General features: G+C 74.1%; 100 protein-coding genes and 5 pseudogenes (2 of these 105 cut by a window edge). 47 read left to right on the top strand and 58 right to left on the bottom strand.

Annotated features, from left to right (window positions below; all coding sequences use genetic code 11):
* The 4 genes from ACGFYQ_RS20335 to ACGFYQ_RS20320 form a co-directional block, all read left to right on the top strand.
* Positions 1-17, top strand: partial view of a RimK family alpha-L-glutamate ligase gene (locus tag ACGFYQ_RS20335; RefSeq protein WP_393745709.1) — the end only. The gene continues 889 nt to the left of window position 1, outside the view; 17 of the gene's 906 nt are visible here — the last part of the coding sequence; its start codon lies off the left edge, out of view; it ends in the stop codon at positions 15-17.
* The gene (locus tag ACGFYQ_RS20330; protein ID WP_393745707.1) at positions 14-808 is read left to right on the top strand and encodes a RimK family alpha-L-glutamate ligase; all 795 of its coding nucleotides are present in this window, start codon (positions 14-16) and stop codon (positions 806-808) included. Before ACGFYQ_RS20335 ends, ACGFYQ_RS20330 begins: the two co-directional genes overlap by 4 nt.
* Positions 809-873: 65 nt before the next feature.
* Positions 874-1,728: a DMT family transporter gene (locus tag ACGFYQ_RS20325; protein WP_393745705.1), complete on the top strand. Its 855-nt coding sequence runs from the start codon at positions 874-876 to the stop codon at positions 1,726-1,728.
* Positions 1,729-1,759: 31 nt separating this feature from the next.
* Positions 1,760-2,815, top strand: a complete 1,056-nt coding sequence (locus tag ACGFYQ_RS20320; protein WP_393745703.1) for a zinc-dependent alcohol dehydrogenase family protein — start codon at positions 1,760-1,762, stop codon at positions 2,813-2,815.
* 27 nt (positions 2,816-2,842) lie between these two features.
* On the opposite strand, the gene ACGFYQ_RS20315 is transcribed toward ACGFYQ_RS20320, so the two are convergent.
* From ACGFYQ_RS20315 to ACGFYQ_RS20275, 9 genes and pseudogenes are all read right to left on the bottom strand, one after another.
* On the bottom strand, positions 2,843-3,721 hold the full coding sequence (locus ACGFYQ_RS20315; RefSeq protein WP_393745701.1) for a PaaX family transcriptional regulator C-terminal domain-containing protein: 879 nt from the start codon (positions 3,719-3,721) through the stop codon (positions 2,843-2,845).
* Between the two features lie 50 nt (positions 3,722-3,771).
* On the bottom strand, positions 3,772-4,497 hold the full coding sequence (locus ACGFYQ_RS20310) for an Asp/Glu racemase (RefSeq protein WP_393745933.1): 726 nt from the start codon (positions 4,495-4,497) through the stop codon (positions 3,772-3,774).
* Positions 4,498-4,560: 63 nt separating this feature from the next.
* Positions 4,561-5,466 (bottom strand): fumarylacetoacetate hydrolase family protein, encoded by a 906-nt coding sequence (locus tag ACGFYQ_RS20305; protein WP_393745699.1) that lies wholly within the window; start codon positions 5,464-5,466, stop codon positions 4,561-4,563.
* 16 nt (positions 5,467-5,482) lie between these two features.
* Complete coding sequence (locus ACGFYQ_RS20300; protein WP_393745697.1) at positions 5,483-6,598, bottom strand: cupin domain-containing protein; 1,116 nt, start codon at positions 6,596-6,598, stop codon at positions 5,483-5,485.
* Positions 6,595-7,596: a carbon-nitrogen hydrolase family protein gene (locus ACGFYQ_RS20295; RefSeq protein WP_393745695.1), complete on the bottom strand. Its 1,002-nt coding sequence runs from the start codon at positions 7,594-7,596 to the stop codon at positions 6,595-6,597. Before ACGFYQ_RS20295 ends, ACGFYQ_RS20300 begins: the two co-directional genes overlap by 4 nt.
* A 12-nt stretch (positions 7,597-7,608) precedes the next feature.
* Positions 7,609-9,927 (bottom strand): FAD-dependent monooxygenase, encoded by a 2,319-nt coding sequence (locus ACGFYQ_RS20290; protein WP_393745693.1) that lies wholly within the window; start codon positions 9,925-9,927, stop codon positions 7,609-7,611.
* Positions 9,909-10,298 (bottom strand): annotated as a pseudogene (locus tag ACGFYQ_RS20285) (acyl-CoA thioesterase); the annotation flags it as partial. The pseudogene ACGFYQ_RS20285 and the gene ACGFYQ_RS20290, both read right to left, overlap by 19 nt.
* A gap of 120 nt (positions 10,299-10,418) precedes the next feature.
* A pseudogene (locus ACGFYQ_RS20280) lies at positions 10,419-12,026 on the bottom strand (AMP-binding protein); the annotation flags it as partial.
* A 137-nt stretch (positions 12,027-12,163) separates the two neighbouring features.
* Positions 12,164-12,772 carry an ATP-binding protein gene (locus ACGFYQ_RS20275; RefSeq protein WP_393745691.1) on the bottom strand — a complete coding sequence of 203 codons (609 nt, stop codon included), beginning with the start codon at positions 12,770-12,772 and terminating at the stop codon, positions 12,164-12,166.
* A gap of 250 nt (positions 12,773-13,022) precedes the next feature.
* On the opposite strand from ACGFYQ_RS20275, the gene ACGFYQ_RS20270 reads away from it, so the two are divergent.
* Entirely contained in the window at positions 13,023-13,979 is a 957-nt protein-coding gene (locus tag ACGFYQ_RS20270; protein WP_393745689.1) for an alpha/beta hydrolase fold domain-containing protein, read from the top strand.
* A gap of 185 nt (positions 13,980-14,164) precedes the next feature.
* The gene (locus ACGFYQ_RS20265) at positions 14,165-14,848 is read left to right on the top strand and encodes a phosphatase PAP2 family protein (protein ID WP_393745687.1); all 684 of its coding nucleotides are present in this window, start codon (positions 14,165-14,167) and stop codon (positions 14,846-14,848) included.
* Between the two features lie 61 nt (positions 14,849-14,909).
* Here ACGFYQ_RS20265 and ACGFYQ_RS20260 read toward each other — a convergent pair whose 3' ends face one another.
* From ACGFYQ_RS20260 to ACGFYQ_RS20250, 3 genes are all read right to left on the bottom strand, one after another.
* Positions 14,910-15,917, bottom strand: coding sequence for a LacI family DNA-binding transcriptional regulator (locus tag ACGFYQ_RS20260; RefSeq protein ID WP_393745685.1), 1,008 nt, complete (start codon positions 15,915-15,917; stop codon positions 14,910-14,912).
* Between the two features lie 92 nt (positions 15,918-16,009).
* Positions 16,010-17,596 (bottom strand): carboxylesterase/lipase family protein, encoded by a 1,587-nt coding sequence (locus ACGFYQ_RS20255; RefSeq protein ID WP_393745683.1) that lies wholly within the window; start codon positions 17,594-17,596, stop codon positions 16,010-16,012.
* Between the two features lie 100 nt (positions 17,597-17,696).
* Positions 17,697-18,395, bottom strand: coding sequence for a phosphatase PAP2 family protein (locus ACGFYQ_RS20250; RefSeq protein WP_393745681.1), 699 nt, complete (start codon positions 18,393-18,395; stop codon positions 17,697-17,699).
* Positions 18,396-19,141: 746 nt separating this feature from the next.
* Between ACGFYQ_RS20250 and ACGFYQ_RS20245 the strand changes: the two genes are divergently transcribed.
* The 3 genes from ACGFYQ_RS20245 (at position 19,142) to ACGFYQ_RS20235 (ending at position 23,269) form a co-directional block, all read left to right on the top strand.
* Positions 19,142-20,539, top strand: a complete 1,398-nt coding sequence (locus tag ACGFYQ_RS20245) for an MFS transporter (RefSeq protein WP_393745679.1) — start codon at positions 19,142-19,144, stop codon at positions 20,537-20,539.
* A gap of 95 nt (positions 20,540-20,634) precedes the next feature.
* Positions 20,635-21,546, top strand: a complete 912-nt coding sequence (gene surE / locus ACGFYQ_RS20240; RefSeq protein ID WP_393745677.1) for a 5'/3'-nucleotidase SurE — start codon at positions 20,635-20,637, stop codon at positions 21,544-21,546.
* Between the two features lie 88 nt (positions 21,547-21,634).
* Complete coding sequence (locus ACGFYQ_RS20235) at positions 21,635-23,269, top strand: carboxylesterase/lipase family protein (RefSeq protein WP_393745675.1); 1,635 nt, start codon at positions 21,635-21,637, stop codon at positions 23,267-23,269.
* Here the strand turns inward: ACGFYQ_RS20235 and ACGFYQ_RS20230 are convergent.
* From ACGFYQ_RS20230 to ACGFYQ_RS20205, 6 genes and pseudogenes are all read right to left on the bottom strand, one after another.
* Positions 23,266-24,348, bottom strand: a complete 1,083-nt coding sequence (locus ACGFYQ_RS20230; RefSeq protein ID WP_393745673.1) for a DUF2330 domain-containing protein — start codon at positions 24,346-24,348, stop codon at positions 23,266-23,268. The two genes, ACGFYQ_RS20235 and ACGFYQ_RS20230, sit on opposite strands and share 4 nt — an antisense overlap.
* A 51-nt stretch (positions 24,349-24,399) precedes the next feature.
* Positions 24,400-26,280, bottom strand: coding sequence for a serine/threonine-protein kinase (locus tag ACGFYQ_RS20225; RefSeq protein ID WP_393745671.1), 1,881 nt, complete (start codon positions 26,278-26,280; stop codon positions 24,400-24,402).
* Positions 26,281-26,346: 66 nt separating this feature from the next.
* The gene (locus tag ACGFYQ_RS20220) at positions 26,347-27,006 is read right to left on the bottom strand and encodes an HAD family hydrolase (RefSeq protein WP_393745669.1); all 660 of its coding nucleotides are present in this window, start codon (positions 27,004-27,006) and stop codon (positions 26,347-26,349) included.
* Positions 27,003-28,103 (bottom strand): ABC transporter ATP-binding protein, encoded by a 1,101-nt coding sequence (locus ACGFYQ_RS20215; protein WP_393745667.1) that lies wholly within the window; start codon positions 28,101-28,103, stop codon positions 27,003-27,005. Before ACGFYQ_RS20215 ends, ACGFYQ_RS20220 begins: the two co-directional genes overlap by 4 nt.
* Before the next feature lie 7 nt (positions 28,104-28,110).
* Complete coding sequence (locus ACGFYQ_RS20210; RefSeq protein ID WP_393745931.1) at positions 28,111-28,905, bottom strand: ABC transporter permease; 795 nt, start codon at positions 28,903-28,905, stop codon at positions 28,111-28,113.
* Positions 28,906-29,141: 236 nt separating this feature from the next.
* Positions 29,142-29,795: pseudogene (locus tag ACGFYQ_RS20205) on the bottom strand (ABC transporter permease); the annotation flags it as partial.
* Between ACGFYQ_RS20205 and ACGFYQ_RS20200 the strand changes: the two are divergent.
* Positions 29,792-30,241: pseudogene (locus ACGFYQ_RS20200) on the top strand (GntR family transcriptional regulator); the annotation flags it as partial. The pseudogenes ACGFYQ_RS20205 and ACGFYQ_RS20200 sit on opposite strands and share 4 nt — an antisense overlap.
* Positions 30,242-30,250: 9 nt before the next feature.
* On the opposite strand, the gene ACGFYQ_RS20195 reads toward ACGFYQ_RS20200, so the two are convergent.
* Positions 30,251-31,210, bottom strand: coding sequence for an SMP-30/gluconolactonase/LRE family protein (locus ACGFYQ_RS20195; RefSeq protein WP_393745665.1), 960 nt, complete (start codon positions 31,208-31,210; stop codon positions 30,251-30,253).
* A gap of 133 nt (positions 31,211-31,343) precedes the next feature.
* Here ACGFYQ_RS20195 and ACGFYQ_RS20190 point away from each other — a divergent pair, with 133 nt between their 5' ends.
* The 4 genes from ACGFYQ_RS20190 to ACGFYQ_RS20175 all read left to right on the top strand — a co-directional run bounded on the left by ACGFYQ_RS20190 (position 31,344) and on the right by ACGFYQ_RS20175 (position 35,414).
* Complete coding sequence (locus ACGFYQ_RS20190) at positions 31,344-31,994, top strand: HAD family hydrolase (protein ID WP_393745663.1); 651 nt, start codon at positions 31,344-31,346, stop codon at positions 31,992-31,994.
* An 80-nt stretch (positions 31,995-32,074) separates the two neighbouring features.
* Positions 32,075-32,698, top strand: a complete 624-nt coding sequence (locus ACGFYQ_RS20185; RefSeq protein ID WP_393745661.1) for a GNAT family N-acetyltransferase — start codon at positions 32,075-32,077, stop codon at positions 32,696-32,698.
* Between the two features lie 166 nt (positions 32,699-32,864).
* Positions 32,865-33,782, top strand: coding sequence for a LysR family transcriptional regulator (locus ACGFYQ_RS20180; protein WP_393745659.1), 918 nt, complete (start codon positions 32,865-32,867; stop codon positions 33,780-33,782).
* Positions 33,783-34,802: 1,020 nt separating this feature from the next.
* On the top strand, positions 34,803-35,414 hold the full coding sequence (locus ACGFYQ_RS20175; protein ID WP_393745657.1) for a hypothetical protein: 612 nt from the start codon (positions 34,803-34,805) through the stop codon (positions 35,412-35,414).
* Here ACGFYQ_RS20175 and ACGFYQ_RS20170 read toward each other — a convergent pair.
* Both ACGFYQ_RS20170 and ACGFYQ_RS20165 read right to left on the bottom strand, forming a co-directional pair.
* On the bottom strand, positions 35,369-35,995 hold the full coding sequence (locus ACGFYQ_RS20170; RefSeq protein WP_393745929.1) for a response regulator: 627 nt from the start codon (positions 35,993-35,995) through the stop codon (positions 35,369-35,371). The genes ACGFYQ_RS20175 and ACGFYQ_RS20170 overlap by 46 nt on opposite strands.
* A 71-nt stretch (positions 35,996-36,066) precedes the next feature.
* Positions 36,067-36,930 carry a sensor histidine kinase gene (locus ACGFYQ_RS20165; protein ID WP_393745655.1) on the bottom strand — a complete coding sequence of 288 codons (864 nt, stop codon included), beginning with the start codon at positions 36,928-36,930 and terminating at the stop codon, positions 36,067-36,069.
* Between the two features lie 142 nt (positions 36,931-37,072).
* Between ACGFYQ_RS20165 and ACGFYQ_RS20160 the strand changes: the two genes are divergently transcribed.
* A complete protein-coding gene (locus tag ACGFYQ_RS20160) occupies positions 37,073-37,783 on the top strand; it encodes an ABC transporter ATP-binding protein (RefSeq protein ID WP_393745653.1) in 711 nt (236 codons plus the stop codon).
* Positions 37,780-40,086 (top strand): FtsX-like permease family protein, encoded by a 2,307-nt coding sequence (locus ACGFYQ_RS20155; RefSeq protein ID WP_393745651.1) that lies wholly within the window; start codon positions 37,780-37,782, stop codon positions 40,084-40,086. The genes ACGFYQ_RS20160 and ACGFYQ_RS20155 overlap by 4 nt, the downstream gene beginning before the upstream one ends.
* 806 nt (positions 40,087-40,892) lie before the next feature.
* Here the strand turns inward: ACGFYQ_RS20155 and ACGFYQ_RS20150 are convergent.
* A complete protein-coding gene (locus tag ACGFYQ_RS20150; protein ID WP_393745649.1) occupies positions 40,893-41,807 on the bottom strand; it encodes a hypothetical protein in 915 nt (304 codons plus the stop codon).
* 199 nt (positions 41,808-42,006) lie between these two features.
* On the opposite strand from ACGFYQ_RS20150, the gene ACGFYQ_RS20145 reads away from it, so the two are divergent.
* Entirely contained in the window at positions 42,007-42,417 is a 411-nt protein-coding gene (locus ACGFYQ_RS20145) for an STAS domain-containing protein (protein WP_393745647.1), read from the top strand.
* Here ACGFYQ_RS20145 and ACGFYQ_RS20140 read toward each other — a convergent pair.
* Positions 42,407-43,135 carry an ABC transporter ATP-binding protein gene (locus ACGFYQ_RS20140; protein WP_393745645.1) on the bottom strand — a complete coding sequence of 243 codons (729 nt, stop codon included), beginning with the start codon at positions 43,133-43,135 and terminating at the stop codon, positions 42,407-42,409. The two genes, ACGFYQ_RS20145 and ACGFYQ_RS20140, sit on opposite strands and share 11 nt — an antisense overlap.
* Positions 43,136-43,311: 176 nt before the next feature.
* On the opposite strand from ACGFYQ_RS20140, the gene ACGFYQ_RS20135 reads away from it, so the two are divergent.
* The 4 genes from ACGFYQ_RS20135 (at position 43,312) to ACGFYQ_RS20120 (ending at position 51,912) form a co-directional block, all read left to right on the top strand.
* Entirely contained in the window at positions 43,312-46,650 is a 3,339-nt protein-coding gene (locus ACGFYQ_RS20135) for an FtsX-like permease family protein (RefSeq protein ID WP_393745643.1), read from the top strand.
* Positions 46,647-49,382 (top strand): hypothetical protein, encoded by a 2,736-nt coding sequence (locus ACGFYQ_RS20130; protein WP_393745641.1) that lies wholly within the window; start codon positions 46,647-46,649, stop codon positions 49,380-49,382. Before ACGFYQ_RS20135 ends, ACGFYQ_RS20130 begins: the two co-directional genes overlap by 4 nt.
* On the top strand, positions 49,379-50,338 hold the full coding sequence (locus ACGFYQ_RS20125) for an ABC transporter ATP-binding protein (protein WP_393745639.1): 960 nt from the start codon (positions 49,379-49,381) through the stop codon (positions 50,336-50,338). The genes ACGFYQ_RS20130 and ACGFYQ_RS20125 overlap by 4 nt, the downstream gene beginning before the upstream one ends.
* A gap of 89 nt (positions 50,339-50,427) precedes the next feature.
* Entirely contained in the window at positions 50,428-51,912 is a 1,485-nt protein-coding gene (locus tag ACGFYQ_RS20120; RefSeq protein ID WP_393745637.1) for a condensation domain-containing protein, read from the top strand.
* A 41-nt stretch (positions 51,913-51,953) separates the two neighbouring features.
* Here ACGFYQ_RS20120 and ACGFYQ_RS20115 read toward each other — a convergent pair whose 3' ends face one another.
* From ACGFYQ_RS20115 to ACGFYQ_RS20105, 3 genes are all read right to left on the bottom strand, one after another.
* Complete coding sequence (locus ACGFYQ_RS20115) at positions 51,954-53,222, bottom strand: S8 family peptidase (protein ID WP_393745635.1); 1,269 nt, start codon at positions 53,220-53,222, stop codon at positions 51,954-51,956.
* Positions 53,223-53,324: 102 nt separating this feature from the next.
* Positions 53,325-54,545 (bottom strand): RNA polymerase sigma factor, encoded by a 1,221-nt coding sequence (locus ACGFYQ_RS20110; RefSeq protein WP_393745927.1) that lies wholly within the window; start codon positions 54,543-54,545, stop codon positions 53,325-53,327.
* Positions 54,546-54,603: 58 nt separating this feature from the next.
* Positions 54,604-54,960 (bottom strand): YciI family protein, encoded by a 357-nt coding sequence (locus ACGFYQ_RS20105; RefSeq protein WP_393745633.1) that lies wholly within the window; start codon positions 54,958-54,960, stop codon positions 54,604-54,606.
* 180 nt (positions 54,961-55,140) lie between these two features.
* Between ACGFYQ_RS20105 and ACGFYQ_RS20100 the strand changes: the two genes are divergently transcribed.
* Positions 55,141-55,542 (top strand): hypothetical protein, encoded by a 402-nt coding sequence (locus ACGFYQ_RS20100; RefSeq protein WP_393745631.1) that lies wholly within the window; start codon positions 55,141-55,143, stop codon positions 55,540-55,542.
* A gap of 30 nt (positions 55,543-55,572) precedes the next feature.
* Here ACGFYQ_RS20100 and ACGFYQ_RS20095 read toward each other — a convergent pair whose 3' ends face one another.
* The gene (locus ACGFYQ_RS20095; RefSeq protein ID WP_393745630.1) at positions 55,573-55,842 is read right to left on the bottom strand and encodes a hypothetical protein; all 270 of its coding nucleotides are present in this window, start codon (positions 55,840-55,842) and stop codon (positions 55,573-55,575) included.
* 106 nt (positions 55,843-55,948) lie between these two features.
* Between ACGFYQ_RS20095 and ACGFYQ_RS20090 the strand changes: the two genes are divergently transcribed.
* The 5 genes from ACGFYQ_RS20090 to ACGFYQ_RS20070 all read left to right on the top strand — a co-directional run bounded on the left by ACGFYQ_RS20090 (position 55,949) and on the right by ACGFYQ_RS20070 (position 58,888).
* Entirely contained in the window at positions 55,949-56,287 is a 339-nt protein-coding gene (locus ACGFYQ_RS20090) for a thioredoxin family protein (protein ID WP_393745628.1), read from the top strand.
* A 130-nt stretch (positions 56,288-56,417) separates the two neighbouring features.
* Positions 56,418-57,605, top strand: coding sequence for a cytochrome P450 (locus tag ACGFYQ_RS20085; protein WP_393745626.1), 1,188 nt, complete (start codon positions 56,418-56,420; stop codon positions 57,603-57,605).
* Between the two features lie 20 nt (positions 57,606-57,625).
* Positions 57,626-57,820 carry a ferredoxin gene (locus tag ACGFYQ_RS20080; RefSeq protein ID WP_393745925.1) on the top strand — a complete coding sequence of 65 codons (195 nt, stop codon included), beginning with the start codon at positions 57,626-57,628 and terminating at the stop codon, positions 57,818-57,820.
* Between the two features lie 139 nt (positions 57,821-57,959).
* On the top strand, positions 57,960-58,313 hold the full coding sequence (locus tag ACGFYQ_RS20075) for a DUF1304 domain-containing protein (RefSeq protein ID WP_393745624.1): 354 nt from the start codon (positions 57,960-57,962) through the stop codon (positions 58,311-58,313).
* Positions 58,310-58,888 carry a TetR/AcrR family transcriptional regulator gene (locus ACGFYQ_RS20070; RefSeq protein WP_393745622.1) on the top strand — a complete coding sequence of 193 codons (579 nt, stop codon included), beginning with the start codon at positions 58,310-58,312 and terminating at the stop codon, positions 58,886-58,888. The genes ACGFYQ_RS20075 and ACGFYQ_RS20070 overlap by 4 nt, the downstream gene beginning before the upstream one ends.
* Before the next feature lie 287 nt (positions 58,889-59,175).
* Here the strand turns inward: ACGFYQ_RS20070 and ACGFYQ_RS20065 are convergent, their stop codons facing one another.
* Complete coding sequence (locus tag ACGFYQ_RS20065; RefSeq protein ID WP_069918825.1) at positions 59,176-59,382, bottom strand: cold-shock protein; 207 nt, start codon at positions 59,380-59,382, stop codon at positions 59,176-59,178.
* Positions 59,383-59,570: 188 nt separating this feature from the next.
* Here ACGFYQ_RS20065 and ACGFYQ_RS20060 point away from each other — a divergent pair, with 188 nt between their 5' ends.
* Positions 59,571-60,611, top strand: a complete 1,041-nt coding sequence (locus ACGFYQ_RS20060; RefSeq protein ID WP_393745619.1) for a 2-oxoglutarate and iron-dependent oxygenase domain-containing protein — start codon at positions 59,571-59,573, stop codon at positions 60,609-60,611.
* Here ACGFYQ_RS20060 and ACGFYQ_RS20055 read toward each other — a convergent pair.
* Positions 60,529-60,897 carry an HGxxPAAW family protein gene (locus ACGFYQ_RS20055; protein WP_393745617.1) on the bottom strand — a complete coding sequence of 123 codons (369 nt, stop codon included), beginning with the start codon at positions 60,895-60,897 and terminating at the stop codon, positions 60,529-60,531. The two genes, ACGFYQ_RS20060 and ACGFYQ_RS20055, sit on opposite strands and share 83 nt — an antisense overlap.
* A gap of 92 nt (positions 60,898-60,989) precedes the next feature.
* Between ACGFYQ_RS20055 and ACGFYQ_RS20050 the strand changes: the two genes are divergently transcribed.
* Together ACGFYQ_RS20050 and ACGFYQ_RS20045 are read left to right on the top strand one after the other, a co-directional pair.
* Entirely contained in the window at positions 60,990-61,508 is a 519-nt protein-coding gene (locus ACGFYQ_RS20050; RefSeq protein ID WP_393745615.1) for a MarR family winged helix-turn-helix transcriptional regulator, read from the top strand.
* Between the two features lie 57 nt (positions 61,509-61,565).
* Positions 61,566-63,053 carry a DEAD/DEAH box helicase gene (locus tag ACGFYQ_RS20045; RefSeq protein WP_393745613.1) on the top strand — a complete coding sequence of 496 codons (1,488 nt, stop codon included), beginning with the start codon at positions 61,566-61,568 and terminating at the stop codon, positions 63,051-63,053.
* A 52-nt stretch (positions 63,054-63,105) separates the two neighbouring features.
* Here the strand turns inward: ACGFYQ_RS20045 and ACGFYQ_RS20040 are convergent, their stop codons facing one another.
* The 6 genes from ACGFYQ_RS20040 to ACGFYQ_RS20015 form a co-directional block, all read right to left on the bottom strand.
* A complete protein-coding gene (locus tag ACGFYQ_RS20040) occupies positions 63,106-63,576 on the bottom strand; it encodes a hypothetical protein (RefSeq protein ID WP_393745611.1) in 471 nt (156 codons plus the stop codon).
* Positions 63,573-63,878: a hypothetical protein gene (locus tag ACGFYQ_RS20035; protein WP_393745609.1), complete on the bottom strand. Its 306-nt coding sequence runs from the start codon at positions 63,876-63,878 to the stop codon at positions 63,573-63,575. Before ACGFYQ_RS20035 ends, ACGFYQ_RS20040 begins: the two co-directional genes overlap by 4 nt.
* Before the next feature lie 58 nt (positions 63,879-63,936).
* Positions 63,937-64,602: a GNAT family N-acetyltransferase gene (locus ACGFYQ_RS20030; RefSeq protein ID WP_393745604.1), complete on the bottom strand. Its 666-nt coding sequence runs from the start codon at positions 64,600-64,602 to the stop codon at positions 63,937-63,939.
* Positions 64,603-64,731: 129 nt separating this feature from the next.
* Entirely contained in the window at positions 64,732-65,319 is a 588-nt protein-coding gene (locus ACGFYQ_RS20025) for an SRPBCC family protein (protein WP_393745602.1), read from the bottom strand.
* A 107-nt stretch (positions 65,320-65,426) separates the two neighbouring features.
* The gene (locus ACGFYQ_RS20020) at positions 65,427-66,059 is read right to left on the bottom strand and encodes a hypothetical protein (protein ID WP_393745600.1); all 633 of its coding nucleotides are present in this window, start codon (positions 66,057-66,059) and stop codon (positions 65,427-65,429) included.
* Positions 66,060-66,102: 43 nt separating this feature from the next.
* On the bottom strand, positions 66,103-67,146 hold the full coding sequence (locus ACGFYQ_RS20015; protein WP_393745598.1) for an NUDIX domain-containing protein: 1,044 nt from the start codon (positions 67,144-67,146) through the stop codon (positions 66,103-66,105).
* Between the two features lie 444 nt (positions 67,147-67,590).
* Here ACGFYQ_RS20015 and ACGFYQ_RS20010 point away from each other — a divergent pair, with 444 nt between their 5' ends.
* From ACGFYQ_RS20010 to ACGFYQ_RS20000, 3 genes are all read left to right on the top strand, one after another.
* Complete coding sequence (locus ACGFYQ_RS20010; protein WP_393745596.1) at positions 67,591-68,025, top strand: hypothetical protein; 435 nt, start codon at positions 67,591-67,593, stop codon at positions 68,023-68,025.
* Positions 68,026-68,265: 240 nt separating this feature from the next.
* Positions 68,266-68,568 carry a hypothetical protein gene (locus ACGFYQ_RS20005; protein ID WP_393745594.1) on the top strand — a complete coding sequence of 101 codons (303 nt, stop codon included), beginning with the start codon at positions 68,266-68,268 and terminating at the stop codon, positions 68,566-68,568.
* Positions 68,569-68,641: 73 nt separating this feature from the next.
* On the top strand, positions 68,642-70,129 hold the full coding sequence (locus ACGFYQ_RS20000) for a hypothetical protein (protein ID WP_393745592.1): 1,488 nt from the start codon (positions 68,642-68,644) through the stop codon (positions 70,127-70,129).
* 23 nt (positions 70,130-70,152) lie between these two features.
* Here the strand turns inward: ACGFYQ_RS20000 and ACGFYQ_RS19995 are convergent, their stop codons facing one another.
* Positions 70,153-71,136, bottom strand: a complete 984-nt coding sequence (locus ACGFYQ_RS19995; protein ID WP_393745590.1) for a helix-turn-helix transcriptional regulator — start codon at positions 71,134-71,136, stop codon at positions 70,153-70,155.
* A 78-nt stretch (positions 71,137-71,214) separates the two neighbouring features.
* Between ACGFYQ_RS19995 and ACGFYQ_RS19990 the strand changes: the two genes are divergently transcribed.
* The 3 genes from ACGFYQ_RS19990 to ACGFYQ_RS19980 all read left to right on the top strand — a co-directional run bounded on the left by ACGFYQ_RS19990 (position 71,215) and on the right by ACGFYQ_RS19980 (position 76,700).
* Positions 71,215-71,850, top strand: a complete 636-nt coding sequence (locus tag ACGFYQ_RS19990) for a TIGR03086 family metal-binding protein (RefSeq protein ID WP_393745588.1) — start codon at positions 71,215-71,217, stop codon at positions 71,848-71,850.
* Positions 71,851-71,958: 108 nt separating this feature from the next.
* On the top strand, positions 71,959-73,752 hold the full coding sequence (locus ACGFYQ_RS19985) for an RNA ligase family protein (protein ID WP_393745923.1): 1,794 nt from the start codon (positions 71,959-71,961) through the stop codon (positions 73,750-73,752).
* Positions 73,752-76,700 carry a poly(A) polymerase gene (locus ACGFYQ_RS19980; protein ID WP_393745586.1) on the top strand — a complete coding sequence of 983 codons (2,949 nt, stop codon included), beginning with the start codon at positions 73,752-73,754 and terminating at the stop codon, positions 76,698-76,700. Before ACGFYQ_RS19985 ends, ACGFYQ_RS19980 begins: the two co-directional genes overlap by 1 nt.
* A 14-nt stretch (positions 76,701-76,714) precedes the next feature.
* Here ACGFYQ_RS19980 and ACGFYQ_RS19975 read toward each other — a convergent pair whose 3' ends face one another.
* From ACGFYQ_RS19975 to ACGFYQ_RS19955, 5 genes are all read right to left on the bottom strand, one after another.
* Complete coding sequence (locus ACGFYQ_RS19975) at positions 76,715-77,632, bottom strand: NADP-dependent oxidoreductase (protein WP_393745921.1); 918 nt, start codon at positions 77,630-77,632, stop codon at positions 76,715-76,717.
* 121 nt (positions 77,633-77,753) lie between these two features.
* The gene (locus ACGFYQ_RS19970; RefSeq protein WP_393745584.1) at positions 77,754-79,157 is read right to left on the bottom strand and encodes a GH1 family beta-glucosidase; all 1,404 of its coding nucleotides are present in this window, start codon (positions 79,155-79,157) and stop codon (positions 77,754-77,756) included.
* Entirely contained in the window at positions 79,154-80,017 is an 864-nt protein-coding gene (locus ACGFYQ_RS19965; RefSeq protein ID WP_393745582.1) for a carbohydrate ABC transporter permease, read from the bottom strand. Before ACGFYQ_RS19965 ends, ACGFYQ_RS19970 begins: the two co-directional genes overlap by 4 nt.
* On the bottom strand, positions 80,007-81,050 hold the full coding sequence (locus ACGFYQ_RS19960) for a carbohydrate ABC transporter permease (protein WP_393745580.1): 1,044 nt from the start codon (positions 81,048-81,050) through the stop codon (positions 80,007-80,009). The genes ACGFYQ_RS19965 and ACGFYQ_RS19960 overlap by 11 nt, the downstream gene beginning before the upstream one ends.
* Before the next feature lie 10 nt (positions 81,051-81,060).
* Positions 81,061-82,374, bottom strand: a complete 1,314-nt coding sequence (locus ACGFYQ_RS19955) for an ABC transporter substrate-binding protein (protein ID WP_393745578.1) — start codon at positions 82,372-82,374, stop codon at positions 81,061-81,063.
* A 174-nt stretch (positions 82,375-82,548) separates the two neighbouring features.
* Here ACGFYQ_RS19955 and ACGFYQ_RS19950 point away from each other — a divergent pair, with 174 nt between their 5' ends.
* Both ACGFYQ_RS19950 and ACGFYQ_RS19945 read left to right on the top strand, forming a co-directional pair.
* Complete coding sequence (locus tag ACGFYQ_RS19950) at positions 82,549-83,847, top strand: ROK family protein (RefSeq protein WP_393745576.1); 1,299 nt, start codon at positions 82,549-82,551, stop codon at positions 83,845-83,847.
* A 27-nt stretch (positions 83,848-83,874) separates the two neighbouring features.
* Positions 83,875-84,342, top strand: a complete 468-nt coding sequence (locus ACGFYQ_RS19945) for a GNAT family N-acetyltransferase (protein ID WP_393745574.1) — start codon at positions 83,875-83,877, stop codon at positions 84,340-84,342.
* Positions 84,343-84,391: 49 nt separating this feature from the next.
* On the opposite strand, the gene ACGFYQ_RS19940 is transcribed toward ACGFYQ_RS19945, so the two are convergent.
* From ACGFYQ_RS19940 to ACGFYQ_RS19930, 3 genes are all read right to left on the bottom strand, one after another.
* A complete protein-coding gene (locus ACGFYQ_RS19940; protein WP_393745572.1) occupies positions 84,392-85,468 on the bottom strand; it encodes an RNA ligase (ATP) in 1,077 nt (358 codons plus the stop codon).
* Between the two features lie 129 nt (positions 85,469-85,597).
* Complete coding sequence (locus tag ACGFYQ_RS19935; protein WP_393745570.1) at positions 85,598-86,404, bottom strand: peptidoglycan-binding protein; 807 nt, start codon at positions 86,402-86,404, stop codon at positions 85,598-85,600.
* 196 nt (positions 86,405-86,600) lie between these two features.
* Positions 86,601-87,866 carry an MFS transporter gene (locus ACGFYQ_RS19930; RefSeq protein ID WP_393745568.1) on the bottom strand — a complete coding sequence of 422 codons (1,266 nt, stop codon included), beginning with the start codon at positions 87,864-87,866 and terminating at the stop codon, positions 86,601-86,603.
* Between the two features lie 235 nt (positions 87,867-88,101).
* Here ACGFYQ_RS19930 and ACGFYQ_RS19925 point away from each other — a divergent pair, with 235 nt between their 5' ends.
* Both ACGFYQ_RS19925 and ACGFYQ_RS19920 read left to right on the top strand, forming a co-directional pair.
* A complete protein-coding gene (locus tag ACGFYQ_RS19925; protein ID WP_393745566.1) occupies positions 88,102-88,518 on the top strand; it encodes a hypothetical protein in 417 nt (138 codons plus the stop codon).
* Between the two features lie 63 nt (positions 88,519-88,581).
* Positions 88,582-89,424, top strand: coding sequence for a MerR family transcriptional regulator (locus ACGFYQ_RS19920; RefSeq protein WP_393745564.1), 843 nt, complete (start codon positions 88,582-88,584; stop codon positions 89,422-89,424).
* A 35-nt stretch (positions 89,425-89,459) separates the two neighbouring features.
* On the opposite strand, the gene ACGFYQ_RS19915 is transcribed toward ACGFYQ_RS19920, so the two are convergent.
* Entirely contained in the window at positions 89,460-89,756 is a 297-nt protein-coding gene (locus ACGFYQ_RS19915; RefSeq protein WP_393745562.1) for a hypothetical protein, read from the bottom strand.
* A 193-nt stretch (positions 89,757-89,949) separates the two neighbouring features.
* Between ACGFYQ_RS19915 and ACGFYQ_RS19910 the strand changes: the two genes are divergently transcribed.
* Positions 89,950-90,360, top strand: coding sequence for a hypothetical protein (locus tag ACGFYQ_RS19910; RefSeq protein WP_393745560.1), 411 nt, complete (start codon positions 89,950-89,952; stop codon positions 90,358-90,360).
* Between the two features lie 393 nt (positions 90,361-90,753).
* Complete coding sequence (locus ACGFYQ_RS19905) at positions 90,754-91,272, top strand: GNAT family N-acetyltransferase (protein ID WP_393745919.1); 519 nt, start codon at positions 90,754-90,756, stop codon at positions 91,270-91,272.
* A gap of 119 nt (positions 91,273-91,391) precedes the next feature.
* Here the strand turns inward: ACGFYQ_RS19905 and ACGFYQ_RS19900 are convergent, their stop codons facing one another.
* Complete coding sequence (locus tag ACGFYQ_RS19900; protein ID WP_393745558.1) at positions 91,392-92,372, bottom strand: helix-turn-helix transcriptional regulator; 981 nt, start codon at positions 92,370-92,372, stop codon at positions 91,392-91,394.
* Positions 92,373-92,490: 118 nt separating this feature from the next.
* Between ACGFYQ_RS19900 and ACGFYQ_RS19895 the strand changes: the two genes are divergently transcribed.
* The gene (locus ACGFYQ_RS19895; protein ID WP_393745556.1) at positions 92,491-92,901 is read left to right on the top strand and encodes a DUF3224 domain-containing protein; all 411 of its coding nucleotides are present in this window, start codon (positions 92,491-92,493) and stop codon (positions 92,899-92,901) included.
* 103 nt (positions 92,902-93,004) lie between these two features.
* Here ACGFYQ_RS19895 and ACGFYQ_RS19890 read toward each other — a convergent pair whose 3' ends face one another.
* Entirely contained in the window at positions 93,005-95,737 is a 2,733-nt protein-coding gene (locus tag ACGFYQ_RS19890) for a DNRLRE domain-containing protein (protein WP_393745554.1), read from the bottom strand.
* Positions 95,738-96,067: 330 nt separating this feature from the next.
* Between ACGFYQ_RS19890 and ACGFYQ_RS19885 the strand changes: the two genes are divergently transcribed.
* Together ACGFYQ_RS19885 and ACGFYQ_RS19880 are read left to right on the top strand one after the other, a co-directional pair.
* Positions 96,068-96,370 carry a hypothetical protein gene (locus ACGFYQ_RS19885; RefSeq protein WP_362393387.1) on the top strand — a complete coding sequence of 101 codons (303 nt, stop codon included), beginning with the start codon at positions 96,068-96,070 and terminating at the stop codon, positions 96,368-96,370.
* Between the two features lie 146 nt (positions 96,371-96,516).
* Complete coding sequence (locus tag ACGFYQ_RS19880; RefSeq protein WP_393745552.1) at positions 96,517-96,975, top strand: Crp/Fnr family transcriptional regulator; 459 nt, start codon at positions 96,517-96,519, stop codon at positions 96,973-96,975.
* Positions 96,976-96,992: 17 nt separating this feature from the next.
* On the opposite strand, the gene ACGFYQ_RS19875 is transcribed toward ACGFYQ_RS19880, so the two are convergent.
* Together ACGFYQ_RS19875 and ACGFYQ_RS19870 are read right to left on the bottom strand one after the other, a co-directional pair.
* On the bottom strand, positions 96,993-99,440 hold the full coding sequence (locus ACGFYQ_RS19875; RefSeq protein ID WP_393745550.1) for an ABC transporter permease: 2,448 nt from the start codon (positions 99,438-99,440) through the stop codon (positions 96,993-96,995).
* On the bottom strand, positions 99,434-100,171 hold the full coding sequence (locus ACGFYQ_RS19870) for an ABC transporter ATP-binding protein (RefSeq protein ID WP_393745548.1): 738 nt from the start codon (positions 100,169-100,171) through the stop codon (positions 99,434-99,436). The genes ACGFYQ_RS19875 and ACGFYQ_RS19870 overlap by 7 nt, the downstream gene beginning before the upstream one ends.
* A 317-nt stretch (positions 100,172-100,488) precedes the next feature.
* Here ACGFYQ_RS19870 and ACGFYQ_RS19865 point away from each other — a divergent pair, with 317 nt between their 5' ends.
* Positions 100,489-100,932 (top strand): subtilase-type protease inhibitor, encoded by a 444-nt coding sequence (locus ACGFYQ_RS19865; RefSeq protein ID WP_393745546.1) that lies wholly within the window; start codon positions 100,489-100,491, stop codon positions 100,930-100,932.
* 70 nt (positions 100,933-101,002) lie between these two features.
* Here the strand turns inward: ACGFYQ_RS19865 and ACGFYQ_RS19860 are convergent, their stop codons facing one another.
* From ACGFYQ_RS19860 to ACGFYQ_RS19850, 3 genes and pseudogenes are all read right to left on the bottom strand, one after another.
* Positions 101,003-101,851 carry a GNAT family N-acetyltransferase gene (locus tag ACGFYQ_RS19860; RefSeq protein ID WP_393745916.1) on the bottom strand — a complete coding sequence of 283 codons (849 nt, stop codon included), beginning with the start codon at positions 101,849-101,851 and terminating at the stop codon, positions 101,003-101,005.
* A gap of 69 nt (positions 101,852-101,920) precedes the next feature.
* Positions 101,921-102,571: pseudogene (locus ACGFYQ_RS19855) on the bottom strand (ATP-grasp domain-containing protein); the annotation flags it as partial.
* A 264-nt stretch (positions 102,572-102,835) separates the two neighbouring features.
* Complete coding sequence (locus ACGFYQ_RS19850) at positions 102,836-103,279, bottom strand: hypothetical protein (protein ID WP_393745544.1); 444 nt, start codon at positions 103,277-103,279, stop codon at positions 102,836-102,838.
* Positions 103,280-103,452: 173 nt separating this feature from the next.
* On the opposite strand from ACGFYQ_RS19850, the gene ACGFYQ_RS19845 reads away from it, so the two are divergent.
* On the top strand, positions 103,453-104,193 hold the full coding sequence (locus tag ACGFYQ_RS19845) for an NAD-dependent deacetylase (RefSeq protein ID WP_393745541.1): 741 nt from the start codon (positions 103,453-103,455) through the stop codon (positions 104,191-104,193).
* A gap of 38 nt (positions 104,194-104,231) precedes the next feature.
* Here the strand turns inward: ACGFYQ_RS19845 and ACGFYQ_RS19840 are convergent, their stop codons facing one another.
* The 6 genes from ACGFYQ_RS19840 to ACGFYQ_RS19815 all read right to left on the bottom strand — a co-directional run.
* On the bottom strand, positions 104,232-104,720 hold the full coding sequence (locus ACGFYQ_RS19840) for a VOC family protein (protein ID WP_393745539.1): 489 nt from the start codon (positions 104,718-104,720) through the stop codon (positions 104,232-104,234).
* Positions 104,721-104,843: 123 nt separating this feature from the next.
* Positions 104,844-108,422, bottom strand: a complete 3,579-nt coding sequence (locus ACGFYQ_RS19835; protein WP_393745537.1) for a CDP-glycerol glycerophosphotransferase family protein — start codon at positions 108,420-108,422, stop codon at positions 104,844-104,846.
* 169 nt (positions 108,423-108,591) lie between these two features.
* A complete protein-coding gene (locus ACGFYQ_RS19830) occupies positions 108,592-108,966 on the bottom strand; it encodes a hypothetical protein (protein ID WP_393745535.1) in 375 nt (124 codons plus the stop codon).
* Positions 108,967-109,049: 83 nt separating this feature from the next.
* A complete protein-coding gene (locus ACGFYQ_RS19825; RefSeq protein WP_393745533.1) occupies positions 109,050-109,496 on the bottom strand; it encodes a roadblock/LC7 domain-containing protein in 447 nt (148 codons plus the stop codon).
* Between the two features lie 71 nt (positions 109,497-109,567).
* Complete coding sequence (locus ACGFYQ_RS19820) at positions 109,568-110,371, bottom strand: transcriptional regulator (protein ID WP_393745531.1); 804 nt, start codon at positions 110,369-110,371, stop codon at positions 109,568-109,570.
* Positions 110,368-110,425 carry the 3' portion of a hypothetical protein gene (locus ACGFYQ_RS19815; RefSeq protein ID WP_393745529.1) on the bottom strand. Its footprint extends 362 nt past the window's final position, so the window shows 58 of its 420 coding nt (coding positions 363-420); the start codon falls outside the window, past its right edge; the stop codon is at positions 110,368-110,370. The genes ACGFYQ_RS19820 and ACGFYQ_RS19815 overlap by 4 nt, the downstream gene beginning before the upstream one ends.

Genomic DNA, 110,425 nt, shown 5'->3' with positions numbered 1-110,425 from the left:
CGGGGGACGGCGCGTGAGGATCGGACTGATCACTCCGGAGCCGGGGCACCCGCTGCTGGCGGGCGCCTCCGCGCTGCTGGCGAAGGAGCACCTCGTCGAAGCGCTCGACCCGGCCGGAACGGACCCCGCCGCGCCCTTGGCCGACGTGTACCTGCTGAAGTCGCGCACCGAGCGGGCGCTGGCTCTCGCGCGGGGGCTGGAGCGGCGCGGCGCGCCCGTCGTCAACACGTCGGCGGCGACCGCGCTGTGCCAGGACCGTACGGCGATGGCGGAGCTCGCCCTGCGGGCCGGGCTGCCGTTCGCCGCCACCCGCACCGTCGGCCCGCTCTCCGCGTGGGCCTCGGGCGCCTCGTTCTCCTCCCCCGTGGTGGTCAAGAGCCGGTACAGCTACCGGGGCGACCTGGTGGCCCGGGTGGACGACGCCGTGCGGCTGCGGGAGTTGGCGCTGGAGTGGCCGCAGGAGCCGGTGGTGGTGCAGGAGTTCGCGCCCAACAGCGGCTGGGACCACAAGCTGTGGGCGATCGGGGACCAGGTCTTCGCGGCCCAGCGCCGTTCCGAGCTCTCGCCCGGCGGCCGCGGGCCCAACAGGCCGCTGGCCGTGGACGGACTGCCGGCCGGGTGGGCCGGCCTGGTCCGGTCGGTCGGCACGGTGTTCGCGCTGGACGTCTACGGCGTGGACATCATCGACGCGGGCGGCGGCACGCCGCTGATCGTGGACGTGAACGCCTTCCCCGGTGTCCGCGGCCAGTCGGGCGCCCCCGAGGCCCTGGCGGCGCTGGCCCTGCGGCGGGCCACGGGGAGGGAGTAGGGCCCGAGTCGGCCGGCGGGGGTGTCGCACCGTCCACGGCCCGCGGCATCGGTGAGGATCGGGGCATGGGCTACGTCCTGCCGGTCCTCTTCGCACTGTTCGCGGCGCTCAGCAACGCGCTCGCCACCGTGCTCCAGCGGCGGGCCGCGCTCACCGTGCCGCAGAGCAACGGCTTCCGGTTCGGGCTGGTCCTCGACCTGCTGCGGCGGCCGCTGTGGCTCGCCGGGATCCTGGCCGTGATCGCGGCCGGTGTCGGGCAGGCCGCGGCGCTGGCGACCGGCGCGCTGGCCCTCGTACAGCCCTTGTTCGTCCTGGAACTGCCGCTCGCGCTGCTGATCGCCGCGCTGGTGGCGCGCGACCGGCTGCCGCGTGCGTCGTGGCTCGCCGTCGCGGGGGTGGTGGCCGGGCTGGGGATCGTACTGGTGGCAGCCTCGCCCGAGGGCAACCGTACGCGCGTACCGCTCGACCGGTGGGGCCTGGCCCTGGCGGCCTGCGCGGCGGCGGTCGCCGTACTGGCCGTGGTCGGACTGCGCCGGCCGCCCGGCCGGATGCGGGCGGGCTGCCTGGGCGCGGCCACCGCCGTCTGCTACGCGCTCACCGCCGCCCTGATGAAGTCCGCCATGCACGTCCTCGACGAGGGCGGCGTCGGCGCGTTCCTGACGACCTGGGAGACGTACGCCTTCGCCGCGAGCGGAGTCTGCGCCCTGCTCCTGCTCGAACACGCCATGCAGGGCGGCCCGCTGGTCGCCTCGCAGCCCGCGCTGACCCTCGGCGACGCGGGCGTCAGCGTCGCGCTGGGCGTGCTGCTGTACGAGGAGCACCTGCGGGCCCACTGGTGGCTGCTCCCCCAGGTGCTGGGCCTGGCCCTGATCTGCGCGGGCGTGCTCGTCCTGGCCCGGGCGGGGTCCGAGGCCGGGTAGCGTGCGGGGAATTCGAGCGGAGGGCGGTCCCATGCGCGCGGTGGTGTTCGAACGGTACGGCGAGCCGGCCGAGGTCCGGGAGGTGGCGGATCCGCGTCCGCCGGTGGGCGGGGTGGTGGTGCGGGTGGAGGCCACCGGCCTCTGCCGCAGCGACTGGCACGGGTGGATGGGGCACGACCCGGACATCGTGCTGCCCCACGTCCCCGGGCACGAACTGGCCGGGGTGGTGGAGGCGGTGGGGACCGGTGTCACCAACTGGCGGGTCGGCGACCGGGTCACGGCCCCGTTCGTCTGCGCCTGCGGACGCTGCGCGGACTGTGCGGCGGGCGACCACCAGGTGTGCGCGCGGCAGACGCAGCCCGGGTTCACGCACTGGGGCTCCTTCGCCGAGTACGTGGCCCTGGACCATGCCGACGTGAACCTGGTGGCCGTGCCCGGGGAGCTGTCGTACGCGACGGCGGCGGGGCTCGGCTGCCGCTTCGCGACGGCCTTCCGGGCGGTGGTCGCGCGGGGGCGGGTGGCGGCGGGCGAGTGGGTCGCCGTGCACGGCTGCGGCGGGGTGGGGCTGTCGGCGGTGATGATCGCGGCGGCGGCCGGGGCGCGGGTGGTCGCCGTGGACACGGCGCCCGGGGCGCTGGAACTGGCGCGGAAGTTCGGCGCCGCGCACTGCGTGGACGCGGCCGCTGACGTGGACACAGCGCAGGCCGTACGGGAGTTGACGGGCGGGGGCGCGCATCTCTCGCTCGACGCCCTGGGCTCGCCCGCGACGGCCGCGGCCTCGGTGGGCGGGCTGCGCCGGCGGGGACGGCACGTGCAGGTCGGGCTGCTGCCGGGGGCGGCCGGCGGGGCGGTCCTGCCGATGGAGCGGGTGATCGGCTGGGAGCTGGAGATCCTCGGCAGCCACGGGATGGCGGCGCACGCGTACCCGCCGATGCTGGAGCTGGTCCGGGCCGGAGTGCTGCGCCCGGACCTGCTGGTCACCTCGACGATCCCGCTCGACGCGGCCCCGGCCGCGCTCGCCGCGATGGGCACGGCCCCGGGGCGCGGGGTCACGATCATCCTGCCGCGATCGGGCCCGGCGGGCTGAGCCGGTCACCATGCCGCCGCTGCGTCCCTAGCCGACGTCCGCCGAGTCGGCGTGCGCCTGGTCGGCGTGCGCCGAGTCGGCGGCGGGCAGGCCCGTCACGTCCTGGACATGGCGCAGGCTCGGTTCCAGCAGGACCGTGTGGAGCCGCTGGAACACCTGGCGGGCCGCCACCGCGTTCCAGTCCGCCGGCAGGAGTTCGGTCGGCAGGCCCGGGTCGAGGTACGGGAGGCGGCGCCACTGGGTGAGCAGCGGCACGTAGTGGCGGAACGCCTGCGCGGGGTCCGGCTCCGAACCGGCGCTCAGCAGCGCGTCCGCCACGGGCGCGTAGGCGTCGGTGAAGGCCGCGTACTGCTTCTGGATCGCGGGGAAGTCCCACCACGAGCTCACCGTCTCGGGCAGGTCGCTGAAGGCGGCGTACTCGGCGGCGAACAGGTGGACGTAGTCGCTGAGTCCGAGGCGTTCGAGCATGCCGCGCGCGTCGTCGAGCAGCCGTCCGGGCGCCAGCCACACGCCGGGGGCGATGTTGCCGAAGCCGAGCCAGGTCAGCCGGGTGCGCAGCTGGTAGCGGTGGGAGCGCTCGGATTCCGGTACGGAGAAGACCGCCATGACCCAGCCGTCGGCCAGGTCCGCGGGTTCGAGGCTGGCGAAGATCCGGCGGTCGCCCTCGTCGAAGACGGGGTGGGCGGCCGGGCTGAGGCGGTACCCGGTGGCGCCGCGGCGCTCCGGTTCGAGGACTCCGCGCTTCTTGAGGCGCGAGATGGCCGAGCGGACCGCCGGGCCGTCGACGTCGAGTTCCCCCATCAGCGTGATCAGGTCCGCGATGGAGATCCAGCCGCCGAGGCGGCGCAGGAACGCCCCGTAGACCGTGTTGATCAAGGAGCTGGGCCGAAGGGGGCTGTCCGACATGATCGCCTTCCGTTGTACGCGGTCGCGATCATATCGGGGCCCCCTCCGGACTACGCGGGCAGCGGCGACTGCGCGTACGCGCCCGAGAGCAGGTGCCCGGCCCCCGGGGCCACCGCCGCGAGGTCCAGGGAACGCAGCATCTGGTGGGCGGTGCAGACGGCCGCGGACACGACCGGCTTGCCCAGGAGCTGTTCGGCCTCCTCGATGGCTCCCAGGGACGGCATCTGCACGCACGCGGAGAGGACGACCGCGTCCGCGTCGGAGTACTCCAGCGCCCGGGCGAGTCCGGGCAGCCGGGCCGGGTCGTGGGCGGCGACGTCGAGGTTGTCCGGGATCTCCAGGGCCCGGTGGTCCAGGACCTCGATGCCCTCGTGGCCGATGTAGTCGACCACGGTTCGGGTGAGCGGGCGCATGTAGGGGGCGAGCAGCACGATCTTCCGGGCGCCGATCGTGTGCAGTCCGTGGACGAGGGCGCCGGCGCTGGTGACCACGGGCGCCGGGCCGCCGTTCTCCACGGTGCGCAGGTGCAGCCGTTCCTGGGCGGCACGGTGGTAGCCGAGGCCCATGCTCATGATGGCGACGAGGCAGGCGTACCCGAGGACGTCGACGCGGGCGTCGGAGAGTTCCACGGCGCAGCGGTCGGAGTCGGCGTCCATGGCCTTGAGCTGCTCCGGCGTCACATGGGTCATGCGCATCCGGCTGGAGTGGAAGGTGAAGTCCTCGTCGGGTACGAGGCTGCGGCGGGCCCGCAGGATCGCGGGTACCTCGGTTTCCATGGTGACGTTGGAGCTCGGCACGATCTGGCCGATGCGGTAGGTGCGGGAGGGCACGGGTACTCCTCAGCGGGCGTCGACGACGGGGTTGGTCAGGGTGCCGATCAGCTCGACGGTGGCCTCCACGGTGTCACCGGGGACGAGGAACTCCGGCGGGACCATGCCGGCGCCGACGCCGGACGGGGAACCCGTCGCGATGACGTCACCGGGCTCCAGGGTCACCCCGGAGCTGATGTCGGCGATGAGGCGGGCGATGGGGAAGAGCATGTGCCGGGTGTTCGACTTCTGCTTGGTGACGCCGTTGACCCGCAGCGACAGGTCCAGGGCCATGGGGTCCGGGATCGCGTCCGCCGTCACGACGACCGGGCCGAAGGGGGCGTAGGAGTCCTGGCCCTTGGAGAAGAACCACTGGCCGGAGCGGCGCTGGTCGCGGGCGCTGATGTCGTTGACGATGCCGAAGCCGAAGATGTGCTCGTACGCCTCCTCCTCGGTCACCCGGAAGGCGGTGCGGCCGATGACGACGGCGAGTTCGCACTCCCAGTCGAGCTGGGTGGTGAGATCGGCGTTGTGCAGGATGGGCTGCCCCGGGCCGGTGACGGCGGTGGCGGGCTTGGAGAACAGGACGGGGCGCGGGGGGAGGTCCCGGTCGGTGTCCAGGCTGCGGCTGGACTCCTCCACGTGCTCGATGTAGTTGAGGCCGACCCCGATGATCTTGCCGGGGCGGTGCGGGGCGCGCAGGGTGACGTCGTCCAGCCGGTGGACGGCGCCGGCCGGGCGGCTCGCGGCAGCCTCGGCGACCAGGCGCCGGGCGGCCTCCAGGACGGCGGGGCCCGCCTGGATGAGGGAGAGCAGGTCGTACGGGAGGGGGACGCCCGCGTGGTCGGCCAGGGCGGCGAGGTCGAAGACGAGGCCGTCGGACTCGGCGCCGAGGCGCAGTGTGGAATCGCCGGTGGTGAAGGTCAGCAGTCGCATGGAGGCTCCTCGGGGGTCAGGCGGTGACGGGCTGGTGGCCGCCGTGGTCGGCGTACGCCTCTTCCCGGTGGAAACCGAGCGAGCGCATGACGGGGAAGTCGTTGAAGGAGAAGAGACAGGCGTCCTCGGACCGGTCCGGGTTCTGGTGCTCGTGCCAGGCCCAGGACGGGACGCAGAAGATGTCTCCCTCCGTCCACTCGAAGCGCCGGCCCGCGATCACCGAGACCCCGCGCCCCTTGGCCGCCGTGTAGATCACCGAGCCGGTGTGGCGGTGGGCCTTCGTGGCCTGGCCCGGGCGCAGCAGCTGCATGTGGGCGCCCATGGTGGGCATGACGGAGCCGCCGGTGACCGGATTGGTGTACTCGGCGATGACCCCGTCGTACGGGGAGCCCTCGGTCGCCTCGGCCAGGCCCAGCAGCGCCTCGTACGTGGGCTCCCACGGGTAGGCGAGCAGCGGCGAGTACGGCCGGGTCCACTTCTCCGTGCCGTTCGGCAGCAGATGGGCGGCGTAGGTCAGGACGGAGGAGTTGATGACCTTTCCCGGGGTCTGGTGCAGCTCGGGGTGCACCTCGTAGAACCCGGCGTCCAGGGCGTTGACCAGGGGGATGTCGAGTCCGTCCTGCCAGATGACGGGCGCGTCGTCGGCATCGTTGCCGTGTTCGTGCCAGGTGCCGTTCGGGGTGATGGCGAAATCGCGGGGGCCGACCTTCAGTTTCTGGCCGTCGACGACCGTCCAGGCCCCGGTGCCCTCGTGGACGAAGCGCAGGGCGGCGGCCTGGTGGCGGTGTGCGGTCATGGCCTCGCCGGGGCCCATGATCTGCAGGCCCGTGTAGAGGAGTCCGGCCGCGGCGCTGACGTCCCGGCGGCCGGGGTTGACGAGCATGACCACGCGGCGGCCCGCGTCGTCGGCCTTGACGAGCCCGAGGGCCTTGTGGACGAGCGGGCGCAGGTCCGCGTAACGCCACAGCACGGGAACGGACCTGGGCTGCGGGTACCAGGGCTCGATGTCGTTGGCGACGGTCCACAGGGCGCCGGCGTCGAGGGCGCCGAGCTCTTCGTAGTAGGCGGTGAGTTCGGGGGTGTCGGACACCCGGGCACGGCCGAGCGCGGTGTCGTCCTGTTCCGTGGTCATGCGTCCTCCTCGGAGGGGGTGGTCGGTGGGGCCGGGGGCACGGTGAACGTCACCGGCGGGCGGGGGCGGTTGTCGACTTCGAGGCGGAAGACGTCGAAGCGGTTGTAGTGGCCGACGATGTCGTGCATCTGCTTGGGCTGGATGCAGCGGGCGAGGTCGATCTCGCCGTAGACGATTCCCTCGTCGTCGACGAGCGGTTCGGAGACGGGGCGGCCGTCGGGGCCGAAGATGCCCGACAGCGCGCTGCGCGGGCGGGTGAACTGCTTGCGCAGTTCCTCGTCGTCCCCGGCGAGGGCGTCGACGATCTCCGGGGAGACGGTGGAGCAGGCGACGACGGAGAAGACCTTGCCCTCGAAGCTGTGGGCGGCGGTGCGGACGGCGATGGCGTCCGCCATGTCGTAGTCGGCGGGGGCCACCGGCAGGGCGATGTAGCAGGAGGCGTGGATCAGTTCGCCCTGGGCGAGCAGGGCGAAACGGGCCAGGGTGTTGGTGTTCTCGCCGCAGGCCAGCACGCCGAGCGGCCCGACGGGGGTGGAGTGCACGCGCAGCGAGCTGCCGTCCCCGCCGGTCCAGGTGAGCTTCTCCGCCCAGGTGGGCACCAGCTTGCGGTGCACGCCCAGGAGTTCGCCGTCCGGGGAGATGGTGAGCAAGGTGTTGTGGAGGACGCCGAGGCTGTACGGGACCCGCTCGTTGACGCCGATGACGAGTGTGACGCCGTACTGCCGGGCGGCGGTGCGCAGGGTGTCGACGTGGGGGCCGGGCACGTCGACCGAGGCCCGCTGGAGCCGTTCGAACCAGGGCGACCCCTGGACCGGGTTCATCGTCCAGTTCCAGTACGGGTATCCGGGGACGAACACCTCGGGGAACACGACGAGTTCGGCGCCGTTGCCCGCCGCCTCGGCGATCAGGGCGACGGCCTTGTCGACGGTTGCGGCGGGGTCGAGGTAGACGGGTGCGGCCTGGACGGCCGCCGCCGTGAAGCGGCGCAGGTTGTCCATGAGGAGCTCCCCCTATCGGTGGGCGGGTGCGGGTGCGCGCGGCAGCCAGCGCCGGTGGACGGGCGGGGCGGGCTTCCGCAGGAGTTCGAGCCGGGGCGGTACCCGGTCGGTGCGCGCGGCGGGCGGGCGGCTGCGCCCCGCCGCCCAGGACCGCGCCCAGGGCGCCGCGGGCCCCTGGTAGCCCTGGGCGGCCGCGGCGTGCAGGGTCCACAGGGGATCGTGGAGCTGGGCGCGGCCGACACCGCAGAGGTCGGCCCGGCCGGCCAGGATGATCGAGTTCACGTCGTCGTACGTGGAGATCGCGCCGACGGCGATGGTGGGGACCCCGGTGGCGTTGCGGATCAGGTCGGCGTACGGGGTCTGGTAGCTGCGGCCGTAGCGGGGCCGCTCGTGGGCGACGACCTCACCGGTGGAGACGTCGATGGCGTCGGCGCCCGCCTCGGCGAGGGCGCGGGCGACGGCCACGGCGTCGGCCTCGCTGAGGCCGCCGTCGGCCCAGTCGGCGGCGGAGATCCGCACGATCAGCGCCTTCCCGAAGGGCCACACCGCCCGTACGGCGCGCAGCACTTCGAGCGGCAGGCGCAGCCGTCCCGCCAGGTCGCCGCCGTAGGCGTCGGTGCGGAGGTTGGTCAGCGGCGACAGGAAGCCGGAGAGCAGGTGGCCGTGCCCGTACTGGAGTTCCAGGACGTCGAAGCCGGCCCGGTCGGCGCGCCGGGCCGCCGCCGCGAAGTCCCGTACGAGCACGTCCATGTCGGCCCGGTCGGCCTCGCGCGGGACCCGGCTGTGCTCGTCCCAGGCCAGGCCCGAGGCGGCGATCGGCGGCCCGTCGCCGGTGGTCGCGCGGCGACCGGCGTGGGTGAGCTGGATGCCGAGGCAGGTGTCGGACTGGCCGTGGACGAAGTCGGTGACGCGCCGCCAGGCCGCTTCCTGTTCGTCCGTCCACAGCCCGGGGCAGCCGGGGCCGCTGCGGCCGTCGGCGCTGACGGCGGTCATTCCGGCGAGGACCAGGCCGGAGCCGCCCAGCGCCTGGGTGCTGAGGTGGACGAGGTCGAAGTCGCCGGGGACTCCCTCCCGCGCGGTGTCCAGCGCGGTGGGCGGTACGACGACCCGGTTGCGGAGCAGCAGGCCACCGAGGCGGAACGGCCGGAACATCGGCGGGACGTCCGGCGAAGCGGGGTCGCAGGACGCCGAGTTGACGGCCCCGGTGAAGCCCGCGTCGCGCTCGCGCAGGTTGTCGTAGGTGACGCGGCGGCTGCGGGTCAGGAGGTTGAAGGCGAACTGGTGCGGTTCCTGGCCGGTGTACCGGCCGATGTTCTCGAACCACTCCAGGCTGGCCTGGGCGGCACGCTGGGTGGACTCCACGACCGGCTTGCGCTCCTCCTCGTACGCGGCGAGCGCCGTCGGCACGTCCGGGTGTTCGTGCAGGCAGGCGGCCAGGGCGAGGGCGTCCTCCATGGCGAGTTTGGTACCGGAGCCGATGGAGAAGTGGGCGGTGTGGGCGGCGTCCCCGAGGAGGACGACATTGCCGTGGCGCCAGGTGCGGTTGCGCACCGTGGTGAAGCGCAGCCACTTGGAGTTGTTGGGGATCAGCCGGTGGCCGTCGAGATGCCCGGCGAGGAGCTCCTCGCAGCGCCGGATGCTGTCCACGTCGCTCGTGCCCGGCGGATGGTCCTTCCCGGCGAACTCCTCGAAGCCCGCGCGCCGCCAGGCGTCCTCGGCCATTTCCACGATGAAGGTGGAGCGGGTGTCGTCGTACGGGTAGGCGTGCACCTGGAGCGTGCCGAAGTCCTGCTCGTCGACGATGAAGGTGAAGGCCTCGAAGACCTTGTCGGTGCCGAGCCACATGTAGCGGCCGGCGCGTTCGTCGAGGTCGGGGCCGAAGGAGTCGGCGTAGGCGGCTCGGGTGGCCGACCGTACGCCGTCGCAGGCCACCACCAGGTCGTACGCGGCGGCCAGTTCGGCGGCCGGCGGGGCCTGGGTGCGGTAGCGGACGTCCACCGCGAGGGCGGCGCAGCGCGCCTGGAGGATCCGCAGCAGGTGCCGCCGGCCGAGGGCGGCGAAGCCGTGGCCGCCGGAGGTGAGGGTCCGGTCCCGGTAGCGGATGTCGATGTCGGTCCAGCGGGCGAACTCCGCGGACATGGCCTCATAGGTCTCGCGATCGGCCTGCGCGATGCCGTCGAGGGTCTCGTCGGAGAAGACGACCCCGAAGCCGAAGGTGTCGTCGGGGGCGTTGCGCTCCCAGACGGTGACCTCCCAGTGCGGGGAGAGCTGCTTGGCCAGGGCCGCGAAGTACAGCCCGCCGGGTCCTCCTCCTATGACTGCCACGCGCACGGCGTGCCTCCCAGTGGTTCCGAAGCGATGAGGAGTTCGGCCCGCTGCGGGCCCGCGGTGGTGAGCGCGGCCCGTACGTCGTCGGGCCAGGGGGTCGTCCCGGTCGCACGGGCGGCGGAATGGGCGACGACCATGGTTCCGGTGGCCGCCTCCACCCCCTGCTCCCCGTGGACCGTGAACGCGTAGTGGAGTGAGCTGCCGCCGACCTTGGTGACCCTCAGCTCGGTCCGGACCGCGTCCCCGAACCAGAGCCGTGCCCGGTAGTCCGCGTCGAAGTGGACGCGCGGCGTGCTGCCGAACAGGTGGGCCAGGCCCAGGCGGTGCAGCAGGACGGCCTCGGCCGCCTCGACCCAGCGCACGACGGTGGAGTGGTGGTAGTGGCCGGCGGCGTCGGTGTCGGTCCACTCGACACGGCGCTCGACGACCACGCTGGGCAGACTCGGCACGGGGACCTCCGGGGCGGGCGGCTCGGGGCGGGCGGCGGTGGACCGGGCCCGGCTGCGCAGTTCGGCGCGCTGGAGCTTCCCGGTACCGGTGCGCGGGAGTTCGGTCACGAACTCCACGGCCCGGGGGTACTTGTACGGGGCGATGGTCCGCTTGACGTGGCTCTGGAGCTCGCGGACCGTGGCCTCGCCTGCCGGGACGCCGGAGTGCAGGACGACGTACGCCTTGACGAGCATGCCGCGCCGCTCGTCCGGGGCGCCGACGACACCGCACTCCTCGACGTACGGGTGCGCGGCGAGCGCCTTCTCGACCTCGGGGCCCGCGATGTTGTAGCCGGAGGAGACGATCATGTCGTCGCTCCGGGCGACGTACCAGAAGTAGCCCTCCGCGTCGCGGACATAGGTGTCACCGGTGATGTTCCAGCCGTTCCGCACGTACGAGGACTGGCGCGGGTCCGCGAGGTAGCGGCAGCCGGTGGGGCCCGTGACCGCGAGGAGGCCGGGCTGCCCGTCGGGGACGGGATCGCCGTTCTCGTCGACGACGGCGGCGCGGTAGCCGGGGACCGGGCGGCCGGTGGAGCCGGGCCGGATGTCCTCGTCCGCCGCCGAGATGAAGACGTGCAGCATCTCGGTGGCGCCGATGCCGTCGATGATGCGCAGTCCCGTGGCCTCGTGGAACTCGTGCCACACCGGCGCCGGCAGCGGCTCGCCGGCCGATACGCAGCGGCGCAGCCCGGCCAGCCGGTCCGCCACCCCGGCCGCCATGATCGCGCGGTAGGCCGTGGGCGCGGTGAAGAGCACGGTCACCCCGTGGGCCGCGACGAGGTCCGCCAGCTCCCGCGGGGCCGCCTGCTCGATGAGCAGGGTCGCGGCCCCGACGTACAGGGGGAAGACCACGAGTCCGCCGAGCCCGAAGGTGAAGGCGAGCGGTGGCGTGCCCGTGAAGACGTCGTCCGGGCGGGGCTTGAGGATGTGCCGGGAGAACGTCTCGGCATTGGCGAGGACGTCGCGGTGGAAGTGCAGGGTCGCCTTGGGGCGGCCGGTCGTGCCGGAGGTGAAGGCGATCAGCGCCACGTCGTCGGCGGCCGTGGCGACGGTGGTGAAGCGGCCGTCCTTGGCCGCGCACCGCTCGGTCAGGTCTTCGGGGCCGGAGCCGCCGTAGGCGAGGACCGGCAGGCCGGCGAAGCCGACCGCGTCGAGTTCACCGGTGTAGCGGTGGTCGCAGAGGGCGACCGAGGGCCGGCTGATCTCGTGGAGCTCGGCGAGTTCGGCGGCCCGCAGCAGCGGCATGGTGGTGACGGCGACGCCGCCGGCCTTCAGGACGCCGAACCAGGCGGCCACGAGCCAGGGGTTGTTGGGGCCGCGCAGCAGGACGCGGTTGCCGGGGACCAGGCCGAAGTCCTCGGTGAGCACCTGGGCGACCTGGTTGGCCCGGCGCTGCAGCTCGCCGTAGGTCCAGCGCTCGGTCGGGGTGAGCAGGGCGGGGCGGTCCGGGCCCCGGCTCTCGACAACGTCGTCGAGCAGCCGCTGGGCGCAGTTGAGCCGGTCCGGATGGGCCAGCTCGGGCAGGTCGAAGTGGAATTCGGGCCAGAGGGGGAAGGGCGGCAGCCGGTCACGACAGAAGGAGTCGGCATGCGCGGAAGGGGAGAGCTCCATGGGGCGGCACCTCAATCAGGGAGCAGCGGGGGAGACGGGAGCAAGGTATGTCGAATATTTGGCGTCCGTCAACATTGCTCGATAGAAAGGGGATCCGGCAGCCGCTCGCGCGCATCGCCACGGGCCCCGCGGGCCGCTCAGGGCGCCGGTATGCGCACGCGGGCGGACTTGCCGAACTCATCGACGACGACGGAGAGTTCACCTCCCAGACCGGCGGCCATCAGCTGGACGATCAGCAGTCCGCGGCCGCCCTCGGAGTCCAGGTCGAGGCCGGAGTCCGGGTCGACGTCGGAGTCCAGGTCGAGGCCGGAGTCCGGGCCACCCTCGGAGTCCAGGTCGAGGCCGGAGTCCGGGTCGACGTCGGAGCCCGGGTCGACGCCGGAGCCCGGGTCGACGCCGGAGCCCGGGTCGACGTCGGAGCCCGGGTCGACGCCGGAGTCGAGGTGGATCTCGGTGCGGGGCGCGGGCAGTCGCGGGAGGGCCGCGCCCTGGTCGGCGACCTCCAGCCGGAGCCATCCGCCGTCACAGGCCACCCCCACCCGCATCCGGCCGGCACCCACGTGCCGGACGACGTTGCCGACGAGTTCGCTCACGGCCAGCAGCAGGACGTCCGACTCGTCGACGGGGACCCCCCAGCCTTCGAGCACGGCCCGCACACGGGCCCTGACCTGCGGGACGGTCGCCGGGACGGGGTCGGTGATCCAGTGGGTGACGTTCCGGACTGCGCTGCCGGCGGTGGTGAGCATGTGGTGCTCCCGGAGGGGGAAGGCGGCGCACCCGCTGAGTAGCTCGTGTAACTGGGCCCGAAGTTGGATCGCTCCTGGGCTTGTGGTCAGCGGAAACGCGTCGCTAGAGTTCGTGATTACACGTGTAACACGCTAGCTCTCTCCGGTGACCCGCGCAAGCATTTCGGACAATCCTCGCGAAGCCCCTGCCTGTGCCCCCTCACCGGGCCCGGCCGGCCGCCCCGGCCGGCACCGATCTGGAAGGGCCGCAATGACCCAATCCCCCCCGGCCGAGTTCGACATCGCCGACATGACCTGGCCGCCCCCGCCGTACCTGTCCCCCGTACCGCCCGTGACCGGCGAGGACGGCGTACGCCGCTTCGAGGGGGTCACGTACGCGACCAAGCCCGGCTACCGCCCGCGGCTCCTCGACGTCCAGGTGCCCGTCGGCGAAGGGCCGTTCCCCGCCGTCGTCTGGATCCACGGCGGCGGCTGGCTGGAGGGCGACCGCCGCTACCCGCCGCCGACCGTGCCCGCCGCCCTGCTGCACGGCTCGGTACTCGCGGCCGGGCTCGCGCTGGTCTCCGTCGACTACCGGCACAGCCTCGAAGCGCCCTTCCCGGCGCAGCTGCACGACGTGAAGGCCGCGATCCGCTACGTCCGCGAGTTCGCCGGCGTCCTCGGCATCGACCCCGACCGGATCGGCGTCTGGGGCGAGTCGGCGGGCGGCCACCTGGCCGCGCTCGCCGGTCTGGTCGGCCCCGGCACGCCGGACGGCGCGGCGCTGGAGGGCACGGAAGGAGTCGGCTCCGGGGAGACCGGGGTGCTGGCCGTCGTCGACTGGTACGGCTGCTCCGACCTCGTCGCCCTGGCCGCCCACCCCATGCCGCCGATGCCGTCGGGCGTCGAGTTCCCCGATCCGTACGAGGCCCTGCTCGGCGGAACCGACACCGAGCGCCCGGCGCTGGCGCGGGCCGCGAGCCCGGTGACGTACGCCACGGGCCCCCACCTGCCGCCGTTCCTGCTCGTCCACGGGACCGCGGACGGCCTGGTCCCGTACAGCCAGAGCGAGGTCCTCGCGGCGGCGCTGGAGGGCGCCGGGGGCGAGGTCACCCTGGAGCCCGTCGACAGCGCGGACCACATCTTCCTCGGCTCCCCGGACATCCCCGGGATCGTCGCCCGGAGCGTGGCCTTCCTGGCCCGGCACCTCGGTTCCACCGCCCTCTAGGTCCACCGCCCTCTAGGTCCGTTTCCGCCGTGGGAGGCGGCCCGGCCGCGCCCCCCGACGTCTTCCCAGATCACGTACGGCCGCGGGCCCCGCCCGCGGCGCGAGAGGCAGCCATGTCCAGAAAACCGGCCCCCGCCCGCTCCGCCAGAACCGACGGCCCCCGAGGTCGCGGCGGACCCGCCGTCTTGGCACTGGGCCTCCTGCTCCTGGGGGCCGCAGCGCTGGCGGCCCTCGTGGTCCGCTCGGACGTCGCCCATCCGCCCTTCCAGGGCCTGGACGACCAGTGGCTGGCATGGATGGGCGGTCCGCACGAAGGGCTGTACGCGGCCCTCGCCGCGGCCCTGAACTGGTTCGGCGGCCCCTTCGGTGTCGTCGTCCCGCTCGCCCTGCTGCTCCTGCTGCTCCTGCGCGGGCGCCGGGTGGCGGCCGGCTTCCTGCTGCTGGTCTACCTGGGCGGCAACGTGGTCGTCGTACAGGGGCTCAAGCACCTGGTGGACCGGCCGCGCCCGGCGGATCCCCTGGTCCGCGTCGACCACGGCTCCTTCCCGTCCGGGCACGCCGCATCGGCCGCGCTCCTCGTCGTCATCGTCGGGGCGCTGCTGGTTCCGGCCGCCCGGCGGCGGCTGTGGTGGCCGGCGGGCGCGGCCTTCACGCTCGCGATGATGTGGAGCCGTACCTGGCTGCACGCGCACTGGCTCACCGACACCGTGGCCGGCGCCGCCGCGGGCGCGGGGGCCGGGCTGGTGGCGTGGTGGCTGCTGCGGCCCGCGCTCGCCCGGGAACGCGAACGTGTCCGCGGCCGCCGGGGGGCAGCCGCGGGCACTCCGGGCTCCGTGCCCGCGTCCGAAGCCGCTCCTGTGGGGTCATGAGCGGCGGCTGATGCGGGCCGGGTGTCCGGCCGAGGGGCCGGGGGACGCTTCCCCCGGCCCCTCAGGAGGTCTCGCGGTGGACGAGGACGGCTTCCACGTCCGGCAGCGGCGACGCCGTTCCGGTCTCGATCAGCTCGTGCACAGCATCCGCGATCAGCGCGGACGACGGCAGGTCGAGGCGGACCGTGGTGAGCGCGGGCCGCTGGAGCGCGGAGAGCACGAGGTCGTCGCAGCCGACCAGGGCGACGTCGTCCGGTACGGAGATGCCCTCGGCCTGGAGGGCGTGCAGGAGCAGCGCGGCGTACTCGTCGTTGTAGGCGAAGACGGAGTCCAGGTTCAGGCTGTGCCACTGCCGGGCGAGGGCGGTGGCGGATTCGCGGGTGTAGGCCAGCTCCACCGGGGTGACGGTGGCCATGTGGCGGGCGGCGACCGACTCGGCGCCCGCGAGGCGCGGCTGGGCGAGCGTGCCGAGGCCGCGTTCCCGGGGCATGACGACGCCGATCCTGCTGCGGCCGCGGCCGATGAGGTGCTCGGCCGCGGTGGCGCCGATGTGGGCGTGGTCGAAGCCGACGGTGTGCACGCCCTCGACGGGGTGGGACGCGAAGGCGAGCAGGCCGCGCACCCCGGCGCGGCGCAGCAGTTCGGCCGCCTGGGCGGTGAAACGGTCGCCGTCCATGGCGACGACGGCCGCCGGGCGCAGTTCCGCCCAGGCCCGGGCGGCGTCGAGGGGGTCGGTGAAGCGGCCCGCGTGCAGCACGGCCGTGTAGCCGCGGCGGTCGAGCTCGCTGTGCAGGTCGTCGACCCAGTCGCTGACGAGGCGGCCGATCGCGGAGATCGCGGTGGGCATCAGGACGAGGTTGCTGCGGCCGGCCCGCAGGGACCGGGCGGCGGCGTGCGGCACGTAGCCGAGCTGCCTGGCCGCCTCGAGCACACGGTCGCGGGTGCTGTCGCTGACGCGGTGGCCCGGAGTGTCGTTGAGGACGAAGGAGACGGTCGCGCGCGACACCCCCGCGAGCCGGGCCACGTCCGCGCTGGTGATCGACGCGGGGACGGGTGTGTCTTTGGCCATGACGTCCCTCGACGCTCCTTCTGCTGGGTTTGCACCTTCCTTCAGGTTACACGAGTTAGATCAAGGGAGCGGGGGTGCGATCAGGCGTGCGCTCAGGCGTGCGGGGACCCGGCCGGCCCGGTCGGCCCGCTCCGCTCGTGCAGGAGCCGGGAGGGTCCGGCGAGGTCGGCGAGGGCGGTGATCACGGAGTCGAAGCGCATCGTGGTGCGCGTCCGCGTGTCGTACGGCTGCCACCGCGGCAGGTCCGGATGGTTGGGGTCGCCGGTGCGGACGAAGGCGATCCAGGCCCGGTGCATGGCGTACGCGAGGCCGTCCCGGACGGCGGGGGTGAGCCCGGCCAGGAAGGGGGCGTGCGACCACTGGTCGAAGTTGTCGAAGACGAAGGGGAGTTCGAGGCAGTGCGCGGCGCCGAGCCGGCCCTCGTACGCGGGCGTGGGCAGGTCGAACTGATAGGCCCACACGGGCCTGTCCAGCGCGGCCCTGGCCTCGGCCAGCCGCACGGCGGGGACCCGGAAGAGCTCGTCCGTGATCAGGTCCATGAGCACGTCGGCCGGACGGGCGCCGGGGCGGGCCCTCTCGTACGCCGCGTACACCTCGGGGGCGGCTTCGGCGCCGAAGGTCTCGGCGATCCGGCCGGTCACCTGCTCGCGGGTGGCCGCGGCGTACCCCTCGTCGAGCGCGAAGCCGAAGTTCGCCTCTTCCCTGGTCCAGCCGATCATGACGTCGATGCCGGTCGCCGGTCCGTGCAGCAGGGCCTCCGCCGGGTGGCGGCGCAGGGTGGTGCCGTCGACCACGGGCAGGAAGGGCGTCGGCCAGTACCCCCACCGCGTCGTCAGCGCGAACAGTCCGGCGCCCGCTCCGATCAGATCGGGCCAGGGCAGGGCGCGCAGTTCCGCCGCGTCCTCGGCGCCGGCCAGCTCCAGGTAGGCGGCGGTGCGCTCCAGGTACGCGGCCGGGCCGGGGAGGTCCAGGCCGAAGGGCGGGCTCTGCAGGATCACCCGCTTGACGAGGCCCTGGGCCTGCGGATGCCCGGCGAGCGCGGCGGTGGACACCGCGCCGCCCGACTGGCCGGCGACCGTGATGGACTCCGGGTCGCCGCCGAGGGCGGCGATGTTCTCCTTCACCCAGCGCAGGGCGGCGAGCTGGTCGGAGAGCCAGGGATTGCCGCTCTCGCCGCTCTCGTCGCTCTCGTCGCTCTCGCCGCCCTCAGGGCCGAGGTAGAGGTAACCCAGCGGCCCGATGCGGTAGTTGACGCTGACGACGACGAGGTCGCCGTCGCGCGCGAAGGTCTCGCCGGAGTAGCCGGGAAGCGAGCCCGAACCGGACACGAAGCCGCCGCCGTGGATCCAGACGAGCACGGGGCGGCGGGCGGTGTCGGCGGCGGGCGTCCAGACGTTGAGGGTCAGGCAGTCCTCGTCGAAGGGGGGCGACCCGTGCCCGCCGAGCACCGGGTCGCCGCCTTCCCGGTACATCTGCGGCGCGCTCGGGCCGTCGGCGGTGGCGTCGCGCGTTCCGCTCCAGCCCGGATGCGGCCGGGCGGGCCTCCAGCGCAGGTCACCGACCGGCGGCGCGGCGTACGGCACGGCCCGGAAGACGGCGAGACCGTCTTCGATCGCGCCGCGGAGCCGCCCTGCGGGCAGGTCCACCACCGTCGTGTCCTCGCCTGGGGAGTGAGCCATGAGCTGGTCCTTCCTGGTGGCGCGCGGGGTGCGCACCGACGCCACCGACACTATTGCGGAAAATTCTCGACCGTCAACTCTTCACGATATTGGGCGGATGTCACAGCCACAGGCTGTCCGAGGCCATGCGCTCCGCCTCCGTCCGCAGGAGCGGGGCGAAGATCCGCCACAGCACCAGACAGGTTCCGGCGCCGACCAGGGCGCCGGCGAACGTGTCGCTGAGCCACTGGGCGTGCAGCCAGGTCCTGCTTCCCATCATGGCGAGGACGTACGTGGCCGCGACGGGCCACCACCAGCGGCGGGCCCGCGGCGGGAACACCACCAGCGCCACCACGATCACCAGGGTCACGGCACTGAACACCTGGCCGGAGGGGTACGAACCGTCGTTGACCAGGACCGACGGGTGCGGCGGACGCGGGCGGTCGGCCAGCGCCTTGAGGGGCAGCAGCACCAGGACGTTGGCCACGACGGTCGCGGCGAAGACGAAGAGCGCGGAGCGCCAGCGGCCGTAGACACAGAGGATGCCGATCAGGGCGAGCGGGACGACCAGCCCGAGCGGGCCGCCGAGCCGGTCGAGGACGAGCGTGAACCCCCCGCCCCCGTCGAGGGCAGAGCCGTCCACCGAGGCGGCCCACTGGTCGTCGACACCCTGGAAGAAGGGCCGCTCGCCCACGCGGAGCAGGAGCGCGACGAGGAGCGGTACGAGCAGGAGGGCGATCCCGCAGCCGAGCGCGTAGCGCGGCGGAGCGGCCGGCAGGTGATGTGGCGGCGGCGGTACGCGGGTGGACAGGGGCGCCATGGCGAGCCTTTCGGGTACCCCGGGCCCGCCCCAGCGGGGGGACGAAAAGCGGGCGCGGGAGGGGACGGGGGCGGGGAGCTGCTGATCGGCGAGCGGGGAGCGGGGAGCGGTGGACGGTGATCGGTGATCGGTGATCGGTGATCGGTGATCGGTGATCCGCGGACGGCGATCGGCGGACGGTGATCGGCGGACGGTGATCGGCGGACGGTGATCGGGAGCATGTCCGGCCAGACCCGGCGAAGGGAGCGGCCCCGGCGGCAGACCCGCCCGGATCCATCGCACGCCGTGCGGCGCGGCACCGGATCGACGCACCGCGCCAGACATCCCTGACGCAGGCCTGCGCGGCGTGGACCCCTCGACGCCCGGGTGCGAGGGCAACACCCCAGCGGTTGGCCGGAATTGTGCCCCGGCAGGGGTGCGGAGTGCGGTACGCCGAGGGACGCGGCACCGGCGGTGGCCGGAGCGACGCAGCGCCGAAGCCCGACCGGGCCGGCGGTCCGGCGGTGGCCGGGGAACGGTGTCGCGCGGGGCGGGACGGGCCGCGCGACGGGATCGTCGCGTTGCGGCACGGAGTATGGCCGATACGTGACCGCCGCCACAAGGGCGGTGGTTACACGTCATGGCATGCCGGGTCCGCATGCCGGGTCTCCCGTCGGTCACGATCTGCACAACGGCCGTGCACAACCCCTGGCGGCGGCTGGAAATGGGTGCTACACAGTGTCCAGCGCCGGTGGTAACACGTGTAAATGACGGCTGTCGGACCGCGCCCGTCCGCCGCGTCTCCCGGCGCCCTCGCCTCCCCGCCGCCCGCCGCCCGCACGCGGCGCCCCGCCGCCCCGCTCGTCACCTCCCCGCTCCGTTCCCGAGGAGTCGTCATGGCCCTGCCCGACGTCGTCGATCCCGTACCCGCGGCCCCCGAACCTCCCCGCCAGCGCGGGCTGCTGCCCCTGCTGCTGTTCGCCAACGCCGCCATGCTGGCGGTCTACATGGGCGTGGGCTCCGTCCTGCTGCCGCTCCAGATCGCCGCGATCGACCCCGACAACAAGGTCGCGCTCCTGGGCCTGATCGGCGGCATCAGCTCGATCTTCGCGACCGCCTTCAACCCGATCGCCGGCGCCCTCTCCGACCGCAGCGGGCGCCGCAGCCCCTGGATCCTGGGCGGCGCCGTCGCCGCGCTCGCCGCCCTGGCCTTCCTCGGCAGCGTGAGCACCGCGCTCCTCGTCGGCATCGGCTGGTGCCTGGTCCAGGCGACCATGAACGTCTACCAGGCGGCGGTCACCGCGATCGTGCCCGACCGCATCCCCGCCGCCCGCCGCGGCACCGCGTCCGCGCTGGTCGGGCTGGGTCTGCCCATCGGCGGCACGGTCGGCGTCCTCGTCGCCTCGCAGACCGCGGACCACCTGCGCACCGGCTACCTCGTCTTCGGCGCCATCGTCGCCGGAGCGGCGCTGCTCCTCACCACCTTCTGCCGGGACCTCCCGCGCCCCGAGTCCGCCCCGGCCGGGGCCGCCGTGGCCGCCGGGGCCGCCCGACCCAAGGGCGGCGGGCTCGCCGCCTTCCTCTCGGCCCTCGGCAACCACGACTTCCGCTGGGCCTTCATCGGCCGCGCCCTGATGGTCCTCGGCTACTTCTCCGTCGTCGGCTACCAGCTGTACATCCTCGACGACCACATCGCGCTGCCCGCCGGGCTGACCCCGCCCGCCGCGATGGCGATCCTCACGCCGGTGTCCATGGTCGCGATGGCCGTCTCCACGGTGCTCGGCGGCCTGCTGTCCGACCGGCTGAACCGCCGCAAGGTGTTCGTCGGCGTCTCGGCCGCCCTCGCCGGACTCGTCATGGCGGTGCCCGTGGTGAGCCCGACATGGACCGGCATGCTCGTCTTCAGCGCGCTCAACGGCCTCGCCTTCGGCTGCTTCATGGCCGTCGACACCGCGCTCGTCACCCTGGTCCTCCCCCGGGCCGAGGACGCCGCCCGCGACATGGGCGTCCTCAACATCGCCAACGCCGGCCCGCAGGTCGTCGCTCCCTTCGTCGCCTCGGCGATCGTCACCGGGCTGGGCGGCTACACGCCGCTCTTCCTGGCCGGCGGGGCCCTGTCCCTGATCGGCGCGCTCGCCATCCTCCCGATCCGCAGCGTGCGCTGACACCGAACTCCGGCGGGCGCGCGCCGAGGGTCCCGCGCCCGCCGGTCACCACCCCCTCTCACCCTCTCCTCCCTGTCCTCCGAAGGAGCACCCCTGTGAGACGCAAGCGAGTTCTGCCGCTGGCCGCCCTGATGCTGTGCACTCCGGCCCTGGCCGGCACGGCACCCGCGGCCGCCTCGCCACGGACCGCGCCCCCGGCCGCCGGCCCGCTGCGGATCCTGCTCACCAACGACGACGGCTACAACGCGCCCGGCATCCGGAAGGCGTTCGAGCGGCTGACCGCTGCCGGACACGACGTCACGATCGTCGCGCCGCTCACCAATCAGAGCGGTACCGGTACGAAGATGATGAGCGCGCCCACCCTCACGGTGAAGCACCCCGAGCCCAAGGTGTGGGCCGTGGACGGCACACCGGGCGACTCCGTCGCCTTCGGGCTGGCCGAGGTCTTCGCGGACGAGGCCCCCGACCTGGTGGTCTCGGGCACCAACTTCGGCCCGAACGTCGCCGGACTCGCCACCCACTCGGGTACGGTCGGCGGCGCCGTCGCCGCGCTGGAGTCCGGCGTCCCCGCCATCGCGCTGAGCACCGGCGGTGTGACCGCACCCGACCCGGTCACCACCGTCAACGCGATGGGCCCGACGCTCGACTTCGCCGTCAAGCTGATCGACCGGCTGCGGGCGCGGGCCCGGTCCGGCCCGCTGCTACCCAAGGGCGTCGGCCTCAACGTCAACCACCCCGTGGTCGGCGCGGACGGCACGGGTACGGCCGCCGGTGTGGCCGCGACCTTCCAAGATCCGCAGAACTTCCTCCAGCCGGACTTCACCGATTCCGGCGACGGCACCTGGAAGGTGACCGTGAAGGTCGCGCTGCGTCCCGCGGCCAAGGGCGGCGACATCGAGGCCGTGAGCGCGGACCGGATCGCCGTCAGCCCGATGAACGCCGACTGGAACACCGGCCCGGCCGACCACGCCCTGGCCTCCGCCCTGATCACGGGGCTCCGCCCGTAGGCACTGTCCCACCCATAGGACGGCCGGGGGCGCGGCGAGTGGTGCGCCCGCCCCGCCCCCGGCCTTCGGTCACACCCCAGGAGGACCGATGAAGTGGCCCGGCAAGCGGCTTACTTCGGCAAGACCCCTGCTCGGCACGGCCCTCGCGCTGGCAGCCCTGCTCACCTCGGCGCTGCCGGCGGCGGCGCTGCCCGGTGGCACGGCCGGTTCCGGCGCGTCCGACGGATCGTCGCGCCCGGTGGTCGCCCTCGCGCAGGGCGCCCTGCGGGGACAGACGCGGGACGGGGCGCAGGAGTTCCTCGGCGTCCCGTACGCCGCTCCCCCGGTCGGGGTCGCACGGCTTCGCCCGCCGCGGCCGGCGCCCCGGTGGACCGGGGTGCGGGAGGCCGACCGGCAGGCTCCCGCGTGCCTGCAGTTCTCGCCGTTCGGGCTGCGTGATCCGCGGGCCGCCGACGAGGACTGCCTGTACCTGGACGTCTACCGGCCCCGGACGGCCCGTCCCGGAGCCCGGCTCCCGGTGGTCTTCTGGATGCACGGGGGCGCATACAGCCAGGGCACGGGAACCCAGTTCGGCGGGCGCACCATGGCCGATCTCACCCAGACCGTGGTGGTGAGCATCAACTACCGGCTGGGGCAGCTCGGTTATCTGACTCTGCCCGAGCCGGCCGAGGGCAGCTCCCCGCGCTCCGGGTCCTTCGGGCTCATGGACCAGATCGCGGCCCTGCGGTGGACCCGGGAGAACATCGCGGCGTTCGGCGGGAACCCGGACAGTGTCACGGTCTCCGGCCAGTCCGCGGGCAGCGGTTCGGTCTGTGCACTGCTCGCCGCTCCCTCGGCCGCGGGCCTGTTCCACCGGGCCGTGCTGCAGAGCGGACCGTGCACCTTGCTGCGTACGCCCGACAGCGCGCGGGCCGAGGCGCAGGCGCGGGCCTTCGCCGCGCGGGCGGGGTGCCCCGGTCCGGCCGGGGTCGCGACCTGTCTGCGCGGCGCCTCGGGAGCGGCCCTGGTGGACGCGGCCCGTACGCTGCCCACCCCGGGTCCGGCCTCCGGCGACGGCCTGCTGCCGGTCGATCCGGAGCAGGCGATCCGCGGCGGGACGTGGAACAAGGTGCCGGTCCTGATCGGGAGCACCCGCTCCGAGGCCCGCTTCTTCGTCGCCCTCAGCCAGCCCGGGCTGACGCAGGAGCAGTACACGGCGCAGATCCTGGCGGCTTACGGGGACGCGGGGGCCGAGGTCCTCGCCCGTTATCCGGTCGCGGACCACGGGTCGCCCTACCTGGCGCTGTCGGCCGTCATGACCGACTCGTCCTTCGCCTGCCACACCGCGTGGACGGCGGAGCTCTTCGCCTCCCAAGTGCCGACGTACGCCTACGAGTTCGACGACCCGCAGTCGCCGACGCTGGCCGGGGCGCAGGTGCCGGGACTGGACGAGTCGAACGCGCACAGCGCGGAGCTGGCCTACCTCCACGACTTCACCATGGGCGACCGCCCGCTGACCCCGGTCCAGGTCGCGCTGGCGACCCGGATGAAGCGCTACTGGGGTGCTTTCGCGCGCTTCGGTGCTCCCGCCGTGCCGGGGCAGACCCGGTGGCCGGCGGTCGTCCCCGGCTCCGGCGCCGCTCCGGTCCTCACCCTCAACCCCTCGTCCATCACCGCGAGTTCGTCGTTCGCGGCGGACCACCAGTGCGCGTTCTGGCGGACCCGGCCGCCCCTGCCCTTCTAGGCCCTGTCCGGCGAGGTCCGTCGGCGGCGCCCGCGCCGGACCGTGAAGACCGCCGCGAGCGCCACGAGGGCCGCCGACACCGTCAGGAGCCACACCGGAACGCCGTCGCCCACCGTGAGCAGCTCGTCGTGGTAGACGGTCCGGCGGTAGGGGGTGTCCTTGGCGGTGGCGCGCAGTTCGTGGTCGCCGTCGATGCGGTCCGGCTCCGGGAACTCCTGGTCGATCGCTGTGAGGAACACCGGCTTGCCGCCGGTGAGTTCGGCGAGCGGGGCGCCCTTCGCGGTCACGGTGCCCGCGAAGGTCACCTTCGGTGCGGAGCCGCCGATCGGGGAGCCGGGCTCCATGCGGTGGTCGGCGAGCACGTACAGCCCGAGGGACTGGGGGGTCTTCGCCATCCGGGAGAGCCGCATCGGGTAGACCAGCCGGTCGCTGTCGAAGCGGATCTTCAGCGGGTCCAGGGTGCCCTGCAGCTTCTTGCCCTGCTGCCGCGGGGCGAGACGGACGGCGACGTACTCCCACTTCTGGTCGACGTAGGGCTTCAGTTCGGTGGCGAGGCCGTCGGGCAGCTTGAAGCCGTTGCTCTCCAGCCAGGTCCGCAGCGCGTCCGGGTCGGTCGCGGTGAGGCGCGCGACGTCGAAGTCGCCGAGCTGCTCCCGGCCCACCACCCCGACCGAGGGCGCCCCGGCGGCGGGCGCGTCTCCGACCATGCCGTCCCGGGAGCCGGAGGAGAAGGGCCAGTCGCGCTCGCGCGGCCAGAAGTAGTGACGGGTCCTCTCCTGCGGCTCGGTCATCCGGGAGAGCTCGCCGAACATGGCCCCGTCCGCGAGCTCCACCGTGGCCCGCCCCGGCACCGGCATGATCCAAGCCGCCCGGGGCGCGTCCCCGCGGACGACGAACCGCATCACGATCTGTTCCGTGCGGCCGTCCCAGCGCACGACCGAGGTCTCCTTCTCGACCCCGATCCGCGCATAGCCCTCAGGGATCATCGCCCCGCACCCGCACGCCCAAGCGGGGTTGACCAGCGAGCCCACCTGGGTCGCGAGCAGGGCGAACAGCAGGACCAGAATTCTTCGTTTCATCCACACGGGGTCTCAGACGACGGCCCGCGTGATCCGGTTCCGGCCCGCGGCTCAGCTGCCCGAGCCGGTGCGGACGGCGTTGCGCCAGACCGTCACGTCCAGCGTCATGTACTTGCTGGGGGAACCCTCGGGGGAGAACCCCTGCACCGTCACGAGGCCCATGTGGCCGGTGCCCGTGGTGACGCAGATCTGCCGCCCCTTGGCGAGCTTGGTCAGATAGATGTTCTTGGCGAACCGCGTCTCGGCGCGGCAGACGGCGAGGGATCCCTCCTGCCCGGGATCGAGCAGGACCATGTTCCCCTCCGAGGTCTCCGCGTCGAGGTACCCGCCGGTGTCGTAGGAGAGTTCGTACCCGCCGTCCTCGCCCTCCTGGGGCCGGACGTCCTCGTCCCCGAGGGTCAGGTGGTAGCCGGCGGTGAGGTTGATGCCCTTGTGGTCGGTGGGCGTCGGATCGGCCTTGGCGCTCGCCTTCGCGCTCGGCTTCGCCGTGCCCGTCCCGCCTCCGCCGGCCGTGGCCGTCCCCGCCTCCGTGTCCTTGCCCTTGTCCTGCGAGGAGCCACTGCCCTGCGCCTGCTGCCCGTTGTCCTTGAGCAGGACGTACGCCGTGCCGATTCCCGCGACGGCGAAGACCAGCGCGGCCGCGAGCGCGATGAACAGGCCCCGCTTGCCCGAGCTCTTCGGGGGCTGGGCACCCGGGGGCACGGGGTATCCGGGGTATCCCTGCGGCTGCGGGTGCGTCGGGAACTGGGTCGGGGCGTAGGCGTGGGCGTGGGCCTGCGCGGGCGCCTGCGCGGGGTACTGCTGCTGCGGGTGCGGCTGTTGCTGCGGGTGCGGGTGCTGCGGCTGCTGCTGGGGCAGCGCCGGTCCGTAGCCCGGAGGCGGGGTGGCCGGGGCCGCCGGCGTGGCGGCAGGAGCGGCCGGCGGGGTGGCCGGAGCCACCGGCGTGGTGGGCGAGTACGCCGCCACGGTCGGGGCGGCCGAGGGCGGCGGCGGGGTCTGGACCGGCGCGGGCGCGGCCGCGCGCACGGTGATGTCGGCGGCCACCGGAGCCGGCAGCCAGTCCTCGGGGCGGCGCAGGACCGTCTCGGCGTTCGCGGCCTGGCAGAGCGCGATGATCTCGGAGAGGGACGGCCTGGCCTCGGGGTCCTTGGCGAGGCAGCGGGTGACCAGTTCGGTCAGCCGCTCCGGGACCCCGCTGAGGTCGGGTTCCTCGTGGACGATCCGGTAGAGCACGCCGTGCGAGGTCCCCTCGCCGAAGGCCGGGGTACCCGTGGCCGCGTACGCGGCGACCTGGCCGAGCGCGAAGATGTCGGTGGCCGGGGTGACCTTGCGCCCGGCGGCCTGCTCGGGGGCCATGAAGGAGGGCGTGCCGATGGTCACTCCGCTGCCGGTGAGCGAGGTGGCGTCGGCGGCGTAGGCGATTCCGAAGTCGATGACGCGGGGCCCGTCCGCGGCGAGCAGCACGTTGGACGGCTTGAGGTCGCGGTGCACGATGCCCGCGCCGTGGATGACGTGCAGGGCCTCGGCCATGCCGGCGATCAGCAGCAGCACCGCCTCGACGGGCAGTGCCCCGTGCGCGACGACCGCGTCGGCGAGCGAGGGGCCCGGCACGTAGGCGGTGGCCAGCCAGGGCTGCGCGCCGTCGGTGTCGGCGTCGATGACGGGGGCGGTGAACAGACCCTGCACCCGCTGGGCGGACTGCACTTCCTGGGCGAACCGGCGGCGGAATTCGGCGTCCTCGCCGAACTCGGGGCGGATCACCTTGATCGCCACGGGCCGGCCGCCGGGGGTGTACGACAGGTACACCTTGCCCATGCCGCCGGCGCCGAGCTTGGCGGCCAGCCGGTACCCGGCGATGGTGGTCGGGTCGTCTCCCGCGAGCGGTTGGAAGACCTGAGGGGTAGTGTCCCGGCCCGGCTGCTGACCACTCATCAACTCATGTCTCCCACGCAGATCTCTCCTGTCGACCGGCACCCTACCGGGCGTCCGGGCCGGGTCTCACACGGGTGGCCGCGCACAGCCCCGCAGGAGCGCGGGGGTGACGTCCTCCAGGGACCGGACGAAGGTCCTCAGCGGCGACGCCGGGACCGGCAGCAGCGAGGGGACCACCAGGAGCCCGCAGCCGGCCGCCTCGGCCGACGCCGCGCCGTCCGGGGAGTCCTCCACCGCCACGCACGCGCCCGGTGCGACGCCGAGCCGCCCGGCGGCCGCCCGGTAGGGGTCCGGGTGCGGCTTGGTCCGCCCGGTGTCGTCGGCGGACACCGTGAAGGCGAAGGGGACATGGGCCAGCGAGCCGCCGACCACGGAGTCCACGACCACCCGCGGCGAGGCGCTGACCAGGGCGAAGGGGACACCCTCCGCCTCCAGGGCGGCCAGCAGTCGCCGGGCGCCGGGCCGCAGCGGCGCGCCCGCCTCCACCCGGCGGAAGAAGCCGTCCGTGAGGGCGGCCGCGATCCCGGCAGGGTCTCCCCCGCCCACGGTCCGTACGAGGTGCGCGGCGGTGTCCTCCACCGCACGGCCGACCACCTCCGGCGCGTCCGCGTCGGTGAGCCGGTGGCCGAGGCCGTCGGCTATCTCCTCGGTGGTCCGCCACCACAGCACCTCGGTGTCGACGAGGGTGCCGTCCATGTCGAACAGGACCGCGGCGAGGGTACTCACACGGACCTGGCCACGACGAGCACGGGCCGTTCGGCCAGCCCCACGGCGGCCCGGGCGCCGGGCACCAGGGCGCCCGCGTCCCGCGAGGGCAGGTCGGCCTTGACCGGCACGCCGCCGGGCAGTTCCAGGTGGAGGCGGGTCACCGAGCCGAAGAAGGAGGCGGAGACGACGGTGGCCTCGCCCTCGGCGTCGGCGGTCGCCGTCACGTTCTCGGGCCGTACGAGGACCTCCACCTCCGGTGTCGGGGGAACCGGGCCGTCCACCGGCAGCCGTACGCCCGCCACCGCCACCAGGCCGGAGTCGGTGAGCCGTCCGGGCAGCCGGTTCATGGTGCCGACGAACTCGGCGACGAACGGCGTCGCGGGCCGCTCGTACAACTCCGCCGGGGCGGCGCACTGTTCCAGTCTCCCGGCGTTCAGCACCGCTACCCGGTCGGCCATCGACAGCGCCTCCTCCTGGTCGTGGGTGACGAACACGGTGGTGATGCCGAGGGACAGCTGAAGCCTGCGGATCTCCTCGCGCAGGTTGGACCGTACCTTGGCGTCCAGCGCGGAGAGGGGTTCGTCGAGCAGGAGCACGCGCGGGCGCAGGGCCAGGGCGCGGGCGAGCGCGACGCGCTGCTGCTGCCCGCCGGACATCTGGTGCGGGTAGCGGTCGCCGTGGTCGGGGAGGCCCACCAGGTCCAGGAGTTCGGCGGCCCGCTCGCGGCGCTGCGCCGCCGCGACCTTGCGTACGCGCAGTCCGAAGGCGACGTTGTCGCGGGCGCTGAGGTTCGGGAAGAGGCTGTACGACTGGAAGACCATCCCGGCGTCGCGGCGGTTGGCCGGGACCCGGGTGATGTCCTGTCCGTCGACCAGGACTTCGCCGGAGTCGGGCTGCTCGAAACCGGCGACGACGCGCAGGGCGGTGGTCTTCCCGCAGCCCGACGGGCCGAGCAGGGCGAGGAGTTCGCCGGGCTCGACGGTCAGGTCGAGGCCGTCCAGGGCGACGGTGGAGCCGAACGCCCGTCGCATGCCGCGGAATTCGACGCGCGCGCCGGCGGGCTCCGCGGAGCCGGCCGGCTTTCCGGCGGCGGGCAGGGTGGTGGAGGTGGACATGGCGGGGTCAGGACTCCTTGCGGGAGGTGGTGGCGGGCGCGGCGGTGGACGGGGCGGTGCCGGCCCGGGAGAGGGCGAGCAGCAGCAGCCAGGTGATCAGGAGGCTGAGGACGGATACGGCCACCGACATCCGGGCCTGGGCTCCGGAGATCGAGACGATCCACACCGCGAAGGGCTGGAAGCCGAGGAGGGAGGCGATGGTGAACTCGCCGAGCACCAGGGCCAGGGTGAGGAAGGCGGCGCCGGCGATAGAGGCCCGCAGGTTCGGCAGCAGCACGCGCAGGACCACGTACGGCCAGCTCGCGCCGCAGCTGCGGGCCGCCTCGACGAGGGTCGGCACGTCGACGGCGCGCAGGCCGGCGTCGAGCGAGCGGTAGACGAAGGGCAGGGCCAGCACGGTGTAGGCGAGGACCAGGACGACGGGGAACTTCTCGTTCTGGACGGCGAGGAACGTCTGGTAGAGCGGGGTCCGCGACAGGTGTTCCGGTCCCCAGCGCAGCACGGTGGTGATCCCGGTGACGAGGGCGATCGGCGGTACCACCAGCGGCAGCATGCACATGATCTCGACGACGGGGCGCAGGCGCGGGGAGCCGACGCGTACGGCGACCAGCGCGGGCACGGCGAGGGTGAGCGACAGCGCGATGGTGGCGGCGGCCAGGCCGAGGGAGAGCAGCAGGCTCTCGGTGAAGCCGTCGGCGGAGAGCAGCTCGGTGTAGGCCTCGAAGGAGATCCCCTGGCCGGGCACGTGCACGGTGAAGACGAAGGAGGCGAGGAGCGGGATCAGGAAGTACGCGCCCGCCAGCGCGAGGACGGCTCCGCGCCAGACGCCGGGAGCGCGGCGGGGGCGGGAGGCGGCCGGGCGCGCGGGCCGGTTCCCGGCCGGGGCGGTCGGCGCCGGTGCCGCGGGGGCGTCGGCCTGATCGACCTGTCCGGCCTGTCCGGCCGGACCGGCCTGTCCGGCCTGTCCGGCCTGAGCGGTCTGAGCGTCCGCCCCGGTCTGGGCGTCCGGTGCCGGCGAGCCGGGCGGGGCGGGTGGGGTCATCGCAGCCATCGGGCGCTCCGTCGCTGGAGGGGCAGGTAGACCGCCATGACCAGGCCGGCGATCAGGATCATGTCGAGGCCGAGGGCGAGCGCCACGTTCTCCTGGCCGGTGAGCACGTTGCCGGACAGCGCGTCCGCGATCTTGAGCGTGACCAGCGGGACGGACCCGCCCACGAGGGCCGCGGCCGTGGCGTGCGCGGCGAAGGCGGTGCCGAAGAGCAGCACGAACCCGCCGAGCAGGGAGGGCGCGAGCACCGGCAGGCCGACGTGGCGCCAGAACTGCCATCCGCTGGCCCCGTTGTTCTGGGCGGCCTCGCGCCACTGCGGGCGCAGGCCCTCCAGCGCCGGCGCGATCACCAGCACCATCAGCGGGATCAGGAAGTACAGGTAGACCACGGTGAGGCCGGTGAAGGAGTACAGGTTCCAGCCGAGGCCGCCGAGGTCGGCGAGCTGGGTGACGACTCCGGAGATCCCGACGGTGGCGATGAACGTGAACGCGAGCGGGACACCGCCGAAGTTGGCGAGCACGCCCGAGGCCGTCAGCGCCGCGCGGCGCAGTCCGGCGGAGCGGGAGGTGACCACGGCCTGGGCGATCAGGACACCGAGCACTCCGCCGATCAGTGCGGTGAGGGCGGAGAGCTGGACGCTCCCGGACCCGCAGGCCGGCCACGGCCGAGGAGGCGCAGCGGCTCGCGCTGGACCCGGGTACCGAGATCCTGGCCGTGCTGCGGCTGCGCGTGCTCGACGGGGAGCCCACCATGGTGGAGCGGACCGCCTACGCCGACTGGGTCGCGGCGGGCGTCGAGGCGCTGCCGGTGGACTGCCGTTCCGTCATGGACAGCCTGGCCCAGGACTCCGGGATCGTGGCCCACCACGGCGAGCACCTCCTCGACGCCCTGGCGGCGGGCAGCGAGGACGCCCGGCTGCTGGAGATCCGGCGCGGCAGTCCGCTGCTGCGCCAGCGCCACGTCTCCGCGACCGCGGCGGGCCGCCCGATCGAGTGGTCCGACGACCGGTACCGGGCGGGCAGCGTCACCTTCAGTGTGAGCAACTCGGCGGTAGCAACCCCCTTGGAACGGCGGGCCGGCGACCGCTGAAACGGATGGTCACCGGGACGCCGTCTCCAGCCAGGGCCGGCGCCCCGGTCCGGTCGGGTGCGTACCCGTGACGCCCGTGACCACCGAATAGAGGCTCGTCTCCGCGGCGATGAAGAGGCGGTTGCGCTTGGCGCCGCCCCAGGAGATGTTGGCAACCGTCTCGGGGACGTCGAGCCGCCCGATCAGGGTGCCGTCGGGGTCGTAGCAGTGCACCCCGTCGTCCATCGCGGCGGCCCAGAGCCTCCCGCCGTCGTCGAAGCGGAGGTTGTCGAAACGAGCCTGCGCACGGGCCGCCGCTGCGGCGAAGACCTCGCCCTCGGACAGCGTGCCGTCCTCGCGTACGTCGAAGACCCGGATGAACCCCGCCCTGGTGTCGGAGACGAACAGCTGCCGCTCGTCGTTCGAGAAGACCAGGCCGTTCGGCGCGGCGAAGCCGTCGGCGACCAGCCGCACTTCACCGGTTGCGGGATCGATGCGGTAGACGTTGTTGGCGCCGATCTCGCTCTGCGCGCGATAGCCCTCGTAGTCGCTGGTGATGCCGAAGTCCGGGTCGGAGAACCAGATCGAACCATCGGACTTCACCGCCGCGTCGTTCGGGCTGTTCAGGCGCTTGCCCTTCCATCGGTCCGCCAGCACGGTGATGGTGCCGTCGTGTTCGGTGCGCGTCACGCGGCGGTTGCCCTGCTCGCAGGTGATCAGTCGGCCCTGGCGGTCGAGGGTGTTGCCGTTGGTGTGCCCGGCGGAGCGCCGGAAGACGCTGACAGCGCCCGTCTCTTCCTCCCAACGCAGCATCCGGTCGTTGGGGATGTCGCTCCAGATCACCTGTCGCCAGGCGGGCAGGTAGATCGGCCCCTCGGCCCAGCGGCAGCCGGTGTACAGGACCTCCAGCGCGTCATCACCGTTCATGCACCGACCGGTACGGAACCTTTCGTCGAGCATCTCGTACAGCGCAGGGCGCTCGCTGGTCATGGGGCTTCCCTTCCCTACAGACATCGCCTACCGAACTTGATCTGGTCTACAGCTAAGAGTGCAGGATGATCTACAGCCAACACCACAGGATTCCGAATAGAGAGCTGTTGATCACATCGCCTACCCTGTGGGAATGATCAAGCCGGTAGAGCTCGTGATATTCGACTGCGACGGTGTCCTGGTCGACAGTGAACGTCTCGCTGTACGCCTCCAGGTCGCGCTCGGGGCCGAGTTGGGCTGGCCGCTCACCGAGGACGAGGTGGTCGAGCGCTTCGTCGGGCGCTCCAAGGAGTCGATCGTCGAGCAGCTCACCGAGCGGCTCGGCGCGGGGACGGCGGGGCTCTGGTGGAAGCAGCTCATCCAGCGGCACCGGGATGCGGTGGACCTCGGACTGGACCCGGTGGACGGGCTGCCCGAGGCGCTCGCCGCACTCACACTGCGGACCTGCGTCGCCTCCAGCGGTTCGCACGAGAAGATGCGTCACACACTGGGACGTACCGGGTTGTACGACCACTTCGAGGGCCGTATCTACAGCGCGAGCGAGGTGTCCCGGGGCAAGCCCGCCCCGGACCTCTTCCTGTACGCCGCCCGGCGGATGGGTGTCGACCCGGCGGCGTGCGCGGTGGTCGAGGACAGCGGGCCCGGCGTCCGGGCAGCCAGAGCGGCCGGGATGCGCGCCTTCGGCTACTCCGGTGGCCCGACGCCCGCCGAGCGACTCGAAGGCCCCGGCACGATCGTCTTCGACGACATGCGCGAGCTGCCGGAGCTGCTCGCCGGACAGTGACGCCGGGCCGGGGGCCCGGCATCGGACCACGCCGTGTGACAGCACACCTGATGCTGTGACCGCATGGGTACAGTCGCCCGATGCTGTGCATCGACTTCCCCATCACCACCCCCCGGCTGATACTCCGTCCGTTCCGGCCCGAGGACGCCGAGGACGTCTGCGACTACCAGCGTCGGCCCGACGTCGCCCGGTTCATGCGGTGGGAGCCGCGCGGACCGGAGGACGTCCGGGTGGCGGTGGAGCAGATGGCCCGGGAGACCGAACTGGCCTCGGACGGGGACTGCCTCAGCCTGGCGGTCGTCGAGCCGGGCACGGGGACGGTCGTCGGCCAGGTCGAACTGGTCCTGCTCAGCGCGGAACACCGCCAGGGCGAGCTCGGCTGTGTCTTCCACCCCGCCCACCAGGGCAAGGGCTTCGCCACCGAGGCCGCGTTCGCCGTCCTGCGCCTGGGATTCGACGCACTGGGGCTGCACCGGGTGATCGGCCGCTGCCACGCGGACAACGCCGCCTCCGCCGGACTCCTCGAACGCCTGGGCATGCGCCGGGAGGCCCGTTTCATCGGAACGGAGTTCTTCAAGGGTGCATGGCGCGACGACCTGGTGTACGCCATGCTCCGGCGGGAGTGGCGGACCCCCGGCGGACCCCCGGCGGCCCGTCGGCGCAGGTCGCGTGCCCCTGAAACAGGCACCGGCACTTGCCCTTGAGCGAGATCGACGAGCAACCCGGCGCGGCGGCCCGGCCGTTGTCCATGGCGTAGACCCGGTCGAAGGCGGTGGGTACGGAGACGAATCTTCCGCATGCGTCCGGCTCTGCCGCTGTATCGTCCCGAGCGGAACTGACGGTCGGCTGAACGCGTATGAAGGAAAACTGATGATCGACGTGCAGCGGCTGCGCATCCTGCGGGCCGTGGCGGAGCACGGCAGCTTCAACAAGGCGGCCCGGGCCCTGCTCCTGACCCCGTCGGCCGTCTCCCAGCACATCGCCTCGCTGGAGCGCACGCTCGGGCAGCGGGTGGCGGTGCGCAGCACCCGCGGGGTCACGCTGACCGAGCCGGGACGGCTGCTCGTGGAGGCGGCGGAGACGATATCCGCCGAACTGGACCAGGTCCGCAACGAGATCGACCGGCTCACCACGCCGCGGCCGCACCTCACCGTGGCCACCTTCACCAGCGGGGGCCGCCATCTGCTGCCCGAGGCGCTCTCCCGGTTCGTGGCCACCCATCCGGAGGTGGAGCTGACGGTGCTGGAGAGAGAGCCGGAGGCCGCCGTGCCGATGGTCCGGGCCGGCGCCGCCGACCTCGCCCTGGCCTACCACTTCGACGGGCCGCCGCCCGTGCGGCCGGACGAACGCCCCGCGCTCGACTGGGTCCCGCTGATGGAGGACCCGCTGTGGCTGGTCCTGCCGCGCGGCCACCGCCTCGCGGACCGGACCTCGATCGGCCTGGCCGAGCTCGCCGCCGAGCGCTGGGTGCTCGGCTGCCTCAAGACGGAGGCCTTCCTGCGCCGTTACGCGGACCTCGCCGGGTTCGACCTCCGGGTCGGGGCGTCCACCACCGACTACTTCTTCGCGCAGACGCTGGTCGCGGCCGGTGTCGGGGTCTCCCTGGTACCGCACGTGTCGCTGGCCCCGGCAGCCGAGCTGGTGGTCGTCCGCGTCGAACCGCCGCGCCCCGCCCGGCACATCGGGCTCGTCACCCCGCGCCGGCGCCGCCCCCACCCGTACGCCGACGCCCTGAGCGGGGCCCTGACCGCTGTCGCCGCCTCGGCGCGGAACGGAGTCCGCCCGTGAACCACCTCCTGTGCGGGCTCGCGGCCAATCCGGCGCTGCCCTCCGCGCTCCTCGACCTGCTGCTGACGCGGGCGGTGGCCGAGGGTCCGGCGGTGGCCGAAGGTCCGGAGGCAGCCGAGGGTCCGGAAGCGGCCGACGGGCCGCTCGACCTCGACGCCGAGGAGCTCGTCCTCGCCCTGGCCCACCGTCCCGATCTCGGGCGCGTGCGGGCGCGGACGCTCGCCGGGCGGGAGGAGAGCACCGCGGTCCGACTGGCCTACGGCGGGCAGCTCGACGCCGACGACGTCGATCCCGCGGCGTGGCCCGTCGCCGCCGTCGCGCTGCTCGACGCGGGCGCCGACCGGCCCGAGTGGGCCCGCCTGCTCGCCGCGCACCCCGATCCCCGTGTCCGGTGGCGGCTGGCCTCCTGCCCCGGGCTGCCGCCGGACGTCACCGAGACCCTCGCCGCCGACCCTGACACGGGTGTGGTGGCGGAACTCGCCCTGTGGACCACGGCGGAGGCCGCCGACCGCCTCGCCCGCCATCCGCACGCGGAGGTCCGCTACTCCGCCGCCCTCAACGAGGCCGTGGCACCCGCCGCGCTGGCCGCCCTGATCACCGGCGAGGGCCTCGACCCGGCCGTGTCCTGCCTGGTCTGCGACGCCAAGGACGTCCCGTTCACCCACCACCCGTACTGCCCGGACCCGGACTGCGAGCTGCGCCCCGGCGCCGCCTGCGACGGTACGCACGGCTCCACCGTCCTGGAGACCTGGGAACGGGCGGCGCGCAACCCGGCCACACCGGCGGCCGCCGCGGCTTCCCTCGCCGGTCATCCCTCGACGTTCGTGCGGTGGACGCTGGCCGAACGGTCCGATCTGCCGCAGGAGGTCTACGCCCGGCTCGCGGAGGATCCCGTGCCCGGCGTCCGGGAGGCGGTCGCCGGAAATCCCGCGATCGGCGAAGACCTCGTCCGCGCCCTCGCCGCCGACCCCTCAGGAGGTCCGACGCGCCCTCGCCCACCACCCGGGCCTGTCGCTCGACGTGCTGGCCGAGCTGGCCCGGACCACCCGGATCGGTCCGGTGCTGCTGCCCCGGATCGCCGCGGCCGCCCCCGACGAGCTCGCCGGACCGGCCGCCTCGCCGCACGCGGCCGTACGGATGCTCGTGGCCCAGCGGCGCGATCTGCCGGCCGGGTTGCTGGACGCACTGGCCACGGATCCGGACGCGGCGGTGGTCGCGGCGGTCGCCCCGCACCCCGGGCTGTCCGAGGAGCGGCTGCGCTCCATGGTGACGGCCCACGGGGGACGGGTCGCCGCCCGGGTGGCCGCCAACCCGGACGCGCCGAGTGCCCTGCTGGCGGAACTCGCCCGCCAGGAGCCGCCCGTACGCAAGGCCCTGCGGGCGGTAGCCGCTCATCCACACGCGACGGCCGAGGCGCTGCGGCCCTGCCTGGCCGACCCGAAGGCGGGACCGATCGCCGCCGCCCATCCTGCGCTGCCGCCCGCGCTCATCATGGAACTGCTGGACGGCGGCGACGAGCGGCTCGCCGAGGCCGCGGCCGGCAACCCGTCGCTCCCGGCGGCCGCGATGGAGGAGCTGACGGCCCGCTACGCCCGCTCCACGGAGCCGGGCGTCACCAGGCCCGTCTCGTAGGCGAGGACCACGGCCTGGGCCCGGTCGCGCAGCGACAGCTTCGCGAAGATCCGGGCCACGTGGGTCTTCACCGTGGCCTCGCTGAGCGTCAGCTCCCGCGCCAGTTCGGCGTTGGAGCGGCCGTGGCCCATCAGCGTCAGCACCTCGCGCTCGCGCGGGGTCAGCGCGGCGAGCTCCCGGTGGACGGCGGCCGTGGCGACGCGGTCCGGCTCGGCGGCCGCGGGGGCGCAGCGCTCCACCAGACGGCGGGTGATCGACGGGGAGAGCAGCGCGTCGCCGGTGCCGACGAGGCGGACGGCGGCGGCGAGGTGCTCGGGGGTGACGTCCTTGAGCAGGAAGCCGCTGGCTCCGGCGGCGAGGGCGGCGTACACGTAACCGTCGAGGTCGAAGGTGGTCAGCATGATCACCCGGCAGTCGGGCACCTCGGCGAGGATCCGCCGGGCGGCCTCCAGGCCGTCCATGTTCGGCATCCGGATGTCGAGCAGGACGACGTCGGGCCGCAGCCGGCGCACCGCGGCGACCGCTTCCACCCCGTCGGCGGCCACCCCGACCACGTCGATCCCGCGGGCGGTCAGGATCATCCGGAAGCCGGTGCGCACGAGGTCCTGGTCGTCGGCGATCACCACCCGGGGCGCGGGCCCGGCGGGGGCGGTCACGGCCGGCCCAGGGGCAGGCGGGCCCGCACGCGGTAGCCGCCGCCCAGGCGGCGGCGGGCGTCGAGGTCTCCGCCGTAGACGGCGACGCGCTCGCGCAGGCCGAGCAGCCCACGGCCGGTCCCCTCGGCCTTCGCGGCCGCTGGGCCGGGGCGCCGCTCCCCCGCCGTGCCCTCCCTCAGCACGCTGGGTCCGCTCGTGAGCACCTCCACGCGCAGCGCGTGGTCCGCGTACCGCACCGTCACCTCCGTCCTCCCGCCGTCTCCGTGTTTGAGCGCATTGGTCAGTGCCTCCTGGATGATCCGGTACGCCGTGACGTCGATCCCGGCCGGCAGCGGGCGCGGATCCCCGGAGATCCGTACCTCCACCCGCAGCCCGGCGAAGGCGAACGTGTCGATGAGCGGGGTCAGCCGGGCCATGCTCGGCTGCGGCGCGAGCTGCGCACCGGCCGTCGCGTGCGAGGCGTAGGGCTCATACGGTGCGTCCGCGCCGTCCTGCGCGGGCGCCAACAGCCCCAACAGGTGGCGTAGTTCGGTCATCGTGTTCCGTCCGGCGCTCTCCACGGCCCCCATCGCCGCCGCGGCCTCCTCCGGCATGGTCCCCAGCACCTCGCGGGCGGCGCCCGCCTGGACCACCATGAGGCTCACGTTGTGGCTGACGATGTCGTGGAGTTCGGCCGCGATCCTGGCCCGTTCGGCGTCGACGGCGGTGCGGGCCGCGCTCTCGCGCTCCCGTTCCAGCAGCCAGCCGCGCTCCTCCAGGGCCGTGCGGTGACCGCGGCGGGCGCGCAGCAGGGCCGCGCCCAGCCCGGCCGCCACGACCGCGGCCACGCACGCGGCGGCCACCGCGATGATCAAGCCCACCCCGAACTCCCCCCGTACGCCCGGGTGTCATTCTGCCGGACGGGCCACGAGCATGCCGCCGTACATCCCCAGGACGACCTGCCCGGACGTTTACATCCGGGGGGTGACGCACCGTCCGTGGGCACCGTCTTAGGTTCGGGCCATGACAACTGATCACGGCAGTGCGGGCAACGTGGTGGTGCGGCTGGACGGCGTGCACAAGGAGTACGGCGACGCGAAGGCCCTGGACGGGCTGTCGCTGGAGATCCGGGCGGGCGACGCGGTCGCCGTCATGGGCCCTTCCGGCTGCGGCAAGTCCACCCTCCTCAACATGGTGGCCGGCCTGGACCGGCCGACCTCGGGTCTGGTGGAGGTGCACGGGCAGGACCTGGGACGGCTGAACGAGACCGGGCTGGCGCTCTTCCGGCGCCGCAACATCGGCATGATCTTCCAGTTCTTCAACCTCATCGACGATCTGCCCGCCCTCGACAACGTGGCGCTCGCCGCCCAGTTGACCGGCACCTCGGCCCGGCAGGCGCGCCGCCGGGCCCTGGAACTCCTCGACGAGCTGGGGGTCGCCGACCGCCGCAACCACTACCCGGCGACGCTCAGCGGCGGAGAACGCCAACGGGTCGCCGTGGCACGGGCGTTGATGAACCGCCCGGCGCTGCTGCTGGCGGACGAGCCCACGGGCGCCCTCGACAGCCGCTCGGGCGAGCAGGTGATGGACCTTCTGATCGACCTCAACCAGATCGGCCAGACCCTGCTGCTCGTCACCCACGACCGGCACCTGGCCACCCGCTGCGCCAGCCGGCTGGTCGAGGTCGCCGACGGCCGGGTGGCCCGTGAGAGCGCCCTGGAGGCGACCGCGTGAGCGCCGTGTGGAGGGCCTCGCGCGCGGCCGTGAAGCGGCGCCGGGTCCAGACGTTCGTCATCGGCCTGGTCGTGCTGTGCTCCACCACGACCGTGCTGCTCGCGCTGGGGCTGCTCGCCGCCGCCTCGGATCCGTTCGACAAGGCGTACGCCGCCCAGCGTGGCGCGCACGTGGTGGCATCGTTCGACACCGCGAAGGTGACGGAGGCCCAGCTGGCGCAGACCGCCCGCCGGCCGGGAGTGGAGGCCGCCGCCGGCCCCTTCGGGCAGGCCGTCGTCGATGTTCCCAGGGGCTGGCTCGGGAAGCCGGCCGGCTCGCTCCTGGTCGTGGGCCGGGCCGATCCGGCGGGCCCCGTCGACCACATCGAGATCCTGCAGGGGCGGTGGGCCACCGCCCCCGGCGAGATCGTCGTCAATTGGGGCTTCGACGGCTCCCCCTTCCCGGAACTGCTCGGCACGAAGCTCCCGGTCCCCGGCGCCCCGCCCCTGACCGTCGTCGGATTCGCCGCCGGCATGAGCAAGTCCGCGGGCGCCTGGGTCTCGCCCGAGCAACTGAGCGCGCTGCACCCGACGTCCGCCCAGATGCTCTACCGCTTCGCGGACTCCTCGACAGACGCGCAGCTGAGTGCCGGGCTGGCCGAGGCGACGGCGGAGCTGCCCGAGGGGTCGCTGAGCAGCACGCAGACCTACCTCACGCTCAAGCGGGCCTTCTCGGCCCTGGCCGACGCCTATCTCCCCTTCATGTCGCTCTTCGGGGTCCTCGGCCTCCTGGTCTCCGCATTGATCGTCGGAAACGTGGTCAGCGGGGCGGTCGTCTCCGGGTACCGGCACATCGGCGTCCTCAAAGCGTTGGGCTTCACTCCGCACCAGGTGGTCGCCGTCTACCTGACGATGATGTCCGTGCCCGCGGTCCTCGGCAGTGTCCTCGGTACCCTGCTCGGCAACGCGCTGGCCGGGCCCGTCCTCCGGGTCTCCTTCTCCGGCATCGAAACGGGCAGGGCCTCCGTCGGCACCCTCGGCTCGTGGGTGTCCGTCGTCTGTCTGGTGGGCATGCCCGCCCTCGTCCTGCTCGCGGCGCTGGTCCCCGCCCTGCGGGCGCACCGGCTGCCCGCCGCCCAGGCGATCAGCGCGGGGGGTGCGCCGCGGACCGGGCGCGGACTGCGCGTCCAGCGGGTGCTGGGCTTCACCGAACTGCCGCGCCCGGTGAGCCTCGGCCTGGGCCAGCCGTTCGCCCGGCCCGGCCGCACCCTCCTCACCATGGCCGCCATCGTCCTGGGGGTCACCACGGTGACCCTGTCGACCGGTCTGACCAGCACCATGCTCGCGTACGGGAACGCCGGCCGGGGTGACGGGGGCCCCGGGATCCAGGTGCACGCGGACGCCCCGGGCGGCCGGCCCCTTCCCCTGCTCGGCGACGCGCAGATCGAGGAGCGGCTGCGGTCCCTCCCGGGTGCGAAGCACGTACGGGCCCGCGGGCTGGCCCAGGTGGGTCTGGTCGGGCAGACCCAGCCCGCTTTCGCCAACTTCTACCGCGGGAACGACTCCTCGTACGCCTACGAGATCGTCAAGGGCCGCCTGCCGGGCGCGGCAGGGGAGATCGCGGCCGGACCGTCGTTCCTCAGCCAGCGCGGGCTGAAGATCGGCGACCGGGTCACCCTGGAGCTGAACGGCCGGCAGGTGCCCACGACCGTGGTCGGCCAGCTGGTCGAAGGCAACCCGCGTGCGCTGGACGCCACTTGGGAGACCCTTGAGCAGCTCGCACCGGGCTCCCGTGCCATCGAGTACTACGTACGGCTCTCTCCCGGCTCCGACGCGAACGCGTATGCGACGGCGGTCGAGGCGGCCGACCCCGGGCTCTCCGCGTCGGTCGGGGGCGGGGGGAACGCCGCCACCGTCACCGTCGTCACCTTCTCCACGGTGTTCACGGTGCTGCTGACCCTCGTCGCCTCGCTCGGGGTCTTCAACACCGTCCTGCTGAACACCCGTGAGCGCCGCCGGGACCTGGGCATGCTCAAGTCGATCGGGATGACCCCGCGGCAGGTGGTGGTGATGACCGTGACGTCGGTCGCCGGGCTGGGGCTGGTCGGCGGGCTGCTCGGCATCCCGCTCGGGATCGTGGCGCACCGGCTGGTCGTCGACCACGTCGGGGTGGTGGCCTTCCCCGAGTCGATGAAGGACGTGTGGCACGCGCCGCAGCTGGCCGCGATGCTGCTGGCGGGGGTGGCGATCGCCGTCCTGGGTGCGCTGGTCCCGGCCCGGTCGGCGGCCCGGATGACCATCGCCTCGGTGCTGCACACGGAGTAGCGGGCGCGACCTGGACCGCCGAGCCGTCCGGACCCGCGGTTCCGGCCGAGCCCGCCGAGGCTGCTGGACCCACCGGTCCGGCCGGGCCCACCGAGCCTGCCGGACCGCCGGAGCCACTGAGCCCGCTGCAGCCGCCGCTGCCGGACTCCGGGTCTGGCAGGACCGGCAGGTCCGCCACTACCGCCGAGCCTGCCGGACCCCGCGGGTTCCGGCCGGGCCCGCCGAGCCTGCCGGACCGCCGGAGCCGCTGAGCCCACTGGAGCCGCCGCTGCCGGACTCCGGGTCTGGCAGGACCGGCACGACCGCCGAGCCTGCCGGACTCCGTGGGTTCCGGCCGAGCCCGCCGAAGCTGCTGGACCCACCGGTCCGACCGAGCCCGCCGAGCCTGCCGGACCGCCGGAGCCACTGAGCCCGCCGGAGCCGCCGCTGCCGGACTCCGGGTCTGACAAGACCGGCAGGTCCGGCACGACCGCCGAGCCTGCCGGACTCCGTGGGTTCCGACCGAGCCCGCCGAGGCTGCTGGACCCACCGGTCCGGCCGGGCCCGCCGAGCCTGCCGGACCGCCGGAGCCACTGAGCCCACTGGAGCCGCCGCTGCCGGACTCCGGGTCTGACAGGACCGGCACGACCGGCACGACCGGCGAGACTGCCGGACCCACCGGTTCCGACCGAGCCCGCCGAGCCTGCCGGACCGCCGGAGCCGCTGAGCCCGCTGGAGCCGCCGCTGCCGGACTCCAGGTCTGGCGGGACCGGCAGGTGCGGCACGACCGGCGCGACCGGCGCGACCCGCGGGCTCACGTGCGCCCGTCAGTTGTCCTCGACGTCCCGTGCACCGTTCTCGCCGCCGCCTGTCTCCTCACCGGCCTCGCCGGACGCCCCGGCCGTCAGGGCCCGCAGCCGCCGCCCTGCGGCGGCCGCCGCCTTCCTGGCCGCCGCGGCCGCTCGGACGGCCTCCCGGTGGCGCTCCTCGGCCTCGGCCACCGCCGCGTACCCGAGCTCCCGGGCCGCCTGGGCACGGTCCACCTCCGCCTCGGCGGCCGCCGCCTGTTCGGCCGCCCGCTGCCGCGCCTCCTCGGCCTGGCGCAGATCGTCCTCGCGCGCGGTGGCGGCCCACTCCGCCTCCTGAGCGGCCGCGCGGGCGGCGTCCACCCGGCGGTCGGGCTGTCGCTCGGCGGCCCGAGGCCGGGCGGCCGGCTCGGGCGGTGCAGGCCGGGCGGGCGGCTCGGGCGGCACGGCGTCCGCGTCGACGCCGGGGAACTCCGCCGGCAGCTCCGGCGCCTTCGCGAGCCGGCCCGAGGCCCAGGCCTCGGCCGCCTCCGGATCGGCCAGGGCGGCGTACAGGATCTGCTCGACCTCCCGCAGCACCGTCTCCGAGACCGGGTTCCCCGCCTCGTCGGCCAGCCGCAGCGCCTCGCGGGCCAGCGCCCCGATCACCACGTGCTGCTGGTGGGACAGGTCGCGCAACTGCTCCCCGTCCAGGGACCGGTGCGCCGCTCGCAGTGCCTGTCCGAGCTGGCGGAACTGCTCGACCTCCGCCGGCTTCGCCCGGACCAACGTGTTCGACGTCCACGCCGCGATGGTGGGCCGCCGCAGCCCCGCGATCCGCTTCGCCGCCGCCGGATCCCCGGCCCGCTTCGCGTCGGCCGCCGCCTCGTCCCGCGCCGCCGTGAACCGCGCCGGGGGCAGCGCGTACAGGGCGTCGATGACCTCGTCCACATCCACGCCGCCCACTCTCCGTCATCATCCCCCGTGGACGGGGGACCGTGCGGGCTCAGCGCGCCGCCGGTCGGACGCATCCGTACCCCGGCCGCGGGACGAAGACCGCCGGAACGGGCCGGCGGCACGGCCCACGCGGGTGAATGACCGCCCCCGCCCGTTCCCACCTGGGGCGGAGCCCGTTGGAGGAGTCATGCGCACTCCGATGGACGCCCCGATACACACATGGGTGGACGCCCCGGTCCCGGCCGTGGCCACCGCCGCCCGCGAGACCTTCACCGAGCTGATGGTGGAGGCCGGCCCCGACCCCCTCCCCCGCATACGGGCCACGCTCCGTGACGGCGTCCTCGCCGTCAGCCTGGCCGGGGAGTTCGACCACTACACCTGTGCCCCCTTGTACGCCCTCCTCGACGAAGGCGCCGCCCGCGGAGCCCGCCGGCTCGTCCTCGACGCGGCCCGGGTCACCTTCTGCGACTCGGCCCTGCTCCACGTGCTGGACCGGTGGGCGCTGTCCGGCGGCCGGGTGGAGCCGGCGGCCACCTCCCGCGCGCTGCGCCTGCTGCTGACCGTGGCGGCCCGGGTCCATCCCCCTCCCCGGGTCCCGCTCAGCGAATAGCCGCCTGGTCGACGCGGTGTTCGTCGACGATGCGGCCGTCACGCAGTTCCACGACCCGGTCGGCCAGTTCGATCAGGGCCGGGTCGTGGGTGGCGACCAGCGCGGTGACACCCTCGCTGCGCACCACCGCGCGCAGCAGCCGCATGATCGAGCGCCCCGTCTCGGAGTCGAGCTGGCCGGTCGGTTCGTCCGCGATGATCAGGTCGGGTTCGTTCGCCAGGGCGCGGGCCACGGCCACGCGCTGCTGCTGGCCGCCGGAGAGTTCGCCGGGGCGCTGGCCCGCGTGGTCGGCCAGGCCCACCAGGGCGAGCAGGGTCCGGGCGCGTTCCTCGCGCTGCCGGGCGGGGACCTTCCGCAGCCGCATGGGGACCCCGACGTTCTCGGCGGCGGTCAGGACGGGTATCAGTCCGAAGGACTGGAACACGAAACCGATCCGTTCGCGGCGCAGCCCCAGCAGTCCCGACTCGTCGAGACCGGCCAGCGGGGTGCCGTCGAGCAGGACGGTTCCGGCGGTCGGGGTGTCGAGGCCGCCGACCAGGTTCAGCAGGGTGGTCTTGCCGGAGCCGGACCTGCCCTTGAGCGCGGTGAGTTCTCCGCGGCGCACCTCGAACGAGACGCCGCGCAGGGCGTGTACGGCCCGGGGGCCGCTGCCGAAGCTCCGGTGGACGTCGTCCACCACGACCATGGGCGCCGCCGTGCCGTCCTGTTGCTGCGTCATGTTGTGGGCTCCCCCTGGGGCTGGAAACGGCCGACGGGCGCCCCGTGGAGCGCCTCCCGTCGAATTTGCTCATCCGTCACATCCTTCGCGCAAGTCCCTTCCCCTGTGCGTTCGAATCTGACAGCATCGTCCGCTATCCGGTGCCAGAGGTCCGGAGCGGGGGAGGAACAAGGCACATGCTCGGCTTCGTCGTGCGCCGGCTGCGCGGGCGATTGCCGCTCGCCGCCGCCGTGCTGCTCACCGTACTGATCACCACGACCGTGCTGACGGCGCTGTTCGCCTTCACGCGCGGTGTGGGCGAGGCGGGGCTGCGCCAGGCACTCCAGGGGCCGGGCCGGACCCGGGCCACCGTTCTGGTCACCGACGAGCATCCGGCGTCGGCGCGCCCCGGGGACGATGCGGCCGTACGGGCTTTCGCGGGCGAGCTGTTCGACCGGATCCCGTTCGGTGTCGAGTCCGTGGCCCGCAGCCGTCCGTACGGCCTGCAGGGTGGCCGCACCCCCGGCAAGGACGCCGATCTGACGCTGCTGGCCTCTTTCGACCGGGACCGCGTACGGCTCCTCGCGGGCCAGTGGCCGCAGGCGGTGGGCGGTCCGGGCGCGCCGGATCCGTCCCGGCTGCCGGTGGCCGTGCCCCGGGCCGCGCTGGCCCGGCTCGGGCTGACCGAGGCCGCGCTGCCCGCCGAGGTGCGCCTGGACGACCGGTACGGTGGCGCCCCGCTCACCGTGCTGGTCACCGGCGTGTACCGGGCGGCCGACCCCGAGGCCCCGTACTGGCGGCTCGACCCGCTCGGCGGCCGCGAGGTCCAGGTCGGCAGTTTCACCACCTACGGCCCGCTGCTCGTCGACGGCAGCGCCTTCACCGCGGGCGGGCTCGCGCAGAACAGCCGCGCCTCGCTCCTCACCCCGGACTTCGCCGCCGTGCGCGCCGCCGAGGCCGAGGCCCTGCGCGAGCGCGCGGCGCCCCTGGCGGGCGGCCCGGCGGGAGCCGGTGTCCACGTGCCCGCCGGTCTCCAGGTCAGGACCGAACTCCCTGCACTGCTAGGTGAGTTGAATTCCGCGCAGCTCGTCGCCCGGTCCTCGTTGCTGGTCGGCGCGCTCCAGCTCGCCGTCCTCGCCGCGGCGGCCCTGCTGCTGGTCGCCCATCTGCTGACGGACCGCCAGGAACCGGAGCGGGTCCTGCTCACCGCGCGCGGCGCCTCACGCGGACGGCTCGGCGCCCTCGGCGCCGCCGGGTCGCTGCTGCTCGCGCTGCCCGCCGCCGTTCTCGCACCGCTGCTCACCCCGCCCCTGCTGGATCTGCTCAGCGGTTTCGGCCCGCTGTCGCGGGTTCCGTTCGACACCTCGGGGGGCCGGCTGCTGTGGCCCGTCGCGGCCGGCTGCGCCCTCGGTTGCGTGGCCCTGACCGCGCTTCCCGCCGTACTGCGCGGCGCGGGCGCCGCCGCCCTGCGCCGCAGCGGCCGCCGTCAGGCCCTCGTCGCGGGGGCCGCCCGCTCCGGCGCGGACCTGGCGCTGGTGGCACTCGCCGTCCTCGCCTACCAGCAGCTGGCGCAGTACAGCGGCCACGGGCCCACCCCGGCCGGGGCGTCCGGCGGACTCGGCGTCGATCCGGTGCTGGTCGCCGCGCCGACCCTGGCCCTGTGCGCGGGCACCCTGCTGGTGCTGCGGCTGCTGCCGTTCGCCGCGCGGCTGGGCGGACGGCTGGCCGCGCGCGGCCGCGGGCTGGGCCCGGCGCTGGTCGGCTGGCAGCTCGCCCGCCGGCCAGGGCGGGCCACCGGCCCGGTGCTGCTGCTGGTCCTCGCCGTGTCCAGCGGAGTCCTGGCGCTCGGCCAGCACACCGCCTGGTCCGCGTCCCAGCGCGACCAGGCCGACTTCGCCACCGCCGGGGGCCTGCGGATATCCGACAGCGACCTGGCCTCGCCGGGCCGGGGCGGCCGCTACGCCTCGCTGCCCGGCGGCGAGCGGGTGATCCCGGTGATCCGTACGAAGCAGGAGCTGCCCGGCGGGCATGCCGGGGAGGTACTCGCGCTGGACGCCGCCGGGGTGGCCGAACGGGTGCCGTTGCGCGCGGACTTGCGGGACGGGCGCAGCGTGCGGGAGCTGTTCGCGCCCCTCGCTGTGGACGGCGGCCCGGGCGCGGGCGGCATCGCGCTGCCCGGCCGGCCGCGGCGCATCGATGTGGACGTGGCGGTACGGGCGCCGGGAATCGGCGGCCACTCCGGCCTGGGACTGCTGCTGCGCGACCGGTTCGGCCTCACCTTCCGGACGCCGATGCTCCAGCTGCCCGAGGGAGGGGAAGCGACCGTATCGGTGGACCTGGACGCGCTGACCGGGGCCCCGCTCGGGTCCGCCGCCACGCCGCTGAGTGTCGCCGGGCTGGTGTTCTCGTACGGCATGGAGGAGCACGGCTCCAGCGGCCCGGACGACGGGGAGGCTCCCGACCCGCGGGATCTCGCCGGGGAGCTGACCGTACGCCGGCTCGCCGTCGCCGACAGCCCGCGCGGCGAGGCCCTCCCCGTGCCCGTCCCCGGCGGCTCGTCACCCTGGACCCTGAAGGCCCCGGCCCTGACCAGCGGCGCCGCCGTCGCCGAGCTGCTGCCGGGTACGGAGGGCGGCCAGAGCGGCCACGGCGACCCCGCACTGCTGCGGCTGCGTTACCGCGGCGGCTCCGACACCCGCGGCGGCGTCCGGCTCGGGCTGCTCCCCGGCGGTGCCCCCGCGGCCGAGGTGCCCGGCATCGCCACCCGCGGGTACCTCACCGCCGTCGGGGCGTCCGTCGGCGATCTGGTCCCCGTTCCCCTGGGCAGCGCGACCCTGCCGGTGCGGATCACCGCGGCCGTCGGCTCGCTGCCGGTGGCCGGTGACAGCGCGCTGGCCGTCGATCTGACCACCGCCGGGCGGCTGTTGGCGGCCGACGGGGCGCGGGAGCTGCCCGCCCCCACCGAGTGGTGGCTGCCGGCAGACTCCGCCGGCGACCCCGTCCCCGCCCGGGCGGCCGCCGAACTGCGCGCCGGGGCCGGGTCGCAGCGGGTGGAGCTGCGCGAGGAGGTGGCCGCCGCCCTGCTGGACGACCCGCTGAGCGCGGGCCCGCAGAGCGCGCTCGCCGCCCTCGCGGTGGCCTGCGCGGTGCTGGCGGCGATCGGCTTCGGGGCCGCCGCCGCGGCGACCGGGCGGGAACGGGCCCGGGAGTTCGCCGTGCTGCTGGCGCTCGGTGCGCCCCGCCGCGGGCTGGGCCGGACGGCCGCCGCCGAGAGCGGTGTCCTGGTGGGCCTGGGGACCGGAGTCGGGCTGGGTCTGGGCGCCGCCATCGTCCACCTGGTGGTGCCGCTGGTCGTGCTGACGCCCGCCGCGCGGCGGCCCGTGCCCGAGGTGCTGGTGGACCTGCCGGCCGCCGAGACCCTGCTGATGGCCGCCGCGGTCGCCGCGGTGCCGCTGCTGTCCGCCGTGTTCGGCGGCCGCCGTGACCGGACCGTCCGGGGCTCCGCCGCACGGCTGCGCCTCTTGGAGGAGATGTGACCCGCCCGGCCCCGACCACCGCCGACGGGCGCGGGACCCGCCCCGCGCCCTGGGTGCGGACCCGGCTGCGCGCCGCGCCGCTGACCGCGCTGCTCGGCGCCGCCCTGGCCTTCGTCGCCGTCCTGCTCGCGGCCGCCCTGCCGCGCGCCGTCGACCGCGGCTCCGACCAAGCCCTGCGCTCCTTCCTGCACGACCGGGGCCCCGGCCCGACGAGCCTGCTCGCCACCGCGCCCGCCCGGTACGGCCGGCAGAGCCCGCAGGAGCTGGACTCCGTACTCGCCACGCTGCGTTCGCGAACCGGCGGAGCCTTCAGGCTCGATGCGAGCGGTCCGGTGCACGGCACCCTCGGGGTGAAGCCGCGCAGCCTCGCCAACCCCGCAATGCCCCGTCCCGATGGCGTCGACCCGCGGCTCACGCTGATCCACCTGCCCGAGGCCGCAGCGCACGTGTCGCTCGTGGCCGGGCGGTGGCCCGGCGGCGCCGCCCCCGGCGCCCCGGTCCAAGTGGCGCTGTCCCGCGGTGCGTCCGAGACCCTCCGGGTCCCGCTCGGCACCGTACTGGAATCAGCGCCGGGCGCCACCGGTACGGTCCGGGCCGAGGTGGTCGGCCTCTACGACGCCGCCGACCCGGCGGACGTCTACTGGGCCGACCTGCCCTGCCTGACCAAGGCCTGTCAGGCCTTCACTCCCACGGCCGTGCCCCAGGTGTACTGGCAGGCGGCCGCCCTGGTCGGCCCGGACGGCCTCGACCCGCTCGCGGTCTGGGGCGAGACCGCCGAGGACTTCTGGCGGCTGCCGGTGGACACCGGCGTCCTGCGGGCCGACCGGATGCCCGCCGTCACCCGGGAGATCGCCGCCTACGTGGCCGGTCCCACCTCCACCGAGCTGACACGCGCCACCGAGCGCCCCGAGCTGCGGATCAACTCCCGTCTGCCCGAGCTGTTCAAGCAGGCCGAGGCCCGTCGCCAGGCCGCCGCGCCGCTCGCCGCGATCGGCGCGGCCGGAGTCGCCGGGGTGGCCCTCGTCGTGTTCTGCCTCGCCGCCGCGCTCACCGGGGACCGGCGCGAGGCCGAGCTGCGGCTGCTGCTCGCACGCGGCGGCTCGCGCCGCTCCATCGTCCGCCGCCTGCTCGGCGAGGCCGCGGTCACCGTCCTGCCGGCCGCCACGCTGGCCACCTGGCTCGCCGTACTGCTGCTGCCGACACCACGCCTGACGGCCTCTCTGACCGGGGCGTCGGCCGTCGCGCTCCTGGCGCTGCTGGCCTTCCCCGTACGGGCCGCCGTACTGCTGTCCGCGCCGCGGAAGCCGCGCCCCCGACGCCGGCTCGTCGCCGAGCTGCTCGTGCTCACCGCCACCGCCGCGGCCGTGTTCGAGGTCCGCCGACGCGGCGTCGCCCCCGCTGGCGGCGGACTGGATCCGCTGGTGGTCGCCGCCCCGCTGCTCCTCGCGCTGTCCGGCGCGCTCGTCCTGGCCCGGCTGCTGCCCGCCGCCGTCGGCGCACTGTCCCGGGCGGCGGGCCGGGGTTCCGGCCTGATCGGCTTCCTCGGGCTGGCGCGCGCCGCCCGGGGCACGGGCAGCCGGGTACGCGTCCCGGTGCTGCCGCTGGTCGCGCTGCTGCTCGCGGTCACCACGGGCGGCTTCGGGGCCACCGTGCTGAACTCGGTGGACACCGCCCGGCTGCAGGTGGTGCGGCAGACCGTCGGCGGCGACGCCCAGGTCACCGCGCCGGCGGGCGGCACCCTTCCGCAGGAGCTGATCCGGGCCGCCGCGGCACTGCCCGGCGTCCGCACGTCCGTCCCCGTGTGGACGGACGACTACACCTTCCTCTTCGGTATCAAGGAGGGTTCCACCCAGGTGACGGTGATCGTCGCCGACCCGGTGGCCTACGCGGAACTGGCCCGCACCGTGGGGCGCGGCCGGTTTGACCCGGCCGTGCTCGCCGGCGGCGCCCCCGACGCTCCCGTACCCGCGCTGTTCAGCCGCGACCTCGTCGCGCGCGCCGTCACCGACACCTTCCGGGTGCGGATCGGCAGCGACGACTTCCCGGTCAGGGCCGCCGGTGTCGTCGACGGCACGCCCGCCCTGGCGGGCCCGGGCGGCGCCGTCGTCGTACTCCCGGCCGGGCCGGCCACCGCGCACGTCCCCAAGGCCGCCCACCCCAACCGGTGGTTCGCGACCGGCGCCGTCGACGAGGCCCGGCTGCACGACCTGGTCCGCACCACGGTTCCGGCCGCGACCGCCGACCACCACACGGTGAAGACCAGCGCCGCGTCCGTCGCCGCACTCGCCGACGAACCCCTCCAGCGCGCGGCCGGCCGGCTGTTCTGGGCGGCCGTGGCGGCCGCCGCGGGCTTCGCCCTCCTGGCCGTCCTCCTCACCCTCGTCCGCGCCGCGCCCGAGCGGGCGGCGCTGCTGGCGCGGCTGCGCACCATGGGCCTGCGTCCCCGGCAGGGCCTGGCGCTGATCCTGGCCGAGGCGTTGCCGCAGACGCTGGTCGCCGCCCTCGGCGGCGGGCTGGTCGCGCTGGCCGCCGTGGCCCTGCTCGGCCCGGCCGTGGACCTGTCCGCGCTGGTGGGCGAGAAGGTGCCGGCCGGGCTGCGGCTCGCCGCGCGGCCGCTGCTGACCCAGGTGCTCGGCCTGACGGCCCTGGTCACGGCGGGCGTGCTCGCGGAGGCGGCGATATCCGGCAGGCGACAGATCACCACCGAGTTGAGAGCGGGAGACCAGCGGTGAACACCGACCAGCCGACCTACGAAGACCTGCGCCGGCAGGCCCTGGCCGCCGCCGCGCCCCGTACGGCCGGGGCGGGCACGGCCATCGCCTGCGACCGTCTGGTGCGCATATTCAGCACCGACGGGGTCGAGGTACAGGCCTTGCAGGGGCTCGAACTGACCGTGGCCCAGGGTGACCTGGTGGCCCTGGTCGGGGCCTCCGGCAGCGGGAAGTCCACCCTGCTGAACATCCTGGCCGGACTGGACGTCCCCACGGCGGGCACCGCCACGGTCGGCGGCTACGACCTGCTGGAGATGTCCGCCAAGGACCGGCTGCGCTACCGGCGGGAGGCGGTGGGCTTCGTCTGGCAGCAGACGGCCCGCAATCTGCTGCCCTTCCTGACGGCGGCCCAGAACATCGCCCTCCCCATGCAGCTGAGGGGCCGGGGCTCCCGGGGCGCCGCCGCGCGCCGCGCGGCCCGCGTCCGCGAGCTCCTCGAAGCACTGGAGATCGGCGATCTGGCGGGCCGCCGGCCGGCCGAGCTCTCCGGCGGCCAGCAGCAGCGGGTGGCGATCGCCGTGGCCATGGCCAACGATCCCGAGGTCCTCCTCGCCGACGAGCCCACCGGCGAGCTCGACTCCGAGACCGGCGCCGCCATCTTCGGGGCCTTCCGCACCGTCAACCGCGAGCTGGGCGCCACCGTGGTCATCGTGACCCACGACCCGCTCGTCGCCGGAGAGGTCCGCCGCACCGTGGCCATCCGCGACGGCCGCACCAGCAGCGAGGTCCTGCGCCGCACGGTCACCGACGAGCACGGCGCGGAGTCGGTGAGCGAGCGGGAGTACGTGATGCTGGACCGCACCGGCCGCGTACAGCTCCCGCAGAAGTTCCTGGAGGCCCTGGGCATGGAGCAGCGTGTGGCCGTCGACCTCGCAGCCGACCACATCGAGGTGCGCCGGGACGACGCCGACGCCTGAGGGACACCCGCCGGACCGGATTCCGTCACTTCCCCGGGTCGGGGGTCGTTAGGGCCTTGGGGTTGACTCGGGGGCGAAGGGATGACGGTATGCGGCAATTTCCTCTGGAGATGCACCAGGTGGCACCCGGTCGGGTGGTCGAGTGGCGGTTGCGGTCCACAGCGGCGGCGGAGCCCGACGGCCCGGGTGACACGGCGGGCAGGAAGGCGTCCTTCAACCAGGACAAGCACTTCACCGTCGCCGAGGAGAGCCGGGCCGCCGACGACCCCGTCGCGTCGTGGATCGCGGTCACCTTCGAAGTGGCCGGGCGGCTGGACGAACCGGCCCTGGCGCAGGCGCTGTTGGCCTTCGTCCAGCGGCACGAGGTACTGAGGTGCGCGTTCCGGCGGCTGGCCGGGGAGCTGGCCTGTGAGCCCTTCTCCCCCGCCGAACTCGCCCTGGAAGCCGAGTACGTGGGCAGCTTCGAGACCTCCGAGCTGCTGCGGGGCTTTCTCGTCGAGCGGTTCACGCGGAGCATCGACACCCTGTCCTGGCCGCTGTTCACCATGGGCGCGGTCCTGCGCGAGGACTCGGCGACGGTCTATCTCGCCTTCGACCACATCGTGTGCGACGGCATGTCGATGCCGATCGTCGTCCACGAGGTGCTGACCGCCTACGAGTCCCTGTGCCGCGGTGAGGCCGGCGAGCTGCCGACGGTCGCCCCCAGCTACCTCGACTTCGCCGACGAGCAGCGCCGCCGCTACCTGTCCATCGACGCCCGCGACGAACGCCTGGACTACTGGAAGGAGTTCATCGCGCGCGGCGGTGAGTTCTTCCCCCGCTTCCCGCTCGACCTCGGCGTGGAGCCGGGCCGGATGTACCCGATCGTCAACGAGGCCTCCGTACTGCTGGACGCGGGCGAGGCGGAGGTGTTCGAGAAGACCTGCCTGACGGTCGGCGGCAAGCCCTTCATGGGGGTGCTCGCCTCCGTCGCCGTGTGCCTGCGCGAGGCGGGCGGGCCCGGCGTCTATCGGGGCCTCATGCCGGTCAGCGAGCGCGGCCGGGAGGGCTGGGCGGACTCGGTGGGCTGGTTCGTCAACACCATGCCCATCGAGTTCGACGTCTCCCCCGGCCGGGACTTCGCCCAGGTCATGGCCGCGGTCCGGGCCGGATTCTCCGAGATGATCGGCCACATCGACGTGCCGTTCGTCCGGGCGTGGGAGCTGCTGGCGCCCCAGGAGTTCGCCGCCCGCTCGTGGCCGTACCCGGTGAACTTCTTCTCGTACATCGACATGCGCAAGTGCCAGGGCGCCGAGCGGCACGAGGAATGGCGGCCCGCCACCCACGTGTGGTCGGCGCGGGCCAACGGGGCCTGCTCGTGGTTCCAGCGGGACGCCGACGGACTGCACATGAACTCCCTGTACGTGGACACCGCCGCGGCCCGCCGCACCATGGGCGACTTCCAGGAGGCGCTGCGCCTGACCGTCCAGGAGATCGCCCGCTCGGGCGGATTCCGCCGTCCCGTCGCGCTGACCGCGCCGCGCCGGCCCGTGGGGACACCGCTCGACGTGGCCGCGTTCGCCCGGCGCGGCTGACCGGGGACCGGGCCGGCCCGGGCGGCCGCCACCGGAGCTCGTTACCGCAGATGGAGGGTGTACAGGAGCCTGTTCGGCTCGACCGGCGGCGTGCCCTGGAGCACGCCGGTCGTGGCGTTCGCGACGAGGCCCTGCCCGACCTGGGCGGGAGTGTCCCCCGGCCGGAAGGCGAGGTGGAGGGCGGCGGCTCCGGCCGTATGGGCGGTTGCCGCCGAGGTGCCGCTGAGCGTGGCCGTGGCGGTGTCGCCGTCCTTCCAGGCCGAGGGAACGGCCACGCCGGGCGCGAACAGGTCCACGCAGTTGCCGTAGTTGGAGGAGGCGGCCCGGCGGTCGAGGCGGTCGCTCGCGCCGACCGCGAGGGTCTCGGCCACCCGGGCGGGCGAGGTGGCGCAGGCTCCGTCCGGCCGGCCGGAGCTGCCCGCCGCCACGGTGTAGGTGATCCCGGAGCGGATGGAGTTCCGGACGGCGGTGTCGAGCGCGGTGTTGGCGGCCCCGCCCAGGCTCATGTTCGCGACGGCGGGGCGGACCGCGTGCGCGGTCACCCAGTCGACGCCGGCGATGACTGCCGACGTAGTGGCGGATCCCTGGCAGTCGAGGACGCGCACGGAGACCAGCCGGGCTTCCTTGGCCACGCCGTAGGTCCGGCCCGCGACGATCCCGCCGACGTACGTGCCGTGGCCGTTGCAGTCCTCGCCGCCCCGGCCGTCGCCGACGGTGTCGGTGCCGACGGAGGCCCGGCCGCCGAACTCCGTGTGGGTGGTGCGCAGTCCGGTGTCGATCACGTACACGTGCACGTCGGGGGCGGTGGTGCGGTAGGTGTAGGTGGTGGAGAGCGGGAGCCGGCGTTGGTCGATGCGGTCCAGCCCCCAGGGGGCGCCCGGCTGATCGACGTCCGGAGCGGCCCGGGCCGCCGGGGCCATGGCGTCCAGGGTGACCTCGGTGTCCTGCTGGACCCGGGCCACGCGAGGGTCGGCGGCGAGCCGGGCGGCCTGGGCGCGGTTCATCCGCGCGGAGAAGCCGTGGAGCGCGGACCGGTAGACGTGGCCGAGCCGCGCGCCGCCGCCCGCCCCGGCCAGGAGGTCGGTGACGGCCCGGTCACCGGCGGCGGACTCCTTCAGCGTCACGATCCAGCCGTCGGGGACCGCCTTCTCGGCGGGTCCCGCGAGCTGTAACCCGGCGGTGGGAGCGGCTTCGGCGGAAGCGGCGGAAGCGGCGGAAGCGGCGGAAGCCGCGGGGGCGAACGGCAGGAGGGCGGCGGCGAGCAGGGCGGCGGACGGCAGCAGCCTCGGGAGGCGTCTGGTGGGCGTCATCTCCGGTGCACCTGGACCTTTCGTCGACCGGGCGTGGAGGCGTCAGATTCCCCGTTCCCGCACGAGGGCACAAGAGTGCGCTCCCGGCCCGTGCCGTTTCGGTCAGAGCCGGGCCGCGCGGCGGCGGAGCAGGGCGCGTTCCCGTGCGTTGTGGGTGAGCGAGGCCGCCCGCTCGAACTCCGCGCGGGCCTCCGCCGGCCGGCCGAGCCGCTCCAGCAGGTCTCCCCGTACGCTCGGCAGCAGGTGGTAGGCGCGCAGGGCCGGTTCCCGCGACAGCGCGTCGACCAGCGGCAGCGCCGCCTCCGGTCCCTGGGCCATCGACACGGCCACCGCCCGGTTGAGCTCCACCACCGGGGACGGGACCAGCGTGACGAGCCTCCCGTACAGGGCGGCGATCGTCGGCCAGTCGGTGTCCTCGTAGCGGACGGCCGCCGCGTGGCAGCCCGCGATCGCGGCCTGTACGGAGTACGGGCCGCTGCCGGCGTGGCGCATGGCCTCGATGCCCCGGTGGATGAGCATCCGGTTCCACCGGGCCCGGTTCTGGTCGCCGAGCAGGACCGGTTCCCCGTCGGGGCCGGTACGGGCGGCCGTCCGGGACGCCTGGAACTCCAGCAGCGCGGCCAGGCCGTGCACTTCGGGCTCCTTGGGCATCAGGCCCGCCAGTACGCGGGCCAGCCGCAGGGCGTCCTCGCACAGGGCGGGGCGGACGAGGTCCTCGCCGGCGGTGGCCGAGTAGCCCTCGTTGAAGACGAGGTAGATGACCTCCAGGACCGAGGCGAGCCGTGCCTCGCGGTCGGCCCCGTACGGGACTTCGAAGGGCACGCCGGCCGCGGCCAGGGTCCGCTTCGCCCGGACGATGCGCTGGGCCACGGCGGACTCGGAGGCGAGGAAGGCGCGGGCGATCTCCTGGGTCGTCAGCCCGCCCATCAGGCGCAGAGTGAGCGCGATCCGGGCCTCGGTCGACAGGACCGGATGGCAGGCGGTGAAGATCAGCCGCAGCAGGTCGTCGTCGATGTCGTCCGGGTCGGCCGGTTCGGCGGGGGGTGGTACGTCCTCCAGGGTCCGGCCGACCTCGGCGAGTTTGCGGGCGTACGTCTCCTTGCGGCGCACGAGGTCGATCGCGCGGTGCTTGGCGGTGGCCATGAGCCAGGCGCCCGGCCGGTCCGGGACACCGGACCGCGGCCACTGTTCGAGCGCGGCGACGAGGGCGTCCTGCGCGAGCTCCTCGGCGATGCCGACGTCCCGCACGATCCGGGCGACGCCCGCGATGATGCGCGCGGACTCGATCCGGAACACCGCTTCGACCGCCTGGGCCGCACTCACTGCCGTCACGGCCACCCATCAGAGCAGCCGTGACGCGGCAGGGCAAACGCGGCGCGGATCACATCTCCTGGATCTCCCGGACCTCGGCGCTGACGTTCCACTCCGCCGGGTGGATCTCCAGGAACCGCTTCGTCCACTCGATGGCCTCGGCCTTGTCCTTGCACTGGGTCAGGGAGTACCCGCCGACGACCTCCTTGGTCTCCGTGAACGGGCCGTCGGTGTAGCTGATCTTTCCTCCGGACCAGCTGAGCCGGGTCCCCTCGGAAGTGGGGAGGAGTCCGGCGGTGTCCAGCATGACCCCGGCCTTGGTGATCTCCTCCAGCAGGGCGCCCATGCGCTGCTCGAACTCGGGCGGGAAGTTCTCCGGGGGCAGGTCCTGCTCGTCGATGCGGATCATCGTCAGGAAGCGCGGCATGGTGACTCCTCGGTCGGAAGCGGCGGGGGCCTTCCCCGCCTCTCACCCGTGCGTCGAACGGGAGGCGCCCGGATCGACAGCTCCTCGAAGATTCTTCGAAGAATCTTCGGGAGCGGCCATCCGGCGCACCCCTACTCGTGAGTAGGATCGCCGCCCAGGCCGCTTCCGAAAGGTCCCCCCATGCCGCGTACGCCTTCCTCCCCGCTCCTGCTCGCCGGTCTCCTGGCCGGGGCGGCGGTCGCGCACGCCGCCGTGCCCCGTCAGTTCGACGCGATCGTGCCGCGTTCTCTGCCGGGCAGCCCGCGGCAGTGGACGTACGCGAGCGGGGTGGCCGAGCTCGCCCTCGCCGCCGGTGTCGCCCATCCGCGGACCCGCAAGGCGGCGGCGCTGGCCGCGGCGGCGTTCTTCGTCGGCGTGTTCCCGGCGAACGTCAAGATGGCCGCCGACGCGCGCCACCGCTCCCCCGTCGAGCGGGCCGTGGCGTTCGCCCGGCTGCCGCTCCAGGTGCCGCTGGTGCTGTGGGCCGGGAGGGTGAGCCGCGACGCCGCGACGCCGCGTCCCGCTGACCGGCCGACCCGCTGACCCGCCGACCCGCCGACCCGTCCGGATCGGTCAGCGGCTGTCGCCCGTCCAGTCCCAGCGCCCCGGATCGGCCGCCCGGCGGCGGTAGTGGGCGCGGCCGCCCGCGCCGTAGCGGCCTATCTCCGTGGGCAGCCGGGCCTCTTCCGCGAGCTGCGGGGGGCTCCAGCCGGTGATGTCGAGGAGGAGCCCGTCGAGGGGACCGCCCACGAGTTCGCCGTAGACGTGGCCGGGGCGGGGGCCGGGGTCGGGGTCGTCGTGGTCGGCGCCGTAGACCCGGCGCCGGAGCATCCTGTCGTCCATGCCTCTCAGCTTCACAGGCACCACTGACAACCGGCCCCCGCGCGCAGCGGCGATGATGGGAACCGCCTCCCGGTCGCGGGCGGCGTGGGAGCGAGGAGCGGCACGCATGGCACGTCGGGTACACCAGCCACTGGAGAACCAGGAGTTCGACTTCATCCTCTCCATGGCGCCGGGGCCGGTTCTCGCCTACTTCTGCGGGACCTGGCCGAAGGCCCTGGAGGCGTGCCGGGCGATGGACGCGGTGGTCGGCGAGCTGTCCGAGGAATACGGGACCCGGTTCACCGCCGTCCGCACCGACATGACCCGCTGCCCCGAGGCAACCAAGCGCTACGGCGTGACCGGCGCGCCGACCGCCGTGCTCATCAAGGACGGTGAGGCGGTCGCGAGCCAGGCCGGGCCGATGACGCGCGAGGAGTTCCGGGCGTTCCTGGACGCCCACCTCTGAGGACCGGGGCAGCCGATTGGGCCCTGCGGGCGAACTCGGGTGATCTGGCTGAAAGTGGCATAGGTGGGATAGGTGCCTTAGGCATGTAATGGAGTCCGGCGAGACGGAACCATCGCTTGCGAGGTGCTCCATGTCAGAGACCGTTGCCTTCCCTCAGGACCGAACCTGCCCCTACCACCCACCGGCCGCTTACGCACCCCTGCGGGAGAGCCGGCCGCTCTCCCGCGTCACCCTCTTCGACGGCCGCTCCGTATGGGTGGTCACCGGGCACACCGAGGCGCGCGCCCTGCTCGCCGACGGCCGGCTCTCCGCCGACCGCCGGAACGCGGCCTTCCCGGCACCGACCAGGCGGTTCAAGGGGCTGCAGAACCGGCGCGCCGCGCTGCTCGGGGTCGATGATCCCGAGCACAACACCCAGCGCCGGATGCTGATCCCCAGCTTCACCCTGAAGCGGACGGCCGCCCTGCGGCCCCGCATCCAGCAGACCGTGGACCGGCTGATCGACGAGATGGTGGCGGGCGGCCCGCAGGCGGAATTGGTGGGCGCCTTCGCCCTGCCGGTGCCGTCGATGGTGATCTGCGCCCTGCTCGGAGTCCCGTACGAGGACCACGAGTTCTTCGAAGGACAGTCACGGCGGCTGCTGCGCGGCCCCGAGCCGGCCGACGTGGAGGACGCCCGCCGCCGGCTGGACGACTACCTCGTCGGCCTGATCGGGCGCAAGCGCCGGGAGCCCGGGGACGGGCTGCTCGACGAGCTCATCGCGCAGCGCCTGGAGACGGGCGAGGTCGACGTCGAGGAACTGGTCGCCCTCGCCGTGATCCTGCTGGTCGCGGGGCACGAGACGACCGCCAACATGATCTCGCTCGGTACCTTCACCCTGCTGCGCCACCCCGAGCAGCTGGCCGAGCTGCGGGCCGACCCGGCATTGATCTCCTCGGCCGTGGAGGAGCTGATGCGGTTCCTGTCGATCGCGGACGGGATGCTGCGGGTGGCGACCGAGGACATCGCCGTCGGCGGGGTGACGGTGCGCGCCGACGACGGAGTGGTCTTCTCCACCTCCGTCATCAACCGCGACGACTCCGTCTTCGAGGAGCCGGACGCGCTGGACTGGCACCGGCCCACCCGGCACCACCTGGCCTTCGGCTTCGGCATCCACCAGTGCCTCGGCCAGAACCTGGCCCGCGCGGAGATGGAGATCGCGCTGGGCACGCTCTTCGAGCGGCTGCCCGGACTGCGGCTGGCGGCCGAGCCGGACCGGATCCCCTTCAAACCCGGCGACACCATCCAGGGCATGGTCGAACTCCCCGTGGCGTGGTGAGGGCCGTGTCGACCGAACGAATGCGCATCGACATCGACACCGGCGTCTGCATCGGCGCGGGCCAGTGCGCGCTGACCGCGCCCGGGGTGTTCACCCAGGACGACGACGGCTTCAGCGAGCTGCTCCCGGGCCGCCCGGACGGCGCCGGGAGCGCGCTGGTCCGCGAGGCCGCCCGGGCCTGCCCGGTCTCGGCCATCTCCGTCCGGGAGGACTGACACGACCCGCGACCTGGTCGCCCCGGCCTGACGCCCGGTCGCGGGCATCGCGGGCATCGCGGGCATCGGGTGTATCGAGGACTGGATTTCCTGTACAGTTGTCCAGGAAATCCAGTCCCCCCGAGAAGTGGAGGCGGCCATGCACACGGTCGCTCAGATCCTGACCGGCCTCGTGGCCGCACTGCACCTGTACTTCCTGGTCCTGGAGATGTTCCTGTGGCAACGGCCGCCGGGGCGGGCGCTGCACGGCTTCGACGCGGACACCGCCCGGCTCACCGCACCGCTCGCCGCCAACCAGGGCCTCTACAACGGGTTCCTCGCCGCGGGCCTGGTCTGGGCGCTCGTCATCGACTCGCTCGCCACGCAGGTCTTCTTCCTCGTCTGCGTGATCGTCGCCGGGGTGTACGGGGCCGCGACCGCCAACCGCCGGATCCTCGTCGCGCAGGCCCTGCCCGGGGCCCTCGCCCTCGGCGCGGCGCTGCTGGCCGCGTGAGCCCCCAGGACGCGCGCGCACCGGACCCGCGCACGGCCAGGACGAAGGCGCGGCTGCGCGAGAGCCTGCTCGCGGAGTGCGCGGACAGGCCGCTCGCCGAGGTGAGCGTCTCGGCCGTGGTCCGCGGGGCGCAGGTCGGGCGCGCCACCTTCTACCTCCACTACGAGGACCTCACCGCGCTCGCCGTGGACGCCTGCGCGGATGTGGTGCACGCGGCGGTCGACGCCCTGCACGCCTGGCAGACGGGTCCCGGCTCGCTCCCCCCGGCCCGGCCTCCCGCCGCGCTGGCCGAATTCCTCGCGGACGCGGCGGACCGCGCGCCGCTCTACCGCACGCTGCTCCTCCCGGGCGGCGGCGGCCCGCTCGGCGACCGCCTCCACCGGGAGCTGCGCGCTCGCGCGCACGCCGAACGCACGGCGGCGGGCGCCCCGCACTCCGATCTCGTCGCCTCGGCGGTCGCCGCCACCTTCACCGGCGTCCTCGCGGACTGGCTCCACGACGCCATCCCGGCGGATCCGGCCGGACTGGCGGACCACCTGTGGCGGCTGCTGCTGGCCCTCCACCGCGCCGTCTAGTGCTGTGGCCCTGCGCGGTCCGACAACGCGGCGAGGTGCCGTGCCTGGGGGTACCTCCCTGGGGGTCCCCCCGGACGGAGTCTGGGGGGAGGTAGCCGGGGGAGCGCCGCGACCCGGTGAACCTTGCCGGTCACAGCACTAGCGCGGAACGCCCGGCCCGCGCGCCACCCGGTCCACGGCGCCCTCCGGCAACTGTCCCGCCGGGCCCGGAGCGCGGCCACGGACGCCGGGAGCCCCGCCGGTCGGACCGGCGGGGCTCCCCTCACGGGCTGTGCTCGCGAAGCGGACTACGAGAGGGGGACCACCCGCTCTGCCTGCGGGCCCTTGGGGCCCTGGGTGACGTTGTACTCGACCTTCTGGTTCTCCTCCAGCGACTTGAACCCGGTGGTCTCGATGGCGGAGAAGTGCACGAACACGTCCGGGCCGCCGTCGTCCTGCTGGATGAACCCGAATCCCTTCTCCGAGTTGAACCACTTCACGATGCCTGTTGCCATCTGGCTGATCCTTCTCAACGTTCCACTGCGGGCCGCATATGCGGCCGTCTCGATCCTGCCCAAAGGTCCCGCAGAGCACACGCTGAACGCGGCCAACCGGGGCGTGGCGCGTATTCGAACTTCTGGCCGCCCTGTCCGTGAATCGGGGGAGCGGCGCCTTCGGAAGACGCTTCGAGAAGGGACGGGACATGAGTGGATTCGCGACGTTCAAGGTGCCGGACCGGGTGACCGGGACGGCTGCGGACGAGGCGCTCGGCCGGGCGATGACCGCGGCCTGGCAGCGCGACGGGATCTTCCAGGTGGTGGCCGACGCCGGGCAGCGGGCGCGGACCCGGGAGGCCATGGCGGCGAGCCGCCGGTTCTTCGCCCGGCCCCCGGCGGAGAAGGCGGCGTGCGTCAACGACACCTCGTACAGCGGGTACATCGCCTCCGGCGAGGAGGTCACGGCGGGCGAGCGGGACGCGTCGGAGATCTTCACCATCACCCCGGACCTGGCGGCGGGGCGCGGGCTGCCCTGCCACGGGCCGGTGCCCTGGCCCGACCCCGGCTACCGCGCGGCCATGGAGGCGTACCTCGCCGGGGTGGGCGGTCTCGGGGAGCGGCTGCTGCGCCTCGTGGCGCTCGGGCTCGGCTCCGGCGGCTTCGGAGCGGGGCCGGGGCCGGCCGGCATCGACGAGCTGGCCGGGCTGACCCGCGGGGGCTGGCACCACATGCGGGTACTGCGCTTCCCGGCGGCCTCGCGGACGACGGAGCGCGGGATCGGCGCGCACACCGACTACGGGCTCCTGGTGATCGCCGCCCAGGACGAGGTCGGAGGGCTGTTCGTACGCCCGCCGGTCGCCGGGGAACGCCGGCCCCGGAACTGGCTGCCCGGGGAGTCCTCGGCGGGCTTCGCCGAGGACTCCCCGGGGTGGACGTACGTGCCCCCCGTGCCGGGGGTGCTCACCGTGTTCCCCGGTGACATCCTGCAGTTCCTGACGGGCGGAGCCCTGCTGTCGACGCCGCACAAGGTGCGGCTCGCGGACCGGGAGCGCTACACGCTGGCCTACTTCCACGAGCCGCGCTTCGGCGCCCGGATCCGCCCGTTGCGGCCGGAGCCGGGTGACGACTCGGCCATCCACTACGGGGAGCACTTCACCCGCATGTTCATGCGCTGCTATCCGCGGCGGGCAACGACGCGGCGGATCGAGGCCGAGGGGCTGCTGCGCGGGCTCGCCTCGGTCCGCTGACCCGGCAGCCCACGCAGTCGGCGTGGCCCGCGTGCGCCGCGGTGTCCCGGGTACGCCAGTCCCAGTCGGCCTCGGGGCGGGGTCCGCTCGGCTTGCCCCACCCGGCGAGGTGCAGGAGCCAGGTGACGATCCCGGCCACGGCGACGACGCCGAGGCCGAGCCAGATGCCGGGCGTCCACGCCGCGCACACCGCGACGCCCGCGCCGGTGAAGCCCAGCAGGGCCAGGGCGGTACCGGTCCAGCCGGCCGCCGTGTGGCCGAGATCGACATGGCCGTGCGCACTCATGGTTCTCCCTGGTCGGACGGTCGGCAGTACGCTCGGAGGAAGGATTCATTTATCTCACGAGCTAAGTTACTTAGATGCTAAGGAGTATCTGCGTGGAGGGCAAGACCCGCCCCCCGGCCACGGCCGCGGAGGCCATGGCGCGCATGGACCAGTACGTCGCCCTGGGCATCGTCGGCCAGCAGGAGGTGGCACAGCGGCTGGGACTCAACGTCACCGACCTGACCTGCCTGGGCCACATCCTGGGAGCCGGGGACACCCCGCTGGCCGCCGGTGACCTCGCCGAGCTGGTGGACCTCACCACCGGCGCCGTCACCGGGGTGCTCAACCGCCTCGAACGCGCCGGGTTCGCGCGGCGCCGACCCGACCCCGCGGACCGGCGCCGGGTGCGGGTGGTGGCCGAGCCCGAGGCCGCCGCCCGGGTCGTCGCGGTCTACCAGCCGTTCTACGACCGGCTCGGCGCCCTGTTCGCCGACTACACCCCCGACGAGATCGCCGTGATCGCCGACTGGTTCGAGCGCGCCGCGGTCGAGGTCCGCGCCCACTGCGCGCAGGTGCGGTCGGGGGAACCCGACGGGGAACAGCACGGGAAACCGGACGCCGGGCCGCGATAGGCGCCGCTGGTACCATGGGCGGTTGACCATCTTCTTCCTTGCTTCGAAAGGTTCTGCATGAGGAACCCGTCAGTTCATGGACGCTTCGGTGTGAAGGGCGGTGCCAAGGCCGGAGCCAAGTCCGGCGGCAAGACCCCCCGGAGCATCGGGCCGCAGGGCGAGTTCACGATGCACGAGCCGAAGAATCCGGCGCTGCCGCCGGTGGAGTCGTTCTCCGAGCTCGACCTGCCCCTTGAGCTGGTGACGACCATGGCCTCGCTGGAGGTCAAGGAGCCGTTCCCCATCCAGGCCGCGACGCTCCCCAACGCGCTGGCCGGCCGGGACGTCCTCGGCCGCGGCCGGACCGGATCCGGCAAGACCCTCGCCTTCGGCCTGGCGCTGCTGGCGCGTACGGCGGGGCAGCAGGCGGACCCGAAGCGCCCGCTGGCGCTGGTCCTCGTACCGACGCGCGAGCTGGCGCAGCAGGTCACCGAGGCGCTGACTCCGTACGCCGAGGCCCTGAAGCTGCGGATGGCCACGGTGGTCGGCGGCCTGTCCATCGGGCGGCAGGTGAGCGCGCTGCGCACCGGCGCCGAGGTCGTGGTGGCCACCCCCGGGCGCCTGAGCGACCTGGTCGGACGGCGTGACGTACACCTGGAGCGCGTGAAGATCACCGTGCTCGACGAGGCCGACCAGATGTGCGACATGGGCTTCATGCCGCAGGTCACGGAGATCCTGGACCAGGTGCACCACGCGGGGCAGCGGATGCTGTTCTCGGCGACCCTGGACCGCAATGTGGACCAGCTGGTGCGCACGTACCTGAAGGACCCGGTCTCGCACTCCGTCGACCCGCAGGCGGGCACGGTGACCACGATGGACCACCACGTGCTGCACATCCACGCGGCCGACAAGATCTCGGCGGCGACCGAGATCGCCGCCCGCGACAACCGGGTGCTGATGTTCCTCGACACCAAGCACGGCGTCGACCAGTTCGTGAAGCACCTGCGGGCCATGGGCGTACGGGCGGAGGGACTGCACAGCGGCAAGTCGCAGCCGCAGCGGACGCGGACCCTGGCGCAGTTCAAGAGCGGGGCCGTGACCGTCCTGGTCGCGACGAACGTCGCGGCGCGCGGTATCCACATCGACGACCTCGACCTCGTCGTCAACGTCGACCCGCCCGCCGACCACAAGGACTACCTGCACCGGGGCGGCCGCACCGCCCGGGCCGGCGAGTCCGGCAAGGTCGTCACCCTCGTGACGCCGAACCAGCGACGGGACATGGTCCGGCTGATGGCGGACGCCCGGGTCCGGCCGACCATCACGCAGGTGCGGTCCGGCGAGGCGGCCCTGAGCCGGATCACCGGCGCGAAGGCGCCCTCCGGGGTCCCGCTGGCCGGGTCCGCGCCGACCGACGCCAAGGGCAGGCCCTCCGGGTCGGACCTCGGCTTCCGCGGGATGGGCACCCGGCCGGGCCGCCCGGGCAAGGGCAAGGAGTCCCGCAAGACGATCGAGGCCCGGCAGACCGCCGAGGCCCGCCGCGCGGCCCGGGTGCGCAAGGGCCTCTGACGCGCGTACGCCCGCCCCCGGACCGGGGGCGGGTCCCGACGTCCCGACCGGGTCAGGCCAGGGTACGGCGGCGCAGGCGCTCGGCGGCCGCGTTGCGGACCCGGCGGGTGCGGGCCTCCGCGGCGAGCAGCCGCAGGGCCTCGTACGAGGTCAGGGACTGGGCGGCGGTGCGCTGGCACCAGTCGGAGGCGGCGGTGAGCTCCGCCGCGGACCAGGGTTCGCCGCCGGTGATGGCCTTGAGCAGGGTCCACTCGCGCAGCCTCCGCTCGGGGAAGGCGCGGCCGGCGAGCGCGGCCGTCATGGCCTGCGCCCAGGCGGGAAACCCCTCGTCGGCCAGCAGCCGGGCCGCCCGGCGGTTCAGGTGGGTGACCACCGCGCTCTCGGCCATCACCGGATCGGGATCGCGCAGCACGGCCGCCACGGCCTCGGCTTCGGCGGACTCCCCCGGCGCCACGGCCAGGAACTCCAGGTGGCGCCCGTACCGCCAGTGCTCGGGCGGCGTGCCGGCATCGGAGCGGCTCATCGCGCCACGCCTTCCCGAACGCGGCCCGCCCGGCCGCCGTCCGGCAGCGGCTCCCGGTCGACCTCGGCCGTCAGCCCGTGGTGGCGCCGTGCGATCCACGTCATGCGGCAAGGGCCTCGGTCTCCCCCGGCCACCGACTCGGCCGCGCCGGCCTCGGCCTGCGCGGCATCGGCGATGCGCGGATCGGGCCGCCCGCATCCGACACCGGCGATGGACTGTGCCCGGCCGCCTGCCGTGGGCAGGACCAGCACGCTCTGCGGCCTGCCGATCGTGTGGCGCTGCTCCTTCTTCCCTCTCCCCATGGCACCCATTCCACACGACCGCCGCGGGCGGCCGGTGGTCAGGGTGCCTTCGGGGTGCTCAGCTCGCAGGAGGCAGCATCAGCGACTCCGCGCCGACCGGGCGGTAGCCGGCGGCCTGGAAGGCGCGGACGCTGCGGGCGTTGCCGGTGGCCTGCTGGGACCAGACCGGCCGGCCGTCGGGGACGAGGTGGCGGGCGGCGCGGGCCAGGTCCCGCCCCAGCCCCCGGTGGCGGACGTCCTCGTCCACCTCTATCGCCGTCTCCCAGCGGCCCGCGACGCCCCGGCCGAGGATGAGGACTCCCCCGTCCGCCGCCCAGACCCGTACGTCGTCACGGCGGTGCAGGGCCCGCCGCACCCGGGGGTGGTCGGGGTCGGCGATCTCGCGCAGCTCCAGCGGGGGTTCGCCGGGCAGCGGCCCGGCGACGGTGAGCAGGTCGACGGTGTCGGTGGTGCGGCCCGTACGGTCCAGCAGCGCGGCCAGGAAGCGCGCGTTCATGGTGGCGGCGAGGGCGTCGCACGTGGTGGCGGCGAGGGTGGACCGTACCCAGTCCGGGTCCTCGTCGGTGAACACGACGGAGTGCGCGGTGAAGGCGATGACGCCCGCGTCGCGCCGGCTCTCCTGCGGTACCACGGTCGTACCGCCGTCGGGCGGCGGAAACCGGCCGTCCGCCGCCGCGTCCAGGATCTCGCCCAGAGTCCGCCCCGTGCCGTGCTCGCGTGCCATGTCCGTGCTCCCGATTCGTGGTCGGTGCACATGATCTCAGGCGCGGTGCGGGGGTGTTGGGGCGGGGGCGGGGGGGCGGGAGAGCCGGGACGGTGCCGCGCGGACCGGACCGGCTCTCCGCACGGCAGGTCAGCTGCCGCCGGTCTCGCCGGTCTCACCACCAGGCTCACCGGTTCCGCGGGTCTGGCGGGTCTCGTAGGCCTCGTGTCCGCCGTACCCCTGTTCCGTCCCGTCCCCGGGCTCGGGCAGCGGGGCTCCCGTCTCCAGGAGGGTCTTGAGGCTGGAGGCGAGCATCGGCCAGGCCCGCCCGCACATGCCGATCAGCGTGCCGCCCGGTTCGAAGCCCTCGTGCAGGATGGTCAGCCGGGCGAGGGCGTCGCCGACCGGCTCGATCTCGTACGTCACCTTCGTGCGCCGCTCCCCGGCCAGTTCGGCCCGCAGCTCCTCGCCGATCCCGACGGCGGCCGCCCACTGCGGGGTGAAGGTGTGCCAGGTGTAGGACAGCAGGCGGTCCGGGACGCAGTCCAGGACCACCTGCTCGGGGTCGCTGGTGCGGGCCCCGCGCTCGACCCAGTCCATCGTCGAGCCCACGGCCCAGTCGGTCTCGAAGCTCAGGCCCCAGTAACGGCGGGTGAGGGCAGGATCGGTGAGGGCCTGCCAGACCCGGTCCGGATCGGCCTGGATGTACAGGGTGTAGGTGATCGCACTGTCGCTCATGGCCCCATGCTGCGGGACCGCGGACCGCGGACGCCGGATTTCCCGATCATGGCGGCGGACGAGGACGGTCCGGCCGTCCCGTCGGCCGCGGGCAACCGGCACGCGCCTCACATCACGTGGAACGCGACCCCGCACAACCCGAGCCCGGCCCGCGCGGCCCCGCGCCAGGCCCGGAGCGGCCCGTCGAGGACGCTCTCCTCGTCGTCGGGCCGGTCCAGCCAGTGCTGCTCCTGCTCCCGCGCCCGCTCCCGCTCCCCCGGCGTGAAAGCCAGCGCCCGCTCCACTTGCGGCAGCGCCCGCCGTACCTGGGCGGCGGTCAGCAGGAAGTTCCCGCACCAGCCGGGCAGCAGAGCGGCACGCCGGGGCCCGATGGCATGGAAGAGCGCGGCGACCGCGTAGTCCTTCCGCTGGACGGACACGAACATCTCCGCCGGTTCCGGCAGGCGCTCCCAGACATCGTCCGCGAGGTGGAAATCCGGGTCCGCGCTGCCGTTGCACAGGTCGTCGACGTGACGGCCCGGACTCGTCAGCTCCAGGAAGGAGCGGATCGCGTCGTCGTGAGCCGCATCGGTCCACCACGTGCGGTGGTCGGGCAGCGGGGCACTCTGCCACCTCGCCCACCGGCGGCGGGCGTCCGGGCAGGCGCGGTCGGCCTCGATGGCCACCGCTACGCGTGGCGCGAGCTCCCGGACGACGGAGTCCTCGTGGCCGCTGATCGACCAGGCACTGGTGAATCCCATGCCGTCGACGGTAGGAGGCCGCACCGACAACGGCGGTCCGCTCTCACCAACGCGTGCCCGCCTCCGGGAGTTCCGTGGGCGGGGTGCGGGGCGGGGGCGGGAGGGAGAGGCGCGTGCGGGCCGTGTGGACCGCCGCGAGTTCGTCGTCGCCGGACCGGCCCCAGTCGCTCAGTTCGCGGACCTGCTCGGGTGTGGCCAGCAGGCGGGCGTACTCCGCGTCCGGCGCCGACGGGAGCCCGGTGAGGCGGGCCGCGGTGCGGGCGTGGACGCCCTGGTCACCGTACCGGTAGCCGAGCGGGGCGGCCCCGGCGGTCGGTGCCGCCGTCGGGGGCGGGAGGTGGGCCGCGCCGGTGGCGCGGGCGATCAGGAGCAGGACCCGGCCGTCGGGGGCGAAGAGCCACGCCGAGCGGTCCCGTACGGGCAGTTGCGCGGGAACCGGGCCCGCGTGCCAGGCGCCGTGCTGCGCGGTCCGGCGGGTGCGCAGCACGCCCAGCCGGTCGAGGGCGGTGGGCACGGTGGGGCGGCCGTCCTCCAGCAGGGCGGTCCCGGAGCCGTTGATCCGGGACCGCAGCGCGGACAGGGCGCGGCGGGCGTCGCCCGCGTCCATCAGGGCGGGCAGGTCGGCCGGCTCGGCGAAATGGATGCCGGTGATCTCCTGGGCCGGCAGCCGGACGGAGTCGATCCGCTCCTGGTTCCAGGTGCCGCCGTCGTAGACGTGGAGGATCTCGCCGGGGAACCGCATGCCGGCCGGGAAACCCGGCGTGTCGGCCGGGATCCAGTCCACGGCGAGGCCGCGCGGGTAGCGGCCGTCGACGCCCAGTTCCTCCCGCATCTCGCGGGCCGCCGCGGCGGACGGCGCCTCGCCCGCGTCCACGGCGCCGCCGGGCAGCAGCCGGTCGGACCGGTAGTCGACGCTCTGCACGAGGACCCGGCCGTCGGTGTCGGTGACGAGGACGACGGCTCCGGTCCACAGGGCGGCGCGCGAGGCGCCGTACGCCTCCGGGGTCATCCAGGTGCCCGCCCGCCGCTGGTCGTCGGGCCCGGTCCCGTCCTGATCGGGCACGGCCTCGTCGGTCAGCTGCGGCATCGGAACTCCGTTCACCGTGGGTGGACCCGCCGGCTGTGCAACAGCGGGCGCGGCCCGCTGGTTACGGCGGACCCGGACCTCCCGCGCTGTGCCGCCCCTGTACCTCCTTATCACCTGGTTATGCGGTCCTTGCTACGTTCCGCAGGCGGATCGGCGGCATGAAACCCTCCGGTCCGACCACGTCACCGGCCCGACGAGACCCATGCGACGCGCCGGTTCCGGCGACCTGCCCGGCCGGCCCACCGGCAGGCCGGCCGCGGTCGACGCCGTGCGCGGACTCGCCGTCCTCGGCATGTTCGCCGTGCACGTGGGCCCCGGCCCGCGGCCCGAGGGCGCCGGGTACGTGATCGTCGCGACCGACGGCCGCGCCCCGGCGTTCGCCCTCCTCGCCGGCTTCTGCCTGATGCTCGCCCAGCGGGGCCGCCCGGCGGACCTGCCCGACGGATGGACGCGGCGCTACCGTGCCCGGCGTTCGGGTACGAGTCCTCCGGGCGGGGCCTGGTCCCCGAAGCCGCCGCTTTCACCAGCTGGTCCGGGCTGGGCGGGGCGCTCCGCGAGCTGCTGCTCACGGGCGCGTATCCGCTGGCCACCTACTTCCCGTACGTCCTGGCCGGGATGGCCCTGGCCCGTCTGTGCGATGTCCGGGAGCGGGCGGTGGCCGGGCGGATGGCCGGGGGGGCGGCGGCCGCCGTGGCGGGCTACGGCTCCGCCCGGCTCGCCGCCCACGTGTTCGGCGCCCGGACCGCCCGGATCGCCTTCAGCGCCGCCGCGCTCACCGTGACCTGGGTCTGGCACCGCGTGCACGCCGACGGCCCCCTTCGCCGCGGCCCCCTCGAACACGCTCTCCGCCCGGCTACCCGACCCCGAAGCCGGAGCTAGCCGGGGCCGGGGCCCGGGGCCGGCACCGGGCAGCCGCACACTTCACCCATCAGCGTGACGGGTGCGACTCGCGGGCGCCCGGTACGGCAGGGTGGGCGGATGCAGCTGCGCCGGGCCCTGCCCCTGACCCTTGCCGCACTCGCCATGGCCACCGGATGCGTGACCGTGCATCCCGCCGCCCCACCCGACGCTCCGCGTCTCGCTCCCGCGGCGGCCCGCACGGAGCCCGACCAACCACCCGTGCCTGCCTTACCGTTGGGCTACCTCCCGGAGACCTCGGAGCCCGCACCGCCGACCGTTCCGGCGGAGCCGGTACCGGCGGCGGCCCCGGAACCTCCGCACCGGGCGGTCCGGCCCGCCAGGCCGTACAAGCCGGCCAAGCCGGCCAAGCCCGCCCGCCCCGCACCCCGGGCCAAGCCCCGCAAGCACCCTCCGGCGAAGTCCAAGTCCCGTCCCGTGCCTGCCCGTTCGTACGACATGGCGGCGCTGTGCGAAGCGGCCCGCGGCATGGTGTCACCCTCCATCGTGGCCCTCTGCCACTAGGCCCTGTCCGGGGACCGGCCCGGCCGGCGGATACCCTCGGAGCCGCACGGCGGACGACTCGGGGAGCGGGCACATGAACGACGCGGGACCGGAGGCGGCCGCGGCCGTCGTCCGTGCGCTGCGGGAGCTGGCGCGGGAACGGCCGGACGAGGTCGAGCTGTTCGACGGCTTCACCGACGCCGAGTTGGACGGCTGGGCCGTCCCGGTCCCGGAGGACGTCCGGGTCGTGCTCCGGGAGATCGGCGGGCTGGAGAGCGAGGAGCACGAGTACCGCTTCGGGCCGCGCGGCCGCGCGGTGTTCGCGGACGGCTACTGGACCCTCGGTGAACTGGGCTTCGGCGAAGGTTCGTTGATCGTCGGCGTCGGCTCCGCCGACTGGGGGCCGGTCGTGGCCGTGCATCCGTGGGGGGACGACCCGGACGTCACGGTCGAGGCCCCGGAATTCGTCGGCTGGCTCGCCGGCTTCACTGAGCGGCTCGCCGACGGGGCGGCGGACCGGACCGCCGCGAAGTATTTCGTACCGGCCGTTCCGACCGTCGAGGTGGCCGAGGGCACGGACACCGGGCTCGCCGCGCTCGTCGGGCGCGGGGACTCGCTCACCGACCTCGTCGACCTGCGCGACCTGCCCGGCTACCCGTGCGCGGTGGGCTGGGAACCGTACTTCTCCACCGCCCACAACACGGCCGACACCGGAAGCAGCGAGATCCAGTTCCGGATCGTGGGTGACGGCCGGGCGCTGCTGCTGCGCAGTGTGGTGAGCGGGGACTTCCTCGGGCGGCCGGTACGCAGGCACCGCCCGCCGGCGGATGCCGCGGACCGCGCGGTCGCCGAACTGCGGGCACTGGCCGACGAGTTCCCCACCTTCGTCGTACTCGACGCGGGTGTCGCCGATCGGGCGATGGACGGCTGGGCGGTCCCGGTGCCCGCCGACGTCCGGTGCGTGCTGCGGGAGATCGGCGCGGTGGCGGTCGCGGGACTGCCCGCGCTGCGGCTGCTGCCCGGGGCCCCCGAGCACGAGGTGGACCCGGAGGTGCACCGCATGATGGGCGGCGACGGCACGTACTGGCCGCTGGCCCGGATCGGGTACGGGCACAGCCCCGCGCTCCTGCAGATCCGCGTCGACCCGGAGGCCGGCCGGTGGGGGTACGCCGTCTCCGTGCCGGCCGAGGCGAAGGCGCTGCGGGAGTACCCGGAGCTGGCCCTGCTCGCCGAATCTCTGCCGGACCTGCTGCTGACCTTCGCCCGGCTGGCCCGGCAGGCCGTGGACCGACCCGACTTCGCGGGCCGGGTCTCCCGGGACACCCGGTGGCTGTTCCCCAACACCGGGGAACCGTGGCCGCGGCCCACCCCGGTCGGCGAGTGGGCGGGATCGGCGGACCCACTGCTCTCGGCGGCCGCCGGACTGCCGGCCGGCACGCACGCCGCCGACCTGCGGGCGGTACCGATCCCGAGCGACCTGTGCTTCTACCGGGCGGCGGGCTGGCCGTACGCGGCCCGGCTGGACCGGCTGCACTTCGCGGCGGGCGGCGGGCTGGCCGCGGCGGTACCGGCCGGCGGCTGAGCGCCGCCGCCCTGGCCGGCGTGTCACCCCGGGCCGGTGGCCGGGGGCGGTCCGGGGTCCGGGGGCGGTCCGTAGAGCCCCGTGAGTTCGGCGCCCAGGCGGGCCAGCCACTCCCGTACCTCCGGTGGTTCGAGCACTTCGACCCGGGCTCCCAGCCCGGACAGGTGCGCGGCCAGCGCCCTCGGTGCCGGGCCGTCGACCCAGACCTCCGTCCAGCCGTCGGGCAGCGGGCCGCCGACCCGCAGCCGGCCGCCGGACAGGCGTGCCAGCAGCGCCACCGCGCCGGGTTCGACGCGGGCCCGGGCGGTCACCGCGTACAACCGGTCCTCCATGGCCCCGGCGAGTTCCCGCCAGGCCGTGGCGAGGTCGAAGCCGGCCGGCCGGTGCGCGGGTTCGCCGGTCGGTTCGACCGAGGTGACCCGGCTGAGCCGGAAGGTGCGCAGCCCTTTCTCCGTACCGGCGACGAGGTACTCGACTCCCGCCTTGGCCACGAGGCCGAGCGGGTCGACCAGGCGGACGGCGGCCGGTTTGCCGGCGCCCGCGTACCCGAGTCGGATCCGCGTGCCGTCCACCACGGACCGCTGGAGGGCCGCGCGGTGGGGGGCCTCGGCGGTGACGGGATTGCGCGACCAGTCGGTGCCGTCGACGGCGGCGGCCCGCGAGGCGGCCTCGGCGCCCCCGCGGAGGGTGGCCGGCAGGGCCTGGACCAGCTTGCGCAGCGTGGTGCGCAGTTCGGGGGTGGTGGCCAGGGGGCCGGCGACGAGGAACAGCGCCCGGATCTCGTCGGCGGTGAGGCCGGTGAGGTTGGTGCGGGCGCCGCCGACCAGGGACCAGCCGCCGCCGCGGCCGCGCTGCGCATAGACGGGGATCCCGGCCGCGGCCAGTGCCTCCAGGTCGCGCCGGGCGGTCCGCTCCGAGACGTCGAGTTCGGCGGCCACTTCGGGGACGGTGACGCGCCCTCGCTCCTGGAGGAACAGCAGGGCGGCCACCAGCCGGTCAGCCTTCACGGGAGTCGTTTCGCATGGAATGGATTCTGTCCCGAAAACTGGCCAGAGGATGGCCACTTTGCCCGCCAGGATGACGTCATGACCGAAACCCAGCAGTTCACCGCAACCCCTTCCACCCCGTCCTCCTCCCCGTCCTCCTCCCCCGCCGTCGACACCCGTCCGGATCTGGCGGCTGCCGTGGCCCTCGCCGGACGCACCCTCGCCGCCGTCCGGCCGGACCAGTACGACGCCCCGACCCCCTGCGACGAGTTCGACGTGCGGCGCCTGTCGAGCCACCTCGTCGCCGTGCTGCGGCGGATCGCCGTGATCGGGCGCGGTGAGGACCCCTTCAGCGTCCCCTCCTTCGCCGACGAGCTCGCGGACGGCGAGTGGGCGGCCGCCTGGGAGCCGGCCGCACGTGAGGTGGCGCGGGTGTGGGCGGATCCGGACGTGCTCGGCCGCGACCTGCGCCTGCCGATGGGTGTCCGGCCGGGAGCGCTCGCGGCGACCTTGTACGCCAACGAGCTGACCCTGCACACCTGGGACCTCGCCACCGCCACCGGACAGCGACCGGACTGGGACACCGAACTGCTGGAGCGGCTCGTCGAGGTGGTACGCCGGGCGATGCCGGCCGAAACCCGCGGCGGCCGCATCCCGTACGGCGAGGTGGTCCCCGTGGCCTCCGACGCGTCCGCCCTCGACCGGCTGGTGGCCTGGTCCGGCCGCCGCCCCTGAGCGGCCGGCCGGCCCGCCGGTCGGCGCCGACCGCCTGTTATTCGATGGATGAGGCTGCTCCGGATACCTACAGTGACGGGGCACCACGTCGTCGAGCAGGAGCAGATCATGCGCACGCACTACCCCCGTACGCCACATCTGCCCTGGTCCCCCGGGGCGGCCGCGGACGATGTCCGGGTGACCGGGCCGGGGGCCCTGGCGGGGCTGGCCGGGCGCGAGGTCGTGGTGACCGAGAAGCTCGACGGGGAGAACACCACCCTGTACGCGGACGGCCTGCACGCGCGTTCGCTCGACTCGGCGCACCACCCCTCGCGGGCGTGGGTCAAGGGCCTCCAGGGCAGGATCGGCGCGGGCATCCCGGCCGACTGGCGGGTGTGCGGGGAAAATCTGTACGCCCGGCACTCGCTCGCGTACGAGGACCTGGACAGCTGGTTCTACGGGTTCTCGGTGTGGGACGGGGGGCACTGCCTGGACTGGGACCGGACCGTGCGCTTCCTGCGCGGGCTGGGAGTTCCCGCTCCGCGCGTGCTGTGGCGGGGCACCTTCGACGAGCGCGCGCTGCGCAAGCTGAAGCTCGACACCGCGCGGCAGGAGGGGTACGTCGTACGGACCGTCGACGGCTTCGCGTACCAGGACTTCGGGCGCCGCGTGGCCAAGTGGGTGCGCGGCGGGCACGTACAGACGGACACGCACTGGATGTTCGCACCGGTCGTGCCGAACGGGCTCGGCCCGGCGGCCCCGTTGTGGGCGGTCCGGTCGGGGGCGCAGGCCGACCCGGCGGAGCTGCTGACGGCGGCCGGGGTGTCGGGTGCGCCCTGGGCGTCCGGAGCCGGTGAAGCCACGGACGTCACGGACGTCACCGAGGCCGACCACTCCGCCGATGCCGTGGCCGAGGTCGCCGCCCGCACGGACGGGCTGGGGCGGACCGGCGAGGCCCGGCTGGCCGGGGTACTGGCCGCCGTACTGCACCGCGCGCCGCGGGCCCGGGTCGCGGCGCGGCTCGCGGCGGGCCCGCTCGGGATGGCGTCGGCCCGGCGGGTGTCCGACCTGGTCGGGCTGTACCCGTACCTCCAGCGGCCGTTCCCGGACGCGGAGCGGCGTGCGGGCCTGGTCCGGATGGCCGCCGCGGCCGACCTGGGCGTGCTGCACGCGCTGGCGGGGGCAGCGGCCCTGGACGCGCAGGCGCGCGAGTGCGTGGAGTGGTCCGCGCTGTGCGCGGAGGAGGCGGGGCTGCTCGGACCCGACCCGCTCGGGGCCTTGCGCACCGCGCTGCGGGAGCCCCTCGGCGCGCTCGACGCGGACGCGGCCGACCGCTGCTGGGCCGAGGCGCGGCGCGCGTTCGCCCTGGGCCGGATCGGCACGGCCGAGGAAGCGGTGGCGGCCACCTGGCGCTGGCGCGACGGAACGTTTCCCCGGCTGGTGCAGCTGTGCGGGCCCTCGGGCAGCGGCAAGAGCACCTTCGGCCGAGCGCTGCCCGGAGTGGACACGTACATCAGTCTCGACGATCTGCGCACCGCCCGGGGTTCCCGTGCGGACCAGCGGGCCAACACGGAGGTGCTGAGCGAGGGCCTCGACCGCCTCGACGCCGCGCTGGCTCGCGGGGGCACGGTCGTGTGGGACGCGACCTCCCTCACCGACCAGCAGCGGGGACTGGCCGGTTCGGTCGCGCGGCGCCGCGACGCGCTGGTCACCCACGCCGTCGCACTGGTCGACGAGGAGGAGCTGGTACGGCGCAACGCCGTGCGCCCGCATCCGGTACCGCCGCAGGTGCTGGACTCGCAGCTGCACCGGTTCAGCCCGCCGTATCCCGGTCAGGCGCACCGGACCTGGTACATCGGCGCGGGCGGGAGCGTCGAGGACACGGCGGGCGGCCTGGGCGCCGCGGCGGGCGGGGAGCGTTGATGCGTACCAGCGAGGAGCTCTACCACCAGGTCCGCTGGGACCCCCGGTTCGATCCGGCCCGGTTCGTCCTCGGGCTGCTCCAGCGCGGAGCCGGCCCGAAGCGCGTGCCGCTGCCGTCCTTCGTGCCCGGCGGCGACATCCCCTGGCACCGCGTGCTCTTCGTCGAGGCGGACGGCGAGCTGGTGTGGGACCGGGCCACGGGAGTGGACCGGATCGACGCCACCGCCGCGGGGCGGATCCGTGAACCGCGCCTGCTGCGGGCGCCGTTCTTCACCGCCCGGACCCCGTACGCGTGGGATCCGGCGGACGGCGGTGCCTGGCGGCCGGCGCAGGCACCGTCCGGCGGCGGGGCGGGGGCCGCGGCCGCGGTACGGCTGCTGACCTGGAACACCCTCTGGGACCGGTACGACGCCCCGCGCATCTCCACCGCGCGGCGCAGGCCGCTGCTGCTGGCCGATCTGGCGGCCGCCGATGCCGATGTCATCGCGCTCCAGGAGGTCGAAGCCGGACTGTTCGGCATGCTGCTGGCCGAGGAGTGGGTGCGGGAGCGGTACACGCTCGCCGCGGATCCGGGCGGCCGGGACGTCGCCGAGTACGGGCTGCTGGTGCTGAGCAGGCTGCCGGTGCGGGAGGCGGGGCTGCACCGGCTCGGCCCGCACAAGGGGGTCACCGCCGTCACGGTGGACACCGCGGGCGGCCCCCTGGTCGTCGCCGCGACCCACCTGACCAGCGACCACACCGAGAACGGAGACGTGCGGCGGACGGCCGAACTGGCGCGGCTGGCCGAGGGATTGGGCGTCGTGGAAGCGCCGGTGGCGCTGCTGGGTGACTTCAACGACGGCCGCTCCGGAGCCGACGGCCCCGCGGCCGCGCTCGGGATGCGGGACGCGTGGAGCGACGTACACGGCGCCGCCGACGGCACGCCCACCTTCGATCCCGTGGCCAATCCCCTGGCGGCGGTGGGCTCGCTGTCGGGGCGGGCCGGGCGGCTGGACCGGATCCTGCTGCGGGCCTCCGGGTCGGCGCGGGTCGCCCGGGCGGCGCTGCGCGGCCACGCGCCGGGCCCCGACGGCCTGTTCATCTCCGACCACTACGGGGTGGAGGCGACGGTCGAGTTCGGGGATCCGGGCACCGGGTCCGCGCGGCTCGACGTACCGGCGACGGCCCGTACGGCGGTGGCGTGGCTGCCGCCCCGCCTCCCGGAGGCGGTCGGGGAGCTGCGGCGGGCGTACGACCCGCAGGCCGACCGATGGCCCGCGCACGTCAACCTGCTCTTCGGCTTCGTACCCGAGTCCTCGTTCGAGGAGGCGGTGCCGCTGCTGGCCGAAGTGGCGGCGACGACACCGGCGTTCACCGCACGGCTGGAGGGCGTGCACAGCTTCGGGCACCGGGAGGACGCCACGCTCTGGCTGGACCCGGCGGCGGCCGGTGACGAGCCGTGGCAGGAGCTGCGCGGTGCGCTGGCGCGGCGGTTCCCGGGGTGCCGGGGGCGCACCGGGGAATACACCCCACACCTGACCCTGGGCCGCAGCCGGGATCCGCAGCGGGCGGTCGCGGAGTTCACCGCCCGGCTCGGGGGCGCGCCGGACTTCGGGCGGACGGTCGCGCGCGTCGGGGAACTGGCCGTGCTGTCGCGGCGCGGGGACGGGCCGATGCGGGTCCGGGCGACGGTAGCGCTGGGGACGGGCGAGGTGCGGTGGGTGGCGCCGGAAGCCGCGGAGCCGGTCGCCGGACCAGTCACGGAACCGGTCACGGAACCGGTCACGGAACCGGTCACGGAACCGGTCACCGATCAGTTCGTCATGTCCGCGGCCGATCGGGTGGCGTGGGCTCTCGGCGACGGGCTGGTGCGGGTGGCCGGTTCGCGCCGCATGCGCTGCGCCCTTCCGGATGCCGATCTGGACCTGGTGGCGGCGCTGCCGGGCACGGCCGAAGTCGCGGAGGTACGGCGGCGGGTCGAAGCGGCGCTGCCGGAGGCCGAGCGGATGCGGGAGGTGACCGGCGCGCGGGTGCCGGGGCTGCGGTTCCGGCTGGGGGCGCTGGACGTGGACCTGGTGGTGGTCGGCTGCGGCGCGGTGGAACCGGGTCAGGCGCTCCCGCGGCGGTCGGAGCTGGGCGAGTCGGCGGCCGTCGCGCTGAGCGCGCTGAGCGACGCGGATGCCGTACGGGACGTCGTGCGCGGGCAGTTCGCCGCGTTCACCCGGCTGGCACGGGAGGTCAAGGCCTGGGCCCGCGCGCGGGGTCTGGACTCGGCGCCGTTCGGCGGACTGCCCGGCCTCGCCTGGGCGGTGCTCGCCGCGCGTACCGTGCGCGCGGCCGGGCCGATGCCGCACGAGGCGCTGCTGCGGGAGTTCTTCGGCATGTGGGCGGCGTGGGACTGGCGGGAGCCGGTCGGCCTGGCGCCCTCGCCGCCGGGACCCGGCCCGGTGACGGTCCTCACCCCCTCCGAGCCGGTCCGCAGCTGCACGGCCCAGGTGGGACCGGGCCTGCGCGATCTGCTCGTACGGGAGCTGTACCTGGCCTGGGAGCTGCTGGACGCGGATCCCGGGGCCTTCGGCGAGGTCCTGGCGGCCCCGCCGCTGCACCGGCGGCACGCCGCCTGGGCGGTGGTGACCGTACGGGCGCCGGAGGAGCGGGAGTTCGAGGCGGTCCTGGGCCGGGTGCGCGGCCGGCTACGGGCGCTGCTCGGCGCCCTGGAGGAGGCGGGAACCGCCGACGCGCACGCCTGGCCGCGCCCCTTCGCGACGGGCCCGGGCCTGGCCCGCTACGCGATCGGGCTCGGCGCCGCCCCGCCGGACGCGGCGCGCCTCGCCGCCGTGGCCGCGCCGTGGTCGCGCGGCCTGCCCGGCGTCGAGGTCGCGTGGGCGGCGTGCGGCGAGGTGCCGGACCTGGGCACGGACCTGGGCCCGGACCTGGGCGCGGACCTGGGCGCGGCGGTCGGCGGGTAGCGGCGGTGCCGGGTTCAGACCTCGATGACGATCTTGCCCGCCGTGTGTCCGGCCTGGCTCAGCTCGAAGGCCGCGGCCAGCTCGGACAGCGGGAAGGTCCGCGCGACGGGCACCGTGAGCTGCCCGCTGTCCGCGAGGCGGCCCAGTGCTTCCAGGTCGCTGCCGACCGGGCGGACCCACATCCACTGGCCGCCCGAGCCGGTGACGGTGGGGTCGGCGATGGAGGCGTGACGGCCCTCGTCGTGCAGCACTTCGCGGGTGACGTCGAGGACCCCGCCCACGAAGTCGGCGACGACCGTGACGCCTTCGGGGGCGAGGGCGCGGACCCGGTCCGCGAGTCCGTCGCCGTACTCGACGGGCTCGGCTCCGAGCTCGCGGACGCGGTCGTGGTTGCGCGGGGACGCGGTGCCGATGACCCTGGCCCCGAGCGCGCGGGCGATCTGGACGCCGAGGGAGCCGACCCCGCCGGCGGCGCCGTGGATGAGGACGGTGTCGTCCTTGCCGGTGCCGAGCCGGGTGAGCACCTGGTAGGCGGTCTGGCCGGCGAGCGGGAGCCCGGCGGCCTCGGCCCAGCCGAGCGAGGCGGGCTTGTGCGCGAGGGACCGTGCGGGCACGGTGACGAACTCCGCGCAGGTCCCCCCGTGCACGTAGTCCTTGCGGACGTTGGCCATGACCTCGTCGCCCTCGGCGAACTCCGGAGTGTCGATTCCGACGCGCTCGACGGTGCCGGAGACGTCCCAGCAGGGAACCACCGGATACACGATGTCCATCAGGCCGTCGAGCCCGCCCGCCATGATCTTCCAGTCGACGGGGTTGACACTGGCGTACTTCACCCGGACGAGGACCTCGCCGGGACCGAATTTCGGCAGGGGCAGCCGGGTCTCTTCGAGCACCTCCGTCCCGCCGTACGCCTTGTAGGCCATCGCTCGCATGGTGGTGTCCTGCGCCATCTACCCGACCTCTCCGTGAGCTGCTGGATCCGCCCCCGGTCCCATCCCACCACGCACGTCGCGCCCGCCCCGAGAAGCAGGGCGGGCGCGGTGCGGCGAAGCGTCAGCGGGAGCGGTGCGCGGCGATGATCGCGGCGTAGCGGCGGCCGCTCGACTTCACCGTGCGGCGCTGGGTGGTGTAGTCGACGTGGACCAGGCCGAAGCGCTTGTCGTAGCCGTAGGCCCATTCGAAGTTGTCCAGCAGCGACCAGGCGTAGTAGCCGGCCACGGGCGCGCCGCGGCGGGCCGCGCGGGCGCAGGCGGCCAGATGGGCGGTGAGGTAGGCGGTGCGCTCCGGGTCGTGGACGATGCCGTCGGGGGCCACGGTGTCGGGGTACGAGGAGCCGTTCTCCGTGATGTGGACGCGCTGGGCCCCGTACTCCTCGTGCAGGCGCATGATCAGCGACTCCAGGCCGTCGGCGTCGACCTCCCAGTCCATGCCGGTGCGCGGGACGCCGGGCCGCTCGATCTGGCGGGCGAAGGGCGCGGGGCCGGCCGGGTCGTCGGTGACGACCTGCGGGAAGTAGTAGTTGAGGCCGGTCCAGTCGAGGGGGGCGGCGATGGCGGTGAGGTCGCCGGGGCGTTCGGGGAGGTCCACGCCGTAGACCTCGCGCATGTCGGCGGGGAAACCGCGGCCGTGGACGGGGTCGAGCCACCAGCGGTTGACGTGGCCGTCCATGCGGCGGGCGGCGGCGTGGTCGGCCTCGCCGCCGGTGGCCGGTTCGACGGTGGAGAGGTTGTTGACGATGCCGATCCGGGCGCCGGGGGCCGCGGCGCGGACGGCCTGGGTGGCGAGGCCGTGGCCGAGCAGCAGGTGGTAGGAGGCGCGGACGGCCGCGGTGAGGTCGGTCAGGCCGGGGGCCATCCTGCCCTCCAGGTGGCCGATCCACGCCGAGCACAGCGGCTCGTTCAGCGTGGCCCACTGGGTGACGCGGTCGCCGAGGCGTCCGGCCACGAGACCGGCGTACGCGGCGAAGTGCTCGGCGGTGGCACGCTCGGGCCAGCCCCCGCGGTCCTGGAGGGCCTGGGGCAGGTCCCAGTGGTAGAGGGTCACGTTGGGTTCGATGCCCGCGGCGAGCAGGCCGTCGATCAGCCGGTCGTAGAAGTCGAGGCCCTTGGCGTTGGCGGGGCCGTCGCCGCCGGGCACGACGCGCGGCCAGGCGACGGAGAGCCGGTAGGCGTTGGTGCCGAGCTGCCGCATCAGGCTGATGTCGCCCCGCCAGCGGTGGTAGTGGTCGCAGGCCGTGTCGCCGGTGTGGCCGCCGTCGACGGCGCCGGGGACGCGGGTGAAGGTGTCCCAGATGGAGGGGGACCGGCCGTCCTCGTCGACCGCGCCCTCGATCTGGTAGGCGGAGGTCGCGGTGCCCCAGGCGAAGTCGCGGGGCAGGGCGGCGAGGTCGATGTCGAGGGCGCGGTCGGCGGCCACGGCGTGCGGCCCGGTCGCGCGGAGACTTTCCGAAAGGGTCATTTGACGGCTCCTGCCGTGAGTCCGGCCACCAAGTACTTCTGCAGCAGCAGGAATCCGGCGACGACGGGGATGCTGACGACGAGCGAGGCGGCCATGATCTGGTTCCAGTAGACGTCGTTCTGCGTGGAGTAGCCCTGCAGTCCGACGGCGAGGGTTCGGGTGGTGTCGTTCGTCATGACGGATGCGAAGAGCACCTCGCCCCACGCGGTCATGAAGGCGTACACGGCGACGGCGACGATCCCGGGCACGGCGGCCGGGATCACGACCCGCAGCAGCGCGCCGAGCGGGCCGCAGCCGTCGACCGTGGCCGCTTCGTCGAGGTCGCGGGGCACCGAGTCGAAGTAGCCGATGAGCATCCAGATGGAGAAGGGAAGGGAGAAGGTGAGGTAAGTGAGGATGAGCCCGCCGCGGGAGCCGTAGAGCGCCACCCCGGTGCTGTTGCCGATGTTCACGAAGATCAGGAACAGCGGGAGGAGGAAGAGGATCCCCGGGAACATCTGGGTGGACAGCACGGTGACGGTGAAGAGGCGCTTGCCGCGGAAGCGGTAGCGGCTGACGGCGTACGCCGCGAAGACGGCGATGACCACGGAGCAGACGGTGGCGGTACCGGCCACGATCAGGGAGTTCACGAAGTACTCGGCGAGCGGGACGGTGTGCCAGATGTCGATGTAGGGACGGATGGTGAGCCCGCTGGGGATCCACCGGAACCGGCCCGCCACGTCCGCCAGCGGCTTGAGCGAGCTGGTGACCATCACGTAGACGGGCAGCAGCACGAAGCCGGAGAGCAGGGTCAGGAAGACGGCCCGGATCACCCGGAAGGACAGGGGCGGGTCGAGGGGACCGCGCGGCCTAGCGGGCATCGTCGTACCTCCGTCCGCGCGTGGTGACGAGCAGGTACACGGCGGTGACCAGCAGGAGGAAGAGCAGCAGGAGCACGGACATGGCCGATCCGGTGCCGAAGTTCCAGGTGACGAAGGACGACTGGTAGATGTGGACGGAGATCAGGTCGGCGGCCTCGGGGGCCGCCTTGCCGAACAGCACGAACGGCGTGTTGAAGTCGTTGAAGGTCCACAGGAACAGCACCAGGACCAGTACCTGGTTGACCGCGCCGACCGAGGGCAGGGTGATCCGGCGGATCTGCTGCCAGACGCCGGCGCCGTCCAGGGCCGCGGCCTCGTAGAGGTCCTTGGGGATGTTCTGGAGGGCGGCCGTCACGATGAGGAAGGCGAACGGCCAGCCCTTCCACACGGAGACGGTCAGCAGGGCCCAGAAGCTGTTGTCGCCGAGGAGCCAGAAGGTGTGTTCGGCGCCGCCGAGGCCCAGCTGGTCGTGGAGGACGTGGTTCACCAGGCCGTTGTCGCGCTGGAACATGAACGCCCAGGTGATGACGGCCGCGTAGACGGGCAGTGCGTACGGGACGAGGAAGAGGGCCCGCAGGACGCCGCGGCCGCGGAAGTCCTCCTGCGTGAACACGGCGGCGGCGGTTCCGAGCAGCCAGCACAGGCCGACGGAGAGCAGGGTGAACAGGCAGGTGGTGAGGAAGGAGCCGAGCAGGGCCGCCCCGACGGGGCGGTTGACGTCGACGGCGAGTTCGTAGTTGTCGAAGCCCGTCCAGGGGGCGCGGGACCAGTCCCGGATGAAGAACTGGGTGAGCTCCCGGAAGCTCATCAGGATGCCCATCACCATCGGGACGAGGTGGATGAGCAGTTCGAGCAGGAGGGCGGGCAGGAGCAGGAGGTAGGGCAGGGCACCGCGGCGCAGGCGGCCGGTGCGGCGTACGCGGACGGCGGGGCGGCGCGGCCGCCCGGGCCCGGCTGCGTCGGCCCCGGCCTGGGCGTCGGCTCCGGCACCGGCACCGGCGTCGGGTGGCGTCGTGGTGGGCGCGGAGGTCATCGGGCGCGGCTCAGTTCGGCATCTGCTGCTGGGCCTTGGTGAGCTTCGCCTTGACCGATTCGGTGGTCACCGGGCGGCCGGCCGCGGCATCGGCGAAGAGCTCCTTGATCGCGGTGCCGACCGTGGTCTCGAACTGCGATTCCTCGGGGACCTGAGGGAGCGGGGCGGCGCTGGTGGCGAGCGTGTCGCGGAGCACGGTGAGGTCCTCGGTGGCGAAGGCCGGGTCGGACTGGGCGGCCTTGACCGGCGGGACGGAACCGTAGGCCTTGTTGAGGATCTTCTGCTCCTCGTCGCCGGTCATGAACTTCACGAATTTCAGGGCGCCGTCGATGTTGTCGGTGTTCCTGAAGACGGCCAGGTTGATGCCGGCGACCATGGAGTTGGTGTTCGTCCCGGTGCCGGGGGTGCCGCCGGCGGGGACGGGGACGGGGGCCACGCCCCAGTCGCCCTCCTTCATGCCGTGTGCCTTGAAGCTGCTGGCGGCGCTCTGCCACAGGACCATGGCGGTCTTGCCGCCGGCGAAGTCCTGGAGGGACTGGTTCTTGTCGTACTCGGCGTTGCCGGGCGCGATGATCTTGTCCTTGGCCATCAGGTCGACGTACTGCTTGACGGCCTCGACGTTGGCGGGGGTGTCGAAGGCGGGCTTGCCGGCGGCGTCGAAGAACTCGGCCCCGTGCTGCTTGGAGAGCACGAAGGCCTGGTGGATGTTGTTGGCGAGGTTCGAACCCTCGGCGCCCAGCCCCCACTTGCCGTCCGCGGACAGCTTCCGGCCGGTGGTGACCATCTCGTCCCAGGTGGCCGGGGGCTTCTCGATGCCCGCCTCGCGGAACATCTTCTTGTTGTAGTAGAGCGCGTACGACATCGAGTAGAGCGGGACGGCGGCCGGGTCCTTGCCGGTGGCCCCGGCCGAGCCGATGGCGGACGCGACGAACCGGTCCTTGCCGCCGATCGCGGCGACGTTCCCGGCGTCCCAGGGGAGCAGGGCGCCGGTGGCCTGGAGGGAGGAGGACCAGGTGTTGCCGATGTTGAGGACGTCCGGGCCCTGCCCGGAGACGGTGGCGGCGAGGATCCGGTTGAGCAGGTCCGGCCAGGGGACGACTTCGAGCTTCACCTTGATGCCGGTCCGCTGCTCGAACTTCTTCAGCTCGGGACCGAGCACGGCCTGGTCCGCCGCGATGTCCGGGCCCTGGTTGGACGCCCAGTAGGTGAGCTCCTTGGGGGCGGTGTTGGACCCGCCCCCGCTGTCCGCGGATCCGCCGCCGCAGGCGGTGACCGAGGCGAGGAGGGAGACGGTGACGGCGGCTGCGGCTCTGGTTCTGCGCATGGCGGCTCGGTCCCTTTCAACGGAGTGAGAGGTCAGCGGAGTGAGAGGCGAAGGCCGACACGAGGTGCTCCGTCCAGGCCTTAATTCAGGACGTGAGTTAAGCCTCGCGAAAGGGTCGCGTCAAGGGGTGGCGCACCGGTATGTTGCGAGGGATGTCACTGCGGAAGGGGCCGGATGACCACGGGGCGTAGCGGACGAACGGTGCGGGATCTGCGGCGGGGCAACCGGAGCGCTGTGCTCCAACGGCTGTACTTCGGGGGGCCGATGAGCCGCCAGGAGCTCGGGCCCGCGACCGGGCTGAGCTCCGGATCCGTCAGCAACGTCGTCGGCGAACTCGTCGCGGACGGCCTCCTGGAGGAGGCCGGGATCGTCGACTCGGACGGCGGCCGCCCCCGCACCCTGCTGCGCGTGGCGCCCGGCAGCGCCCACATGATCGGCGTCGATGTCGGTGAAACCCGGGTCCGCGTCGAGCTGTTCGACCTGACGCTGACCGAACTGGCCCGCACCGAACTCCCGTTGCTGCCGCGCGGCTGCTACGACGTCGGCCCGATCGTCGACCACGTCAAGCAGGGCATCGCCACCGTGCTCGCCGAGGCCGGGGTCGGTACGGAGCGGTTGCTGGGCGTGGGTGTCGGAGTACCGGGCATCGTGGACCGGGAGGCGCCGGGCGGGGCCGTGGTGCACGGCCAGACCATCGGCTGGGACGCGGTCCCGCTGGAGGAACTGCTGCGCGCCACCGGGGCCCTGCCGGCGGAGGTCCCGTACATCATCGACAACGGGGCGCGGACCCTCGGCCAGGCGGAGATGTGGTTCGGCGCCGGGCGCGGCGCCCGGGACGCGGTGGTCGTGCTCTTCGGCTCGGGCGTCGGCGCGAGCCTGATCACCGACGGCTCGCCGGACGGCGGGACGACGCAGGGGACCCCGCTGGAGTGGGGCCACCTGACGGTCTCCGTTCGCGGCCGGCGCTGCCGGTGCGGGGCGCTGGGCTGCCTGGAGGCGTACACGGGGGCCGAGTCCCTGCTGGCCCGCTGGGCCGAGCGGGGCGGCGGGCCGGTGGACTCCGTGGACGAGGAGGAAGCCCTGTCGGCCCTGCTGGCCGCGGCCCGGGCAGGGGAGCCGGTGGCACGGGAGGTCCTGGAGGAGACCGCGGAGTACCTGGGCGCGGGCCTGTCGGACCTGATCAACCTGTTCCGGCCGGAGCGGATCCTGATCGGCGGCTGGGCCGGCCTGATGCTGGGCCCCCACATCCTCCCGGCGGTACGCGAGCACGCGACCCGGTACTCCCTGCGCCATCCGGCAGGACGGGTGACCGTGGGCCTGGGTTCCCTGGGCCCGGACGCCGTCACGGTCGGCGCGGCCACCCTCCCGCTCTCGGCCTTCTTCGCGACGGGCGGCCGCCGCGCGACCCCGGAACCCCACGCCGAACCCCCGGGCTGGCGCACGGCGCTGGAGGTCCGCAAAGGGTTGCCGTAAGACTCACAACAGCCCTAGGATCATTACATGTTGTGCATACGGCAGGCAGTGGAGGACGACGTCGCGGAGCTCGTACGCCTGCGGGCCCTGCTGTTCGAGACCCTCGGCGGCGACTTCTTCAATCCCGATGGCGGAGACGACTGGCGGGACCGCCTCGCCGCGGTACTGAAGGAGCAGATCACGGCGGGCACCGTGCGGATCCTCGTCGTGGACGGTGAGCACGGCCTCGCCGCCTGCGGCATCGGCACCGTCGAGCAACGACTGCCGAGCCCGCACCTGCGCAACGGCAGGATCGGCCATGTGATCGGCATGGTCACCGATCCGGCGTACCGGCGGCGCGGCCACAGCCGGATGATCATGCGGGGGCTGCTCGACTGGTTCAAGGAGCAGGAGGCCGCCCGGGTCGACCTGTACGCCTCTTCCGACGGTGAACCGCTCTACCGCTCACTCGGCTTCGCCGACCACCCCAACCCCTCGCTGTACCGGCGACCGTGACGGGCGAAGGGCGGGGGCACCGTCCGGCCCCTCGCCCACGCCCCGCCGGTCACTCGTACTCCGTACCGCCCTTCCGGGTCAGGTACGCCGGGCTCACCGCCTTGCCGATGGCGCGTCCGCCGACCACCGGGCTGTACCGCTCCACCGCCGGCCGGATGACGACTCCCTCGCGCAGGTGCACCCCACGCCCGGACACGGTCTCGCGCCCGGTCGCCAGCTCCAGCACCGTGTCGAGGTCGTACGGACCCTCGTACAGCCGCGGCACGAGCGGCAGCTCGCCCTCCAGCAGCACGGCCGCCGGGTCCAGCCACCGCACCTGCCCGTCGATCTCCGCGGACACGTCGAAGACGGCGTATCCGGGCGGCGTATCGGCGCTGCGTACGTTCGTCCCGTACCTCAGGTCCTGGACGCCCGCGCCGTACACCTCCCCGAAGATCCCGACGCGGCTCGCGCCGAGCCGGGCGGCCAGCCCGGCCGCGACGGCCGGCACGCCGTGCCCGCGCACGGCCCGCCAGTAGACGTTGCGCTCGTCCTCGCTCAGCGCGAGCCCCTTCGAGCCGAAGCCCTTGGAGGAGACCAACGCCCGCTCGCCCTCGACGACGTACGTGAACAGGCAGGCGGTGCCGTGCAGTTTCTCGGTGAGCACGACGGGCTCGCCGGGCTCGAAGAGGTGCGGGTAGCGCTGGAGGTTCTCGATGTCCACCCACGGCATCAGGTCCGGGGCGGACTCGACGTCGCCGTTCATCGTCGTCGGCACGGGCGGGGACCATTTGGTGATGCCGAGCGACTCCGCGAAGTCCGTGCCCTCCTCGGCCGCCAGCACCAGATCGACGTCGGCGAGCGCACGCGGCCGGCACACCAGCCCCTGCGAGAGCTCTCCGCGCAGCCGGACCGCCTTGACCCGGTCGGCGGAGCTCCCGGCGAGCCGCCCGGTCAGGCCGAGCTCCTCGATCAGCCCGGGCGGCAGGACGGCCTGCTCGGGTATGTACAGCGCGAACTCGCCCGTACGGTAGGCGCCCTTGGCGACGACCGCCCGGTACAGGCCCACCTGGGCCAGCTCCAACGCGTCGGCGTTCGGGTGCTCGTGGACGGTCAGCTCTTCGACGGTGACCCGCAGGGTAGACATGGGTGGGCTCCTCGGACGTGGCAGGGGTGATGGACATGGCCGTGGCCGAGGCCCACTTTCCCTCCCGCCATTTCCGCTGGTCCAGCGCTTATCAGGGTGTTAGCCTGCCGCGCCGATCGCCTCGGCCGCTCAGCCGCCGATGGGGAACTCCGCCTGGGTGGCGGGCCCGTAGACACCGGGCTGGTCGCCCTTGATGTCCCGGTCGCGCTGGAGCTGGGCGACACCGCGCCGGGTCTGGCTGTCGTAGACACCGGTCGTGGCGACGTACGTGAACCCCTGCCCGAAGAGCCGCTCCTGCAGGGCGCGCACACCGGGACCGCTGTCCCCCATGCGCAGCGTCCCGGACGACGACTGCACGGCCGAGGCGCTCGCCTGCGACCCCTCCTTCGGCGACCCGGGCGATGCCGACGGCGAGGCCGAAGCGCCGGCCGAAGCGGATGCCGAGGGCTTCGCGGACCGTACGGACGCGCTAGGCGACGGGGTGCCGTCCGGGCTGCGCGCCGGGAGCGCCGGCACGGTCAGCCCGAGCGGCGCCTCGGCCCGCGAGGGGGGCTCCGCCTCGTCGGGGCTCAGCAGGTGCACCAGACCGCCGGCCAAGCCGAGCACGAGCAGGGCGAGGGCCGCCGCCGGGAGCCGGCTGCCGCGGCCACGGTCGCGGTCGCGGTCGCGGTCGCGGTCGCGGTCACGGTCGCGGTCGCGGTCGCGGTTACCGTCGCGCCCGGCCGCGCGGTGTGAACGGGGCCCGGCGGGGGTGGCGTGGCGGGCGGCGGCCGCCTCCGGGAGCGGTTCGGGAACGTCGAAGGACAGCGGCGCGGGACCGGCCTGCGGCCACTGGGGCGTCGTCGACCGGGACGGGCCGTCCGAGGGCACCACATACGGGCGCATGAACAGGCTGTCATCGGGGACGAGTCCGCTCTCGTCGGGGTGGTGGGACACGGTTGCCGGTCAGGCTCTGCGACGCCGTGCGCCACCGGGTGCACGGAGCGCGGGAGAACCACCGGTCGTGGCCGGGTGGAGCGAGGAGCGGACCGATATGGACATCTTGGAGTCTCCGAGTGCAGCTCATGCGGTGGTTCTTGATCGGGCGCACTCTGTCCCCCCTGCGGGCCCCGGGTCAAGCCTGATGTCCGAACTATCCCTTCGGTCCGCTATCCCGGCGGCGGACCGACGTGACCCGGACGGTGCCCGCGGCCAGGAGCATCAGGACGGCTCCGCTGAGCGGGGCGGCCGGGGCCGATATTCCGTCGACCGCGAGGCCGCCGAGCAGCGCGCCCGCGGCTATGGCCAGGTTGAACATGGCGACCATCAGCGAGGAGGCCGCTTCGGCCGCGGCCGGAGCCGATGTGATCATCCACCTCTGCAGGCTCACCGAGACCCCGCCGTACACCAGCCCCCAGGCGAGCAACAGGGTGGTCCCCGCGACCGCTCCCGGGAGGACGGCGATCAACGCGAGGATCACGGTGAGGCAGGCGCTGACCGTGAGCAGCGTGCGGTACGCGTCGCGCGCCCCGGCCAGGAAGTTGCCCGCGACGCCCGCGACGCCGTAGCCGAGCAGGAGGGTGCTGACGTACCGGGCGTCGATGCCGGAGACGTCCTGCAGGATCGGCCGTACGAAGGTGTAGGCGGCGAACTGCCCGGTCACCACGAGGAAGGTGACGACGACACCGGCGCGGACCGCCCGGTTCTCGCGGAGCAGGGCGGCGAGTTCGGGGAAGGTGATGGAGCGGGTCGGCGGCAGCTGCGGCAGCAGCAGGAGCAGGGCGGCCAGGGTGACGAGACCGAGGGCGCCGACCGCCGCGAAGGCGGTGCGCCAGCCGCCGAGCTCGCCGAGCAGGGTCCCGGCGGGGACGCCGAGCACGGAGGCGGTGGGGACGCCGCCGAAGACGAGCGCGGTGGCCCGCGCGACGTGGTGCGCGGGGACCAGTCGTACGGCGAGCCCGCCCGCCACGGCCCAGAACCCGCCGACGCTCACTCCCACGAGCAGCCGGGCCGCGAGGACGACGGCGAAGTCCGGGGCGAAGGCGGCGGCGAGGTTGGCGGCGGCCATCAGGGCGATGAGCACGCAGAGCACGAGCCGCCGGTCGAGGCGGCCCGCGCCGACGGTGACGAGCGGCGCGCAGAACCCGGCGACCAGCCCGGGCACGGTGACCATCAGCCCCGCCGTCCCGTCGGACACGCCGAGGTCGGCGCCGACGGGTGTGAGGAGCCCGACGGGCAGCAGCTCGGAGGTGATCAGGCAGAAGATCCCGAGCGCGACGGCGCAGACGGCCGCCCAGCCCTTCCAGGCCGGCCCGGTACCGGAAGCGGGAGCGGAAGCGGAAGTGGAAGCGGAGGGAGCGGCGGGTGGACCGGACTCGGGGGTCGACGCGGGGTTGCCGGGCGCGGCGGCTGCGGTCATGTAGCGGTACTCCGTACGGGCTGATCGGCGGGCAGGACACAGCAGCGCGGGGCGCCGGGGGTCGCGCCTCCCCCATTGCCCGCACTGCCGTTCCAATTCCCCGCCCGCCCCGGTAATTCCCGGCCCGGCCGCTGGAGCGTGCCGATCAGGCGGATCGATTCCGCTTCGCGGCCGCCGTCACCCGGACGCGTGAGGCCTGGCCCCGGCCGGCCGGGGCGTACGGCAAGGTGGTCTGATGCAGTTACGCCGGGCCGTGCCCCTCTCCCTCCTCGCGCTCCTCGCGAGCGCCGGCTGTGTCTCCGTCGGCCCGCAGGCGTCGGCTCCGGTTCCGGCCCGTGGTTCCGTACCGCCCGCCGACGCTGCGGACGTGCCGCCGCCCGTGCCGCTGCCCCTCGGGGAGCTGCCCGCTGCCGCCGCGGACGCCCCTGACCCGAGCCCGGACCCGGACGCGAACCCGGAACCGTCGGCCGCGCGGCCCCGGGCCAAGACCTCCCGGCCGTCCGCCGGGCGGCCGCGCGCCGCCAAGCCCACGCATCCGCACCCCCGGCGGAAGCCGGCCCCGCCACCGCGCATGGACGAGCTGTGCGCGGCCGCGGAGGGCTCCGTACCGCCGTCCATCGTCGATCTGTGCCTGCGCCAGTACGGACACTGAGCCGGACGCCGCGATGCGAAGCTTGACCCTCCCCCCGTGTCAGGCCCTGCACTGGAGAGCGTCATGTTCACCATCGGAGACTTCGCCAAGCACGGCCGGGTATCGGTCCGCATGCTGCGTCACTACGACGCCCTCGGACTGCTGCGCCCGGCCCGTGTCGACCCCTTCACCGGCTACCGCTTCTACGAGGCCGGGCAGCTCGCCCGCCTCAACCGTGTGATCGCGCTCAAGGAACTCGGCTTCAGCCTCGACCAGGTGGGGACGATCCTCGACGAGCGGGTGGGTACGGAGGAGATGCGCGGCATGCTGCGGCTGCGCCAGGCGGAACTGGAGACCGCCATGGCCGCCGCGGCGGCCCGGCTGGTCCAGGTCGAGGCGAGGCTCCGGACCATCGAGAGCGAGGGTTCCGTGCCCGCCGACGACATAGTCGTGAAGAGCCTCCCGCCCGTCCGGCTCGCCGAACTGGCGGGGATCGCGGAGAGCTACGAACCGGAGGACATCACTCCGGTCATCGGCCCGCTGTACGAGGAGCTGTGCCGCCGCGTCGAGGAGGCCGGGGTGGTCCCGACCGGTCCCGGCCTCGCCTACTACGAGGACGCGCCCGGTGGGGAACCCGGCTCCGCGGTCCTCGTCCACGCCGGGCTGCCCGTGGCGGCGTCGGTCCGCGCCGAGGACCTGGGGGGCTGGGTACGGATCGTCACGCTGCCGGCGGTGGAGCGGGCGGCGACCGTGGTGCACCGGGGCTCGATGGACGGGGTGCTGCCGACGGCCCAGGCCCTGGCGCGCTGGATCGACGCGCACGGCCACCGCTCGGCCGGGTACGCCCGCGAGCTGTCCCTCGCCTGCCCGGAGGACCCGGACCAGTGGGTCACCGAACTCCAGGAGCCCCTCACCACGACGTCCTGACCTGGCGTCCTGACGTCCTGACGAGGACGGGAACCTCAGGCGCGGCGCCCGCACACGTGGGCGCAGCGCCGGGCCGTGTCCCGGCGGGCGGTGCGCAGCCGGTGCACGGTGCTGTGGCCGCGGCGCCGCCACTCGCCCCGGGGCAGCGCGGCCCGCTGGCCGCCGCCCGCGATCAGGGCGTTGACCGGGGTCATCGGGTCGGCGGCCATCGCCTTGGCGAACAGGACGCCGACCACGAGCGGGACCAGGGCCACGGCCAGGGCCGTACCGGCGGTGGTCACGTGCTGCATGCGCGGGCGGAAGGCGGCGCTGCGCGGGGCGTCGGAGGTCATGGCCTCATTCGACCAGGGGCGGCGCGGCCGGGAATCGGGGCGGATACTCAGGCCGTTGGGCCTCACGTACTCAGATGGGCGGGCGGAGTGGTAGGCGATGGAGGTATCCGGGCAGGGCTTCGAGGCCGCGACCGGCGACGGCCCTGACGTGCCTGGCGTGTCTGGCGTGCCTGGCGTGCCTGGCGTGCCTGGCGTGCCTGACGCGTCCGCTGCCGGGCGGGCGGCGGAGGTACGCACGGCGTACGAGGGGCTGCTCCAGATCCGTCGTCTGGTCAACGGCCCGGCAGGCGCGGCGGTTCCCGCGCCGTGGGAGGTACGGCAACTGCCGCGCGCGGTGGCCCTCGTACTGGAGGCGGCGGGGATCACGCCGTCGGCGCTGGACGCGGAGGGACGGCGTACGCGCACGGGCTATCGCGTGGCCGCCGGAACGGAGCCCGGGCGGGTGGAGGTGACCTGGCTCGGTCCCCCGGGCGGCGGCGCGGCCGGGGAGGAGCAGGAGCGGCTGACGGCCTGTGCGGCCGTGCTGGAACGCCTGGGGTGGGTGTGCCTGCTGTACCGGGGCGCGCGCCGGCGTCGCTTCCTGGAGGTGGAGCCTCCGCGCTGAAGAAATCCGGTGGCCGTCGCCGTCCCGTACGGGCACACTCGCCCGATGGGCATGCTCGACGCGCTGGCGGACCGCATCGGCCGGGGCGAGACCGTGGACTTCCGGCCGACCGGCGGATCCATGGCGCCCCTGATCCACAGCCGTCAACAGGTCCGGGTCGCGCCGGCCGACCCGGCGCTGGTCGAGGTCGGCGACATCGTCCTGGCCCGCGTCTCGGGGGCGGTGTACCTGCACCTGGTGTCGGCGGTGGACGCGCCCCGCCGACGTGTGCAGATCAGCAACAACCAAGGCCGCGTCAACGGCTGGACGAGCCATGACCGGGTGTTCGGCATCTGCCTGGCCGTGGACGACGTGCCCCGCGCGGGGGCGGCCGGCAAGGTCCGCCGGCCCGCGATCCGGCCCGTCGCGCTCGCCACCCACCGCCTCGACCTGCTCCCGCTGCACCCCGCGCACGCCGACGAGATGGCTCTCGTCCTGGCCGATCCCGCCCTGCACGCCTTCATCGGCGGCGCACCGCTGTCGCCCTACGCGCTCCGCGCCCGCTACGAACGGCTGGCGGCCGGCTCCCCCGACCCCGCGGTCGTCTGGGGCAACTGGGTGCTGCGGCTGCGCGAGCAGGGGCGGCTCGTGGGCACCGTCCAGGCCACGATCACCCCGGAGCGGGACCGGGCCGAACTGGCCTGGACCGTCGGCACCGCCTGGCAGGGCCGGGGTTTCGCCACAGAGGCCGCCCGGGCGCTCGCCGCCTGGCTGACGGAGCTCCCGGTCGGCCTTCTGGTCGCGCACGTGCACCCGGACCACTCCGCCTCGGCGGCGGTCGCCGCGGCCTGCGGGCTGCGCGCGACCCCGTACCGCCAGGACGGCGAGGTCCGCTGGGAGTCCGGCGGCAGCGGCGGCCCCGGCTCAGGGTGAGCAGGAAGACGTCTGCCCCACTGTTCTAGGCACCGTACGCAGGGTCACGGCGGTGTCTTCGCGCACCCTCGCCCAGTGCGCGTCGAAGTGGCCCCGGTCGCAGGTGGAAGGGGCGGGTGTCAGCGGTAGCGGGCGGCGAGCGCGGCGACCGTGCCGGCGAGGGCCGAGCGCAGTTCGGGCGGGCCGAGGACCTCGGCCTCCGTGCCCAGCCGGAGGAGGTCGCCGACCGCGACGGCCTCGGACTCCACGGGGAGCCGGATCCGTACCCAGCCCTCCGCGTCGGCGGGACCGGCATCGGCGAGCGCCCGTACGCCCGCCGCGCCGAACTGCATCGGCAGCAGCCGCTGCCCCCGGGGCGAGAGCCGCAGCTCGGCGGTCTGCTGGTGGAGCGCGGCGTCCAGGCGGCGGGTGGACTCCCGCCAGTACGCGGCGAGTTCGAATCCGGCGGGCCGCTCGAAGGCGTCGGCCGCGGTGTCCACCGCCAGGAACCGGGAGACCCGGTACGTCCGAACGGAGTCCACGGAGTCCGCTGAGTCCGCGGCCCGGGCCACGAGGTACCAGATGCCGCCCTTGAGGACGAGGCCGAGCGGATGCAGCGCGCGGTGCACCTCGCCGCCCCAGCGGCGGTAGTGGGTGTGCAGGACCCGCTGGTCCCAGACGGCCTGGGCGATCCGCGCGAGGTGCGGGACGGGGTCGGCGTCCCGGAACCAGGCGGGCGCGTCGAGGTGGAAACGGTCCTGGATCATCCTCGCCCGGCCAGCGAGCGCGGCGGGGAGCGCGGCCTGGAGCTTCAGCTGGGCGGCGGCCAGCTCGGCGCCGAGGCCGAGTTCCCGCGCGGGGCCGGGGGCGCCGGCGAGGAAGAGGGAGCCGGCCTGGGCGTCGGTGAGGCCGGTGAGGCGGGTGCGGTAGCCGTCCGCCAGCCGGTACCCGCCGGCCGGACCCCGATCGGCGAGGACGGGGACTCCGGAGGTGCCGAGGGCTTCGACGTCGCGGTAGACGGTACGGACGGACACCTCCAGCTCTTCGGCGAGTTCGGGCGCGGTCATCCGGCCGCGGTTCTGCAGGAGCAGGAGCAGGGAGAGAAGCCGATCGGCGCGCATGGCACTCATTGTCGCCGTACCTGACAGGAGGTGTCAGGTACGGCTGTCAGCCTGTGGGCACAGACCGATGAACGGCTCGGGCGGGATGAACCGTCCGGGTCCCGCCGAGAGGATCACCATGCCCACGCCCGTAGAGACCGGCGGCCGTTTCACCTTCGCCGACTGGCAGGAGCGTCCCGTCGGCCCCGCGGAGGCCACCCCACGCCTCGCCCACGCCGAGGTCGTCAACTCCTTCACCGGCGGGGTCGAGGCGGACCGGACCACCTGCGCGTACACGATCGCCTACACCGGGGAGAACGTCGGCACGTACACCGGCATGGAACTGCTCTCCGGCAGCGTCGACGGCCGCAAGGGCACCTTCGTACTGGAGGAGCGCGGCAGTTTCGACCCGGCCGGCACCGTCTGCCGCTTCGAGGTGGTGCCGGGCTCCGGCACCGGCGATCTCGCCGGACTGACGGGATCCGGCGGATTCACCTTCCGGCACGGCGACGCCTCCGTGGAGTACACCTTCACGTACGACATCGCCTGAGTCCCGGGGCGCGCCGCCGCGACCAGGCGTGCGTGGGGGCGCGGACCGCAACGGCCCGCGCCCCCCGCCTGCCCGCCTGCCCGCCTGCCCGGCTGCCCCTACCTCACGGCGCGCCGAAGGTCAGCGTCAGCTGCGGGGTGCCCTCGTTGGCCTGCGCCTCCGAGGACCACAGCCACAGCGCGTCCGTACCGCCGCTGCTCAGGGCCAGGCTGTAGCCGGTGCCGAGGGCCGCGGCGAGGGTCTGGGTGTTCAGCGCGGTGGTGTGCACCGCCGAGCCGTCCGGGACCCCCGCGAAGGCACCGAGGGCCGGACCGCCCAGGCCGGGGCGGTTGTTGTACGTCGTCCCTCCCTCGGTCCACGACCCGGTGACCGGGACGACCGAGACGGTGTCCGCCGTACCGGCGCCGCTCATCGTGCTCGTCTTCACGCTGAGGGTCGCCGACTTCAGCACCGTGCCCGCGGGAGCGGCGGGCAGGTTGAAGCGGAGGTAGCTCGCGTAGAACGAGGTGCCGCGCACGGCGAGCGAGCTCGAGGTGCCGTAGTTGGTGTCGGGCGCGCCCGCGTTGGCGTAGGTGTCCTCCGCGGCGGTCACCTGGACCACCGAGTCGGCCGGGGCGGTGGCGAGGGCGTAGTGGTTCTGCACCTGCGCCGCGCTCAGGACGGTCGGGTAGACGGCGGTCTCGTCGAGCAGGCCCGCCCAGTACTCGCTGGTCGGGCGGTCGGGCCAGCCGCCGAGGCTGTCGCCGCCGGCGTGCCAGTAGCCCGAGAAGTTCTCGTGGGTGGTGACGTTCAGAGTGCCCTTCTGGGCGCCGTCCACGTAGAGGGTCATCCCGCCGGGGCCCTGGGTGGCGACGACGTGGCGCCACTTGTCGTCGTTGTACGCGGCGCTGGTGGTGACGGTGCGGGTCGCGCCGGTGTAGACCCCGTAGACCAGTCGGCCGTCATTGGTCATGTAGATGTGCTTGTCGTACTGATTGCTGCCGCGGGACTGGTTGTTCCCGAAGCCGAAGAGCTTGCCGCCGCGGGTGGTGTTCGTCCTGAACCAGGTCTCGATGGTGTACGTGGCTCCCACCGTCTGGCGCTTGTCCCCGTACACCTGGGTGTCCGTGCCGTTGAAGCCGATCGCCGTGCTCGCGCCGGAGACCGCACCGGGGGTCTGGCGCAGGGCGGGGGCGTTCAGGTGCACACCGCTCTGGTTGCCACCGTCCGAGGAGTCGGCGACGAAGGGCAGGGCGGACTCGTCGTAGCGCCAGAACTGCTGGGCTCCGTCGGTGCGGACCTGGTTCGGGTAGCCGTCCACCGAGGTCGGGACCGTCACACTCGCGGTGCCCGACAGGGCGCTGGTGTTGCCCGCCGCGTCGGTCGCCGTCACCCGGTACGCGTACGACTGGCCCGGCGTGACGGTGGTGTCGGTCCAGGAGGCCTGCGGGCGCCGGAAGAACAGCGAGTCCGCGGTGACCGTGGCGACCGGCGTGGCCGCGCCGTTGCGGTAGATCTTGTAGGTCAGCGCGCTGTCGTCGAGGTCGAGGCTGGTGCGCCAGCGCACCTGGGCCTCGCCGGGCTTGAAGCTGACCGCGCTCGCGACGGGCACGGTGGGCGCGCCCGTGTCCCCGGTGGAGGCGAACCGCGTCAGGCTCTGCTGCGCCGCGCCGTTGACGGTGGTGAACTCGCCGCCGACCCACAGGTACTGGACGCCGCCCTTGGAGCCGACCGTCATCACCCGCGGGCCGATGCCCTCGCCGATGCCGTCGTTGGTGTCGGGGGCCCAGCCCAGCTTGCCCGTGCCGCTGGTGGGCTGGGCGAGCAGGTGGTGGCGCTGCCCGTCGGGGAACTCGCCGACGCTGGAGCAGTCGTGGGCGTGCGAAGCGCTGTAGAGCACGCTCTGGTACGGCAGTACGGCCTGCGTGGCGCCGAGGCAGGTGTCGCGCCAGCGCTGGTTGAAGTCGCCGAGGTTGAGCGCGATCCGGCCGTCGAACACGCCGCCGCCCGTTCCCTCGTTGGCGGTGTAGAAGCCGGTCGCGTCGGTCGCGATGTCCTTGACGACCGAGTTGGTCTCGATGAAGCCCGGGTAGGACTTGGTGAGCGCGCCGCTCGTCGCGTTCACGACGGCCAGCGCGTGCGTGTTCGTACCGTTGACGGTGAAGAAGTCGCCGCCGAGCACCACGCTGTTGCCGTCCGGGGTGACCTCGACGGCGCGCCCGGGTTCGTCGGCGTCGGCGGTGAAGGGCTTGAGGGCGCCGTCGGCCGCGGCGACGGCGGCGAAGCGCTCGCGCTGCTGGCCGGCGACGCTGAGGAAGTCACCGCCCGCGTAGACGGTGTCGCCGGTGACGGCGAGGGCCCGTACGGTGGCCGCGAAGGCCGGCCGGAACGCGGGCTTGACCGTGCAGCTCGCCACGTCGATGGCGGCGAGGCTGGAGACGGGGGTGCCGTTGACGGCGCCGAAGTAGCCGCCCGCGTACAGGGTCTGCTTGTCGGGCGAGAGGGTGAGCGCGCGGACGGTGGCGGTGCCGCCGCCGACGGTGAAGGACAGCTTGCAGGAGGTCGGGGCGCCGGTCGCGGCGTCGAGCGCCGCGAAGTTCACCGCCGGCTCCTCGCTGCCGGCGCCGCCCTCGGGCGGGCGTACGGCGGAGAAGGTGCCTCCGACGAAGACCTTGCCTCCCGCTTCGGCGAGGGCCCAGACCACGCCGTTGGGCTGCCAGGTCGACAGCGCGTCGGCGGTGAAGGCGACGGGCGGGGTGACGGCCACCGCCTGCTGGACGAGGCCGAGGCCCATGCCCGCGCCGGTTCCGGCCAAGGACAGGGCGAGAGCGGCCGCCAGCCCTCTGGATCTACGCATGAACCCCCCAGTTCGTGTGCGGTGTGGCCGTATGGGGCGCGGCCGGGTGAGCCATGGCCGGAAACCGCCGAACAGCCGTCCGCAGCCATGCGTACGGGCGCACCTTAGGGCGAATCTCCGCTCGGTTCATCCCACTTGACGCATCGGATGCCGAATCGCACCGCTCCCGTGTGCCTCCGGCCGGTCGGCCGGTGTCAGGCCCTCGACAGGGGGCGGCAGAGCGGGGCGGCCCGCTCACGCAGGGTCACCCTGGCGAAACCGCCCCGCGCGGCGCCGCGCCCCTCTACCGTTCCCTGAGGGGACGGGCACGGCACCGGAGGATGGGGCGGGATGGACGAAGAAGAGGACATGCGGCTGGCGGGGATGACGCCGGAGATCTCCCGCCGCACGCTCGCCATGCTGCGCGGCCTCGCGGGCCTCGAACCGCCGGAGCAGGTGCCGGAGGACGCGATGGTCGTCGCCGACGCGATCCTGGCCGACTACGGCACCGACGGGCTCCGTGTCCTGGCGATGACCCTGTCGGCCTGGGCGACGGCGCAGATCGAGAACGTCGCCGAGCTCAGCGGCCGCAGCAACGAGGCGGTGCTGGACGCCATGGAGCTGGCCTGCCTGGAGGCGAACGCCGACGAATAGGGGGCCTCCGGGACGGGCGGGGCGGGCCGGGACCGGACGGACGGGGCCGGCCCGGAAAAGCACCGGCCGTCGCGGTCCCGATCGGGCGTGCGTCGGCGACACTGGGTGTAGCAGTGCGCCGTGGGGGGTCGTGATCGGAGGCCGTCGTGAGCACACCTTCCCCCGTCCGGATGGCTGCCGTGCTCTCCACCGAGCATCGTGGCCGGCTGATGGCCCAGGCCCGCGAGGTCAATTTCCCCGAAGGCTCGGGGATCTTCGACGAAGGCTCCGCGGCGGAGTCCTTCTGGATCGTGCGCTCCGGCACGGTGACCCTGCAGATCCCCTCGTCCGGCCGCCGGCCCACACCCGTGGAGAACCTCGGCCCCGGTGAGCTGGTGGGCTGGTCGTGGCTGTTCCCGCCGTACGTGTGGCAGCTGAGCGCCGAGGCGATGACGCCGGTGCGGGCGTACGAGTTCGACGCCACGAGCGTGCGGATGCTCATGGACGCCGATCCCGCCTTCGGGTCCGCCATCGGCCACTGGGTCGGGCGGGTCCTGGCCATTCGGCTCCACCAGACCCGCACCCGTCTCCTCGACCTCTACGCCCCGCGCGCCGCGGCGGGCTAGGCCCTGTCCGTCCAGTACTAGAGGGTTGCCGCCGGCCGCCGCAGCAGCACCGCTGCCGGGACGACGGCGGAGACCACGGCCAGGGCCGCGCAGGCACCGGCCGTCGTACCGAGGGCGTCCCACGGGATCACGATGCCGCTCCGGACGCCCAGCAGGCCCAGGGCGGCCCGGATCCCGGCCAGGTTCAGGACGGCGACGAGGCCGCCGACGACCGCTCCGGCGAGGACGACCGTCAGGGACTCCCCCGCGACCAGGCGCAGCACCTGCCACCGCGTGGCGCCCGCCAGCCGCAGCGCCGCGAACTCCCGGGCCCGCTCGGAGGTGGCCATGACCAGGGTGTTGGCGAGCCCGATACCCGTGTAGAGCAGGGCGATGCCGAGGACGAGCAGCAGGCCCATCCGGGTGGTGCGCTTGGTCGCGGGGTATTCGGCCGCCACCCACTGCTCCTTGGTGAGGACGCGTCCGCCGGCCGGCCGGGCGGCCTCGTCCAGGGCGGAGCCGACGGCGGCGGCGTCCGCGCCCGGGGCGAGCCGTACGTCGATCCGGTCCACCCGCGCGCCGGGCGCGTTGGCCGGGGTGACGTAGGCCCCGTTGTTCCCGGTGCCGATGCTCATGACGGCGGCGATCCGCAGCGGTTTGCGACTGCCGTCGCCGAGCCAGACGTCGACGGTGGATCCGACGGTGTGCCGCTCCCATTCCTCGGTGACGATGACGGAGTTGTCGTCGAGGTCGGCCACCCGGCCCGCGGTGACGGGCAGTTCGGCGGTCCGGGCGAGGGCCGCCGTGTCGACGGCGCGGGCGTCGGAGCGGATCAGCGCCACGCCCTCCTCCAGTACGTGCACGGCGGTCGTGGCACTCGCCGAGACCTCGGTCGCGGGCACGGCCCGCACCCGCTCGACGGCGGCCGGGTCGAAGCCGCCCGCACCGCCGGTGATGACGAAGTCGGCGGTGGTGCGCTGTCCGACCTCCGCGGCCTTGGCCTCGTTCAGGGTGGCGGTGGTGCCGAGCAGGGATCCGGCCAGCGCGACCGTGACCAGGACGGGCGCGGCGATGGCCGCCGTACGGCGGATGCCCGCCGCCGCGTTCTCCCGGATCAGCATCCCGCCGGCCCCCGGCAGCCGGGCCGGAAGCCAGCCGACGAGCCGGACCAGCGGCCGGACCAGCACCGGGGCCAGCAGCGCGAACGCGACGATCAGCAGCATCGGGCGGCTGATGTAGGTCTTGCGGTGGAGCAGGTCGGACGGGTCGGCGAGCAGCGCGTACGCCAGGGTGCCGAGTGCGGTCAGCAGCAGCCCGGCGCCGAGGGTCCAGCGGGCCGGGGTCATGATCCGCGTCTCGACGGCGGCTTCGCGCAGCGCCTCGACGGGGCCGACCCGGCCGGCCCGCCAGGAGGCGGCGACGACTCCGGCGAGGCAGACGAACAGGCCGGTCCAGAAGGCGAGGTGGAAGGGCCAGGTGGCATCGCCGATGGCGAACCAGTGCGGTGCGATCCCGGCGTCCACCGTGTACGCGGCGAGTACGGGCGCCCCGTACGCCCCGAGGACGCAGCCGGCGGCGGAGGCCACCGCGCCGAGGAGCAGCGCCTCGGCGACCACCGTGCGGCGGATCTGCCGCGGGGTGGCTCCGGCGGTGCGCAGCAGGGCGAACTCCTTGCGGCGCTGGGCGACGGCGAATGCGAAGGTCGAGGCGACGACGAACACGGAGACGAAGGCCGTGATCCCGCCGGATGTGCCGAGCATGGCGTTGACGGCGAGCAGGGCTTCGCTGTCGCGCTCCGGGTCCGGGTCGGCGAAGCGGCGGTCGCGGTCGGTGAGGACCCGGACCGGGGTGTCTCGGCCGGCGGCGGCCCGTACGGCGGCCGGGTCCGCGGCGACGACCAGCTGGTCGACGGCGGGAGAGAGCCGGGCGGCACGGGCGTCGGTCCAGAACACGGCGTCCTCGAAGCCGCGTCCGCCGCCCGGAGGTGCGAGGGTGCCGACGACGGTGGCGGGGCCGCGGTCGGTGGTCAGCCGCTCGCCGGGGCGGGCCCAGCCGGTGGTGACGACCTCGGCGTCGGACTGCGGGGCGCGGCCCGCCACGAGGGTGTACGGGGCGAAGGCGGCGACCGACCACGGGTGGCCGACCAGCCGCTTCGGTCCGCCGTCCGCGCGGACCGGGAAGGAGCGGTCCTCGGTGGTGGGGCCGAGGCCGGCGAGCCGACGGGCGAGTTCGGGGGCGACGGGCCGCGGATGCGCGAGCTTCCCGGTGCGGTCGCCGTTCTCGGTCGGGACGCGCAGGGTGTCGTTGCCCCTGACGACGACGGGCGCCTGGGCGAATCGTTCCGGCTGGCGTTGCGGGGCCTCCAGGGTGGCGGCGAGGCCGAGGCCCATGGTGGCGATCAGGCCGACGCCGAGGGCGAGTGCGGTGAAGCTTCCGACGAAGGTGACCCAGCGGGTGTGCAGGGTGCGCAGGGCGACGCTCAGCACGGCGCGGCCTCCAGGTGCGTCATGTGGGCGGCGATGTCCTGGGCGCCCGCCCCGGTCAGTTCGCCGCTCAGCCGGCCGTCGACGAGGAAGACGACGCGGTCGGCGTAGGAGGCGGCCACCGGGTCGTGGGTGACCATGACGACCGTCTGGCGTTCGGTGTCGACCATGGTCCGGAGCAGGGTGAGCACTTCACGGCCGGTGGTGGAGTCCAGGGCTCCGGTGGGCTCGTCCCCGAAGAGCACCTCGGGGCGGGTGATCAGGGCGCGGGCCAGGGCCACGCGCTGCTGCTGACCGCCGGACAGTTCGGTGGGCCGGTGCCGGGCCCGGTCGCCCAGGCCCACCCGGGCCAGGACCTCGCGGACCTCGGCCCTGGCGGGGCGGCGCCCGGCCAGGCGCAGCGGCAGGGCGACGTTCTGCTCGGCGGTGAGGGCGGGCAGCAGGTTGAAGGCCTGGAAGACGAAGCCGATCCGGTCCCGGCGCAGCAGCGTCAGCCGGGTCTCGCCGAGTCCGGTGAGGTCGGTGCCGCCGATCGTCACGGTGCCGGAGGTGGGGCGGTCGAGCCCCGCCGCGCACTGCAGCAGGGTGGACTTGCCGGAGCCTGAGGGGCCCATGACGGCGGTGAAGGTGCCTTGTGGGAAGTCGAGGGATACCCGGTCGAGGGCGGTGACGGCGTGGTCGCCGGTCCCGTACACCCTGCTGAGGTCTCTGAGTCGGATCGCGTCGTGTGCCATGCCTCAACCCAACCCGGGCGGGAGGCCCGGCACAGCGGGTCCAGAGCGAGTCCTGGGGGTATGGCCGGCCCTACCCCGGCGGGGTCCCGAGACCCCTGCGCGCACCTTTCGCAAAGGTTTCGCGCGTGTCTCCCGGTCGGTGTTCAGCCGATTCGGCGGCCCGCTCCCGCACAGGTCAGCCCCGGTCGCATCGCTGCGGTCTGCAGTCATCCGTACACGATTGGTGACGTGAAATGGAGGTCCGAACGGGCGTTCACGGCCCGCGTGGGCAAGACTCTGTCCGCTATCCGAAACAACAACCCAAGGGAGTGTTCGAAATGCGGTCCATCACCAGGGGTCTCGGGCTCGGTTCCGCCGCCATGGCGCTCACCGCGCTCACCGCGCTGGCCTGGCCCGGAGCGGCCGGAGCCGCACCTTCCGGCACGGCAAGCCTGTACGCCCCGTCCGCGCTCGTGCTCGGGGTGACCGCCGGAGACGACACCGCGACCGGTACGGTGCTGCGCGCGGTGACGCTGGTCTGCGCGCCCACGCCGGGCGGGACGCACCCGAACCCGGCCGGCGCGTGCGCCGAATTACGTGCGAACGCGGCCCGGCTGGACGTCCTCGCGGCGCCCGGGCCCGACGCCGCCTGTACCAAGGAGTGGAACCCCATGACGGTCACGGCCGACGGGGTGTGGCAGGGCCGCCGGCTGAACTACGACCACACCTTCGGCAACCCGTGCGGTCTGCGCAGCGCCAACGGCGTCCTGTTCAGCTTCTGACGCCCGCTCAGTGCGCGCGACGCCCGGCCGGGCGGCACGTCGACAGCCGCCCGGCCGGGCTCAGAGCCCGTCAGCCCAGTTCGAGGCTGGTGACCCCGTAGATGCCGGCCAGTTCGAGCTCGGGGGCCGGGCCGGTGTACATCCTGGCGGTCTCGAAGGTCGGGACCAGCCCGAGGCCCTTGAGCAGGGCGACGGCCTCCGGGTTCGCGTCCGGCGCGTCCACGGAGACCAGACCGCCGGGCGCGTGCTCCGCGAGCCGCCGCAGCAGTGCGGCCGCGACGCCGGGGGTGGCCGCGTACAGGGGGCCGATCCGGGAGGCTCCGCTGCCCGGCCGGATGACGCCGATCCCCTCGATCCGGCCGTCCCGGACGGCGGCCAGCGCCGTCCGGCCGGGCAGAGAGGTCCAGGCGGAGAGGAAGGCGTCCCGCGCCTCGGGGAAGAACCGGCGGTCGTAGGCCGCGAGTTGCCCGAAGGGCAGTGCGGCCGCGTCCACCACCTCGACGCCCTCGGCACCCGCGGCCTCCCCCTGCGGAACGCCTTCGTGGCGGACGTTGTTCCAGGCCGGACGGAAGCCGGACTTACGGTAGTTGTCCTGCTGCTCGACGACTCCGTCCAGCCCGATGAGCCGCCCGTCCAGCCGCTCCATCGCGGCGCGCCAGAGCCTGATGCCGTACCCCTGCCCGCGAAAGGCGGGGCGGACGATGTAGAAGCCGATGAACCCGAAGCCGGCGCCGTAGCGGACCGCGGAGACGCAGGCCACCGGCTCGCCGTCGAGCCGGCCGACGAGGAAGCCCTCCGGGTCGGCGACCGCGAAGGCGAACCGGTCCGTGTCTCCCGGGTTCCAGCCCTCCTCGTCGGCCCAGCCCCGGATCATGTCCATGTCCGCGGCGCTCGCGCCGGTGATCTCGAATCCCGTCATGCCCGGTGTTGTACCAGATGTGTGAGGGACGTGCACCGGGGCCTGACCGGCCGTCAGGAGCTCGGCGAACACGGCGCGGTCGACCTCCGCGTGGAGGTCGCTGACCTGCCCGTCGCCCACTTCGATCACCCGCCACACCCCGTCCGCGCGCAGCGCGAGGTCCGTGGTCACGAAGGGGCAGCCCAGAGCCTCGACGGCGGCTCGGACCGGCTCCAGGTCCGGCGCCCCGGCCTCGGCGACCGGGCTGTCGGGGTGGGCGGTGACCAGCCGGGGCACCCCGTCCCGCCACCACACCCGTACCTCCGCGGCCGCCGTCTCGGGCTCGACGAAGGACTCGAAGGCCCTCAGCACCACCCCGCCCGCCAGGAACTCGTCCTGGAGCTCGACGAAGCGGCCCACCACGCGGTGCAGGGCCGCCGCGTCGGCGAGATCGGGCACGTAACAGGCCTCGTCCCACTCGTGCTTGCGGGACTTCACGTAGTCCTTGACGACGGCGGGCCCGGGCGGCAGGCCCGCCGCGAGCGCGGTCAGGCCCGCCGGGTCCGGGCTCTGCCCCGGCCGCGCCGGAAGCCAGCCGCTGACCGGGGTGAGCGCGGCGAACGTCTCGTACCAGCCCGGGAGTTCATGGGCCCGGCGGTACGCCTCGGGGGTGACGACGAGCTCGCCGCCGTGCCGGCGCAGGGCCCGGTCCAGCTCGGCGTACCGGCCGGAGGGGATCATCCAGCCCCGGTACCAGACGGCTCCCGACCCGGCGGGCACGCGCGCGACCGCCCGCTCGGCGTCTCCGGCGAGCAGTGCGTCGTGGTCGAGGAGCAGCACCGTGCCACCGCCCTCGCGAACCTGCCGGGCCTCCGCCGCGAAATGGGCGTCGACCCGGCGCTCGTTCAGCGGGTCGCGGCAGTACAGGACGGTCGTGGTGGCGGCTGTGGTCGTCGCGGGCATGGCCCCACCCTACGGAGGGCCCCGTGGATCACCGTACGGTTTTCAGCCGGCGCAGATCACGTCGTCGAGCCGGATGGGCTCGGAGTCGAGGCGTACGTAGGCGGTGAAGGTGTCGGTCCCTCCGGACTCCCAGTGGGTGGTGACGGTGGCCCAGCCGACAGCGGCCGACTGGGCGACGGTGACCGGGCCGACGCTGATGTCCTGCGGTTCGTTCTGCGCGCAGAGCAGCACGTCGACGTCCGGGGTGGCCTTCTGTCTGTCCTTGAGCACCTGCGAGATGCGGCTCTCGCGGTCCTGGTGGGTCGGGCCGTGATCGCCGTAGAACCCGGCGAGGAAGCGGCTGATCGTGTCGGCGGTGTGCTGCGGCGGGGCCGGGACGGCCGACGGGACGGCCGCCGGCGCGGCGAGAGCGGGAACGGGCGACAGGGCCGCCGGCGCCAGCAGGGTCAGCAGCAGGGCGCCAAGGCTGTACGGCTTGAGCTTCATGCCCGGTTTGTACCCGCCCGTCGGTGCCGAGGGCAGGGGCGCGGCCCGGATCTCACCCCTGTGGAGGGCGGGATTCACCGGAGAAACGTCGACGGAAGGCGCGGACGGATGGCAGACGGGTGAACGGAGAAATGCGGTCGCGGCCGCGAGGGACCCGTACGTAGGGTCGGCACATGGGGAAGCCGCTTGTCGCAGTGTTCAGTGGGGCCGGGATGTCCACCGATTCCGGGATCCCGGACTACCGGGGGCCGCAGGGTCTGTGGCGGCGTGAGCCCGACGCCGAGAAGCTCGTGACCTACGCGTACTACATGGCCGATCCGGAGATCCGGCGCCGGTCCTGGCTGGTGCGCGCCGAGCTCGGAGCGCTCGGGGCGCGACCGAACGCCGCGCACCTGGCCGTGGCGGAGCTGGAGCGCGGCGGCACCCCGGTACGGGTGATCACGCAGAACGTGGACGGGCTGCACCAGCTCGCCGGGTTGCCCGCCCGCAAGGTGTTCGAGCTGCACGGCACCGCCCGGTCGGTGGTGTGCACCGCCTGTCACGCCAGGTCGGTCATGGACGAGGCGCTGGCCCGGGTCGCCGCCGGGGAGCCGGATCCCGCCTGCCTGCGGTGCGGCGGGATCCTCAAGGCGGCGACGGTGATGTTCGGCGAACGGCTCGACCCGCAGGTTTTGGGGCAGGCCATGGCGGTGGCCAAGGGCTGCCAGGTCTTCATCGCCGTCGGGTCGACGCTCCAGGTGCAGCCCGCCGCCTCACTCGCCGGGATGGCGGCGGAGGCCGGGGCCCGGCTGATCATCGTGAACGCCGAGGAGACCCCGTACGACCCGCTCGCCGACGAGGTGGTACGCGAGCCGATCGGGACCGCCCTGCCGGCGCTCCTGGCCCGGATCGCCGCCGACCAGGAAACGGTCTAGTGCTGTGGCCGGAAAGGTGAACCTTGCCGGTCACAGCACTAGCCCGAGAACCCGTCGGCCGCCCGGCGCATTTCCGCCACGTCCAGCTTCTTCATCTTCATCATGGCGGCGGTGGCCCGGGCGGCCCGCTCCGGATCCGGGTCGCTGACCAGGTCGACGGCACCGGGCGGGATGACCTGCCAGGACACCCCGAACCTGTCCTTGACCCAGCCGCAGGCGGACTCCTGGCCGCCGTCCTTGGTCAGCGCGTCGTAGTAGTAGTCCGCCTCGGGCTCGTCCGCGCAGTGGATCTGGAAGGAGATCGCCTCGGTGAAGGGGAACTGCGGTCCGCCGTTGAGGCCGATGAACTTCTGCCCGTTGATCTCGAACTCGACGATCATCACCGAGCCCGCCTGCCCGGGGCCCGCATCCGTGTAGCGGCCGATCCGGCCGATCTTGCCGTCCTTGAAGACGGACAGGTAGTAGTCGGCGGCCGCTTCCGCGTCGCCGTCGAACCACAGACACGTGGTGAAACCGTTGCCGCTCATCTCTGCCTCCAGGCCGGTGTGGACGGTGGTTGCCGTTCCTCACATACAGACCGGCCCCGGGCCCGAAATTCATCGGTGGGCCCGGGGCCGGTCTGTGTTCGGCCGGGATTTCGCTCGTACGGCCTACTTCGCGGGCTGCGCGCCCATCGCGAGCATGCGGTCGACGACACGCTCGGTGGCGTGGCCGTCGTCCAGGTCGCAGAACTCCTCGCGGAACGCCGCCCGCGCCTGGGCGTACTGCTCCCCGACGGTGTCCGCGTTCCGTACGGCCTCGATCAGGCTCGCCGAGTCCGCCAGCAGCGGGCCGGGCGCCTTCTCCTCCAGGTCGAAGTTGAAGCCGCGCAGGGTGCTCTTGTAGTGCTCCAGGTCGTACGTGAAGAGCAGGACCGGCCGGTCGGTGAGCGCGAAGTCGAAGATCGCGGAGGAGTAGTCCGAGATCAGCACGTCGGCGACGAGCAGCAGGTCGGCGGCGTCGGGCCAGCGGGAGACGTCGACGACGAAGCCGTCGCGGACGCCGTCGCGGACCTGCTCGCCCACGTGGTGGTGGCCGCGGACCAGCAGGACGTGGTCCTCGCCCAGCTCGCGGCGGGCGTGCTCCAGGTCGATCCGCAGGTCGAGCTTGTAGCCGCCGGACCAGCCCTCGCAGTTCTCGCGCCAGGTGGGCATGTAGAGGACGACCTTCTTGCCCTCGGGCAGGCCGAGCCGCCGCCGGACCTCGGCGATCCGCTCCGCGTCGGGCCGTACGAGTGCGTCCGTACGCGGGCTGCCCGCCTCGATGACCTCGCCGTCGTAGCCGAGGGCGCGCTTGAGGAGGGGCGTCGCGTACGAGCTCGGGGAGGCGAGCAGGGACCACTGGGCACTGTCGTGCGCCAGCCCCTCCAGGATCTCGGGGCTCGTGTAGTAGTCGTGCACGAAGTCGTGGCCGATCTGCTTGATCGGCGTGCCGTGCCACGTCTGGACGACTACCTGACCGGCGCGGCGCTCGAAGCGCATCGGCACGTTGTCGTTGGTCACGTAGTAGCGGGCGCGGGCCAGCAGCTCCCAGGACTCCACGCTGCCGTACTGCACGGCGCGCGCGGTCGCCGGGACCTCGGCGCGGCCGTCGCGGACCAGCCAGATGTGCTCCAGCTTCTCGCCGCGGCGCACCAGTTCCTCGTGGATGGCGCGGGGGGAGTCTCCGGCGCCGTTCCCCTGGAAGGTGTCGTAGACGACGACGTCCTTGACCGGCAGGGCGCGCTGCGCCGGGTAGGTCTCGAAACGGGCCACGCGCTGGGCGTAGCGGGAGCGGTCGTGCGGGCTGAGCAGCGGGTCGGCCACCAGCACCATGCGGTCGTAGAAGCGGGTCTCGACCCGCATCCGGCGGCCCTGCGCGGTGAAGGTGTGCGGTCCGGCGCAGAGCAGGCCGGGGCCCGTCTGCACGGGGGCGCCGCGGTCGACGCCGAGGAGGCCGGCGGTGGTTCCGCCCTGCGCGGCCGGGCGAAGCGTGGGCCACCAGCGGCCCTCGGGGAGCGTGGTGCGGCCGGCGTAGGGCTCGGGGAGCACGGGCTCGAAGGTGGTCTCGAAGCCGTCGCCGTCACGGGTGACGGGGTAGCTGAACTCGACGCCGTGCGCGTTGTGCAGGACGAGCTCGTACGGCTCGTCGGTGGGCGCGGTGAACCGGCCGCGCAGGGTGAGGGCGCCGTCCTTGGTCTCGACGGAGTCGATCAGCGGCGGCGAGGGCTGCACGGAGAGGGTCAGGTGTCCGGTGTTGCCGCGCTTGGCGAAGAGGGCGCGGCCCGCGTCCTCGCCGGGCAGGGGCAGCACCAGGCCGTTGAAACCGCCGCGCTCGTCGTGGGCCACGCGGTGCTCGGTGCCGTCGGCGCCGAGCACGGACAGGCTCCACGGCTCCGGGGTCCACTCGCCGGGCTCGCACGGGGCGTCCGGTACGGCGGCCAGCTCGGCCAGCGGCACACGGGCGGTGAACGGGATCCGGCCGGCGCCCGCCTCGGCGGTCTCCAGCGGGAAGGTGAGGACGGTGCCGGTGCTGACGTGGACGGCCTGCAGGGTGGCGGCGCCCTCGAGCTCGGCGGAGAGTTCGCCGGTGATCAGGGCGGCGTCGTCGCCGGCGGGGCGTACGTCGAGGGCGCGGGCGCGGACGATCTCCACCTGGATGGTGAGGGAGCCGGCGACGGTCGGCACGATCCGGACGTCCGGGGCCACCCAGTGCGCGGGCGGGTTCTGGCCGGTGTCGCTCTCGCCGCCCTTGAGGCGGGCGCGGTGCAGGCCGCCGGCCCCGGTGACGGCGACGGAGGTGGTCCATATCCCTTCGCGCCAGGTGCCGCCCGACTGGAAGATCGAGGGGTCGACGACAGCGGTGAAGCCGGCCCAGTCGGCGTGCTTCAGGGCGAGGTGCGGGGCGTTCACGGTGGCCATCGGGGAGGCGACCGTACGGGTGCTGACGACGGAGCGGCGGCGCTTGCCGCCCTCGCGGAACACCAGCATCTTGCGGGAGCCGAGGCGGCTCTCCGCGCCGAGGTGGCCGGGCACGGCGTAGCCGCGCAGGAGCAGCTTGCCGTCGGCCCAGGCCGCCTGCTCCAGGCGGCTGACGACGCGGCGCTCGCGCGGGCCGAGGGTGAGGATCTTGGCGGGGACCGGCGGGCGGCCCTGCAGGAAGGGGTAGTCCGCCTGGGGGCGGGCGATTCCCTTGACGGGCACGCTGTAGTGGTAGTCGCGCTGGTGGTCCTGGAGGGCGATGAAGTCCTCGACGCGGCCTTCGCTCGCCAGGAACGCCTTGAGGCGGTCGGCCACGGTCAGGTCGGACCAGGGGCCGGTGCCGATCTCCCGGACGAGGCCGCCGACCTCCTTGACGAACGCGGCGCGGAAGTCGGCGCCGCCTTCACCGACGTACTTGTAGATGAGCGGGAGTTCCTCGCTCAGTACGTTGTAGTCGTAGTCGCGCAGGTAACGGGCGTACTTGGCGCCCTGCTTGGCCTTGAGGGACTCGCGTACCAGGCGGACGGACTTCACGCGGTCGATGAGGGAGACCGGGTCGGTGGAGCGCTGGGTGATGGAGCGCTCGCCGGTCTCGCGGACCCGCCAGTGGTAGACGCAGTCGCTGAGGATGTCGACGCTGGAGGCGAAGTAGTGCGCGGGGATGCTGACCGGGGCGTCCTCGTAGAGGATGCCCTCCGGGTACTGGAAGCCGTGCTCGTCCCAGAAGGTGCGCCGGTAGACCTTGTTCCACGCGGTGCGGTCGGTGACCAGCGCCGGGAACTTGGAGATGTGGGTCTTCAGCTGCGTCTTGGCGAAGGCGGCCCGGTGGCCCCAGGACTGCTGCATGCCGACGGAGCGGAAGCGCTTCACGTTGCCGCCGGCGAAGTCCGAGCCCGTCTCGTCGAGGGCGTCGATCAGCCGCTGGTAGGCGTAGTCCGGCATGGTGTCGTCGCTGTCGACGAACGCCAGGTACTCGCTGTCCTTGTGGGCGTGCCGCGCGCCGACGTTGCGTGCGGCGCCGAGTCCGGCGTTCTCCTGCATCACGACCCGGAAACGCCTGTCCCGCGCGGCGAAGGCCTTGGCGATGACGGCGCTGGTGTCCGTGGACCCGTCGTCCACGAGGATGGCCTCGAAGTCGCCGAAGGTCTGAGCGGCGATGGATTCCAGGCACTCGTCGAGGTAGAGCTCGACGTTGTAGACGGGGACGACGATGCTCAGGCGCGGGGGCATGGGTGGCGGGTTCTCCAGCGTTTTGTGCTTTATCGATGATCAGCTGCTCACAGCATCCTACTAGGTAGCAGATTCATGAACTCCTCCCTTTTCGGGCATATCACGGCTGATCGCCGGGGCGGACGGCAAAGATTTAAGCCGCCCGCCACCTCGACGACGCGGTCCTGGGTCAGACCTCCAGCTCGGCCTCGATCTTCTTCAGCTGGTGGCGGGCCATCGCGAGGTTGGCCCGGCCCCTGTCGAGGGCGAGGTAGAGGAAGAAGCCCGAGGTGCCCCGGCCCTTCAGCAGGCGGATCAGGTGGTACTGGCTGCCCAAGGTGATGAGGATGTCCTCGATGTCGTCCTTGAGGCCGAGCATCTCCATCGTGCGGACCTTGGCGCGGACCACGTCGGTGTTGCCGGCGGCGGCGACCGCGAGGTCGAGCTCCTTTCCGCCGCCGATGGTCCCGAGGGCCATGCCGCTGCCGTAGTCGACCAGGGCGGCGCCGAGCGCGCCGTCGATCGTGGTGGTGGCTTCCTTGAGCGCGGTCTCGACATTTGCCATGAGGGGTTCCTCTTTCCTCGTTCGCTTTTCTCGTTCGCTGTGGCTGTACTGGTTCCGGTTCGGTCCGGTGTCGTCGTACGGGGTCAGGCGGGCGGCGCGGGCGGCAGCGGGGGAAGGGGCGGAACGCCGGTGCCCCGCCGCCCGAGGGTGTGGTCGATGAGCTCGGCTATGCGCAGGCTGGAGCGCCGGGCCTCCAGGTGGAGCCGCCCGACGTTGACGCGCGGCTCCGCGGTCAGGGTGAGGACGGCTGCCTCGCCCGACGCGTAGGTGGCCACGTAGCCGTGCTCGCCGCGCACCAGCAGTTCGCGGAATCCGCCCTGACCGGTGCTGTCGCTCAGCCGCTGGGCGACCCCGAGGGCGGCCGCGGTCAGTGCCGCGACGGTCTCGGCCTCGGAGGCGGCGCTGTCCTGGGCGAGTACGAGGCCGTCGGCGCTCGCCGCGAGGGCTCCGGTGAGCTGGGGCACCCGGGCCCGCAGCCTGCGGAGCTCGGCGAGTATCTCGGCCTCCGCCTCGGGAGGCACCGTGCTCATGTCGGCCTTTCTCCTTTCGGGCTGCCTCCGCTCGGAGCGGTCGGCGCGCAGGGCCGGTCGCAGCGGGAGCCTCACAGGCTTGCCTCCAGTGCGTCGCGTAACCGGCGGAGCAGCGCCACGTCCGGGGGTTGGGCCTGGGTCATCCAGTCGGGCAGGGGGTCCGCGACCGGCGGGGGGACCGGGGTGTGCGGGGTCTCGACCAGTCCGGCCGCCGCGAGGCGCCGTACGTCGAGCAGCGTGTGGAAGGCGGGCCGGCCCAGCACCCACGCGAGGTCCGCCGGGGTGCGTACGCCGTCCGCCTGGTGCAGCAGCATCCGCTGCCGGGCGGTGACCGTCTGGCCGGGGGCGGCGGGCCTCGGCACGACCGGCGAGGTGTCCAGCAGTGGGTACGGCCAGACCGCGTCGAGCAGTTCCCGGCGGCGCCGGGTCTCCCGCTCCACGGCGGCGGCCGGGACGGAGCGGACGGAGCCGATCCAGTGGGTGGCCCCGCGGCGGAACCGGGAGGGGCCGCTCCCCGGGGAGAGCGCGAAGAAGGCGGCGTCGAAGATGGCTGCGAGGTGGCAGATCTCCAGCTCTCCGCCCGCGAGACCGCCGCTGTCCACGAGGAAGCGGGCGACCTGGCGGCGGGCGCCGGCCCGGTCCACGGCCTCCCGCCAGCGCTCGGGGGCGAGGCCGCCGCCGGTGGTGAGCAGTACGTCGAGACCGGGGGTGGCCGGGCTCTCGGCGTGCACGATGCGGCCGTTCTCCAGGAAGAGGGTGCCCCTGTCGCGTAACAGGGCGCCGGTGGCGCGTTCGGCGGCGAGCCGGGTGAGGAGGGGGGAGACGGCGACGGTGGCGGCCGGGGTGCCGGCGGAGGTGGCGGCCGGGGTGGTCATCTGAGCACCAGTCCCTCGGCGAGGGTGCGGAGCCTGTGGCGTGCCAGGGCGAGA

This window comes from Streptomyces sp. NPDC048258 (assembly GCF_043201995.1).
GTDB lineage: Bacteria > Actinomycetota > Actinomycetes > Streptomycetales > Streptomycetaceae > Streptomyces.
This window is presented reverse-complemented; position numbering and strand designations above follow the sequence as displayed.

Excerpts from the sequence above, each read along its gene's own strand:
- ACGFYQ_RS20325 (WP_393745705.1), top strand. The coding sequence starts at position 874 with ATGGGCTACGTCCTGCCGGTCCTCTTCGCACTGTTCGCGGCGCTCAGC.
- ACGFYQ_RS20320 (WP_393745703.1), top strand. The coding sequence starts at position 1,760 with ATGCGCGCGGTGGTGTTCGAACGGTACGGCGAGCCGGCCGAGGTCCGG.
- ACGFYQ_RS20315 (WP_393745701.1), bottom strand. The coding sequence starts at position 3,721 with ATGTCGGACAGCCCCCTTCGGCCCAGCTCCTTGATCAACACGGTCTAC.
- ACGFYQ_RS20310 (WP_393745933.1), bottom strand. The coding sequence starts at position 4,497 with ATGGAAACCGAGGTACCCGCGATCCTGCGGGCCCGCCGCAGCCTCGTA.
- ACGFYQ_RS20305 (WP_393745699.1), bottom strand. The coding sequence starts at position 5,466 with ATGCGACTGCTGACCTTCACCACCGGCGATTCCACACTGCGCCTCGGC.
- ACGFYQ_RS20300 (WP_393745697.1), bottom strand. The coding sequence starts at position 6,598 with ATGACCACGGAACAGGACGACACCGCGCTCGGCCGTGCCCGGGTGTCC.
- ACGFYQ_RS20295 (WP_393745695.1), bottom strand. The coding sequence starts at position 7,596 with ATGGACAACCTGCGCCGCTTCACGGCGGCGGCCGTCCAGGCCGCACCC.
- ACGFYQ_RS20275 (WP_393745691.1), bottom strand. The coding sequence starts at position 12,772 with ATGCTCACCACCGCCGGCAGCGCAGTCCGGAACGTCACCCACTGGATC.
- ACGFYQ_RS20270 (WP_393745689.1), top strand. The coding sequence starts at position 13,023 with ATGACCCAATCCCCCCCGGCCGAGTTCGACATCGCCGACATGACCTGG.
- ACGFYQ_RS20260 (WP_393745685.1), bottom strand. The coding sequence starts at position 15,917 with ATGGCCAAAGACACACCCGTCCCCGCGTCGATCACCAGCGCGGACGTG.
- ACGFYQ_RS20255 (WP_393745683.1), bottom strand. The coding sequence starts at position 17,596 with ATGGCTCACTCCCCAGGCGAGGACACGACGGTGGTGGACCTGCCCGCA.
- ACGFYQ_RS20250 (WP_393745681.1), bottom strand. The coding sequence starts at position 18,395 with ATGGCGCCCCTGTCCACCCGCGTACCGCCGCCGCCACATCACCTGCCG.
- ACGFYQ_RS20245 (WP_393745679.1), top strand. The coding sequence starts at position 19,142 with ATGACGGCTGTCGGACCGCGCCCGTCCGCCGCGTCTCCCGGCGCCCTC.
- ACGFYQ_RS20235 (WP_393745675.1), top strand. The coding sequence starts at position 21,635 with ATGAAGTGGCCCGGCAAGCGGCTTACTTCGGCAAGACCCCTGCTCGGC.
- ACGFYQ_RS20230 (WP_393745673.1), bottom strand. The coding sequence starts at position 24,348 with ATGAAACGAAGAATTCTGGTCCTGCTGTTCGCCCTGCTCGCGACCCAG.
- ACGFYQ_RS20225 (WP_393745671.1), bottom strand. The coding sequence starts at position 26,280 with ATGAGTGGTCAGCAGCCGGGCCGGGACACTACCCCTCAGGTCTTCCAA.
- ACGFYQ_RS20215 (WP_393745667.1), bottom strand. The coding sequence starts at position 28,103 with ATGTCCACCTCCACCACCCTGCCCGCCGCCGGAAAGCCGGCCGGCTCC.
- ACGFYQ_RS20195 (WP_393745665.1), bottom strand. The coding sequence starts at position 31,210 with ATGACCAGCGAGCGCCCTGCGCTGTACGAGATGCTCGACGAAAGGTTC.
- ACGFYQ_RS20190 (WP_393745663.1), top strand. The coding sequence starts at position 31,344 with ATGATCAAGCCGGTAGAGCTCGTGATATTCGACTGCGACGGTGTCCTG.
- ACGFYQ_RS20185 (WP_393745661.1), top strand. The coding sequence starts at position 32,075 with ATGCTGTGCATCGACTTCCCCATCACCACCCCCCGGCTGATACTCCGT.
- ACGFYQ_RS20180 (WP_393745659.1), top strand. The coding sequence starts at position 32,865 with ATGATCGACGTGCAGCGGCTGCGCATCCTGCGGGCCGTGGCGGAGCAC.
- ACGFYQ_RS20170 (WP_393745929.1), bottom strand. The coding sequence starts at position 35,995 with ATGATCCTGACCGCCCGCGGGATCGACGTGGTCGGGGTGGCCGCCGAC.
- ACGFYQ_RS20160 (WP_393745653.1), top strand. The coding sequence starts at position 37,073 with ATGACAACTGATCACGGCAGTGCGGGCAACGTGGTGGTGCGGCTGGAC.
- ACGFYQ_RS20145 (WP_393745647.1), top strand. The coding sequence starts at position 42,007 with ATGGACGCCCCGATACACACATGGGTGGACGCCCCGGTCCCGGCCGTG.
- ACGFYQ_RS20140 (WP_393745645.1), bottom strand. The coding sequence starts at position 43,135 with ATGACGCAGCAACAGGACGGCACGGCGGCGCCCATGGTCGTGGTGGAC.
- ACGFYQ_RS20135 (WP_393745643.1), top strand. The coding sequence starts at position 43,312 with ATGCTCGGCTTCGTCGTGCGCCGGCTGCGCGGGCGATTGCCGCTCGCC.
- ACGFYQ_RS20120 (WP_393745637.1), top strand. The coding sequence starts at position 50,428 with ATGCGGCAATTTCCTCTGGAGATGCACCAGGTGGCACCCGGTCGGGTG.
- ACGFYQ_RS20115 (WP_393745635.1), bottom strand. The coding sequence starts at position 53,222 with ATGACGCCCACCAGACGCCTCCCGAGGCTGCTGCCGTCCGCCGCCCTG.
- ACGFYQ_RS20105 (WP_393745633.1), bottom strand. The coding sequence starts at position 54,960 with ATGCCGCGCTTCCTGACGATGATCCGCATCGACGAGCAGGACCTGCCC.
- ACGFYQ_RS20100 (WP_393745631.1), top strand. The coding sequence starts at position 55,141 with ATGCCGCGTACGCCTTCCTCCCCGCTCCTGCTCGCCGGTCTCCTGGCC.
- ACGFYQ_RS20095 (WP_393745630.1), bottom strand. The coding sequence starts at position 55,842 with ATGGACGACAGGATGCTCCGGCGCCGGGTCTACGGCGCCGACCACGAC.
- ACGFYQ_RS20090 (WP_393745628.1), top strand. The coding sequence starts at position 55,949 with ATGGCACGTCGGGTACACCAGCCACTGGAGAACCAGGAGTTCGACTTC.
- ACGFYQ_RS20085 (WP_393745626.1), top strand. The coding sequence starts at position 56,418 with ATGTCAGAGACCGTTGCCTTCCCTCAGGACCGAACCTGCCCCTACCAC.
- ACGFYQ_RS20080 (WP_393745925.1), top strand. The coding sequence starts at position 57,626 with ATGCGCATCGACATCGACACCGGCGTCTGCATCGGCGCGGGCCAGTGC.
- ACGFYQ_RS20075 (WP_393745624.1), top strand. The coding sequence starts at position 57,960 with ATGCACACGGTCGCTCAGATCCTGACCGGCCTCGTGGCCGCACTGCAC.
- ACGFYQ_RS20065 (WP_069918825.1), bottom strand. The coding sequence starts at position 59,382 with ATGGCAACAGGCATCGTGAAGTGGTTCAACTCGGAGAAGGGATTCGGG.
- ACGFYQ_RS20060 (WP_393745619.1), top strand. The coding sequence starts at position 59,571 with ATGAGTGGATTCGCGACGTTCAAGGTGCCGGACCGGGTGACCGGGACG.
- ACGFYQ_RS20055 (WP_393745617.1), bottom strand. The coding sequence starts at position 60,897 with ATGAGTGCGCACGGCCATGTCGATCTCGGCCACACGGCGGCCGGCTGG.
- ACGFYQ_RS20045 (WP_393745613.1), top strand. The coding sequence starts at position 61,566 with ATGAGGAACCCGTCAGTTCATGGACGCTTCGGTGTGAAGGGCGGTGCC.
- ACGFYQ_RS20040 (WP_393745611.1), bottom strand. The coding sequence starts at position 63,576 with ATGAGCCGCTCCGATGCCGGCACGCCGCCCGAGCACTGGCGGTACGGG.
- ACGFYQ_RS20035 (WP_393745609.1), bottom strand. The coding sequence starts at position 63,878 with ATGGGGAGAGGGAAGAAGGAGCAGCGCCACACGATCGGCAGGCCGCAG.
- ACGFYQ_RS20030 (WP_393745604.1), bottom strand. The coding sequence starts at position 64,602 with ATGGCACGCGAGCACGGCACGGGGCGGACTCTGGGCGAGATCCTGGAC.
- ACGFYQ_RS20025 (WP_393745602.1), bottom strand. The coding sequence starts at position 65,319 with ATGAGCGACAGTGCGATCACCTACACCCTGTACATCCAGGCCGATCCG.
- ACGFYQ_RS20020 (WP_393745600.1), bottom strand. The coding sequence starts at position 66,059 with ATGGGATTCACCAGTGCCTGGTCGATCAGCGGCCACGAGGACTCCGTC.
- ACGFYQ_RS20015 (WP_393745598.1), bottom strand. The coding sequence starts at position 67,146 with ATGCCGCAGCTGACCGACGAGGCCGTGCCCGATCAGGACGGGACCGGG.
- ACGFYQ_RS20010 (WP_393745596.1), top strand. The coding sequence starts at position 67,591 with ATGGACGCGGCGCTACCGTGCCCGGCGTTCGGGTACGAGTCCTCCGGG.
- ACGFYQ_RS20000 (WP_393745592.1), top strand. The coding sequence starts at position 68,642 with ATGAACGACGCGGGACCGGAGGCGGCCGCGGCCGTCGTCCGTGCGCTG.
- ACGFYQ_RS19990 (WP_393745588.1), top strand. The coding sequence starts at position 71,215 with ATGACCGAAACCCAGCAGTTCACCGCAACCCCTTCCACCCCGTCCTCC.
- ACGFYQ_RS19985 (WP_393745923.1), top strand. The coding sequence starts at position 71,959 with ATGCGCACGCACTACCCCCGTACGCCACATCTGCCCTGGTCCCCCGGG.
- ACGFYQ_RS19980 (WP_393745586.1), top strand. The coding sequence starts at position 73,752 with ATGCGTACCAGCGAGGAGCTCTACCACCAGGTCCGCTGGGACCCCCGG.
- ACGFYQ_RS19975 (WP_393745921.1), bottom strand. The coding sequence starts at position 77,632 with ATGCGAGCGATGGCCTACAAGGCGTACGGCGGGACGGAGGTGCTCGAA.
- ACGFYQ_RS19970 (WP_393745584.1), bottom strand. The coding sequence starts at position 79,157 with ATGACCCTTTCGGAAAGTCTCCGCGCGACCGGGCCGCACGCCGTGGCC.
- ACGFYQ_RS19965 (WP_393745582.1), bottom strand. The coding sequence starts at position 80,017 with ATGCCCGCTAGGCCGCGCGGTCCCCTCGACCCGCCCCTGTCCTTCCGG.
- ACGFYQ_RS19960 (WP_393745580.1), bottom strand. The coding sequence starts at position 81,050 with ATGACCTCCGCGCCCACCACGACGCCACCCGACGCCGGTGCCGGTGCC.
- ACGFYQ_RS19955 (WP_393745578.1), bottom strand. The coding sequence starts at position 82,374 with ATGCGCAGAACCAGAGCCGCAGCCGCCGTCACCGTCTCCCTCCTCGCC.
- ACGFYQ_RS19950 (WP_393745576.1), top strand. The coding sequence starts at position 82,549 with ATGACCACGGGGCGTAGCGGACGAACGGTGCGGGATCTGCGGCGGGGC.
- ACGFYQ_RS19945 (WP_393745574.1), top strand. The coding sequence starts at position 83,875 with ATGTTGTGCATACGGCAGGCAGTGGAGGACGACGTCGCGGAGCTCGTA.
- ACGFYQ_RS19940 (WP_393745572.1), bottom strand. The coding sequence starts at position 85,468 with ATGTCTACCCTGCGGGTCACCGTCGAAGAGCTGACCGTCCACGAGCAC.
- ACGFYQ_RS19930 (WP_393745568.1), bottom strand. The coding sequence starts at position 87,866 with ATGACCGCAGCCGCCGCGCCCGGCAACCCCGCGTCGACCCCCGAGTCC.
- ACGFYQ_RS19925 (WP_393745566.1), top strand. The coding sequence starts at position 88,102 with ATGCAGTTACGCCGGGCCGTGCCCCTCTCCCTCCTCGCGCTCCTCGCG.
- ACGFYQ_RS19920 (WP_393745564.1), top strand. The coding sequence starts at position 88,582 with ATGTTCACCATCGGAGACTTCGCCAAGCACGGCCGGGTATCGGTCCGC.
- ACGFYQ_RS19915 (WP_393745562.1), bottom strand. The coding sequence starts at position 89,756 with ATGACCTCCGACGCCCCGCGCAGCGCCGCCTTCCGCCCGCGCATGCAG.
- ACGFYQ_RS19900 (WP_393745558.1), bottom strand. The coding sequence starts at position 92,372 with ATGCGCGCCGATCGGCTTCTCTCCCTGCTCCTGCTCCTGCAGAACCGC.
- ACGFYQ_RS19895 (WP_393745556.1), top strand. The coding sequence starts at position 92,491 with ATGCCCACGCCCGTAGAGACCGGCGGCCGTTTCACCTTCGCCGACTGG.
- ACGFYQ_RS19890 (WP_393745554.1), bottom strand. The coding sequence starts at position 95,737 with ATGCGTAGATCCAGAGGGCTGGCGGCCGCTCTCGCCCTGTCCTTGGCC.
- ACGFYQ_RS19885 (WP_362393387.1), top strand. The coding sequence starts at position 96,068 with ATGGACGAAGAAGAGGACATGCGGCTGGCGGGGATGACGCCGGAGATC.
- ACGFYQ_RS19870 (WP_393745548.1), bottom strand. The coding sequence starts at position 100,171 with ATGGCACACGACGCGATCCGACTCAGAGACCTCAGCAGGGTGTACGGG.
- ACGFYQ_RS19865 (WP_393745546.1), top strand. The coding sequence starts at position 100,489 with ATGCGGTCCATCACCAGGGGTCTCGGGCTCGGTTCCGCCGCCATGGCG.
- ACGFYQ_RS19860 (WP_393745916.1), bottom strand. The coding sequence starts at position 101,851 with ATGACGGGATTCGAGATCACCGGCGCGAGCGCCGCGGACATGGACATG.
- ACGFYQ_RS19850 (WP_393745544.1), bottom strand. The coding sequence starts at position 103,279 with ATGAAGCTCAAGCCGTACAGCCTTGGCGCCCTGCTGCTGACCCTGCTG.
- ACGFYQ_RS19845 (WP_393745541.1), top strand. The coding sequence starts at position 103,453 with ATGGGGAAGCCGCTTGTCGCAGTGTTCAGTGGGGCCGGGATGTCCACC.
- ACGFYQ_RS19840 (WP_393745539.1), bottom strand. The coding sequence starts at position 104,720 with ATGAGCGGCAACGGTTTCACCACGTGTCTGTGGTTCGACGGCGACGCG.
- ACGFYQ_RS19835 (WP_393745537.1), bottom strand. The coding sequence starts at position 108,422 with ATGCCCCCGCGCCTGAGCATCGTCGTCCCCGTCTACAACGTCGAGCTC.
- ACGFYQ_RS19830 (WP_393745535.1), bottom strand. The coding sequence starts at position 108,966 with ATGGCAAATGTCGAGACCGCGCTCAAGGAAGCCACCACCACGATCGAC.
- ACGFYQ_RS19825 (WP_393745533.1), bottom strand. The coding sequence starts at position 109,496 with ATGAGCACGGTGCCTCCCGAGGCGGAGGCCGAGATACTCGCCGAGCTC.
- ACGFYQ_RS19820 (WP_393745531.1), bottom strand. The coding sequence starts at position 110,371 with ATGACCACCCCGGCCGCCACCTCCGCCGGCACCCCGGCCGCCACCGTC.